The following is a 115,343-nucleotide window of genomic DNA, read 5'->3' on the forward strand; positions in this document are numbered from 1 at the left end:
GAAAATACAATTAAATGTAGAATTCATGTTCCAAGACGTCAAGCTCCATTTTTATTATTCTTTTATTCCAAAGATAACCGTGGAGTACGGTGGTAAAGTAATTGTGTCACTTGTCACTGTGGAATCCTCGTGAGAAGTGAAAATAAGTTCTCCCATAGGGGCTTCTATCACTATGTTAATTTCATCTTTTGACAAGTTATGAATGACCGTTAGTTCCTCGCCATTGTACTCCCGCTTAAAAGCTAGGCTTCCTTGTTCACGTATTGATGTTTCTGCAAGATTACCGAATAGTAACGCAGGTTGAGAACGTCGAAGATAAATCATTGTTTTATAGTGCTGTAATAATGAATTCGGATCAGCTAGTTGTGCTTCTACAGAAGGAGCGTCAACACCTGTATCGTACTTCGGCTCGATCCAACTTGTTTGGCCAGCGTTCGCCCCCTCATACCAGAGCATTGGCTCGCGGATATGCTCGTCTGGTTTTGCACCTTGCATTCCGATTTCCTCGCCGTAATAGATAAATGGGCTTCCGGGTAAAGTTAGTAACAGTGCTGCAGCCATTTTTGCTTGCTCTTTATTCCCTCGTAGTTCACTCATTACTCGATTGATATCATGATTCGTGATAAAAGTAGAGTCAACGAAATCTTTTGAATATCTTTCAAACGTATCGAGGGTCCGAATTAATTTAGGTACGACAGAGCCACCCCGTTCTGATCTAACAGCCTTTAAAATATCCTCGGCCAAATCGAAATTAAACGTAGAATGTAGTCCGTCTTCTAAATATGGACCTGCTACTTGAGGGAGATCCCAAACTTCACCAACTAGGAAGACATCTTCTTTTACCTCTTCCATTGCAGAGCGGAATTCTTGCCACCAGACAATGTTTTGAGGTTTATCTTTCGGAAAAATATGCTTAGCTGCATCTAAACGGAAACCGTCGACACCAACGTCTTCTAGCCAAAATTTGCCGATGTTAATCATTTCTTGGCGAACTTCTTCATTATAAAAATTGAAGTCGGGCATCCCGCCCCAGAAAACGCTGAAATAGTTATTTGGTGCCTCGCCGTGCCAGAACAGTTGTCCCCATTCGCCGCGCTCTCTTAAATTAGTTGTTTCATCTGCCCAAATGTACCAATCTCGATAACGACTTTCTTTAGAAGAAATAGCATCTTGGAAGAAAGGGTGCATTGTACTAGAGTGATTAACAACCAAATCAATGATCACTTTAATATCACGTTCATGTGCTTCAGCTAAAAATAATTTAAAATCCTCTATCGTTCCGTAGTCTGGATGGATATCATAATAATCAGTTACATCATAGCCATGATAAGAAGGAGAGGGGTGAATAGGCATTAACCAAATTCCTTCCACTCCAAGTTCCTGTAAATAATCAAGCTTTTTAGTCATACCATTAATATCACCGATTCCATCCCCCGTCGAATCGTAAAAGGCGCGAACAAAAATTTCATAGAAAACAGTATTAGGAAAGCTAGAAATGAGTTCATTATGGTCAATGGTTTCAACCACAGCAACATCATTTGGTTGCTGTTCAGTTTCAGGGGTGGTACATCCTGTTACAAAAACCAATAAAACGATAATGGTAAGTAACATGTGCCTTTTTAAATTTGAAAAATACATATAAAAACCTCCAATATGTGCAAACGTTTACTTAATAACAATCTAAATTTTATCAGAGAAATTGTATAGAGTAAACAATAAAGCGAAACCGATTGCACAAATTGAGAGTAGTTAAAAAAAGGAATGCTTTTATCTACTCGTGCTAGATTTACATGAATGAAGGTAAAGACCAAGGATTCATCATTACCTTCGCGGTACATGGATGAAGGATCGAAAAAGGACAACGATTGAACTTCACCATAGTTTTGAGGGGAAATAAAAGACCGCTGTTCCCCGTTTAGTTGTATCGATTAACTCAATGACCAAATCTCACATCTAGTTAAAATACTAAGTTATTATTTTGTTTCTAAAGTGACCTCACCAACACCTTGCGAAATGAATATTTTAATCACTTGATCTGAGTCTACAGTCGTTTTGTAGCGACCATCTTCCTTAACAAAACCATCTGCAGAGACACTACCAATTCCTTTACTTACATCAACAATGACTGCTTGATTTTCAGAAAAAATGAGTTTAGTACTGCCGACACCACTACTTACATTTACAGTGAAATCGGTACTAATTACCTCTGATAGATCAATAACGGTTTCACCGACACCTGCCTGAACAGATAGTTCTGTGAGTTGGAGGTTGCTGAATTTCAGATGACTTTCACCAACACCGAGATTTAAATCAAATGAAAGTGGAATTTGATCTGTAAATGCAAGTTCCCACTCATTTTTCACCGTACCTGTAAAATTAGATTTTTTAGGTTTAAGTTGTAATGTTGCTTTTTCATTCTTCGCACGATAATTGAGTTTAGGAACGAGACTCTCATCACTGTATGTGAATTGACCATGGACGAATGCGTCAGAACTACCGATAAACTTTAATTCACCAACACCAAAGTGAAGCTCAATCGCTCCTTCTTTTAAACTTTCATCGAATTCAATAGATTCGGTGACTGTTTCTGTTGGCCCGGAGACGAGATAGGAGAAGCTACAGCCTGCAAGGAACAATAAACAAGTGCCAAGAAAAAAAATCCATTTTTTCATAACATTTCCTCCTTAATTATTATGTCTAAATTTTACCATTAAAAGGGGATAATGAAGCTAGGACGAAAAATAATTATTTTTATCATAATGCTGTCTATTAAAAAGGTTAGTAATGACAAGATATACCATGGTCTCGGGGGATCTTTCTTACATTCAAAGTTTTTAAATTTGGCTGTTTTCGCAATATTTGTTGCTTTCGTAAAAATCCCAAAATCCGGATTTTTACACATAAATACTAAGATTTCACTACTTAATTTAGTAAGTAGTGCTCTTTTGTTACTTAATTTATTAAGTGATATATTCATCTAAGGAATATTCCAATTATTTAGGTGAAAAGCAACAATGTTTTAGAAAAGAGCCTTAAATTTTTGATTATTGAATTGTCCATCCAGCCACACTGTTTACGAAAAACCCTAACCTATCTAAAAACAGTTGACTTAGAATGTGTGTCAGTGTATTATTCTATTAGTACAGTAGTTCTTTAATACTTATGTATATTTTGAGGGGGGATCATAATGACAACGCCCGTAGTTTCCATAAAAAATCTGTCTAAAGTGATAAAAGGTAAAAAAATTATTGATAATCTTAGCTTTGAAATTTACCCGGGTGAAGTGTTTGGATTTCTTGGCCCGAATGGAGCAGGGAAGACAACGACGATTCGGATGATCGTCGGCTTAATTTCGATGACAGAAGGAGAAGTCATAATAAAGGGGAAAGACGTAGCCAAAAATTTCGAGGAGGCTATTTCAGAAGTAGGAGCGATTGTTGAAAATCCGGAAATGTATAAATTTTTAACAGGGTATCAAAACCTAATTCACTATGCTCGGATGGTACATGGAGTTTCAGAGGAGAGAATCAATCAGGTTGTTAAACTAGTCGGTTTGACTGAAAGGATTCATGAGAAGGTAAAAACATATTCATTGGGAATGAGGCAGCGGTTAGGGTTAGCTCAAGCTCTATTACATTCTCCGTCCGTATTAATTTTGGATGAACCGACAAATGGTTTAGACCCTGCTGGAATTCGTGAAATTCGTGACTATTTACGTAGGTTAGCTAGAGAAGAAGGGCTAGCAGTAATTGTGTCTAGTCATCTGTTATCGGAAATGGAATTAATGTGTGATCGTATTGGGATCATTCAAAAAGGAAAATTGATTGGTGTGCAAGCTGTAAATGAATTTATTAATGGCCAAAAAGAACTAATGATACGGTTTTTGGTGGATCATGTTGTGTTAGCATCTGACTTGTTAAAAGAACAATTTTCAGAACTTTCGTTTCAAATAAACGCAGATTTTATTGAAATTAATTTAGAAAAGGACCAGATCCCACTTGTTAATAAAGCATTGGTTATGAATGGTGTAAATGTCTTTGGAATTAGCCAAACGGCAAAATCATTAGAGGATAAATTTTTGGAAGTAACAGGAGGGGAACAGATTGTTTAATTTGATGAGGCTAATTCAAAATGAAACATGAAAATATACTATCGGCCTGGTACTTGGGTTATGTTTGTCATCCTCATTACGTTATTACTAATTATAGGACTTTTTACAAAGTTTATTTAGATGATCCAGGTCCTGGGGGTTGGCAAGAAGGTGTCATTGCCAAAAATGCTCAATATCAAATGATCATTGCTGAGGGTGGAATGCCTGGAATGGCGCTCGAGCACTATCAACGTGAAATTATTTTAAATGAATATCGTCTAGAACATGATATTCCTCCAGTTGAAACAAAAAGTTTCTGGGGATTCATGACATCAAGTGTTAATTTAATAAGCATTGTTACGATGTTTACAATTATTGTGGCTGCCGGAATTGTTGCTGGTGAATTTACTTGGGGAACTATTAAGCTACTCTTAATTCGACCAGCATCTAGATCAAAAATCTTACTATCCAAATATTTAGCAACCTTTGTTTTTGCCATTTTGATGTTACTTGGCTTATTTATCTTTTCAATTGGAATCGGTGCCTTATTGTTTGGAGCTTCAACTCTTACACAACCGCACCTGTTTTTTGAGGCAGGAACAGTTGTCGAACGGAACATGTTTAGCCATATCCTAATGCTTTATAGCTTAAGTAGTGTTGAATTATTAATGATGGTGACTTTTGCGTTTATGATTTCAACGATTTTCCGAAGCAGTTCATTAGCGATTGGTTTAGCTTTGTTTTTAATGTTTACTGGAAGTCAGCTAGTTCATGTCCTAAGTCAATATGAATGGGTAAAATATATTTTGTTTGCGAATACGTACCTTGTTCAATATATCGAAGGAACCCCAATTGTAGAAGGAATGACAATGACATTCTCATTGGTGATGTTGGCGATCTATTTCATTATATTTAATCTGTTATCTTGGGTGATTTTCCAAAAACGCGATGTTGCAGCATAAGGGGGAAGGGTTATGAGTGTATCCTTTGATAATTCAAAACCAATATATTTGCAGCTAATGGACTATTTTTTTCAACAAATCTGTAACGGTTCGCTAATTCCAGGCCAAAAATTACCCTCAGTTCGAGAAACAGCTGTTGATGTCGGTGTTAACCCGAATACTGTTCAAAGGACATACGCTGAGATGGAACGAAAAGGGATTGTCGAGGCAAGGAGAGGTCAGGGGTCATTTGTAACTGATAATGAAGTCGTGATAAAGCAGTTGCGGTCTGAAATCTCTGAACAATATATAACGACTTTTATTACCTATATGTTAAACAATGGCTTTTCTGAGGCGGAAATTATTGAGCAAGTGAAAGTGGCATTAAAAAAGTCGAATGGTTGAGGTGAAAATTATGGATCCGATAGTTAGATTTCATCAAGTGTCAAAAAGATTTGGATTAACGTTAGCTCTAAAAGATGTTAGTTTTGAAGTTCCAACTGGTGGAATTATTGGCTTGGTTGGGCCTAATGGTAGTGGGAAGTCAACATTGTTAAAATTGATTGCGGGTTTATTGAAAAGATCATCTGGTGAGATTGAGGTAGCGAGAATAAATGTTACTAGGTTAATAGCAAATAAGGTCGCCTTCCTTGCTGAGGTTGACTCCTTGTATGATTTTTATACTGTAGATGAGACGATCCGTTTCTCTGCAAGTGTTTTCCCGGACTTTGACGTTCAAAAAGCTCATACAATCATTCAGGCTCTCGAAGTTGATCGCACGAAAAAAGTAGGAACATTATCAAAAGGAAACCGTGCCAGAGTAAAGATTGCAATTGCACTCTCACGAAAAGTACCTTTATTAATTATGGATGAACCGTTATCAGGGTTAGACCCATTAGTTAGAGAAGATATTATCAAATTAATTGCCAAGTTTGTTGAAATGGAAGAGCAAACTCTTATTATCTCAACACATGAAGTGACTGAAATTGAACCTTTACTAGATCATGTAATAGTAGTTAAAAATGGTGAAATTTTATTGTCGGAAAATGTAGAGGAGCTTCGAGAAGTAAGGGGGCAAAGTGTGTTAGATATTATGAAGGAGGTTCTAAAATGAGTTGGCTAGCGCTTTATATGAAAGAGCTCCGTTTAACAAGAACTAGTTTTCTAATTAACATGATGTCTTTAGTGGTGGTCGGTGGTTTGTTATTCTATCTGATTGAACGGCACAGCCCCTTTTTCGTCACCTTAACCGTGCTACTAATCGTCGCGCACTTTTTTTACATGTTTTTTGCAATGCTTTCATCGTTACGGCAAGAGTGGAAACAAAAAACGACGGTATTTTGGTTAAACATCCCTGTTCGTGGCTGGCAGCTTTTATCAGCTAAGTTTGCTGCGGCAATGACGCAATTATTTATTTCTTTAGTGACAACGTTTTTGATTACTTATTTTCTTCTTAAAAATAGTTCTGAATATTTTCCAGACCCAATGGTGTCAAATTTCTTAATTAGACAAATGGAAGCATATTGGTGGGTATTATTTTTAGGTATTTTCATTGCCTCGCTTCAATCGGGGGTGGTGGCCACATTTATTTATATGATGGCAAAATCAGTACGGAAATTTGGATGGTTGTTAGGAATTGCGATTAGTATGGTAGGTAGTTGGCTTTGGGTTCGATTTCAAGATACAGCGATATATCGAGGAGTCACCGAATGGGGAGTTATTATGCGAGAAACAGAGTTTATGGAGTCTTTAGAAATCTTTTTGACTCTGGAGAAGACCCAACGGTTCATATGGGAGTAGCAAATGATGCGATCCTTTATATGGGTACGTCTGTTGTTGATCTCCTAATGGTTGCTGCGGTTTATTGATTTCTGCATGGCTATTAGATCATAAAGTTGAAGCATAAAAAAGTTAGTTTAACCACCTAGACTAATTTAGTAAACCGTACCGTTTTTGGGAAATGGCGTGTGAACTGACAACAGTTTTGACACGCCATTTCTTATGTTTCAAGCTTTTATTTAACTAAAGCAAACTAGGACGAGGACATAGATTCCGTTATTTTTAAATTATCCACCTTTATTAAACTTTCGCGGACACCAGATCCTTTATTTGACCGAAAACATTGAATGTTCACTACTTAAAGACCAAATAGAGTACCCTCTGTCCGCGAAATCTAAAATTAACGTATTTTTTTAAAAATAAAGGATCTGATGTCCGGCTTGTCTTTAAAAATTATTTTTCCGCTTATTGAGCTCATCTATTAGAACATACATGACAAATTTTTTCCCAACGATAAAAATAAAAAACAGGCTGTTGAAATTAATTCAACAGCCTGATCATACTTTGTTAGTTATTATCTGTAAGTGGAAGATAGATCATAATTGCTAGAGTGATAATAGCTAATAACGTTAGTGGTCCTTCATATGGTGAAGCCGCTACTGCTTCTTTTGCGCCGCCACTGCCAGCAGCAAGTGTTGTTGAAGCAAAGAATGTTAGAAAAGCAATAAGAGTAGTTAAAAGTGCAATTGTTTTTTTCATGGGAAAGTCTCCTCCTAAAATGAAACTATGTAAATAGTATTATTACTAACATTATAGAATTAACTCTGCACAATAGCAACAAGTGAACGAAAAAGCATACAAATCTTTTGATTCCTTTTTAATTGTAAATTATTTTCGCTAACACGTTCTTAGTGTAGCTGTGTAAAAACCATTCGCAATTACACTTTGATTAATATAGCTGGTTAAGTAAATTACGAAATTCGCTCAATTCAGCTAATATTTTAAAAAACATGCTATAATGATTTAATTAAATATTATGTAAGTTTGAGCAATGTTATTCTCAACTAGGAAGGGTTTAATATGAATAAGACAGTAAGGATTGAAGATATTGTAATTGCGCACCATAGCTTAAAGGATGTTGTTGTACATACCCCACTTCAATACAATGAAGTTTTGTCAGAACGTTATCAATGTAAGGTTTTTTTGAAAGAGAAGATTTACAAGTAGTTCGCTCATTTAAATTCGCGGCGCTTATTTTATGATACAAAGCTTAACAAACGATGAGCGTACTGCGGGAGTTGTTTGTGCAAGTGCAGGTAATCATGCACAAGGTGTAGCTTACGCTTGTAAGCATTTAAAAATATTTGGAAAAATATTTATGCCGAAAACAACACCAAGGCAGAAGGTAACGCAAGTGAAACGTTTTGGTGGTGAATTTATCGAGATCGTCTTGACAGGTGATACGTTTGACGATGCTTTTACGAAGCAATGGAGTTTTGTACTGAAAATGACAAAATTTTTATTCATCCTTTTGATGATCATAGAATTATCGCAGGACAAGGTACCGTTGGAATGGAGATCATGGATGATATGGACGAGCCGATCGATTATTTATTTATGTCGATAGGTGGAGGTGGACTCACTTCAGGTGTCGGTACCTATATGAAAGGGGTTAGTCCAACGACAAAGTTAATTGGAGTTGAACCAGAAGGTGCTCCTGCAATGAAAGCAGCAATTGAAAAAGGTGAAGTTGTTGCATTAAAGAAAATTGACAAATTGTTGATGGAGCTGCTGTAAAAAAGGTCGGAGAACTCCCTTTTGAGCTTTGTCGGACACTTCTAGATGACATTGTCATTGTACCTGAAGGGAAAGTTTGTACAACCATCTTGGAGCTTTATAATGAAAATGCGATTGTCGCTGAACCGGCAGGAGCGTTACCAATATCAGCGCTCCAATTTTATCAGGAAGAGATCAAAGCGAAAACTGTTGTTTGTGTCATTAGTGGTGGAAACAACGATATTGGTCGAATGCAAGAAATTAAAGAGCGATCGTTGATCTACGAAGGACTTCAACACCATTTTATTATCAACTTTCCACAAAGAGCAGGAGCTTTAAGGGAATTTTTAGATGATGTACTGGGTCCAGACGATGATATCATTCGTTTTGAATACACAAAAAAGAATAACAAAGATAATGGGCCAGCTCTCGTCGGTATTGAGTTGAAGCGTAGTGATGACTACGATGCGTTAATTCAGCGAATGACGGAACACGAAATTGAATTTATTGAAGTGAATAAAGATGAAAATCTATTTAATTTGCTAATTTAGTCAAAGAATACGAATGGACATCACGGTAAAAGTGGTACGCTAAATATAGATTGTTAGTTTGTCAGGTGATTATCGAAAAATAATGAGATTGCAAGGGCTAGCTATAACTTGATGCACTTGATTAGTTGGTAGAAACGCAGGAGAAATGTTTACGATAAGAGCCTTTACAATCACACTGGTTTATTTTTTGAGGAGGAAATTGAGTTGGCTAAGGATCAGCAAGCGATTTTATTAGAAAGTGGAACAAATGAATTAGAAGTGATTGTTTTTGCAATCGGAGAAGGTGTTTTTGGAATAAATGTCATGAAAGTACGAGAAATCATCAAACCGCTTCCGGTGACAAAGGTACCGAATTCCCACCCGAGTGTGGAAGGGATCATTAGACTTCGTGATGAGATATTACCCGTAGTTGATTTAGCAAAAGTAGTTGGATTTCCAGCTTCAAAGCAACCAGAGCAGGACAAGTTGATTGTTGCTGAATTAAATAAGTTAAAAATTGCTTTTCATGTACATAGTGTTTCTAGAATTCATCGTATTTCATGGGAGCAAATCGAAAAGCCAACGAAGCTTTCTCAAGGTTTAGAAGGGGCGACGATTGGTGTAATAAAGATGGAAGACCAGATGATTTTATTATTAGATTACGAAAAAATCGTCGTTGACATTAGCCCAGAGGCAGGAATAAATATCGGTCAGTTAAAATCCTTAGGGCAGCGCCAACGCAGCGAGAAAAAAATAATGATTGCCGAAGACTCGCCAATCTTACGTAAGCTATTAGAAGATACTTTAACACAAGCGGGCTATAAGAACCTACAATTTTTTGAAGATGGCAAACAAGCCTGGGACTATTTAGAAAAACTAGGTGAAAGCACTGATTTGGTTACAGAGTTTCCTCATCTCATTATCTCTGATATTGAAATGCCAAAAATGGATGGACATCATTTAACAAAACGCATCAAAGAAGATAAGGTTCTTAATGCTATACCCGTGGTGATTTTTAGTTCGTTAATAACTGGTGATTTATTTCATAAGGGTGAACGTGTTGGTGCGAATGCTCAAGTAAGTAAACCAGAAATTGTTAACCTTGTAGAAACAATTGATCAATTGTTAGCATAGATCATGCAAACCATAAAGCATACCGACTTGTTAGTAGTCGGTATGCTTTTGTTTGTTCACAAAAAATGGAAGCTTAGACTTCGTGTGACATACCCACCATTTAATTTTATAACTGAAATTTGAAGTGGGGGGCTTCTGGCTAAAGTGTTACGTAAATAGTAAGAAAAATGGTCAGCTTAACTCAAAAAAGTTGTTGTAATACAGTTTTTGTTGTAGTACAATTATGTTATACAACAAACATTCAATTATAACAGGGGGTAACAACAATGACAGTTGGTTCAGTAGTTGAATTTTTTAGAAATTTACCACCAAAACAGTGCTCTTGCTGCGGGCAAGAGGTTAATGAAATGCATGATTGCTATACTCATCAATGTGAAAGCTGTGAAACAGAAGATCTAAAATAAATAGTTCAAAACTTCCTTCATGTAAGAGGGGAGTTTTTTTATTTGTAGGCGCTAAATTGAATAAGACTAACGAGAGTAACAAAAGCTAATCCTGAGTTTTTTAAAGGGAGGGTGCTTATTGTGAAAGCTATTATAGCTGCCTTAATCTCCATTGGATTAGCACAATTACTAAAGGTTCCGCTTAAGGGTATGCAGACTGGAGTTTGGGATTGGAAACAACTCTTTGGCTCTGGAGGAATGCCAAGTTCTCACGCAGCAGGTGTGACTTCATTAGCTACATATATTGGGTTAAAGCTAGGCTCCCGATCATTAGACTTTGCCTTATCAATCGTCTTCGGACTAATTGTGATGTATGACGCCCAAGGCGTTCGCAGGCATGCAGGTGAAACATCTATCAAAGTAAATGAACTTGAGAAGAGAATTGATCAATTAACTGGCACAAACAAAGACGGTGCACACGATCGTAAAGACAAACAATTAAAAGAAAGTATTGGCCACCAACCAGAGGAAGTACTTGGAGGCGCGATTTTAGGGTTTATTGTTGGTTTAGTTAGCTTTTTTAGCAGGGAAAATAAGTGAAAACAAAAACGAAGGCAAACGCATGATGCGTAGCCTTCGTTTTATTATTTCGAGAAGGGGGAAAACCTTCATGAAAACAAATTTACTTTGTAGCGTTTAGTTGAAGCATGTCAGCCATGTCTTCTTGAGCATCACCGATTAACTGTAGGTTGAAAGCGTCTTGAAGTACGTTTAATACACCTTCACTAATGAATTCTGGTGGTTTTGGCCCGATGCGAATATCTTTAATTCCTAATGAGAATAAACCTAATAGGATTGCAACTGCCTTTTGTTCGAACCAAGATAATACAATACTTACAGGAAGTTCGTTTACTTCACAGCCAAATGCATCTGCTAAAGCTACAGCAATTTTAACTGTTGATCCTGAGTTATTACATTGTCCTAAGTCGATGTAGCGAGGGATATCTGTTCCAGGAACAGTTCCATAGTCTACGTCGTTAAAGCGGAATTTACCACATGAAGTTGTTAGAATAACTGTATCTTGTGGAAGCGATGTTGCTAATTCACGGTAGTACTCGCCACCTTTACCAGGAGCGTCACAACCAGCGATTACGAAGAAACGTTTGATTTTTCCAGCTTTAACGGCGTCAATAATTTCAGGAGCGATTCCTAAAACTGTTTCATGGTGGAAACCTGTTACTAATGTTTCATCAGACTCAATGTTAGCCTCAGGTAATTCTAATGCTCTTTCAATAAGTGGACTGAAATCTTCACCTTGAATTTTTGCTACTCCTTCAAGTCCAGCTAACTCATAAGAGAAGAAGCGATCAGCGTAAGATCCTTTAATAGGCATTACACAGTTTGTTGTAGCTAAGATAGCTCCAGGGAATTTTTCAAATAAACGTCTTTGGTCAAACCAAGCTTTACCAATGTTTCCTTTTAAATGCGGATATTTCTTTAGATGTGGATATCCGTGAGCAGGAAGCATCTCTGAGTGAGTGTAGATATTAATCCCTTTTCCTTCAGTTTGCTTAAGTAGCTCTTCTAAAGCAAATAAGTTATGCCCAGTGATAACGATACATTTGCCTTCAATTTTATTTTGCGTAACGCGTACAGGTTGAGGGATTCCAAGTCTTTCCGTATGAGCACGGTCTAATAGGTCCATCACCTTTACTGTTGCTGTTCCAACTTTCATAGCCATATCGATATGTTCTTGTAAGTTAAAGTTTGAGTTTGTTAGTGTTAAATAAAGAGCCTCTTGTGTTATTGCGTCAACCTCAGGGTCAACATAGCCTAGTTGATTAGCATGTGTTCTGTATGCTGCTACCCCTTTAAGACCAAAAATAATGGTATCTTGTAAGCTAGCGATATCCTCGTTTTTTCCACATACCCCGATTACTTTACAGCCACCCGTTGGTGTTTGTTCACATTGATAACAAAACATGATTAATCCTCCTCAAAAACTTCTGTCTATTTTCTCTGTAGTAAAACAGTAACATCTATAAAATAGAAGTGAACCGTTTTCTTAACCTGTACTAATCATACTTTGAAACATTTGATACAGCAGTGATATTTGTCACGATAATTAATAGTCGAAATATTTAATTAATATTAACAACGTGCAAATAGATGTAACTATGATGTATGTAATAGCATTCTTAAAAACGTCGATCTATAAGAACTTGACGCAAAGCCAAGCGACATCAAGTAACGAAAAAATGGTCCTTAAAAACAATTCAGAAAATTCCTGAAATAACATATAATAAATAACATGGAGTTTATCATTAAGGTGGGGGAGCTATGGTTGTAACTGAAAGAAGAGATGAAATCTTGTTATTTGAGCAACATGAGCATGCGAAGGTATGTGGAGAGTTTGCTCAAGCTTGGAAAGATGAATATTTTGATGGAAACGAAAAGAGGGAATCAGTGTTATATGCGATCTATGAGCATGATAATGGCTGGATTGAACTTGATCAACGGCCATTACTAAATAAAGAAACAAAGCTTCCGCATTCATTTATTGATTACCCCTTATCTCCTAAGCTTGAAGCTTATACAAAGGGGATTAATTATATAGAACAACACGATGAATATGCTGCATTAATTTGTAGTCTTCATTACGCTTCATTTTTTGAGCGGTACACAAATGGCAGAGGGGAAGTTTTTTTGGCGCAAGAACGAAAACGGCAAAGAAAGCTACTACAAGTATTGACGGTAGAGAAAGAAACTCTGCAATTTCATTATGACCTCTTGCAATTTTGCGATAATCTTTCTTTGTATTTATGTATGAATGAACCAGGAGTCGATAAAAAGAATGAATTTAGTTGGTTCAAAAGAGGTTTTCAACAAAGGTTTCACTTTAATCAAAAGCGCAGAATTATTGCACATTGGCTTGATAAAAATACAGTTTCAGTGGAAGACTTCCCGTTTTCTTGTGAGCTAACTGTATCAATGGGATACAAAAAGATAAAGAAAAACCGAATTCTTTCTCTAGAAAAAGAGTATGAAGCGGCTGAAAACCAACAGAGAGTTATCACATTAGTCGGGGGTTAATAAGGTTTGAAAACATTTTACTAGAAAGTTTAACAATTTTGCTACCAAATGGAAAACGAATGAAGAATAAATACGTTGCTCGAGGTCATCATACTTGTATGAAAAATTTCCTAATTATTTTCGTTTGTATTTTAGCGATCGTATTTCCAAAAGGGGTACTTGCAGATGAGCAGGTATCGGTTAGGCTAGTTAATTATATTGGTAATACCGAAAAGGTGAATATCAAATGTGTTGGAGAGTATCACTCACTCGACTCCACGTTACTATTAAAGGAAGGAGCGACTTATCAATTAAAAGTAAAAGATGGGGAGATCGTCTTAGACGGGGATGAGTTTGAATATATCACTGATGGTTCTCTTGTTCTATTACCAAAATCGTATGATGAAGAGAATGTTATTTATATAAACGATCGACCATACTTGGGATCAATGGAGTTGCAAATTGAGGATGAAACGTTTATTCGTCCTGTAAACCAGCTTCTTTTAGAGGATTATTTAAAGGGAGTTGTCCCTTTTGAAGTTTACCCGACATGGGACTTAGAGACATTAAAGGCACAAACACTGGCGGCACGTACGTATGCGGTCACTAATTTGAAGAAAAAGATGGACGATACGATCCGTTTTCAAGTTTACGGCGGGTATACATGGAATGATCATACGACTCAAGCAGTTGAAGAAACAAGGGGTGAGGTCATTACCTATAGAAACCAGCTCATTGATGCTTTTTACTCAGCAAGTAATGGTGGACTGACGGAAAGCAATGCACACGTTTGGGGTGGAAATGCTTTAACCTACTTTCCAATCCAGAAGGACCCTTACGACCCAATTCACCCTTGGGAGTTTCAGCTTAATAAACATCAAATTTCTTTAAATGAGATAGACTTTGAAGATCGTAATTGGTGGGTTAATCATGATGAACTGGATACAGATATAACCATGGTCATGAAAAAATGGCTTCATAAAAAAGGTTATTCTAAAGAAATTAAAATATTGTCCATTCCTCATTTTGAAATAAAATTGAAAAATTTGCATTCTGACCGTGCAGACGAAGGCACAATTACGGTTGAATTTTTGCAGCGATTACTAGATGGGACGGTACTTTATCATGTTTTAGTTTTGGAAAATGGAAGGTTAGATCGGATTCGTCCGATGATCGGTGGGGACATTTTTAGAAGTTATCTAGTTGATTCGTTTATTCAAAATGATGATATATATATAGTAAAAGGTAGAGGGTATGGGCATGGTGTTGGGATGAGTCAATGGGGCGCTCAGAAAATGGCGGAACGGGGTAAAAAGTATCAGGAAATATTACAATTTTACTATCCGGGGACCAGGATCAAGAAAATGTAATTCATGGAAAGATAAAAAACGCTAGGAAACAATTGTTCCTAGCGTTTCGTTATTTACTTAAATAAACGGTGTTTCATGCTTAACTTTTAGTTTTCTCCAACGGCGTTCTACCTCATCCTCGAACTCTTTCAACATTGGAGCATTTGATTCTTTTAATATATGCTTAGTTTTACCCATCATTTTTAACCATTCGGATAATTCTACACGCTTATTTTTCGCTTCTGGATCGTACGTAATCGTAGTTTCACCCTGCTCTACTTCATAAAGCGGGAAGAAGCAAGAGTCAACAGCAGCTTTAATGATGCTTTCACCTTGACGATCTTCAGACTTCCAGTTAAGTGGACAAGCGATTAAGATCTTTCCGTAAACCATTCCCACGTTGTTAGCATACCACTGTGCTTTTGCGGCCTTTTTGATAAGGTCTTGTGGGTAAGCTTCTGTTCCAGTGAATACATAAGGGATATTTGTTGCAGCCATAATTTGCGCAGTATCCTTATGGTGGAATGCTTTTCCTTGTTTTGTTTTTCCGACTGTAGTTGTACTAGTCATATGCCCCATTGGAGTAGAGTAGGACATTTGCGAACCGGTATTCATGTAACCTTCATTATCATACTCAAGTACGATCATTTTATGGTTACGAAGAGCAGTTCCAATCGCAGAACCCATACCAATATCCATACCGCCATCACCAGTAATCATCACAAATGTGAAATCATCAGAAATATCTATTTCACCACGTTCTTTCATTTCAAAGAATGCTTCTAGCGTACCAGATAGGGTAGCTGCACCACTTTGGAATAAGTTGTGAATGAATGTTTGCTTGTGAGAGCTGTGCGGATAACCAGTTGTAACAACGTATGCACATCCCGTTTGTAACAAAATAACTGCGTCACCTTCAATCCCCTTAAAGAACAATTCTAAGCCAGGGAAGATTCCACAACCAGGGCATGCGCCATGTCCAGAAGCAAATCGCTTCGGTTTTCCAGTTAGGTTACGGAGTGGTGGGATTTTCACATTTAATTTTTTTGTTTCTTCATTTTGAGTAACAGTAATTAAGCCAGATTTGAAAGCATCGCCATGCATTGGTTCAATTACCGGCTTTAACGCGTTTTCTGGTTTACCAGGTACATGGCCGTAATAATCAAACGGTCTTTCAGCAAAACCACGTTCTTTTGCGTCGATCGCCATTTCAAAAAACTTTTCAGCATCGTCAGCATAGAAATCTTTACCGCCTACACCAAATACACGACTTAGAACAATTGTTTGATTACCTTTATCGTCTTGAAGTGCAGATTTGACTTCATGAGTTAGGTTCGGTCCATTTCCACCGTAAGAATCAGCACGTTCACCTACTAATAATGCTTTTACATTTTTAAGAGCTTCACGAATTTCTTTTGCAGGGAATGGTCTGATAATATTCGGGCTAATCACACCAGCTTTAATTCCTTGCTTACGCAGTTTATCAACTACATCCTTCGCGGATTCAGCTGCTGAATTAAGAAGGAATAAGGCAACCTCAGCATCTTCCATACCGTATAAATCTAATGTTTCGTACATACGGCCAGAAATTTCAGCGTATTCCTTTTGTAGTTCTTCGAACACTTGCCCAGCACGGTAAATTGCTTCCGATTGTTGGAAGTTATTATTGATAAGATCGTCACCACTCATATGAGCACCAATTGTGACAGGCTTATCTTTTACACAAGCTCTTGGATATTCAGTAGGCATTTCACCAACAAAATCCTGAACTACTTTACGTTCTTTAAAATATTCAACTTTACGTTTTTGATGCGATGTAAAGAAGCCATCATATGCAACAATAACAGGAAGACGAACATCTTTATGCTCAGCAAGTTTTAAAGCGATAATGTTCATATCGTAAACAGCCTGCGGAGTGCGAGCAGTTAAAATAACCCAACCAGTATTTAAAGCGTAGTAAAGGTCAGAATGATCACCACGAATATCTAGTGGACCACTAACTGCACGAGTTACTAGGTTCATAACCATTGGAAAACGTAAACCAGATTGAGCTGGCATTTGTTCAATCATATATAAAAATCCGTTTGCACTTGTTGCATTAAATACACGAGCTCCAGTAGCAGCGGCTCCAAAGCAAATACCAGCTGAGCCATGCTCACCATCGGCAGCGATTAATTCGATGTCGTGCAAACCTTGGGATTTCATTAAGTCAAGATATTGTGCAACTTCAGTTGAAGGCGTGATTGGAAAGTAACCCATAACATGATAGTTAATTTGAGCTGCAGCCATAGCTGCCATTTCATTTCCACTTTCAAATGTAGTTAATTGTTCATATTTTGTTTTTGTTGTTTCTTTTAAGTTATCTTCTAAAGTAGCCATTAGAAACTCCCTCCTGCAATGTATGGAAATTTTTGAGCGACACGATTTGCTTCAGCATAACCTACTTTTTCAGCCATATCAGCCAAAGCATCAGTAGGGCAGGCGTCTACACACTTAAGACAGCCTTTGCAATATTGATAATCGATACCCGTTAAGAACATTTGCATTCTACCGCGTTTATCTGCGCCTTCTTCCCAAACAAAGCAATAGTCAGGACAAACAGTATCACAGGCTGCACAGTTAATACATTTTTCTTGTTCAAAAGCTGGTAAGAAGCCCTGACGCGATCCACTTAAATCTTTCAAAATACTATTTGCTTGGGCTGAGATAATTCCACCAATTTCTTGTGTTAAGTAGCCAAGAACTGGTTCTGGTCTAGAGAATTCTTTACCTTGAGCATTTTCAGGTAGTTCATACGTTTTGAACGTAACTTCATTGTAGCCACGATCGAACGTGCGAATATTTGGTTCTACAAAATGAGGGTATTTTTTTTCAAATGTTTTACGAATAACATTGCGCATTTCTTCTGGGTCTAAAAAGTCTAAAATACGGTACAAGGCACCTAGCATCGCTGTATTTACTTTTGTTTTCTCTTCAACAGCAATTTTCATAGCATCAACAATGGCTAATGTTCCGTAATCAAGTTTAAGATCTTCTCTTACACTATCAAAATCTCTAGTACTGTTAACTAAAACTATACCATCTGCCGGTAAACCGCTTACAACATTTACCGTTTTATAAAGTGCTTCATGAAACACTCCGATAACGTGAGGCTGTTCAATTGGACTGTGGTCACGAATTTCAACATCAGCATCACAAAATCTTACGAATGCTTTAACTGGTGAACCTTTTTTTTCTGAACCATAAGAAGAAAAGTTAGAACCATTTAATCCTAATCCTAAAACGCCGGCTTCTGCTAACATTTTTCCTGCTAAGTTCGCCCCTAACCCCCCAATTGACTCAAGGCGTATTTCAAAAAAGCCTAATTGATTCTTTTTTGGTAAAATAGACATGTTTAATAATCCCCCTCTAAAAAATTGACAATACTCCCACCTATCGTCATTATAAAATAAAAGGAATATTTTAGATGTGATCAAAGTCACACTTTTTGAATTTATTTTTATTTTTTATTAATACACTTATTTTTCTTTCGTTAAATACCAGTAAAATAAAGGGTTTTAAGGTGGTATTAATATAATACAGTTTTTGGTTTGTTGTATAACAGAAGGTGTAGAGAGCATATGAAAATTAATATTAGATGAATAATTGTGTATAAAAATTCCAAAATGAGGTGTAGTTATCTTGAAAGAGTTGAAAATCTTAATCGAAGCAGAGCAATATGTACGTGGCTTACTAGAAAAGGATAGTAGTGGGCACGATTGGTGGCATATCCACAGAGTTAGAGGGTTGGCGAGAGAAATTGCCGCCAATGAGGGGGCGAACATTTTTATTTGTGAACTAACCGCACTACTTCATGATTTAGCAGATGAAAAGCTTTTTGGAGACGAAGAAAAAAGTTTAGAAAACCTTGATAGCTGGTTGCTGAGAAACGATGTAAACCAAGAAGATCGACAACATATCCTGCATATTATTAAAACCATGTCTTATAAAGGCGGTAACAACACTCCTGTAGAAACACTAGAAGGAAAGGTTGTACAGGATGCTGACAGATTAGATGCGCTCGGGGCGATAGGAATAGGCCGTACTTTTGCCTATGCGGGAGCAAAAGGCCAATTAATGTACGATCCAGCTATTCCGGTTCGGCAGGAAATGACTAAAGATGAATACCGAACAGGTGAGAGTACCGCAATCAATCACTTTTACGAAAAGTTATTAAAACTCAAGGATTTAATGAATACGGAGTATGGGAAAAAATTAGCAGAAGAAAGACACGAGTATTTAGAGGTGTTTTTAGATAGGTTTTTAGCAGAGTGGAATGTTTAATTAGAGTGTTGAGTTTTGAGTGTTGAGTTTTGAGTTGTGTGGGTGGAGCTGCGCAGCTTAAGGTGTAGAGTGTAGAATTGGAGTTTTGAGTGTTGAGTGTTGAGTTTTGGGTTGTGTGGGTGGAGCTTTGCAGCTTAAGGTGTAGAATTTGAGTTTTGAGTGTTGAGTTTTGAGTTTTGAGTTGTGTGGGTGGAGCTGCGCAGCTTAAGGTGTAGAGTGTAGAATTGGAGTTTTGAGTGTTGAGTTTTGAGTTGTGTGGGTGTAGCTGCGCAGCTTAAGGTGTAGAGTGTAAGTTTAGAGTTTAGAGTGTAGAATGTAGAATGTAGAATGTAGAATGTAGAATGTAGAATGTAGAATGTAGAATGTAGAATGTAGAATGTAGAATTCGATTGTGAAAAAATCACAAATCACATACAAATAAAAAAGCTGGACCTGCCTGATAGGCGGATCCAGCTTTTGGTATTTTTGCTAGGAGGTGATAACAAAGGGAATTTAACGTTACACTGTGTTAATTAATTCGTTTCGCCCCTAAATATCGGGACTTCCAATAACTAATATTCATATCACTGATCGTCACTCCAGTGGAGGATCCAGCATGGATGAACTGTTGATTTCCTAAGTAAATCCCTGCATGTGAGGGGCCTTTTTTGTAAGTTTCAAAAAAGACAAGATCACCAACTTGTAAACTGTCAACTGATTTTCCGTAGCTCCAAATATCAGCTACAGTTCTTGGAATTTTTACGCCTTGATTTTTATAGACATACATCAGAAAACCGCTACAATCAAAGCCACTTGGAGTAGTACCACCCCAAACGTAAGGAGTACCAATAAAATTTTTGGCGTAATCAATGACATTATTTGAAGAAGCAGGTGCTTTCTTTGTAGGTGCTGGTTCTGCTGTAGTTTTTGGTGCTTGAGTTGGTGGAGCGGCTGACCTGGCTGTACTTTGCGCTATAGGCGCTGTTTTTAAATGCAAAATGGTTCTCTTGCCAGCGATGCCATCGACAGCTAGGTTATTTTGCAATTGGTAGTTACGAACAGCAGCCTCAGTATTAGGACCAAATGATCCATCTACTCTTTTATTATAGTAGCCTTTATTTCTTAATAAACTTTGCAGATCTTTAACTGCCTGACCTCTATCGCCGTTTCGTAAGTAGTCTACGGCATTGAGATCATGTTTTTCGACTACTTTTACCGTTTCTACAATCGTAGGTGCTGGAATCTCCATATCATAATCTGCAGCGAAGACGGTCGTAGAAAGATTGTTTTCAGCTTTTATCTCGTTTTCAACTGTAATAGAAACACCTGAGAGATGTTCATAGGTTTCCTCACCAATGATGCCATCAATTTGAAGACCATTATCTTTTTGATAAGCCTTTACTGCCTCTGTTGTTCGTGAGCCGAAAATACCATCCTTTTCAAAATGATAGTAGCCAGCATCGATCAACTTTTTTTGAATTTCTTTGACAGCGTCTCCTTTATCACCATTTCTAAAGAATTGGCCTTCCTGTATCGTTAGCATTATATGGTCTTCTACTTCTACTTCACCAATATTCTTATTAATAAATAAGGCAGCTAATGTTTCAGGGCCAGCCACACCGTCGACCTGTAGTTTTTTCATTTTTTGAAATTGTCGAATGGCTGCATGTGTTTTCACTCCGAAAATGCCAGTTTCTTCATCGGAGATTGCTAAATCATAGTCTAAAAGCTTATTTTGGATCGTAAATACCTTAATGCCAGTGTGACCAAAGCTATATCTTTCACTAGGGTTAAAGGTGATATCATCGATGACAATTTTGCTATCGGCAGCTTCTATGGAAGTAGGGGAACTACTTAAGGCAACACTAGCAGCTATCGATGACAAAATTACTTTTTCACTAACGGTTTCTAATTTCATGAAACTGTTACCTCCTTACTTAGTTGTCAAAAAATTTAAAATGATTGAGAGGCAAAAAAAAATCGCACCGGCTTAAAAACATTCTATGCAAAGTAAGGTAAAATAGAACAAGAGTAAAAGTTTAAGAGGAGGGCGCACCGTGGATGCTATCAAACTGACAGATATCTTTAAAACTCTGAACGAATTTCTAGCTTTTTATGGAATTGACGAGAGCAAACTTTCAAGCTATACCCAGGAGAGATTAGAGGAGAAAACAAATGTTCACATTTTTGAACCTCCAAAACCAACGAAAACAGTCTTGCTGATTCATGGCTACTTTGATCATTCAGGGTCTTTTAAAAATGTAATTAATTATTTTCTTTCCCTAAACTATCGAGTCGTTAGTTACGATTTAGAAGGACATGGTTTGTCTAATGGTAATAGAGGAGAAATCCATGATTTTGATGATTATGTACAAGAGTTTCGAAAAGTTCTAGCTTTTGTGAAGGGAATAATTATTATCCTACAATGATTATTGCCCATAGTACTGGAGCGGCCATCTGTACACAATATTTATTACAATATCGAGGTCATTTTGAAAAAGTCATCTATTTAGCGCCGTTAGTAAGAGCTGCCAATTGGCATTATATAGTAGCTTCTTCAAAAGTTGTTCCAAAGTTTAAACAACAGCTTACAAGAAAGTTCGCCCAAAACTCTTCAGACGCTGATTATCTTGAATTTGCCCAAAAAGATCCTTTGCAATGTCGGTATATATCAGTTCCTTGGGTGCTTGCGATGATCAAGTGGAACAAAAAAGTAGAAGAGCTGCAGCCTTCTACTCAAGAAATCTATATCATTCAAGGTACTTTAGATGGAACGGTCGAATGGAAATATAATGTTTCTTTTTTACGAAAGAAATTTCCGTTTGCACAAATAGCACTAGTAACTGATGGACGACACCAAATAATGAATGAAGGCCCACTGATTAAAAAAATCGTATTTTCACTTATTGAGAAGTTTCGTTTACTCTAATTCTCCATTGAATAGTCAGAGCTAAACAGATCATGATAACTGCCCCAATCAATAACCCTTGATTTGGGGCGACATTTATCGCCCCAACGATGAACGATCCAACAACAACCCCTAAGGAAAAAAAAGCATAAAACAAACCGAATGCTTTGCCACGTTCATGCTTAGTAGAGTGATCAATAACTAAGGCAGTAACGGATGGGAAAATGCAGGCAAATCCAATCCCATAAAAAAACATCGCGATAAACAAAATGATGATTTGCTCAAATGAACTTAAGATGACCAAACCGATACAAACGAAAACCATGCCGGTAATGACCATTTTTTCTCGTTTGACTTGATCAAAGAGCTTATTTGTTGGTAAGACAAAAACTAGGATGGCCACAATACCAAAAGTGCTTAAGAGCATACCGGAAAAAGCAACGCTTTGCCCTGCTTCTGCTATTTTTAAAGGAAGCATGTAAGCTAGAATTCCTAATGTTAGCATCAACGAAAAAGCACCGATATAAGCATTAATTAACGGCGGTAAGCCTAGTAATTTTTTTATTTCTGAGGAATTAAATCCAGTTTGCTTTGTTTGTTTTGGAGTGTAATTTTCTTTTAGGATAAACAAAATGAAAATCGCTGTTACAAAGAACAAGGCACTAATTATATAAAAAACCCAAACGATTCCTAAGGATTTAGTGACTAACGCGCCAAAAGCAGGACCAATAATGGCAGAAATTCCAACCCCAGCGCCTGAAAAAGCCATCGTTTTTCCCCGGTTACCTGAACGCGAATAATCCCCTAGAAAGGCAAAGGCACTAGGTACAAGTAAGCCACCACCAAGACCATGGATGAGACGCATGGTTAACAGCTGTGATGGAGTTGTCACAAAGGTATAACCGACGAGACAAACACTTACAAAAAACATTCCAAGGACAAGAATTCTTTTTCTCCCAAATTTATCAATCCATTGACCAGCAATAATATTTCCTCCCATATTTGCAAGGGAATACATGCCAACGATTAAACCAATTACCAGGCTAGAAGCCCCTAAACTTTGGGCAAAGGGTGCAATAATTGGTAACTGAGAAAATGTATCTAAAAATGCTATAACAACAATAAAATAAACGAAATAAATCACAAAAATCCTCCCAAGTCCTGTTAATAATTATCTGTATTATACATTACCTTAGCTGTTTTACGATAATTTTTACCATTTTAACAACAAATGTCCAAGGATGATAACGTTTCAAACTACAAACGATATCATTAGGAGGTGAGTTGGAAAATGGCACAAGACGTATTATGTGAAGTAAACAACTGTAAGTATTGGGCAAACGGAAACCTTTGCTCTGCTGATTCGATCTATGTAGTCAGTCACACAGGAAAAGAAGCAGAAAGTCAAAAAGAAACTGACTGTAAAACGTTCGAAGCCGAACACTAAGCTCCTCCAACCAACAATGCATTCGAACAATGCATTGTTGGTTTTTTATGTCTAATTTGAAGTATGTTTCCTTAATTATTAGCAAAACTAACGTTGAAATACTTAAGGAGGAGGTTTCATTGGGGAGTATTCCGATAGAACAAGCGATGTTAGCGATTCAACAAGCAAGATTGGCGATGCAACAGGGATTAATCCGGATAGACCATGAGCAATTTACGAGAGTTGAGCAACAATTGCAACTTGCTCAAGAAGTTATTATTGAGGCTAAACAAAAGGCGAGTGCAAATGAAGAACAGCTCTTAGAACAAGCCAGTGTTTCGCTTTTTGATGTAATGGAACAACTGCACGAAAGAAAACAACCATCGAATTTACAAAATGGCTAATAGAAGTACGAAAAAAAGGAGGGTATATTAAATGCTACATAAATACAAAATTATCGTCTTAACGATTTGTTTTTTCTCAATGATTTGTTCTCCGGTAATGGCTTATGAAGCTGTTCCGGAGGCTGGGATCGCCATAAATGGAAAAATGGTTGATGGCATAAAACCAATAAAAATATCGGGTAAGTACTACGTTCCGTTTAGAGATCTTTCTAAATTATTAGGGTACAACGATATTCGTTTTGAGTCGAATACGAAAACATATCAGATTACAGATGGATCCACTGTGGTACGTTTAACAATGGGGGGATCGAGAGCACGTAGAGGTGATGAGTATATAAATATTGATCCTCCAAGATGGTTAAATGAAATGGCTTATGTCTCGTTAGACGCAGCAAGTAGCTTGTTTAACTCTTTTATTTACTTCAAACCAGAGAACGGTTCAATCCAAGTTGAAAAGCCGGCAACTAGATATCGTGTTCAATCAGGGGATACACTATGGTTAATTTCAGAAGCTCACCATACGACTGTTCAGCGGTTAATGGCTGCCAATGGATTAACCTCTACGCTCATTTACCCTGGTCAAATATTAAAGCTTCCTCCTCGGGCTCAAACAAAGGAACTGGAACCGATCAAGGAGAAAAAACCGGTTGAAAAAGTCCCAAGTAACGATTCACAAATTCGTTCAGAAATTATTAACGTGGCACAAAGGTTCATAGGGGCAGGTTATAAATTCGGAGCAACTTTAGATGAAGCACCAAGATTATTCGACTGTTCTTCTTATACGCAATATGTATTTAACCAAAAGGGGATTCAACTCCCAAGAACATCCAGGGAACAAGCAGGATTAGGTTCTTCTGTTCCGGTAGCATCACTAAAACAAGGAGATTTATTGTTTTTCCAATCACCAACCCTGTATTCTGATGGTAGGGTAGGTCACTTAGGAATTTACATGGACGGTGGTCATATGATACACGCTTCCTCATCAAATGGTGTTCATATTACGTATAATGTGTTTAGCAATAGTTACTGGGGAAAAAATTATTTATTTGCAAAGCGTATTCTAGAGTAATTTATATAGAATGCAGTAAAAAAGGTATAATGCTCATACTGAGGGCATTATACCTTTTTGTTTTAGGTTTTTAAATTAGCGTTATGCCGTCAATCGTTGGAGTGGTGATGTCATATGTTCGTGAAGTATCATAATTTTACAACCATAAGAATAATGCTTGTTATAACTAACGAGAAGGTCATGATAAAACTCAATCAGCATACGGACATACAAGATGATTTCTTCATTAAAAAGCTGCGAGCGATTGATTAGGACGTTCTCATATTTCTTAACAAGCTTGCTTGTCCTTTTTAGTAACTTTCTAGCACTGCGGATGTTTGAAATAATTGTAATTTGTTTAAACAGATTTTGAAGATCATTTTTCAAATATGCTTTTAATTGCAAATTAATATCACATTTTAAGGTAATATCTTGGTCATGAAAAATGAATTGCTTAAGCATAATTAAATCTGATTTTACAAGTTCTTCACTAAATGCCAGATAAACACGTAATGTATTATACGCATCGTACATTGGGTTGTGCTTTTCACCATAAAAATTCAAATCATATAGTGCTAGTGCGGTCTCTACTGACGGATTTGTCTTAGAAACTCGTTTTGAAAAAGTTTCTTGAAAATCAACGTAGCGATTTTTCACCATGGCAATTGTCGTCTGAGGGATGTCATGACGTGAAGCATCTAGTTCTAACCTTGAGATGTCGTTCGTTGACCAAGAGAAAAAGCGTGATGTTTCTACAATGCCAACCCAGGTAAAAAACTCTTTCAAGACAACTGGAAAACCATCGGCAAATGCTAAGTCGCAATCTTCAATATGTGTTAAGCTTTTACAAAATTCACTAAGTGGTTCTGTTTGCAGCGGTTTTATAAATCGATCAAAGGATGTGATCGATTTAGTTTCTAAATCATATTTTACAGCCCCGAGTCGAATGCTTTCCATATCTGCATATGGCATTCCTTCCTTCGAACAAAGCATCTCAAAATCAAAAAAGACAAATTGATTTACTTCCGTCATTTAACTCCCTCCTTTCATTCCAATTGCTTATTATAAGATGTTGGAAGTGGGGGAGCAATACGAAATTATTTCCAACTCAAGAATTAGCAGCATCGCTTAGTAATAGTTGCTCTTCTTTATATATCTCTTTAATAGGAGATGTTTTGTAACGCCCAATTAGGAATGAGGCGATCATAATAGCTACAATTGAATACAAAGCACTTTGCCATCCTACCAAAAATACGGCAAATAAGAGGATGAGGGTATCACAAAGGAAAATGACGTAGCCTCGATTGATTGCTAGTTTTTTATCTAAGAACAAAGCAAGGATATGAATACCACCTAAGGATGAACCATTATTTAGTACAAGTGTTACTCCAATCCCAATGAAAATACCAGCTACTAGAGAAGCCGTCATTGGAGGAATTTGAATTGTAGGAATTAGTAAGTTTAGAGAATCTTGAATAATTGAAATTCCAATAATAGAAAGTAAGCTAGAGAGAGTAAACCATTTCCCAAGTTCATAAAGTGATATGACAAAGAAAGGTAAGTTGACTACTACAAACAATCCGCTCCAGGAAAGGGGAGTTATGTAGGTTAACATTGTAGCAACACCAGCGGTACCCCCAAAAGTTAGCATGCTTTGAGACAATATATGTAGTCCAAATGCTGTGAAAAATAAACCAAATAGGACATAAGAGAATTTCTTGAATAGTTGCATTTTATCACCTATTAATCTTTTAATTATTTAATAGATTAAAGTAACAAAATGCATAGGTCAATTAATTAACAACGCAAGGCAAAATGAAAGTTTTTTCTAAATGTTAGAATAATTAAGTTTCACGTTATGCGTGAAAAGCCAAGCATTAGCTTGGCTCCGGCGATCATTGATTTCTACTGTTATTTAGTTATAGGAAGGTTTTGTTAATGGGCAATTTTGGGCCTGAGTTTTTAATTCTGGTGCGTAATAACTTAATTTTTTGATGAAATAGCATGTTTCAGGAATGTGGTGCTCTAAAAACCGTAGAGTTGTTCTTGTGAAGACCTCTGTGCCCAAATATAGGGCAATCGCTTCTTCAACAAATTGATACATCTCAATTGTTGTTTGGCCAATTTGTCTCGACAATCGCTGTTGACGTGGAATTCCTGGAGGTGAAAATCGTAATAATGAGCGCATCTGCTTATTTTGAACAAGATATCCTTGGAACCTAGCAATATAAGCTTCCGTTTGATTTGTCATTGCTAGCTCGACAGGATCTAACACATTACGGAACAAAACAGCGTGCCCTAATTGATCCTCTAACCATAAATCAAGTAGGTCGACAAGTGGTAATGCTGGGAAGGGTTGGCCGTTTATATAATGGGATAAAATGCGGATATATTCTTGATTTTCTCCTAATGTCCCGTTTAAGTATGTAGGAGATAGGTTTAAGTTCACTTTATTTTGGACACGTAAATTTTGCATTAGACCCTCGAATTGATAATATCCAGTGACGATTGGCCAGGCTTCGTTAGAAAATTGGATTAGTTCATTAGAAGTATAAGAAAGATTGTGATCCAGCATAGCTAACCTTTCTCTTAATTGACTGAAAGCTTGAATATAGTTGTTTGCAGTTGTGACGTATTCTCGCTCAACAGGCGATAAGTGGTCACGGACAAAGTAAGCATGATCCTCTAAAATTTCTAACCAAAACGAATGTTCTTCCCACGGACTAATCAAATTTGTTTCTCCCACGTTTTCTCAAACTCCCTTCTCGCTATGTTTTCTATATTCTATATGAGTGAATGAATTTCATAATTACCTTAATCAAGCTGTATCAATCTATATGTAGTTGACGATGATTTTACGCAACTGCATATAGAACATAAAGCGGAAATATCGAATTATAAAATTCATTATTATAGGTTAAATATATGATTTTTGACTATTAAAAAGAATGGGAATTTCGATTATTGTATTTACTTTGTAATAGAAACTACCCGGGAGTTTACTTTTCTTCATTTAAATTGCTGTTAAGTTAGAAAGTTATAGGTTGAATATTTTTAAATTCCGCTTTTCTAAAAGATTGTAAAAGCTTTTAGGTCGTAACCAAGCGAATGCTTGGTTCTTCACACTTTGCGTGAAGCTATTGAGAATAAATAAGCCATGGAGACAAATAAATTTGTCCCCAAAAGCTTATTTATTCTCAATAGACGACCAAAAAGCAAGAAAGTTTACGAACACAGCCTATTTAATAGAAAAGAGATGAAAGTTCACTTTCTTTTATTGAAATAGTAGGTTCGGTTAGTTATCTGTTGTATTGGAGAAAGTGAACTTTCTTGGATCAAATGGAAAAAATCGCATAATTTAACGTTTGTTTGCAAACTTTAACGGTAGGATATTTTATATGGGGGACATTTCCACTATGAATGAAAAAAAGTGGCAAACGAAAAATAAGTTAGCTTCAACGGTAGAACCTACAGAAGCTGACGGGAATAATTCAAATTCAACCAGTGAAAATGAAAAGCCTTCATTAGAGGTTGTTTTAGACCAATTCAAAGATTGCGAAGATTTCATCGAAAAGAAATATTGCGATGACAAAGTTGAAGTTCTTTATTTAAGTTCTATTGTTGATGGTACAAAACTAGAAAAGGATATTTTGGATCCTATATCATTACTGCAAAAAGAAGCTGTATCAGCTTGGCTCAAGAAAAAAGATATCTCAGAAGCATCTACGATAAAAGAAATCAAAGACGAAATATTGAATGGCAGTGCAGCCATTTTTTTTGAAGGGAAGGCCTATTTTTACAAGGTATTTGGTGCTGAACAACGAGGCGTTGAAAAGAGCGATACAGAAACAGTTATAGTTGGCGCACACGACGCATTTGTTGAGGATATTAACACAAATTTATCGCTAATTAGAAGAAGGGTAAAAAGCTCCAATCTTAAAGTCATCAAGCTTCGAGTAGGAGAAATAACCAAAACAACCGTCTATCTTTTGTATATTGATGGCATCGCTAATATGGAAATGGTAGAAGAGATGAAAAAGCGGATTGTCGCTGTCGAAATCGATTCCGTTTTTGATACAAACATGCTGTCACAAATCATTGATGAAACGCCTGATACGTTATTTCCACAGTACTACAATACCGAACTTCCAGATGTAATTCGTTCTAAGCTCGTTGCAGGTAAAATGGCTGTTCTTTTGGACGGTAGCCCTGTAGTCATAAGTGCACCAACAAGTTTTTTTGAATTTATTCAATCCCCCGATGACTACAATCAGCGTTGGTGGATCGGATCGAGTATGCGCCTGTTAAGAGCGATCGCTATTTTAATTACAGTTTTGTTTACTGCGGTGTATGTTGCTGTTATCACTTTTCACTATGAGGTGTTACCAGAGGATTTACTAATGACATTGGCAGAATCGAGAGCACGAGTGCCTTTTCCTCCTTTGATTGAAGCACTTTTAATGGAGGTTACAATTGAACTCCTCCGTGAGGCGGGGGCGAGATTACCTACAAAGGTTGGCCAAACAATCGGGATTGTAGGAGGTATCGTTATTGGAACCGCAGCTGTAGAAGCTGGATTTACGAGTAATGTACTAATTATTGCTGTAGCCAGTTCTGCGATTGCTTCCTTTGTTCTTCCAAGTTATAACATGAGTAATGCCATTCGAATTGTCCGATTCGTGATCATTATATTGGCTGGTTTTTTAGGAGTGTTCGGAATTGTCTTAGGACTTGCATGGTTTATTATTCACGTGACATGTTTAACTAGTCTGAAGACGCCATATTTAATTCCTGTTTCTCCGTTTTACCTACGAGACTGGAAAGATATTTTTATTCGCGCGCCTTATCGGTTATTGAAAGATCGACCTGTGCATACAAAAACAAAGAATGTCGTTCATAATAAAATGAAGCAATAAAGGAGCTGATTGTTATGAAAGAGAAAATACATTATACACAATTGGCTGTTACTGTCTACATGATACAATCAGGAGTGATTTTGTTTGCGTTGCCACGTCTAGTGGCTGAGGCATTTGGGACTAATGGCTGGCTAGGTGTCTTAATATTATCAAGCATCGTCCTTGTTAATCTATATTTAATTATTCTCGTTTATAAGAAAGGCAACGGTCAGTCGGTCTTTGCTATTTTAGAAGCGAGCTTACCAAAGATCCTATTGTATCCGCTTTATCTCTATATCATTATTTCTTGTGGGTTGCTTGGAGTATTTGTTGCAAAAAATTATACCTTACTCATCCAATTAACGATGTTTCCTGAGGTCAATCCGAACCATTTACTTTTTTTGTTTCTAATTGTTGCGATGTATTTCGTTAGTAAGGGCATTTATAACATGGCTAAGATCACTGTCATTTGCTTTTTGTACACGATATGGACGACCTTTTTGCTTTTGATCGTAATTGAAGAATTTAGCTTCCTGCGAATGACCTCATTTTTATTACAAAATGCCACAGATCCAATCGGGATGGGCTTAGAGGCCTATTCGGCATTTTTAGGTTTTGAACTAGTCTTATTTATGTTTCCCTATCTTCAACGAGATGGAACGTTCGGGAAGGCAATTGTTGTTGGTCACTTGTTTACAACCTTTATCTATACGGTTGTATGCTACGTAGCGATGGGTTTTTTTAGTTTTGAACAGTTAACAAACATTTTATATCCAGTCCAAGTAATTCTGAAATTTATGGAAACCCCGATGATTGAACGAATTGAAAATTTTGTCTTTGCGATTTTTCTTCTCAAAATTTTAGTTACGGTTGTCTTTTATCACTGGGTCGCCCTTGAAGTTACCAAACAATTTTTTAAGAAAGCGAAGGAAAGTAAGCTTATTTCCTTTTTATTTCTAGGCACATTTTTAGTTGCAATAATCCCAACGATCCAGCGTGAGGTGAATGAGATTTTTGCGATGGTGGTAAATCCCTATATCGTTTTCACATTTTGTTTTCCTTTATTATTACTTTTTTTGCTTTGGATACAGGCAAAGAAAGCAAGGAGGCAAAAAGATGTTGCATAAACTACTTCTGGCTATCATTGCATTTTGTATTTTACTAACCGGCTGTGCTCAACAACGAATTGTTGAGGACTTAGGGTTTATCAATAGTGTTAGTTTTGACCTCAATAAATCAGAGGATGCAGAAAAAGAAGGTGTACTAGTAGTTACGATTTCTATGCCACAGGTAGCTGCAGCTGTTGAAAGCGACCGAGTCGTTCTTACAACTACCGCAAATACGAGTAAAGAAGGTCGCTCGCAACTAGCGAGGCAAACGGAGCTTGTTTTAGTTAGTGGACAATTACGTAGTGTTCTATTTAGTGACGATTTAGCGGAAAGAGGCTTTCTCGATACAATTGACACTTTGAAGCGTGACCACACAATTGGCCTAAATGTAAAAGTTATCGTCGTAAACGGATCAGGTAAAGAACTACTTATGAGTGAGTTTCCTGCGCATCCTAGAGTTGGACGATATATCTATGAAATGATTGAAAAGGAAGCATTAACCCATGTGACCGTTGAAACTTCGCTGTATCACTTTGTTCGAGATTATCATGACGATGGGATTGACCCAATGGTTCCAATTATAAAAAAGGTAAGGAAGAAATTATTATCAATGGAATTGGGTTATTTAATGGTGATAGATTAGTTATGCAAGTAACCCCAAAAGATGGGCGTGTTTTTATGATGCTGCACGGGGATTATTTAGGTGGCGCCATCACGACAAAAATGAAATTGAAAGAAGAGCCAAAGCAAGACGACTATTTATTTTTGACATTTGCTACATTGGAATCAGAACGGAAAGTCAACGTGAAATCACCTAAAGAGATAGAGGTTGAGTTAAACGTAAAAGGTGCGATTGAAGAATATACAGGTGTCTTAGAACTGTCAGATGATGAAGTACAAAAAGAGATTGAGGCAAATATAGCTACTTATATTAAGGAAACTGGTGAAAAGATTATTCGTGAAATGCAAGAAAAGCAAACGGATAGCTTAGGATTCGGGCAATATGTACGGAACAAATCGAGTTATCAAGAATGGAACGGTCTAAAGTGGAAAGAAGAAATTTACCCAGATGCTCAGATTACGATCAATGCGAATGTAAAAATAAAAGGATTTGGAAGTGTAAAATAATTATCGCCAGACAGCTAATTCATTATTTTGGCTATTAGCTTCTATATGTAGTTTCGTAGCTGTAACTGGTGTTTTTTCATATTTCAAATGATAACGGGAATAGTAAAGTAAGTAATATAGTGGAGGGTGAGGTTACATGGAAGTTAAAGAACATGAAACGAAAAGTATCTTTAATAAATTAACTGATAAAGTTAGTACGATTTTCGAAACCTTTAACGAGATGATGCGTAAAGGAGTAAAATAAAAGATATCATTGACATGGTGAAAGATCACGAAAATACACAAAAAACAAGTAAAACTCTGTTAGGGATTACTTATGATTTTTATAAATTGCAGCTAAATGATCTGAATTTTCGGTTGGAAACAAAACCAGGTGTAATAGAGCAGATCCTTTATTTTAAAGTTTACACATCAGACCATGAGGTGCTTACATATCGTTCTTATGAAGATGGGATTACGTTAGAGGATCAAGTAAAAACTGAACATTTACCTGAAATTGTAAAGCAAAATAGGTAGTGTAAAAAAAGATATCAACTGCTAGCAGATAGATAGCGGTTGATATCTTTTTTTAGATAGTAAATTCGCACATTTGTTTTAAAATTGGACGAACTTCGGTTCATTAGCTTATACTCCAAACATCGCCTTTACATAGTGTAATTGTAAAGGAGGGATAGAGATGAGTAATAGACGTATTGATCGTCGGGACCGTCATGATCGCAGAGACAAACGTGATCGCCGTAGAAAACATCGTAGAAGAGGGATTGATGGTGCCTTTAATTTTCGTTGTTGTTTTGTAGGTAGCCGATATCAAGTGGATTTCTCCAATGTAACTGAGCCATGTGTACCAGAAGAGGTAAGTCCGTTTCTCCACTGTGGTTGTTAAGCTTTTAAAGAACACTTGCTAATGCAAGTGTTCTTTCTTTATAATTTATATTTGATTAGTTTTTAATATTACTTAATACCGTAATAACCATAACGTGCGGGGTTATAGGAGGATTTTTTTGTGAACGACGTCTTAAGCGGGTTAATAAATAATATATTTTTCATTCTCTTTCCTCTTTTATATACCAGTTATTTATAAATGATACAAAAGGATACTTTTTCCACAATAATAAAATGATCCTTACGCTTCTTTATTCCATTTCTATTACCCTATGTATCCTTTTTCCATATCAGTTAATGGTACCAGAAGGCTTTCAGTTTGATTTACGACAAATACCGTTAATTATCGGTGCTTTGTATGGTGGCTATCATATCGCGTGGTGGTTATTTTTGGTTTCTGCAATTGTAAGGTATTTAACCGGTAGTGGTGGTGAAGGTTTATACCTAGCTCTTATTAATCAATTTGCTATTTTTCTTTTTGTTCCATTAGCAAAAGAATATTATTTTAAACTAAGGTATCATAAGCGCGTATTTGCTATTTCATTTATCGCTCTATTATCTCTGTTTTTTAATGCTATTGTAGGTTGGGTTTTCTTTCATGATCCGTTTTATGAGGCATGGGATTTTTGGGGAATGTTAATGCTAACCAATTTATCTTTACAGCTATTACGGCTATTTTTATTGAACAGATTATTAAAAATAATTACATTCAACAAAATATTGGTAAAAACGAAAAATTAGATATGGTTAGCCACCTAGCTGCATCAATCTCACATGAAATTAGAAACCCGCTACAAGTAATTAAAGGATTTATCCAGTTCCTAAAGACAGATGAACATGATAGTGAGAGACAAAAAGATTTTTTGAACATTATGGAAAAAGAGGTATCTTCAGCTGAACAGATTATTAGCGATTATTTAACATTTGCAAAACCTACATACGATAAAGTTGAAGTCATAGATATGAAAGCAGAGATTGAAAATGTCATTAATATTATCCAGCCTTATGCAAATTATTCATCTGTAAATGTGATCTGTGAAGAACTAGTTGAAGGAACTTATATTCGGGGAGATCGTCAAAAATTGAAGCAATGTTTAGTAAACATTGCTAGGAATTGTATAGAATCAATGCCTGATGGGGGAGAACTGAGGGTTCGGACTGAAGTGAAAAAGCAGAACTTACTAATTACAATGAAAGATACTGGCTTTGGTATGACGAAGGAACAAATTCAAAGATTAGGAGAACCGTATTTTTCGACGAATGAAAACGGGACAGGCTTAGGTATGATGGTTGTGTATAGTATTATTAAAAATATGAAAGGGACACTAACTGTTGATTCCGAAGTAGGGATAGGAACTTTTTTTTCTATTGAGTTTCCATTAAAAAGCTAGGGAGAGTCGTAAATATGTAATGAATTACCAACCATCTAAAATGACTTAGTAAATAACAAGGGCTTTCGTAGCTCTTTTTTTTATGCTCTTTTCTAATAGATTGTTGCTATTAGCTTTTTGGTCGTAACAAAGCGAATGTTTGGTTCTTTTCGCTTTGGGTGAAGCTTATTTATTCTCTAAAGACGACTTAAAGCAACAAAATTTACGGAAATTAGCCTATTTTTAATCTAAATAGTAGACAATCATTCTAGTATAGAAACCATTTGGCTGAACATAACATCGTAAATTGGTTTCAGCTCTGAAAGCAAACGTAGGGGACAATAATAATATTATGTAAACTAATTGATAAACTATCACGAACAGTAAGCCAAACACTTCCTTTAACTTCCCCCTTTACAAAGCAAACGTACATTCTCTATAATTTACTAGAAGAGAGGTGTGGTTGATTTGCTAAAAAAATTATCGCTCCAACAATTTATTAAGGAACTACGGGACGACGAAAATGTTGTTTATTGGCACGAAATTGCCGGTCAAGCGGCCAAAACCGTTCCGTTCTCGGCTAGTTTAGATAAAAGAATTATTGATGCGCTTAAAACAAGAGGCATCCATGAATTATATACACATCAAGGTACGGCATATGAGCTCGCTCGCACTGGAAAAAGTTTTACGGCGATCACTCCAACAGCTTCTGGAAAAACCCTTTGCTATAATTTGCCAGTGTTACAGCAAATTTGTGAGGATCCGACGAGTCGAGCATTATATATTTTTCCAACGAAAGCGCTCGCTCAAGATCAGCGTAGTGAATTAAACGAAATCATTGAGAAGATCGGTGCAGATATCAAGGGCTTCACTTATGATGGAGACACCGCTCCGAATATACGCCAAGTGGTACGGAAGGCTGGTCATATCGTCATTACAAATCCAGACATGCTTCATTCGGCAATATTACCGCATCATACGAAATGGGTATCCTTATTTGAAAATCTTAAATATGTCGTGATTGATGAACTTCATACATATCGTGGTGTTTTTGGAAGTCATGTCGCTAATGTCATTCGGCGCTTGAAACGAATTTGTGCTTATTATGGTAGTGATCCTATTTTTATATGTACGTCAGCGACGATTGCCAACCCCAAGGAGTTAAGTGAAAACTTAACAGGGAAAGAGATGACGGTCATAAATAATAACGGGGCTCCAAGAGGCAAAAAGCATTTTGTTTTTTATAACCCACCGATTGTCAACAAACCACTACAAATCAGAAAAAGCACTACTGTTGAAGTAAAGCGACTTGCTTCGAAACTACTAAAGAACAACATAAAAACGATTGTATTTGCTAGAAGTAGGGTACGGGTAGAAATTATCTTAAGTCACCTTCAAGAGTTAGTTGCTAAAGAACTTGGCAAGAAGTCAATCAGAGGGTACCGTGGTGGATACCTACCAAAGCAGCGCCGTGAGATTGAGCATGGATTACGTAATGGCGACATTAAAGGGGTTGTCAGCACAAATGCACTTGAATTGGGTGTGGACATTGGCCAACTTCAAGCATGTGTCATGACTGGTTACCCGGGGTCGATTGCGAGTGTTTGGCAACAAGCAGGCCGTGCGGGGCGCCGGCATGATGAAGCGTTAATTATCATGGTTGCCAATTCAAATCCAATCGATCAATTTTTAGTGCAGCAGCCTGAGTATTTCTTTGAAGCTACACCAGAACATGCGAGAATTAATCCCGATAATTTAATTATTTTGGTCGATCACCTAAAGTGTGCAGCTTATGAGCTACCTTTTAAACAAGGTGATTTATTTGATGGGGTTGACGTAGAGGATGTGCTTCATTTCTTAACAGAAGAACAAGTGTTGCATCATCAACAAAATAAGTGGTTTTGGATGAATGAATCGTTCCCAGCCCATAACATTAGTTTGCGTTCAGCTGCTCAAGAGAACGTAATTATTATTGATCAAACAGATGTAGCCAACGCCGAGGTTATTGGTGAGATGGACACCTTTAGCGCAATGACCTTACTTCATGACGAGGCTTTGTATCTTCATGAGGGAACACAATACCAAGTGGAGAAATTAGATTGGGAAGAAAAAAAGGCATTTGTAAGAGAAGTAGATGTTGATTATTTTACTGATGCGAATTTAGCTGTTCAACTTAAGGTATTAGAGGTGGATAAACAAAAAACACACTCAAGCTGTTCGATTGAATTTGGCGATGTAACCGTAAATGCGATGGCAACGATCTTTAAGAAGATTAAATTGTCGACCTTTGAAACGATCGGATCGGGACCAATTCACTTACCAGAGCAGGAACTCCATACAAATGCTACTTGGATTCAATTTGAAGAAAGTGTCCAAGTAGAAATTGGAAAAGAAGCATTAGAAAATGCCTTGATCGGTCTTTCTCATGTTTTACAAGCGGTAGCTAGCGTCTATGTGATGTGCGACCGTAATGACCTTCGCGCAGTTCCACAAATGAAGGCTGTCCATTCAGGAAAACCAACAATTTTCCTTTATGATCGTTATCCAGGTGGTGTTGGTTTAAGTGACGATGTGTATAAACACATCAGTGTCATATTAGAACGGACAAAGCAATACATCCAAGCTTGTTCGTGTGAAGACGGATGTCCTTCTTGTGTAGGTGTTGGCTCGAAAGAAGCGACAAAACAGCTTTCGTTATCATTATTATCGAGACTTATAGAGGTGAGCGAGATCGATGTCATTAAAAAGTAAGTTGTCTCGAATGAAAGGGCATATGCAATTATCAGAAAAGCCCGAGCGACCACAGGAGACGAAACAAACAGGTGATGGTCAGGATTGGTCGAGCATAAACGGGCAACTGCTCTTTTTAGAAGAGCAGTGGACGGTTTATCGGGAATTGGAATATCCGCTCAATTACCAATTAGGATCCCACCGTTTTTCTGAGCTAAAAGAGGTTGTTCAGCTTTGGAATGAGAGTGGTCTAACACATCCGCTAGCAACAAATGGACTAAGTGGGGATCAATTAATTTTCTTTGATACAGAAACCACAGGACTTGGAACAGGTACAGGGAATACGATTTTTTTACTAGGCTATTGTCATGTTGAAGGCGATGTTGTCAAGGTAAAGCAGTTTTTTCTTCCGGGACCAGCGCATGAAGCGGCTATGTACTACCACTTTTTACATGATGTGAAGGACCTGTCCAACCTTGTCACCTATAACGGCAAGGCTTTTGACTGGCCACAGGTAAAAACACGGCATACGTTAGTACGAGATCAGGTCCCTCATTTACCGAAGTTTGGTCATTATGATTTACTCCACGCTTCAAGAAGACTGTGGAAAGACACACTACCATCGTGCCGTCTATCTATTGTTGAAAAAGAGATTTTAGATATAAACAGAGAAGGTGATACTCCTGGCAGCTTGGCTCCTTTGTTGTATTTTGATTACCTTAGGGAGAAAGATCCAACAATCATTGAAGGTGTGTTGCGACATAATGAGATGGATGTTTTGGGACTTATCGTCCTTTATATTAAGCTTTCAAAAAAAATATTAAATAAGACAGCAAACACCTTTCATGAAACCTATGAAATCGCACGGTGGTTTGAAAAAGAAAAAGAACTCAAAACAGCGATGAGTTTATATGATTATGTAGCAAAAAGTCAATCTAGCAGGCAAAATGAAGCGATCTTTGCGTTAGGAATGCTTTTGAAAAAAGATAAACAGCTCGAAGAAGCGATCGAATGCTTCGTGTTATTAGCGGAAAAAGAAACGAGTGCTTCTGTAAAAGCGTGTATTGAACTAGCGAAAATTTATGAACATCAATTCAAAGACTTAAAAAAAGCAATTCATTATACGGAACTTGCCTACAATCGCCAAAAACTAATAGCGAGGATCCTAAAAGAGAAAAAACTTCTCGATGATTTAAGGGTAAGAATCGAACGTTTAAATAAAAAGCGGTAAAAACATCACTAGTTAAGAAGATATTGATGATTTTACCGCTTTATCTTTGCTATAGTAGATAGGTAAGGATGGTGGATATAGTGATTAAAGAAAAACAACTAACTAGACTAGAGGGAACATTTCCTTTTTCAAAAGAAGAACAAAACGATTGGTGAAGCTGCACGAGAAAAAAAGCACTGGAATGTTTGAAGTGGCTTTTTGTGGACACTTTTCTGCTGGGAAATCAACAATCCTAAATACATTATTAGGAGCGGAAGTTCTTCCCACAAGCCCAATCCCCACTAGTGCTAATATAATTGAAATCAAAAATGGGCTACAAGGTTTAACTGTTCATGCTAAAGAATCCCAACCAAAAGTGTGGCAAGGAGAAATTCCTTGGACAAAAGTTAGAGAGTGGGGGATGAACGGCGGTGAGATTACCAAAATGACGATTACGGCGCCCTTGCCGTTCCTTGGTGAGCATAGCTGTATTCTAGATACTCCTGGAGTTGATTCAACGGATGAGACGCACGAAGCGGTGACAGTTGAACAGCTTTATACAACAGATGCGATTGTTTATGTGATGGACTATAACCATGTTCAATCAGAAACAAATTTATATTTTTTAAAACAATTAACGTTGGAAAAAAAGTTGATTTATATTGTTATTAACCAAATCGATAAACATAACGAAGCGGAAATTCCCTTTTCATTGTTTAAGAAATCGATTGAAGAAGTCTTCGCTCGTTGGGATATTAAGTATTTTGGACTATATTTTACGTCGATGAAAAACACGGAGCATCCCCTAAATCAATTTTCGTTACTAGAAAAGCAACTTAAGGGCTTGTTGTTTCAAAGTAAACAGGTCACCGAAGGATCTCAGTTAAGACTAGAGCATGGATTTTATCAAGCTGTTTTGCATAGGCTTCAAGATGAGCAGCAAGAAATGACGCTTGAGTTAATCAGTGAGATGAAGGAAAAGGGCTACGATATTGAACAATTATCTGAAGGAGAAAAGCTAACCTCTCAAATGATTTCACTCAGAAACTTCGAGGAAGAGCTGTGGGGGCAGTTCGATCAAGAGCTTGGTACATTGTTTAAAAATGTTACGTTATTTCCAGCAATAACAACTGATTTGGCTCGTGATTGGATTGAAAGTTTACAGCCTGGTTTCAAAGTCGGTTTACTTTTCTCGAAAAAGAAAACGCTCGAGGAACAGGAAAGGCGTCTACAAAAGCTCGTTAATGAACTACAAGATAAGGTCAAATCTCAACTGGTCTTTCATGTTCAAAGCTATTTTCAGAAGGTCGATCGAACACAACTTTCTAATGTCGATGCTTTTGAAGAGGCCTATAGTAACCTGCCATACTTTGTCACCAAGGAGTTACTCAAAGAGCGTGTCTTAACCGCTCATGCTAGCCGTGAGTATGTTTTTACCTTCACCGGAGAAATTACCAATACGATTATAAAGGAAGTAAAAGCAAAGGCAAAAGCTTTAGTAGACATACAAATCTCGGGGATTAAACCCTATATAAATGAAGAGATAAAGAAGCTAGAGAACAAGCTAGCTAAGAACAAAGAAATTCAAGAATATAACATCAGGATAGAAAATGTAAAAGAGTCTTATCAAGAACTGTTAGAAAAAGTACAAAAGCGTTTAGAACAATTACCGCTTGATCGTAAGTTTTATGAACAGCTGAACCAGGCAATGCAAGGAACATATCCAGATCGTAAAAATGCTTTTACAAAGGTCATTTTTGAAAATGATAGCGTGATTAATACTGAGACAATTATTAAGAATAAGGAAGTGGCAATTAGCTTTTCGGAGGATGACACAGCTCGTTGGTTAGAAAACATAAAAAATACGTTACTGAAATTTCAAAAGACTAGCCTATTGGCACAGGAACGGGATCACCTTCTTGAGAGGATTGGCCGTTATGAAAAGCAAAACTATATTGTTTCATTATTTGGTGCCTTTAGTGCAGGGAAATCTAGCTTTGCGAACGCTCTTTTAGGAGACAATGTTTTACCGGTTTCTCCACATCCGACAACTGCTACTGTTAGTACTGTGCAAAAATCAACGGCAGAACATCCTCATGGGACTGTTGTTGTGACTTTAAAATCACAACAAAGCTTGAATGAGGAAATTGTCACTGTCGCTGAGCAAATTGATCTGAAGCTAACACTAAAAACGCTTCACACTTGGAAGCCATCAATGAAGGACTTTATTTCAAGTTGGCAAAAAACATATGCGGAGTATTTAGTCACGATCCAGACTAGTACAGAGGAAAGTGAATGGACATTAGGGACAGACTTATATGTTTCACTAGAAGAATTGCAAGGTTTCGTAGCAGATGAAAGTAAGGCGTGTTTAATTGAAAAGGTTCATATCTATTACGATGCACCAATTACTCTAAAAGGGATTGTCTTAGTTGATACACCTGGTGTGAACTCAATTCATGGTCGACATACGAATGTGGCTTTCCAACAAATGAGATCTTCTGACGCGATTTTTTATTTAACCTACTATAATCATGCTTTTTCGAAGGCGGATCAATACTTTTTACAACAATGGCGAAAGTAAACGAAAGTTTTCAGCAAGATAAATTGTATTTTATTATTAATGCTGCTGACTTAGCTAGTAGTGAAGGTGAGTTACACGGTGTAAGAAAGCATGTTTATGATCAACTAGTTAGAAATGGTCTTGAAGAACCGCGCCTTTATCATTTATCTAGTAAAGAGGGGCTGCTTGATAAAAAGCAGGGAACCGATCAAGAAACGAGCTTTTCACAGTTTGAGTGTGCGTTTTATGATTATACGATCTTAGAATTGAAGCAGCTTAGCGTGACCCTGATTACAAATGAACTAAAGCAATTTATCAATAAAGCAAATGATAGTATCAGTTTCATGAAGGAAGAAACCGTCATAAAAGAGCAAAAACATCAACAGTTTAAGGATATTGTTGCTACCCAAATGAAAAAAGTAGATAGCTCTTCGTTTGCCTATGCAACGCGCGATGTGCTTCATGAATTTGAACAGTTAGTCCTCTATTTACGAGAAAGAATGCGGTTCGTCTTAAATGATTACTTTGGTAGTGCGATTAACGTTTCTGTAATAACAGGCAGTAGCAAAAGAGAGCTTCATGCCCAGTTAGCTGCACAAATCAAAGAATGGAGAGGGTTAGGCGAATATTTTCTAAAGCAAGAACTAGGAGCAACCGCTATTCGAATGGAAGAAGCAATGAAAGGTCGAGCAAAAAAATGGATCGCAGATGAAGAAATTGTGCTACAAAAAGAACTTCCTTTTCTGTTTGTTGATCAAGATATTGAAATTGAGTCAATCAATGTTCCACTCCAAGACCTGCACATGACAATTGAGGCTACTAATTATCTCACCTTTCTTAAGACGAAAAAGGACTTCTTTGAAAATGGCATGATTAAGAACTTAAAAGAGGTACTTGTGTTAGATGGGGTGGAGAAGGCGAGTAACGTTATTGAAGAAAGTACACAACGATATCGAGACGCCTTTGAACTCTATTTTCAGGAATTAGAGAATATGCTAAAGCTCCGATTAAAAGATGCAATTTTACATGAATTAAACCGTTTTGAAGCACTATTTGATCAGACAGAGCTTACGTTGCTAGAAGAAGAACATCAAGAGCTACGTAAATACGTTTTCTAAATTTGTTTTGGTGAGGATGTGTGATGGTGAACCAAGTTGACCACAAAAAGCTTCGAGATACGCCACCTTTTGATATTTTAACAGAAGTAGAATTTGCAGGGATTACGAAAGAGGCAAGTTACTTTTGTTTAAAAAAAATGAATTTTTGTTTCATGAGGATGAGGAGGAGATTGAGCTTTACTTTTTAGTAGCAGGTTCGGCAAAAAACATTCTTCATAAAACGAATGGGGAACAGTTTTCCGTTCGTTATTATTATCCTGGAGATTTAATTGGTTTAATGATTATGCTAGCTGGTGGACAGATGACGTTTTCCGTTCAAGCAATTCAAGATTGTGAAGTCATTCTTTTGAAGAAAACGGCTTTGTTACAAGTCATGACTGATAATAAAGCCTTTTCTGAAATCGTATTAGAAGGCATCGGCGATCGGATGAAAACTTTATACGATGAAATAAAACAAGAACATAACCGGGAGGATACGGAAAATATCCCGCTATTCGTACGAGAGTTGACTTGATTATGAATAAAGCAACAACGATATCAGTTGACGATACCATTGTTTCAGCTGCTAGACGACTACGTTCACAAACGAGCACAGGGTTAGTGGTTGTGGATAATGAAAATCGCCTAATCGGGACCGTAACACAAAGAGACCTGTTACATGTGATCGTTTCAGGTGAAACGAACAAGCTTGTAAAGGATATTATGAACAAGAGGCCATATTGGGCTACTGTCGATTCGTTTTCATATGATGTGCTATCGTACTTTAAGGATGATCATGTTGATTTTATCCCTGTACTTAGGCAAGACAAAGTGGTCGGGACTTTAACCGCGGAATCATTTCTACAGCTGCAAGATTCAAATTATGTCAATTTAACTCACGGGATAGATCATGCAGTCACGCTTGAACGGTTAGTAAAATTTTCTACAATCACAAACCGTTTGTTCATCGATTTGTCGAGGTATTGTTAGCAGAAAATACGTATGCCTATGATGTTTGCGAGCTTATTTCAAATTACAATGATAAAATGCATCGCCAAGTTATTAAACTTGCGTTAAGAGAGATGAAAAACGAAGGGTTTGGCACGCCTCCTATTAATTACTGTTTTATTGTCATGGGGAGTCAGGGGAGGAAGGAACAAGCGTTTAGTACGGACCAAGATAATGGATTGATCCTTGATAATTATGAGCATTTGCCAAACAAACAAGAGATTGAGGATTACTTTAAAACCTTTGCTGAAAAAGTCAATGCAGGCTTACTTGCATGTGGATTTCCTCTTTGTACTGGAGGTGTAATGGCAAAAAATACAAAATGGCGTCGTTCTCTTCAAGAGTGGACTTCGGAAGTTGAGCGCTGGGTCAAGGAAACTGACGCTGAAGAAATTAGAGATTTTACGATTTTTATTGACTATCGACCTATTTTTGGTGATTTTCTTTAGCTAGTCGACTACGAGAGGCAACAACTGCAATTGTAACAAAAGGAAAAATCCTTCACTTGTTGTTAATGAAGGATACGATTAGATTTCGTGTCCCATTAAACCCATTTGGGATGATTACGACTTCAGGAAAGGAACATGCGATCAACCTGAAAAAAGCAGCAATCATGCAAATAATTAATGGGATACGGATTTTTGCAATTAAGAATGGAGTAACCGAAGAAAATACAATCAAACGACTTCATTTGTTGAAGGAGATGGAAGTTCTTCACCCCCGTGATGTAAAAAATGCCGAAACGGCCCTACACATTCTGATGAAAATGAGATTGGAAAACAATATCCGGCAGCTTAGAACCGAGCAACCTTTATCAAATGAATTGTCATTAGATACGGTTGACAAAGAAGAACGAAAAATTCTTAAAGAAGCCTTAAGTATTGCTAAACGTCTTCAGCAAATGAGTGAACTCAGTTTTGGCCGGAAGCGGGGAATTTAAATGGAGCCAATCCCATCCATCCGAATTATCAAATATGTTTTGTTTGATCAATTTCAGTACAAGAATAAACAACAAAAATACTTAGATGTAAACTTTCAACAACAGCTTATCAAATATCTGTACAAAAACAATCCGACACTATCTTTAAAACAAAGCTTAGAGGAAACAACCTTTACTGTTTTCGATTTAGAAACAACAGGATTTTTCCCCAGACTAGGTGACGAGATCGTTTCGATTGGTGCGATGAAAATGAATGTTAATCAAATAAAGTTTCCGGAACACTTTTATGAGGTAATCTCGCCAATTGGTGAAATCCCCGATTATATTTATGAACTAACCAACCTTACAAAAGAACAGGTAGGAAATGGTAAAACATTTCAAGAGGCATTTTTAAAATTTTTGCAGTTTAGTCAAGACACTGTATTAGTTGCTCATCCAGCCTCATTTGATGTTCATTTTTTAAAAGTTATGGCGAAACGTTGGGGCCTACCTAAGTATAATCCATTATTCATAGATTCCTATTTTCTTGCTAATTTCCTGCAACCGAAAGTAAACAATAAATTAGACGGACTAGTCTCCTACTTTCATATTGAACCGAAAGAGCGTCATCATGCGCTTAATGACGCGCAAATGACAGCGGAAATTTTTATGAAGCTGTTAATGATGTTAAAGAAAAAAGACATTCATACAATTGAAGATTATTTGAAAATTAGAGGGAAAAAGAAGGGGAAGTTGATTGTAAGAAAAGCGCAAGCGCCTATTTAAGCCCCGACAAAAGCTACTGACCTCGTTTACAACATGTGTTACTTCTAGAGTTACCACATGCAGCTTTGCCTCGAGGACCTACTGGACCACAGAGGCAGCATTTAATTGAACATGGAAAAAAGGTTGACTAGTAACAGTCAACCTCTCTTTCTAACCGTTTGAAGTACGATCAATTTTATTCTTCAGGTCTTGGACCAGGTTCTAAATTAGAGTTCGTTTTCGTCATTACGGCTTTTACTGTAGCATCACCACTGACGCGGACTTGACATGACAAACGAATGTTATCTCCATTATGCCCTTTGTTTGCTAATGTTTGTTGTTCTTGTTCTGATATTGGACCAAAGTCTCCTTCGATAACTTCCACTCTACAAGATGTGCACTTAGCTTTTCCTCCACACCGATGTAAAATGTCGACACCATTATCTTCTAATACATGGACGAGCTTTTTTCCTTCCTCTCCTTCAAAAGAGAGGTAATCAATGACGTTTATCGTTGCCAACCTTCATTCCACCTTTCTATTTATCCATTATTTATTGCCGAGAAATCAAGGAAATATATTTCCTGGGTAAGCGCAAAAACAGCGTTATTTCGGGGTTTTGTGCCTATTGTCGCAAATTTCAGATTACTAAAATGTAGAAAAAACTCGCACTATGACACTTTTTACGATTATACCATAATTTCCTATTGTCATTGTTTCGTTTTCTCAATAAAATATACGTTGTATGTAAAGAAATTATTATGTTAATTGGAGAGATTACGATGGCGTTTTATATATTAGTGATGTTTTTCGTTATGATTGGCTTGACTTTTTATGTTATGACTGGAATTTCGTGAGTTTTTGAATAAATTAGGTGAATACACTAGTACATCTGCGCCGGTTTCTTCATAGGTTGATATTGTACCAATAAAAAAAGGAGGAAACCAAAATGTTCTTTCCAAGACCAAGACCAGCTGTACAATCTCAAGTGTTGCCACCGCGTATTCACCCTACTCAACAAAATGTAGTATATAATTGCTGCGAGTATATTGTGCCAGAGGTTCATCCTACTCATACAACAGTAGTGAACAAACACCTTTATAAGCACTATCATAACTTCCCGCAAACTGTATCACAAGTTGATCAGGTTGCAAATCAGCAATTTATGTGCCCGCCAGGACCACCAATGCCTGCACCAGGACCAGGAGTTGCAGGACCAGGGTTTGGAGCACCAGGAGTTGGACCACGTCGTCGCTTCTTCTAATTTGAAATAGTGGCATTTCATTTAAAGGGTATGGCATAATTACTATGCATGCCCTTTTTTAAAAGATAATAATTTATAAAATTTCAACGTAATAACTGTCTAGCTCCACCGCCCAGCCCCTCGAGGTCAAATAACCTTCGAGAATAAAAGTGAAAGAGCACACTTTTTTTCTCGAAGAACATTTGCTAGTCGGGGCTTAACAGGGCGCTTGCGCTTTTCTTATTGGTCATGATTATTTTTTAGTAGGTGTATAAAAAATGGTAAAAGTATTAGCTGTAACAGGCTATAAGACCCACGAGTTAGGAATTTTTGATGAGAAACATCCAGGGATAAAATATATAAAGAAGGTTTTAGAGAAACGCTTACTTTCTTTTATCGACGATGGATTAGAGTGGGTATTAATCTCCGGTCAACTTGGGGTTGAGCTTTGGTGTGCTGAAGTGGTTATTGAACTTAAGCGTAACTATCCGCAACTTAAGCTCGCGGTTTTGACCCCTTTTTTAAACCAAGAAAGTAATTGGAATGAATTAAAAAAAGAACAGTACAATCGAGTTTTACAACAAGCAGATTTTGTCGATAGTATTACTAAGAGGGAGTATGAAAACCCAAGTCAGTTGAAATTAAAAAACCAATTCATCATTGAGAAAAGCGACGGACTTTTAGTCATTTACGATGATGACAAACCAGGTTCACCTAGTTACTATATAACATATGCGAAAGCACGCACTGAAAATAGTAATTATCAATTATTTTACATATTTCCAGATGAAATTGAACAAGTTTACCAAGATGAAATGTTTGATTGGTAATTTTCTAATTGACAACTTCATAATGTTTTGAAAAAATATAGAAAATGATGGTGTATATTCATAGCATTAACATTTCTTCTATAGAATAAATGTAAACTTAGGCTTAGTCATAGTCTTGAAACGTTATTCATTGAAAACACATTATAATTATCTTAACTTATAGAGGTGAACGGAGCATGGTTGAAAAGAAGGTTTCACAACTAACACCAAAAGAGATACTAGAAAAAGAATTTAAGACTAGCTTAAAAGGTTATAACCAAGATGAAGTTGATAAATTTTTAGATGCTGTAATAAAAGATTATGAGTTATTTCAAAAAAGAATTGATCTTCTTGTAAGTGAAAATACAAGGTTAAAGCAAGAAGCAGAAAAACTTGCTCAACAGCAAACACGACCAACCCCTACAGTTGGCAATACGAACTATGATATTTTAAAGAGGTTATCAAATCTAGAGAAACATGTATTTGGGGATAAACTTTTTGACTAAGGAGTAGTTACATTGATCGAAGTATATATTGATGGCGCTAGTACTGGCAACCCAGGGCAAGCGGGTGCTGGAATTTTTATTAAAGCAAATGGGACCGTCAAACATTATTCAATTCCACTGGGAGAGATGACAAGTCATGAAGCTGAATTCTGGGCATTAATCAAAGCTCTAGAAATTTGCACTGAGAGTAGCTACTCAGTTGTTTCGTTTCGGACTGATTCTAAAATCGTGGAAGATACAGTCGAAAAACGGTATGCAAAGCGAGAGCCTTTCAAGACTCTGATCGACAAAGCGGTAACCTATATAGATAACTTCGATTTATTTTTTATTAAATGGGTTCCAAGTAAATCGAACCCTGCTGATCAACTTGCAAAAAAAGCAATTCAACTAAACAGGAAATAATTCCCGGTTGGAATTATTCTGTAGTAATGATATACTTATTTTTGTCGTCATGACGACAGCCAATAGGCGTTCAGGTAATTGCTGCATCTTTTGATGTTGAGGAAAGTCCATGCTCGCACGGTCTGCGATGACCGTAGTGTTCGTGCCTAGCGAAGTCATAAGCTAGGGTAGTTTGGTTTCGACTGAGCTAACGGCAGGGAACGCACCTAAGTCTTCTAGATATGGTGTTAATACCTTGAAAGTGCCACAGTGACGGAGTCTACTCGGAAACGAGTAGAGTGGAACGAGGTAAACCCCACGAGCGAGAAACCCAAATTTGGTAGGGGAACCTTCTTGAGGGAATTGAACCAAGAGAAGGACAAGGAGCTTTGCTTCTTGTAGATAGATGATTACCACCGGAGTACGAGGTGAATAGCCGCTTGCAGTACAAAGGAACAAAACATGGCTTATCGAACGCTTATAGCTAAAACTCTTTATATGTAAATGAGAACTCTACACTTATTGTGTGGGGTTTTTCTTTTTTAGTTTAGAGTGTAGAGTGTAAAGTTTAGAGTTGTTGAGGGCATAATCGGTGAAGTTTTTTTAGTTTAGAGTGTAGAGTGTAGAGTGATTGTGGGCATAATCAATGAAGTCTTTTTTAAGTTTAGAATGTAGAGTTGTTCGAGTGTTAAGAGACTTCGGAGCTCTTGCATTCACAACTTTACACTCTACACTCTAAACTCTACACTATTAGACATTTTACATTCTACATTCTATAATGGTAGAAGCAAATTTTAACCGAGAGAGGATATATTATGGGAAACATTAAATTAATTGCAACTGCATCTATGGGGCTTGAAGCAATAGTCGCTCGAGAAGTAAAAGATTTAGGGTATGAAAACGTACAAGTGGAAAATGGTAAAGTTATCATTGAAGCAGATGAAAAGGCGATTACTAGGCTGAATTTATGGCTTAGATCAGCGGATCGCGTAAAATTAGTCGTTGGAGAGTTTAAGGCAACAACATTTGATGAACTTTTCGAAAAAACGAAAGCACTGCCATGGGCACAGTGGATCCCTGAAAATGGTGAATTCCCTGTCATTGGGAAGTCGGTTAAGTCAACCTTATTTAGCGTGTCCGACTGCCAAGCCATTGTAAAAAAAGCAGTTGTTGAGAGTATGAAAAAAACATATAAGCGGGCGTGGTTTGATGAAGATGGACCTTTCTTTCGGATTGAGGTGGCTTTATTAAAAGATATCGTTACGCTAACAATTGATACGAGTGGAACTGGTTTACATAAACGTGGGTATCGTTATCTCCATAGTGAAGCACCACTAAAAGAAACAATGGCAGCTGCAATGCTTATGCTGACAAACTGGCATCCAGATCGTCCATTTTGGGATCCATTTTGCGGTTCAGGGACACTGTCGATTGAAGCAGCGATGATTGGACAAAATATTGCACCAGGCTTTAATCGTGATTTTGCTTCACAAGATTGGGAGTGGGTTGGGCAAAATAATTGGAGTTTAGCGATGGAAGAAGCTGAAGACCTTGCCAATTACGACCAACCGCTTCAAATTATCGGTACGGATATTGATCATAATATGGTCGATCTTTCGATTAACAATGCTAGAGAAGCAGGTTTTGGGGACATGCTTCAATTCAAACAAATGCAAGTGAAAGATATTTCAACAAAGCTAGAATACGGTGTAATTGTCGGAAACCCTCCATACGGGGAGCGTATCGGCGAATTAGCTGAAGTTGAACATATGTATAAAGAAATGGGCCGAGCTTTTGCTAAGCTTGATACTTGGTCAGTTTACATGTTAACTTCCCATGAAGGCTTTGAAGAGTTGTATGGAAAAAAGGCCTCAAAGAAGCGTAAACTATATAACGGAAATATAAAGACTGACTTTTATCAATTTTTTGGACCGAGACCGCCAAGAGTTTAAAGTTAAGAGTTTTGAGTGATGAGTGATGAGTTGGCGAAAGTTATAGCTTCGAAGCAATACCTTCAATTAACTCAAAACTCAACACTCAAAACTTTTATTGTTTCGATAGTCTAAACTTTAATAACTTGAAATAATCTGCTAAGATAGTAAATATACATAAAATTTTGAATTAGGGGTGGATACATATGACTGCAAAGCTTAGTCAAGTTTGGGATTTAGAATCAATCTTTCCAGGTGGTAGTGATTCTTCTCAGTTTCACGCTTTCTTAGAAACAATGGAAAATGATCTTAAAAAACTTCATGATGGTGTACATGGTAATAACGCAACAGTTGAAGAATTGACGACGTGGATCCTAGAAGTTCAAGAATTAGCAAAACGAAGCAGACAAGCTGGGGCTTTCCTAAGTTGTTTGAATGCACAAAATGTGAAGGATGCTAAAGCAAAACAGCTTCTAGGTACCGTAAGTCAAACACGTACAATTTTAGAAGCTATCCTAACAAACATTGACGATCAATTATTAAAGATGGATGAGGAAAACTGGTTAACATTAATTGAGCAAGATGTGTTTACAGAAGTTACATATCCACTTGTGGAAAGACGTTTACGTGCCAAAGAAAAACTGTCACCAAGGGAAGAAACACTGATTCAAAAGCTAGCTGTTGATGGTTATCATGCATGGGGTCAGCTTTATGATACGGTCGTCGGACGAATGAAAATCACAGTGGAAGAAGACGGAGAAGTACAGGAACTTTCTGTTGGTCAAGCCGATAACAAAATGAGCAGTGGAAATAGAGAGTTACGTGAACAGGTTTCGAAAAAGTGGGAAGAAGCTTGGGCTGGCGAAGCAGATTTATGCGCTGATGCTCTAAATCACCTAGCAGGATTTAGATTACAGGTTTATGGTGAAAGAGGCTGGGACCAAGTATTACAGGAGCCACTTGAAATTAACCGTATGTCCCAAGAAACACTTGATGCCATGTGGAATACAATTACAGAAAATAAACCGAAATTTGTAGAATTCCTTCAACGCAAAGCGGAAATCCTTGGAGTAGAAAAGTTAAGCTGGCATGATGTGTTTGCACCATTATCAAAGGATGTACCTGAGGTGAGCTATGACGAGGCGGCAGATATTATTATCAACCAATTTCAGCAATTGACTCCTGAAATGGCTGAGTTTACAAAAGAAGCTTTTGATAAGAGTTGGATCGAGGCAGAAAGCCGTCCTGGGAAGCGTCCTGGTGGTTTCTGTACAAGTTTCCCATTAAGTAAAGAATCACGTATTTTTATGACTTATGCAGGGACAGCTTCAAATGTTTCTACGTTAGCTCATGAATTAGGGCATGCGTTCCATCAGCATGTGATGAATGATTTACCTTATTTAGCACAAGGCTATGCGATGAATGTAGCTGAAACAGCTTCAACGTTTGCTGAGATGGTTGTTGCTGATGCAACGGTGAAAAATGCTTCTACTAAAGAAGAACACTTGACGCTATTAGAAGACAAGGTAAGTCGTAGTATAGCGTTCTTTATGAACATTCATGCTCGTTTCCTTTTTGAAACAAGATTTTATGAAGAGCGTAAGAAAGGCTTAGTAAGTGTTGCACGTTTAAATGAGCTAATGGAACAAGCTCAAAAAGATGCCTTTAACGATTCTTTAGGTGAGTATCACCCGCACTTCTGGGCGTCTAAACTGCATTTTATATCACAGGTGTACCGTTTTATAATTTCCCGTACACATTTGGTTATTTGTTTAGTATGGGTATCTATGCTCTTGCACTTAAAGAAGGCGAAGGGTTTGAGCAGAAGTATATTAGTTTACTTCGTGATACAGGAAGAATGCGTGTTGAGGACCTAGCAATGAAGCATTTAAATGTTGATTTAACGAAGCCTGAATTCTGGCAGGGAGCTGTGGATTTAGCAGCTGCAGATGTTGATGAATTCTTAAAGTTAACGAAAAAAGCATAAAACGTGTTTTTCTGGATAACCTACTTATGAAAAATGTAAAGGTGGGTTGTACGATGTCTGAACCGTTTAATGATATTAGACAAGTGGAAATGGCCATAAAAGCCGCACAAAGAATGGTAGGTCAAGCTACGATGAGTATGGATGCAGATCAGCTTGAGGCTGCAACTGATGCTCTAGCACAAGCGAAAAATCAATACGCAAATGCACTTTCACATGCTACAGGAGTAGACGATAAGTTTTTTGAGTTCTCTTCTGAGTTGATTGAAAGGCTTGATCACCAATTAACTGAAGCAAAAGAATAAACGTTAAAACAACAAGGTGTGTCTTTCCTAGGGCACACCTTCTTTCTATGGTTAAATATTGACAAATCGTATTAGTTAAGCATAATATTAAATTTTGGAGCAGGTTTTAAGCAAAGCTCATAAATCTACATATTACACTCTACATTTTAGCAGGGGGAAATTATGCAATCGTTTGAAAAATTACCTTTTACATATGATCGAAAGAAACCTTTTATAGCTCAGCTCGGTGATTGGGTTGGTGATGTATTTTACGATATTTTACCTGAAGCTGGATTTGAAATCCGCGACGAGCAAATTTTCATGGCATTTCAGTTAGAACGAGCTTTCGCGGATAAGAAAGTTATTTTTGCTGAAGCGGGTGTCGGAACTGGAAAAACGATCGCTTACCTCTTATATGCTATATGTTATGCAAGATATATTGGCAAGCCAGCGATTATCGCATGTGCAGATGAAGCATTGATTGAGCAGCTCGTAAAGCCTGAAGGAGATATAGCAAAGTTAGCAAAAATTCTCCAGTTAAATATTGATGTTCGGTTAGCGAAAGCACAAAATCAATATTTATGTGTACAGAAACTGGAGAAATTACGAGAGAATGAAGAATTTGCTGACGTTTATGAAAATGTCTCAATGACGATTCCAAGCTTTGTCTATAGCAATGCACCTATGCAGCAATTTCATTTTTATGGTGACCGAAAAACGTATGCTGATCTTAATAATCAAGCATGGAAAAAAGTGAATTGGGATGCGTTCCAGGATTGTTCCGTTTGCGAAAAACGTCATCGTTGTGGGATGACGTTAACAAGAGAGCATTACCGAAAAGCAAATGATTTAATTATTTGTTCTCAAGACTTCTATATGGAGCATATTTGGACAGAAGAATCACGAAAACGAAAAGGGCAGTTACCGTTTTTACCGGAAGCAAGTAGCATCGTCTTTGATGAAGGTCATCTCCTTGAATTTGCCGCCCAAAAAGCGTTAGCCTATCATGTACGCCAAGATCTTTTAGAAGAGATCCTAGAAAGACTTCTTACAAATGATATTCGCGAAGAGGTAGCCCTTCTGATTGATGAAATTATCGTCCATAGTTTGGCTTTGTTTCAAACGATTGAAGCAAGTACAATCCATGTAAAAGGCTCTGATCGTAATGAGCTTCAGTTATCGTCAAAACTAATTGGTGAAATTAAAGAATTTAAACAACTTCTGTCAGCCCTTGAAGATGCACTTGTTTTTGAAAGTGAACTATACACGATTGAAGAATATCAGCTAAAGATTGTAGAAGAGCATCTTGATATGCTCCAATATTCGTTGTCACTACTTGCGGATAAGAAAAATGTCATTACTTGGGTTACCAAAACAGAGGAAGCAACAACATTAGTCATTATGCCTAATCTGGTAGAAGATGTTTTACAAGAAAAGGTTTTTTCTAAGAAGCTTCCGATTGTCTTTTCTTCAGCAACATTGTCAACTAACGGTGACTTTGGATATGTTTCTGGGAGCCTTGGTATTAAGGAATATCTATCATTTACGGTTGAATCACCATTTAATTACCAAGATAATATGAAAGTGCTGATTCCAGAAAAAAATGAAAATAAGTTTAAGGCAATTACCGAAGTACTAAAAGAAACAGACGGAAGGTCCTTACTCCTTTTTAATAACGAAACAGAGCTTGAGAACTTTAGAGAAGTTGTTTCTAAGAGTGACCAATTTTCAGCGTACAAGTTTCTATTTGAAGGGGATCAAGAGTTAAGTAGTATTGTTCATACTTTTCAAAATGAAGAAAAAACATCATTATGTGCCATTCACTTATGGGAAGGGTTAGATATTCCTGGACCATCTTTATCTAGTGTGATTATTTGGTCGTTACCATTTCCACCGAATGACCCAGTTTTTAATGGAAAGCGGAAAAATTCTAATCAGCCATTCCTAGAGGTTGATCTACCGTATATGTTGCTCAGACTAAGACAAGGAATTGGACGTTTAATTCGAACAAGTTCTGATCAAGGAATTGTTACGATTGTTGATGAGCGTTTACGAGAAGATGAAGAATTATTAGCTCAAGTAAAAGCCGTGTTACCTGCTGACGTTGAGATCCTTAGTAAAATCTAGAAATAACGGGACATCAATAGTTACAATTAAGTACTCCTGTGTTATAATACGACTAGATGATGACATGCTACTATTCTCGTTAAAAGAATAGTGGCATTTCTTCCAATTTAGAGAGCACTTTAAAGTGTGGACAGCCCTTCTAAGATTGATTATTCTACGAAGGAATAGGGGGAACAAAAATGGATAAAAAGCGTTTACATGATAAATTAGGACGCCCACTTCGTGATTTAAGGATATCCGTAACTGACCGTTGTAACTTCCGTTGCAGCTATTGTATGCCTGCGGAAATTTTTGATAAGGATTTTATGTTTTTACCGAAAAATGATGTTTTAACATTTGAGGAAATTAAGAGATTAGCTAGGTTATTTGTTGAAGCAGCAGGTATTGAAAAATTGCGGATTACAGGTGGAGAACCACTAGTACGTAAAGACCTCACACAGTTGATTAAAATGTTATCAGAAGTCAAAGGCATTAAAGATATTGCTATGACTACAAATGGCTCACTATTAGCTAAGCATGCTGAAGAGCTAAAAGCAGCTGGTTTACATCGTGTCACCATTAGTTTAGATAGCTTAGATGACGAACGCTTCCGTAAAATCAATGGTCGTAACGTTGGAGTAGATCAGGTTTTTGCTGGTATTGAAGCCGCGAAAGCAGCAGGTTTAGGAATTAAGATTAATATGGTTGTTCAACGTGGCATGAATGAAGATGATATACTACCGATGGTCCGCCATTTCAAAGATACGGGCATCATCTTACGTTTTATCGAGTTTATGGATGTTGGAAACTCAAATGGTTGGAACTTAGAGCAAGTTGTATCGAAGAAAGAAATCTTTGATCGAATCAATAAAGAAATCCCAATTGAGCCGGTAAAGCCGAACTATCAGGGGGAAGTGGCAACTAGATTCCGTTTTATAGATAACGATAATGAGATAGGTATTATTTCATCCGTAACGGATGCGTTTTGTTCCACTTGTTCAAGAGCAAGGTTAAGTGCAGACGGTAAACTGGTCACATGTTTGTTTGCCTCTGAGGGCCATGATTTAAGAGATCTGTTACGTTCTGGAGCTAGTGACGAGGAAATGATGGATCGAATGGCTGAAATTTGGGGTGGCCGACATGATCGCTACTCTGAAGAACGCTTAGACAATACTGACAAAAAGCAAATTCGTAAAATCGAAATGTCCCATATTGGTGGGTAAAGTGAAACACAAGGGCTTTTGTTCCTTGTGTTTTTGTTTTGAATTTTCTCCCAACAGCGTGTAGATTGAAAATATACCCAAAAAATCCCGAGCTAAATTTGCTCGGGATTTTTATTATGAGTTTGGATTGTCAGTATCTTTAATATTTGGATTTTCAAATGTGAGATAATTTAAATCCTCATCAAAGTCGATTGTCATGCCATTTAAATACCAAAAGTCTTCTTCCTCAACAAAAAATTGAATATTGCTGACCGTGGTAACAAAGGATGTTGGTGAAGGTTGGTCTTTTGTAACGCCTACGGAAAATCCACCAGAACCACAACCACCGACACGCACGTATAATCGTAATGAATCTCCAGGTCGTAACCCCATTTCAGTTATATATAGATCTACTGCTTTTTCGCTAATTGAGAATTTCATGTTGTAAAAACTCCTTTATGTATAATTTTCCTAGCACATCATGGCTTATATCTTACACTTAAATCACTGTGAATAATATAAAAAGACCTAAAGACCATCATGTTTCAAGTGTATACTACTTAATCTTAAAATATCAATCGATAACACCCTACCAAAAGAAAAAGGGTTAATGAAAAAAGCTCTAGTTGTAAAAAATAGCATGAGGAGGAAGGAAAGAAGGGAGCATTTGGAGAATAAGTTAGTTTGAATAGAGAAAAGAGGAGTGTCATTTATGCAGAAAAATATAAAAGAGATTGAGCAATCGTTTACAAAATTTGTAAAAAAAATGTCTAGTTACAATGAAGCAATATCCCTCATGTTCTGGGATCTCCGAACAGGAGCACCGAAAAAAGGGGTAGAACAACGCTCAGAAGCAATTGGGACGCTATCATCAGAAGTCTTTAACATGAGTGTCTCAGAGGAAATGGGGCAATATTTAGGAGCTTTATCAGATCCTGAGGTGCAAGCAGAACTGTCTGATATAACGAAGAAATTAGTCGAAGTAAGCAAAAGGAATACGATAAAAATAAAAAAATACCTGCTGAAGAATATAAAGATTTCGTGATCTTAACTTCAAAAGCAGAATCAGCCTGGGAAGGGGCAAAAGAAAAGGCAGACTTTGCAGGCTTTGCTCCCTACTTAGAAAAAATTGTTGCTTACTTGCGTAAATATGTAGAACGCATTGGTTATGAGGGTCATCCTTATAACGCTTTATTAGATGATTATGAGCCAGGGGTTACAGTCGATGTACTTGACCGAGTGTTTGGTGAGTTAAGAGAAAAATTAGTACCTTTAGTAAAAGCTGTTACTGAGGCACCAGAGCAACCGAAAACAGACTTTTTATATCAAAACTTCCCAATGGAGAAGCAAAAAGATTTCTCCTTAGAAGTATTAAAGCAGCTGCAATATGATTTTCAGGCAGGGCGTCTTGATACTACCGTACATCCATTTGCGGTAGCGATCAACCGTAATGACGTTCGGGTAACAACCAAATATGATGAAAAAGATTTCAGAACAGCGGTGTTTGGCACCATTCATGAGTGTGGCCACGCACTTTATGAGCAAAATATTTCTGAAGAATTAATTGGTACACCACTTTGCGATGGAACATCCATGGGAATTCATGAATCACAGTCACTATTTTGTGAAAATTTTGTTGGTCGTAACTATTCGTTTTGGAAAAAGAATTATAGCCTTTTAAAAGAGTATTCTGAAGGGCAATTCGATGATGTGTCTTTAGATGATTTTTACAAAGCGATCAATGTTGCCGGACCTTCGTTAATTCGTATTGAAGCAGATGAAATGACGTATTCTCTGCATATTATTTTACGCTATGAAATTGAGAAAGCGTTAATTAATGGAGATATTGAAGTCAAGGATTTACCACAAATTTGGAATGATAAAATGGAAGAGTACTTAGGAGTTCGACCTTCTCATGATGGTGAAGGTGTACTTCAAGATGTGCATTGGTCAGGTGGAGCTTTAGGCTACTTCCCATCTTATGCATTAGGCTACATTTATGCCTCCCAGTTAAAAAACAAAATGAGTGAGGTAATTCCAAACTATGATGAACTGTTAGAAGCAGGCGATTTTACACCAATTAAATCATGGTTAACTGAAAACGTTCATCAATACGGAAAAATGAAAAAACCGTTAGAAATTATTGAAGATATTACTGGTGAAGGATTAAATCCAAAATATTTAGTAGAGTATTTAGAGAAGAAATACAAAGCGGTTTATAACCTTTCGTAAAGGAAAGGATTAAGAACAAAGCGCAAGCGCCCTAGTAGCCCCGACAAGCAAATGTTCTTCGAGAAAAAAAGTGTGCTCTTTCACTTTTATTCTCGAAGGTTATTTGACCTCGAGGGGCTGGGTGCTGGAGCTAGACTGTCACTATAATTAAACTTATCCACGTTGAATAAACATATAATTTCCTTAACAACCAAAAGGGGAGTACAATTTGTACTCCTTTTATTTTTACTTCTCATCACATGGAAATTAATGTTACTATTAGTGCTATATTTAACAGAGATTTCACGAATAGAGAGTCTTAATTTCCAAAGTATGAACGGTCTTGGCAGCTTATTTCTTTCTTTAATGTGCTAACGAAAAAACCAGGGGGAAATTACAATGTCTAGAATAAAAAAACCTTTGTTTGTAATCTTAATTTCAATAATTGTAATTAGTGTTTATCTAATTACCAAATCTAATATAAGTCAACAGGAAGCTATAGAGATCGCAAATTCCTATATAGAGAACGAAAGCCCCTCATTTCTTTTAAACTATATTTATAAAATAGATACCAGTGAGAAAAAAATAACAGACGTTAATTTTCCTGAGGAATTTCAAGGGATCATCTGGTACCTAGTATACTACCAAGATGTAGATACAAGTGGTGTCTTTTACATAAATGCTAATAATGGTGAACTATTAAAAGGGTACGTTATCAATAATGCTGACGGTAATATAACTCGATCCTTTAAATGAATTTACGCATAGTTTGAACAAGTCTAAAAAACTATTTATGAGGGGAAGAAGTATTGATGGAGGTATATCAAGCGACGATTGATGATTTAGAAGGAGTGTCACATTTATTTAATTTATATCGAATGTTTTATCAGCAAAAATCAGATCTAGACGGTGCTAGAGCTTATCTTAAAAAACGGATAGAAAGCAAAGAATCAGTAATATTTGTCGTTAAAAAGGAGGAGGAGTATGTAGGATTTGCTCAACTATATCCTACATTTTCATCTATCTCTATGAAAAGAGCTTGGATATTAAATGACTTATATGTAGATGTTGAAGCCAGAAAACATGGAGTAGGAGAAATGCTTTTATCTAAAGCTAAAGATCTCGCTATTGAAACAGGAGCTAAGAGTATCAGTCTGAGTACAGCGCTAAATAATCATTCTGCTCAAAGATTATATGAAAGAAATGGTTACATTCAGGATTCATTATTTTTTCATTATGAATTAAGTCTAACATAACAATCGATAGTCAATGAGTCAAAAGCTTCACTCAAAGCGTGAAGAAGCAAGCATTCGCTTGGTTTCGACCAAAGCTAATATGAGAAACAACATTGTATGAGAATACAGCCTATCTAAAAATTGGGAGAGGTTAGCGTGAGAAAATTAGTAACGATATTAGTTCTGTCTGCATTGCTTTTAGGATGTTCAGTAGATGAAGTTATCCAGGTAGGTACTCCTTTTTATAACAATGGCACTTCTGGAGTACATTTTCATAATGAAATTACAGATTCAGAAGCAATCACTAGTTTAAGGAATCTGATAAATAATGCAAAGGATGTAGAAGAACCGAGTGAGTTACCTTAGTGAAGCAGAAGCATTCTTTTCACTTGATATACCTAAGGAGGGGATTTCAGAAATCCGGCGTTATATCTGGTATCTAGGTGATGGTAGTGCGGTGTTGTATTATACCGCAACAGGTTATTCAGCCTTGAATAGAGAACAAACGATTGAATTAAAAAACATATTAGAACAATAACATTCTTTTATATTGAAGATTGGAAGACTTAGAGAAAATTTCTTTAAGTCTTTTTAGTATGGAATTAATGAACATTTAGAGGTGCTTAAAGCACCTATCCTGGTTTAGAATAGCTTTTAATTTTTGTTGCAGAATGGTACATAATTGGCCTGTTACATCCAATCTAATCTAGTCACATAATTCGTACTTCTAGATAAACTGTAGTAAGAATAAAATTATTTTAAAGTAGCTGTTCAAAAAACACTCATTAAAAGGAGTAGATTATGGATAACGACTTACTGTTTTATAATACTACAACTGAAGATATGACTTTTGAGGATATATTTGACCATTTACTCGAATTTATTAAAAAGGAGCCTTCTAACTTGTATCGGTTGGCCATCGGTACAGATTCACAAGTGCATCCAACAGGGACAAAATTTATTACCTCGATCCATCTTCATCGTGTTGGCAAGGGAGCATGGGGCTGTTTAAAAAAGGAGATCATACCAAGAAGAATTACGTCATTAAAAGAGAAGATTTCCTTAGAGACGATGTATAGTCAAGAGGTTGCCGCACAGTTTAGTGAAGATCATATTGAAAAAATGGTAGATTTGCTACTACCTCATGTTGATAATGGTGCCGACCTAACCTTTGAGGTTCATTTGGATATCGGAAAAAAAGGCAAGACTAAACATTTAATTGAAGAAATGACTGAGCGAATTTTAGGTATTGGTTTGCAACCAAAAATTAAACCAAATTCGTATGCTGCATCCTCTTACGCCAACAAATACACAAAATAACTGAAAAGTCCCTCCTACTCTTCCTCAAAAAATATAATTTATATGGTTAATATTACCTATTATGGTAAAATACAATTAGTGATAGAAGGTGTCAAAATAACTATCTCCTTTAATGGTCCTCGCAGAGTTCTTTCAGCTGATTCAATACAAGCACCTCCTTAAGCAACGATTCCATTTAGCTCTTTTTTCGATATGCAATTGGTGATCATCCAGTAATAGATACAATTCCATAAGTTCACCCACTATATTGAACAAAACTTAAGTTATATGTAGATATTTGTAGGTGAAAGCTTTGACTCTTTCTTTTGTGCCATTTTGTGTTTAACTTCACGTTACTACATAGGACAGCTATGCCTTTTCTATCTACTTACATTTAGTATGTTCAAAGGTGAATAAGTCTTGGTAGAGGACTCTGCAATGTCATCAAAAGTCTATTTTAATAAAACGTATTGTTGAAGGCTTTTAAAAATAAGGTATGAGGGAGGTTAACAAATGTCGATGTTACAAGTTGAAAATTTAACAAAAACGTTCAAAAATGTAAATGCTGTAACTGAAATTAGTTTTGAGCTACAAGAAGGAGAGATTTTAGGTTTTTTAGGTCCAAATGGTGCAGGGAAGTCAACGACGATTTCTATGATTTCAACACTATTAAAGCCAACGAGCGGGGATATTTTACTAGACGGAAATAGTATCTTGAAAAATCCTCAACCACTTAGGAAAGTTTTAGGTGTGGTTCCGCAAGAAATTGCACTTTATCCTGATTTGTCTGGTTATGAAAATCTAATTTTTTTTGGGAAGATGTATGGTTTGAAAAAAGCTGAGTTGAAAAACAGAGTAAAAGAAATTCTAGAAGTTATTGGTCTTGCCGACAGAGCGCATGAGAAGCTACAAACCTACTCAGGTGGAATGAAACGGCGGATTAATATTGGCGTAGCGCTATTACATAAGCCACGAATTTTAATTATGGATGAACCGACAGTTGGTATTGATCCGCAGTCACGCAATCATATTTTAACTACTGTAAAAGAACTCAATTCAAAAGGAATGACTATTTTATATACAAGTCATTATATGGAAGAGGTTGAGCTGTTATGTGACCGAATTTATATCATGGATCATGGCTCAATCATCGCTAGTGGCACAAAACAACAATTAAAGGAACTTATTACAGAAGCAAATACACTGAATTTGACTGTTGAAATTACTACAGAAGGTTTTACAGAAGCATTAAAATCCCATCCGAAAATAAAGGCCGTCATAACAGAGGGGAAAGTTTACACGATTGCTTTGAAAAACTATGAAACTTCAATTTTAAAAGATTTAATTAGTCTAGCAGAGGAAAATCAAACAAAAATTGAAAGTATGCAGCTAAAAACCCCATCCCTCGAAGATGTCTTTCTACAACTAACAGGAAGAGGACTTAGAAATTAGGTAATGTACAGAGCAATATTGAGCTACATTCTACATTTTATAAGGTGGAGATAACATGATCTGGGTTATGACGGTAAAGGATTTGAAGCTAATGCTTAGGGATCGGAAAGCGTTGCTCATCACGGTTCTTATGCCTGCAATATTGACAGCGATTTTAGGGTTTTCAATTGGGGCATTCTTTAATAATGAAATTCAACTTGATCCTGCAAAGGTAGGGATTGTTAGTCTAGCAAATATGGAAGAGGATACAAAAAAGCTTGAGACATTTTTGAACGAACAGCAAGGTGCGAATGTTAACAAGGAATTGTTGAAACAAATGACAGAGCTAAATTTCGAAGAACTTTTGTTAAACGATGTCTTACAAAGTAGTAGTATCACTCAGTTTATAAATTATGAGGTATTATCCTTTGAACAAGCAGAAAAACAGCTAGAGGAAGGTTTACTCGAGGTAATTATTGTCATCCCTGAACACTTTCATTTTGATATGTGGGTTAATTACTTTACAACGCATCAGCAAAATACTGAAATTAGGATTGTAAGTGGGGTTAGAAATGAAATTAAAGTAGGGATTGTCGAGATGATAGTCAAAGGCTTTACTGACCATTTATCAGTTGGCATTGTTGGTAAACAGGTACTACTTGCAAAGGCTACAGAATTAAATGTCGCCACTGAGGTTTATAGTGAACTAGGTGGATTTTTAGAAAAAATGTTGACCAGTCAATTAGAGGAAACCTTATTTGAAAATGCACAGATTGTAGGAAAAGAGACAATTACAAGCTTTCATTACTACGCGGTTGGGATGGGCGTTATGTTTATGCTTTATTCAGCTGGTTTTGCAGCAAGCTATTGTGTCAATGAGCGATTTTTGTTAACTTATTCGCGGATAAAAGTTGCAGGTATATCATTATTTCAGATTTTATCGGCAAGAATGCTCTCTGCGAGTCTTTTTACTGTGCTTCAATTAGGCTTTTTAATTCTATTTTCCACGTTGCTCTTTCAGATATCATGGGGCGGTTGGGGGTTTGTTAGTATACTTACCATAGCGGCTAGTCTAACGGTGGGATGTTTGGCCGTTCTGTTATCGGTCATAAATTTACAAGCAGCAAATGAGCGTATTTCCAATGTATTTCAATCGGTGATTATTCCATTAATGGCGATGATTGGCGGTAGTTTTATTCCAAACGGAGGCTTTCCTGAATTTTAAGAGCATTAGGGAACAAAACGATAAATGGTGCTACATTAAATGGCTTTCTAAAGTCAATGCAAGGCTATCCAATTAGTGGAGTTCAGGGTGAACTTGTCGTTTTAGGTATTTATAGCCTATTTTTCTTACTAGTGGCAGCTTTGATTGCAAAGCTGAAAGAGGTGTAATACATGAAGGCACTATTATGGGGAAGAATTATACATCTAAAATACAATTATAAAGTTTATCTGCTAATGTTTGTTCTGCCAATTATATTTTTCCTTGCGTTTGGTTTAAATGCAGAGGAAGTAAGGGTCAATATCGTCATTGCCGATGAGGAACAAACCGATTTCTCGAAAAAACTTATCGATGAACTTAATGAATCGAAGGCATTTCGTATTTTTTCCGTAAGTAGTGAGTTAGTCTATGACAATATTAGCGAAGGAAACTCTGAAGTGGGCCTAATTATTGAGAGTCGTACTTTTCAAGACAAAAAACCATTAAAAATTGTAAAGTTAAAGGATTCTGTAGCTGTAGCAGCATTCGAAGGTACACTACGCTCAGTGCTTCAAAAGCTACAGTATGAAGAAATGTTAACATCGGAAATTGTAGCAGTACTTACAGATTTAAACCATGTTGAAACTAATGATGAACTTACAAGTGAGGTCTCAAGCAGAGTATCAGAAACATTAAACGAACTGATGCCAATTCAAACAGTATCAGAAAAAGAGAGTCAAGGTTTGTTATTTGATCACCAACTGCATGTCATGCTAGGGTTTACTTTATTTTTCACTATATACACGATTATGTTTTCGGTTGGGGAGATCATGAATGATAAAAAGCATGGGGTATGGAATCGTTTAATCATTTCGCCACTAACGAAACTACAACTTTATTTGGGAAATTTCATATTTAGTTTTTGCATTGGTTTTACTCAAATGGTTTTGCTTATTTTACTTAGTAAATATGTAATCGGTGTGAATTGGGGAAATAACTTGGCTTTAGTCCTATTTATTCTTGGCTGCTATATTTTTGCAGTGATGGCAATCGGGATGTTTTTAGTATCTATCTCAAAAACTGAGCAGCAATTAAACTCAATTGTTCCTATTTTTGCAGTGAGTATGGCAATGATTGGTGGTGCTTTTTGGCCGATTGAAATTGTAACCGCGAAAGTATTGCTTTTATTATCAAAGATAACTCCAGTGACTTACGGTATGGAGGCAATTAAAGAAGTGGTTTTGCTAGATGCCAGCTGGAACAGTGTTTTCGTCCCATGTGCCATTTTACTTATGATCGGATGTTTCTTTATCACAATTGGGGTAAGGCTTATGGAGCGAAAAATAATTTAATAGGATGCCCTTTGAGATATTTTTGTGAAATTATCTATATTTTGACAAATGATGACAAAAACTATGGTAAATTAGTAGTATAAGGACATAAAGGAGATTTCAGATGAAAAAATATTTATTGGCTTTACCATTCTTATTTATTCTTGTTATGCTACTAATTTCTTTTGATTTTTTTGCAAGAGGTACACAGCAAACGGCTGATCCAAATGAAGCGGAAATTGGTTTGGAAGAAGTTGATGACAAGTTGGTCAAAGACGAAATTGTTGAAGAACCAGAACCAGAGCCCGAACCAAAGATTGAAGTTTACCAAGCGACCATTGCCGGGGTAGGTGATATTTTAATCCACGAATCTTTGTTTAAAGATGCAAAAAAAGCAGATGGCACCTATGATTTTAAACCGATGTTTGAGCTTGTAAAGCCCTACATTCAGCAGGCTGATGTAGCTTTCGCTAACCAAGAAACCATGTTAGGTGGTGTTGAATTAGGGTTATCCGGCTATCCGATGTTTAATAGCCCTTATGAAGTAGGTGACGCCCTAATTGATACTGGATTCGATGTTGTTAGTATCGCTAATAATCATACGTTAGATGCTCGTGAGCAAGGGATCTTAAATGCGATTGAATACTATAACGAGAATAACCTTCTGTATACAGGTGCTTACAAATCTTCTGAAGATCGTGAACAAATTCGTGTTCTTGAACGAAATGGTATTACCTTCTCATTTCTTGCTTATTCGTATGGGACAAACGGCATTCCAGTTCCAAATGGAAAAGATTACTTAGTTAATTTAATTGACGTCGAAATAATCAACGATGAGATTATTCGAGCAAAAGCGATTTCCGATGTCGTTGTATTAAGCCTTCACTTTGGTAATGAGTATGAGCCTTTACCGAACGAATTACAAAAATGCTTGTTAACGAATTTGCTGGTACAGGGGCAGATATCATCTTTGGGCATCATCCCCACGTCTTGCAACCTGTTGAATGGATCGTACAAGAAGATGGAAGAAAAACATTTGTCACGTATTCTTTAGGTAATTTCTTATCTGGACAACAAGGCATTGAACGCGAGATTGGTGGTATTGTTCAGCTAGAAGTAATGAAAACTGTTGAGGGTGAAGATGTAACGATTGAGTTACGTGATCCACGTTTTCTACCTGTATTTACCTATAAAAACAATTGGAGAAATTATAAACTTTATCCACTGCATGAGATTAACGATAATCAGATCTTAGTTAACTCGGAAAAACATCTTGAAGAAACAAAAAAACATTTGTCACAATGGTTACCAGAATTAAGATTTGATTTTGATTTTTAAGTGAGTACATCTTGGAAGAATTAAAAAAATAAAGAGAAGAGGTTGGAATCAGTAATGGAACCAACCTCTTTGTCTTTATTGATGGCTGCCTTCTCGTAGAAATATGAATTATTACCTGAATGATTGTCCATAAATCCACAATGCTTATGAAAAGAGCCTTATTGGTCAACTAAATTTACTTTGGATTTTTTCATGTGTCATTTCAATTTTGAAGGAAGGATATATAAATACTCGATCAGACCTTCCAATAATTCTATCATTAGTCTCGACATATCCTCGTCGATATCTTGTTCAAGCTCAAGTATTTGATGAAACTTACTGTTAGGCTGAACGAGTTGACTTAGAGAAACGATCGGTCTTGAAAGATCCAAATGCTTTGGCAAACTTTCCATCTGACTAGATAAAGGTTGCCCTTTTACTTTATCGCCTAGAAAACTCTTCATCACACTTTCTAGAACTCGTTTTGACATAACTGCAGTTGCCGAGGGATCTTTTAATTGTTGAACATTGACAGCTGAACGATAGACACGTATCAGATCCTCAGGAATTTTTGTATCACTTTCTATTTGTGCCAGAGGCATTTTGTTATCATAAATAAAAACCTTCACTTCATCGCTCGCTTGGTCTATATAGTCACAAATCATGATAACAAAGGACGTCATCGATTTGCATTCCGAACAATTCCCTTTAGAAAATAAACCAATTCTGTTCGCATGGCAATCTGTTTTCAATGTAAAAGATGCCGTTTTACAGCATTCAGGGCATTTGCATGCTACTTCTTTTGGAATTTTAAGATGTCCATACTGACTGTAAGATAATATGGAGCTTGGCCATATTCTTCTCATGTTCAAAACCTCCTAAATCAAACCACATCAAGAGCGCCTTTAGAAGACGCCTTTTATCTTAGAATATCCTACTTACAATTTTTCCAATTATAAAATGAAATGTAAATTATTCCATGCACAAAATGTACCAGCAAAGCTTTCGAATAGTGGTTTCAACCTTATCGAATATTTAATTGGTGCATGACCTCAAATAACAGTTCAGGATCATCAGTTATAATTCCGTCAACACCTAAAAGTAGGAGCCTTTCCATTGTATCTCTGTCATTGATGGTCCAATAGTAAATTTGTAAATCGTGCATCTTAGCTCCGTCAATCAGCTTCTGATCGATCAGATGAAAACCATTAGATTTCTTCGGTAATTGGATGGTATCAACTCTAGGGGAATACAAGGCTGATAAGTAGAATTTATGCAGGAATACGAATTTTGCAGCTTCTCTTTTTCCACCACTAACTGCTACTGTACCGCCTGCAATTTTATTAAATTGGTCCATGATGTCTTGCTCAAAGGATGAAATAACAACCCTTGATTGCATATTATACGACTCAATAAGATCCCAAAGTACTTGTTCAATTTCTGGGGATTGAGCTTTAAGTTCAATGTTCATATAATTATTTGGAAATTCCTCAAAAACTTCACGTACCGTAGGGATTGTGATTCCTTGATTGCGAAAAATGAACAAACCCTCAGTATTGGTATAAGAGTACCCAGCATCAAGTTCTTTTATCTCGGCTAATGTAAATGAATCAACCCGTCCTTGACCGTCAGTCGTCCGATCGACTGTAAAATCGTGAATGACGACAAGGTGGCCGTCCTTCGTCATATGAACATCGAATTCTATTACATCTACTCCAATATCGATGGAATGTTGAAACCCAGGCAGCGTATTTTCGGGAAACGTTGAGCCTCCTCGATGAGAAATTACTAAAGGCTTAGGTAATTCGATGAAAAAAGGGGTCACTTCTCGATTTTGACCGTTACTAAGAAAAGAAACCATGGTGAAAATAAAAACGAGAAGAACCAAAAAAATCAAACTATATCTAAGTTTTCCACTTTGTCTTGTAACAGATAATCGTTTGAAAAAAAGCATTGAATTCTCTCCTTTATGAAAATTTAGAAAAATTAGTTAGTTATATAGTTACGCTAGGTTAATTGTGATAAAATTAAAGCGGTTGCAAGTAAGATACTATCAGAAATTGTTTCTGAAAGGAAAATTAAGGGATTATAACAAGTCTATTATTGATATTTAAGGGGGATTCGTTGTGAGAGAAGTTGTAATTGTAGGAGCAGCAAGGACACCAATTGGTAGCTTTGGTGGGACATTATCTTCATTATCTGCAGTTGATCTAGGAGTTATCGCAGCAAAGGAAGCACTAAACAGAGCTGGCGTTACCCCAGAAATGGTTGATGATGTTTTAATTGGTAACATCCTTTCGACTGGATTAGGACAAAATCCTGCCAGGCAGGTTGCTATTCATGCCGGAATTCCAGAGACAACAACAGCAACAACAATTAACAAGCTTTGTGGTTCTGGATTACGGACCGTGAGTATGGGGGCCCAATTTATTATGCTTGGTGATGCGGATGTTATTTTAGCTGGAGGAGTAGAAAGTATGAGTAATGCTCCTTATATGCTTAATAATGCGAGATGGGGACTTCGCATGGGTGATAACCAAGTCATTGACACGATGATTAAAGATGGATTAACGGATGCTTTTAACAACTATCATATGGGAATTACTGCTGAAAACATTGCTGAACAATGGGAATTATCTAGAGAAGCTCAGGATGAATTTGCCTTAAACAGTCAATTAAAAGCAGAAAGAGCACAAAATGAAGGGAAGTTTACAGCTGAAATTGTGCCTGTGACAATTCCACAACGAAAAGGAGAGCCAATTGTTGTTGCTAAAGATGAATATCCGAAACATGGCTTAACTATTGATAAGCTTGCGAAATTAAGACCTGCTTTTAAGAAGGATGGAACAGTAACAGCTGGAAACGCTTCTGGAATTAACGATGGAGCAGCGATGCTCGTATTAATGGCAAAAGAAAAAGCGGAAGAGCTTGGCTTAAAGTGGCTAGCAACAATTAAATCATATGGCAATGCTGCCCTTGATCCGAAAATTATGGGGTATGGTCCAGTTCCTGCTACAAAGCAAGCTTTGCAAAGAGCTAACCTAACAATTACTGATATTGATTTAGTTGAAGCAAATGAGGCTTTTGCAGCTCAAGCACTTGCTGTTGCCAGAGACTTAGAGCTTGATGAGAAAAAAGTAAATGTTAACGGTGGTGCTATTGCCTTAGGTCATCCAATTGGAGCCTCTGGTGCTAGAATCCTAGTTACTTTACTATATGAAATGGAACGTCAAAATGCCAAAACAGGACTCGCGACACTTTGTATCGGCGGTGGCCAAGGAACAGCGTTAATTGTAGAACGGTAATAAGTAAGCGGTTACTTACCTAAAATAGCGATAAAAAGCAAGCCCATAGAAGGCTTGCTTTTTTACAATGTATTTTTAAATTTCACGTACCGTACTGTCAGAATATATTTGTTTTTATCATAGTAATTAAGGAATGTTACTTTAAAAACATCCCTCTTTCCCGTATTATGTAGAAAGGGGGCGAAATAATGTCGAATGCATCTAGAAAAGAACAAGGCAGAAAAGGAAAAAAAACAATGTTGGTCATTTTGGTGGTAGCAATGGCTGTCATGTTGGGGCTAATTGCAGGGGGATATTATTACTTGTCAACTCAGCAAAAGCAAGTTTCATATTTTCATATTGAAAATTCAATTGTTTTTAAAGGTGAAATCTACGATCAAAGTGCGGTTTATCAAAATCACCAGCTCTATCTGCCGTTACAATTTATCGTGGATCACTTCGATAAGGGAATAACCTACGATGAACAAAGCCAATCAGTTATTATCATTTCCAATGAAAATATTCTCCGCTTTCCAAAGCAAAAGCTAGAAAAATACGTAAATGAACAAACGTTTGAAATTGAGGTTGAAACCCTTATAACCGAAAATCAAGAGCTTTATGTAGAAATTGAGCAATTAGAAAACATTTATCCGTTTGAATATACTTTTTTTGAAGAAGAAAGTGTCGTTATTTACATGGATGGGGAAGAAAAACAGTTCGGCTATGTAAGAGAAACTTCAAAGCAAAAAGACCTAAAGATTAAAACAGCAACTACCTATTTCTCTGATTACTTTGAACATGTAATGCCTGGTGAAAAGCTATATATTGAAGCTGAAGAAGCTACCTATTACCGGGTAAAAAATGCGAAAGGAATTTCAGGATTCATAAAGAAATCAGTCATAGAAGAACTTGACTCCGAAGTCATTGCAGTTCACAGAGATCAAGCCTTTCGACAATTACAATATCCCGAGTGGCCCATTAACTTAACCTGGGAAGCTGTCTATTCTAAAAATCCTGATGTAGACACTTTACCGGAGCTACCAGGCATTAACGTTGTTTCACCAACTTGGTTCAAATTGAAAAATGAAGAAGGGGACATCCATAGTCTTGCTTCGATCTCTTACGTTCACTGGGCAAAGGATCGTGGCTATCAAATTTGGGGTCTATTCTCAAATGATTTTGATCCTGAAAAAACGCATATCGCTTTGCAAAATTTTGAAACTAGACAGAAAATAATTCGACAATTACTGCAATATAGCGAAATGTACGACTTAGATGGCATAAATGTAGATTTTGAAAATGTTTACTTAAAAGATAAGGATTTAGTAACCCAATTTGTTCGAGAATTAACGGCTTTAGCTCATCAAGCTGGCTTAATTGTGTCTATGGATATTACTTTTATCTCTACGAGTGAAATGTGGTCAATGTTTTATGATCGTAAGGCTTTAACTGACATCGTTGATTACATGATTGTCATGGCATATGACGAACATTGGGGAACATCTCCTATAGCAGGTAGCGTCGCTTCATTCCCTTGGGTTGAGAGAAACCTTGCGAGATTATTAGAAGAAATTCCGAGTGAACGTTTGATATTAGGAATACCTACGTATACAAGGATATGGAAAGAGCAAGTAACAGAAGGTGGAAACATAGAGGTTTCCTCAAAGGCGTACAGTATGCGGGCCATAGAAAGTTGGATTGAGGAACGTGAATTAACACCTGAATATGATGAAGCTAGTGGTCAAGATTATGTTGAGTTTTATGATGAAGAAGAACTAGCTACGTATAAAATTTGGATTGAAAATGCTAGTTCGATCTCTAAACGAGGACAAATGGTGCATGACTATCATTTAGCCGGTGTTGCCTCCTGGAATCGATTTTTTGCAAATGATGAAAGCTGGGAAGCGTTAAATGAGGCGCTAAATCCGGAATAATTGATTTGTTTATCCTATAAGCAACACAAAAGAGAGGGTCACGAGCCGCTGAGCTCGTGACCTTTTTTTGAAGGATAAGTAATGGATAAAATTTCAACGTAATAACAGTTTAGCTCCAAGGCACATCAATGAAGTTACTTCATTGCAGGTTTTGCGACGAGTAAACGAAGTGACGCAGGAGCACCGCCCAGCCCCACGAGGTCAAATAACCTTCGTGAGAAAAAGTGAACTTCCTTTTTCCTAGAATAAAAGTGAAAGAGCACACTTTTTTTCTGAAGAACATTTGATTGTCGCTACTCCTGCGGTTACTCGTCGCAAACAAACCATCTGCTCCTGCGGTTACTCGTCGCAAAGCAGAGAAGTAACCCGAAGAAGTTCCTTGGCTACCTAGGGAAAAAGTACTACACTTTTTCCTAGGGCGCTAGCGCTTTTCTTGTCGTTGGGCAGTAGTACGGTCAGGAAAGACGGTGGCATGTGCCCAAATTCGCATACAGTGCAGCGTGCCATCCAAACGAGAGTAAAATAAAGGTTGTGATTTTACTACCTGGGGTATTATTTACTTTATTTTATTCCTAGATATAGGTAAAATAAAACTGTAAATGAATTGCAATTTAAACAAGGGGTGGAGACATTGGCAATAATTAATCCGGAACGTACAGAAATTAAAGAAATCCTAGCAACTAACAAAAGAATCGCAGTTGTAGGTTTATCAAACAACCCAGAACGGACTTCATATATGGTTTCTGAAGCAATGCAAAATGCTGGATATGAAATTATTCCTGTAAATCCTGTCGTTGATGAGGTGTTAGGTGTAAAAGCAGTTGCAACACTTAAGGATATTGAAGGGCAAGTAGATATTGTTAATATCTTTAGACGAAGCGAGTTTTTACCCGAGTTAGCAAAAGAAGCTGTTGAAATTGGTGCTAAAGTATTTTGGGCTCAATTAGGTGTTGAAAATGAAGAAGCGTATCAATATTTAAAGGATAATGGTATGATAGTCATCATGGACCGTTGTATCAAAGTTGAGCATGCACTAACAAAGTAAGATGTAAAAAGCAGAGTTCTACTTCAATCAATTAGAGCTTTTGTAGTGAAGAAAATAGTAAAAAATAGGAAAATCCTCTTGCCATTTTTTAGGGAATAAGAGGATTTTTTCTATTTATATGGAAAACAAGCTTGAAAAATAAGGCTTTAAGAAGTATTGTAAATAAGGACAGTGTCGAACGAATACCATTTTATAATTTTTTTATTGATAGAAACAATTGTTCGTATTATATTTAATTTAGTAGAAACTGCTATTATATGAAAACGCTGTAAATCAGAAAGAAGTTCGGAAGGGAGTCTATCTATTTGGCGACAAAAGCGAAATTTGACTATAACGATGATGCCATCCAAGTGTTAGAAGGACTTGAGGCGGTTAGAAAACGACCAGGAATGTACATTGGTAGTACAGACTCCAGGGGCTTACATCATCTCGTATATGAGATTGTCGATAATGCTGTAGATGAGGCATTGGCTGGTTATGGAAATGAAATTAAAGTAACCATTCATAAAGATAATAGTATTAGTGTTGAAGACGAAGGTCGTGGAATGCCTACAGGAATGCACAAGATGGGAAAACCGACACCTGAAGTTATCCTAACCATCCTTCATGCTGGTGGTAAATTTGGACAAGGTGGTTACTCAACGAGTGGTGGACTTCACGGGGTAGGTGCTTCCGTTGTAAATGCACTATCTGAATGGCTAGAAGTAACTATTAAACGTGATGGGTTTATTTTCAGGCAGCGGTTTGAACAAGGTGGGAAGCCTGCAACAACGCTAGAAAAAGTAGGCACTACGAAAAAAACGGGAACAACTATTCATTTTAAACCCGACAAAACAATATTTAGTACAATCATTTATAATTTTGAAACATTAACAGAACGTTTGCGTGAAGCTGCATTTCTTTTAAAAGGCTTAAAAATCATCTTAAAAGATACTAGAGCTGGGAAAGACGATCAGCAAGAAGTGTTCCACTATGAAAATGGTATTGAGGCATTTGTTGAATACTTGAACGAGGATAAAGAAACGTTACATCCTGTTGCATTTTTTCAAGGGAAAAATCAAGGGATTGAAGTCGAATTCTCATTTCAATTTAACGATGCATACACCGAAAATGTTCTTTCATTCGTAAATAATGTTCGTACGAAGGACGGTGGAACTCACGAACTAGGCGCAAAGACGGCCATGACAAGGATAATTAATGAATATGCTCGCAAAATGGCCTTACTGAAGGAAAAAGAGAAAAACCTTGATGGTTCAGATATTCGCGAGGGCTTTACGGCAATTGTGTCTGTCCGTGTTCCAGAGGAAAAACTTCAGTTTGAAGGGCAAACGAAAGGTAAGCTTGGGACAGCGGAAGCTCGTTCAGCTGTAGACGCTGTGGTAAGTGAACAGCTTTCATTTTTCTTAGAAGAAAATCCAGACATCAGTTCTTTATTAATAAAAAAAGCGATAAAGGCTTCACAAGCTCGTGAAGCTGCAAGAAAAGCTCGTGAAGATGCCCGTAGTGGGAAAAAGTCGAAACGTAAAGATGCTCTATTAAGTGGAAAGCTAACTCCTGCTCAATCGAAAAACCCGAGCCGTAACGAACTTTACCTTGTAGAGGGAGATTCAGCCGGTGGTTCGGCTAAGCAGGGACGTGACCGTAAGTTCCAGGCTGTTCTGCCGCTAAGAGGAAAAGTCATTAATACCGAAAAGGCGAAACTTGCGGATATTATGAAAAATGAAGAAATTAGAACGATGATATATGCGATAGGTGCAGATGTTGGTGCAGATTTTGATATTGATGAAATCAATTACGATAAAATCATTATCATGACAGATGCTGATACTGATGGAGCACATATCCAAGTATTACTTCTAACATTTTTCTATCGATATATGAGACCACTGATCGAAGCAGGGAAAGTATACATTGCGCTACCGCCTTTATATAAAGTTAGTAAAGGTTCAGGGAAAAAAGAAGTAATTGAATATGCTTGGGATGAGAATGGTTTAAAAGAGGCCATGAAAAAAGTTGGAAAAGGCTATATTATCCAACGATACAAAGGTCTTGGAGAAATGGACGCTACTCAGCTATGGGAAACGACCATGGACCCGGAAACAAGAACGCTTATTCGTGTAAAACTACAAGATGTAGCACGTGCAGAACGACGTGTCTCCACATTAATGGGTGACAAAGTAGAACCTCGTCGTAAGTGGATAGAATCAAACGTTGCCTTCGGTTTAGACGAAGAGACAAACATCTTAGAAAATGAAAATTTGACGTTAATTGAGGAGGAATAAGTTTGTTGTCTGCCGATAAATATTTAGACCTTCCCTTAGAAGACGTAATTGGGGATCGCTTCGGTCGCTACAGTAAATACATTATTCAAGAACGGGCCTTACCCGATGCACGAGACGGATTGAAGCCTGTTCAAAGAAGAATATTATACGCCATGCATAAAGAAGGAAATACAGCGGATAAACCGTTTCGTAAATCTGCGAAAACGGTCGGTAACGTAATCGGTAACTATCATCCACATGGTGATTCATCGGTATATGAAGCCATGGTTCGTATGAGTCAGGATTGGAAGTTACGCTACCCTTTAATCCAAATGCATGGTAACAATGGATCGATTGACGGTGATCCACCTGCAGCAATGCGTTATACAGAAGCGCGTATTTCGGCAATTGCTTCAGAAATGCTGAGAGATATCGAGAAAGAAACCGTTGATTTCATCCCGAACTTTGATGATTCTGAAGAAGAGCCGGTGGTATTACCAGCGATGTATCCGAACCTTCTTGTTACTGGTTCAACGGGTATTTCCGCAGGATATGCAACCGACATTCCACCTCACCAGCTAGGTGAAGTAATTGATGCGGCGATTATGCAAATGGAAAATCCAGATATTACCCTTTCTGAACTGATGACGGTTATAAAAGGTCCTGATTTCCCAACAGGGGGAATTATCCAGGGGGCGGAAGGTATCCGGAATGCCTATGAAACTGGTAAAGGAAAAGTTGTAGTTCGCTGTAAGGCTGAAATCGAGTCTATGCGCGGTGGGAAACAGCAAATTGTCATTACTGAAATACCTTATGAAATTGTTAAAGCAAACCTTGTAAAAAAAATAGACGAAATTCGCTTTGACAAAAAAGTTGATGGAATCGCTGAAGTTCGTGACGAAACAGATCGGACGGGTCTTAGAATTATTATCGAATTGAAAAAAGATGCCGATGCTGCTGGGATTTTAAACTATTTATATAAAAATACAGATTTACAGATAACCTATAACTTTAATATGGTTGCGATTTTTAACAAACGTCCAATGTTGCTTGGTTTAAAGCAACTATTACAAGCGTATATTAACCACCAAAAGGAAGTTATCACAAGACGATCTAGTTATGAATTAAGAAAAGCTCAGGAACGTCATCATGTTGTAGAAGGCTTGATCCGGGCCATCTCAATTTTAGACGAAGTCATTGAAACGATCAGAGCATCGAAAGATAAGCGAAATGCGAAAGATAATTTAATTAGCAAGTTTGAGTTTACAGAAGCTCAAGCAGAAGCGATTGTGACATTACAGTTATATCGTTTAACAAATACTGACGTAACAATCCTTCAAAAAGAAAGTGATGAACTAGACAAAAAGATTGCACTTTTAACTGAGATTTTAAATAGTGAGAAAAAATTAGTTCAAGTCATCAAAAAAGATTTATTAACAATTAAGAAAACATTTAATGACGAACGTCGAACTGTTATTGAAGCTGAAATCGAAGAAATTAAGATTAATCTTGAGGTATTAGTTCCAGCTGAAGATGTGATTGTCACTGTTACCAAGGAAGGCTATGTTAAGCGTACAAGTGTACGTTCGTTTACCGCCTCAAATGGAGAACCAACGGGAATGAAAGAAGGCGACCGTATTATTGGTCAATTCGAAACGAATACGACCGATACGATCCTGATTTTTTCAGCAAAAGGAAATTACCTGTTTATTCCGGTTCACCAGCTTCCAGATATTCGCTGGAAAGATCTTGGCCAACACGTAGCAAATATTGTCCCATTAGAACGTGGCGACGAAATATTAAAGGCGCTACCAATCAAAGAATTTTCGGAGGATAAATTCCTAATTTTCTTTACGAAGCAAGGTATGGCTAAACGGACACCTTTGTTAGAGTATCAAGCGCAGCGTTACTCGAAGCCACTTATGGCCTTAAAGTTAAAACAAGATGACATTGTTGTAGATGTTCATCTAACAGATGGCACTCAAGATGTGTTTATTGCAACTGCTTTTGGTTATGGTCTTTGGTTTGAAGAAGAGGAAATTAGTGTCGTCGGACAAAGAGCTGCAGGTGTTAAAGGAATTAATTTAAAACCTGGCGATGAAGTGATTAGTGGTTTTACGCTAGCAAAAGAAGAAAAACAACATCTATTTGCACTTACACATCGTGGCGCATATAAAAAGATGAATCTCACTGAATTCGATAAAACATCGAGAGCAAAACGTGGGTTAATTATGTTAAGAGAATTAAAGAGCAATCCGCATCGCTTACTTGTTTTAAAGAAAGTCGACAATCATTCGATTTTATATTTAAAAACAGATAAAGGCGTTGAAGATGCATTAGAAATGGCACAAATTAGGCCAAGTGATCGCTATAGTAATGGCTCATTTATTATCGATACAGCGAAAGATGGCTCAATCATTGATTTATGGGAAGAACGAAAAGTAATAGAGGGTGAATCAAAACCTGAGTAGCTATGGCTACTCAGGTTTTTCCTGTTTGGTCTAAAGAGGTAAAGCTAATTTCGTTAAAATGTAGGGGATTAATGTTAAAATTATTATTCATCAGTTTAAATAAGGTTTAACGATAAAGGAGTACTCAATAATGCAAAACGGGATTGTTTTGGTCGTTAGTGTATCAATATTTAGTGCAGATAGAGTTTTAATGATAAAAGAAAATAAACCTACTGCTAAAAATAAGTGGAACTTTCCAGGTGGGCGGATCGAATATGGTGAGGACATTCTTTCTGCAGCAGCAAGAGAAGTAAAAGAGGAAACGGGATTGGATGTTAAACTTAACGGAACAACTGGGTATATATAATTTTTTCAGTAGTACAAATAACCAAGTTATCCTATTTCATTTTACAGGTGAGGTTATTGGTGGTTCTATTAATCTAGAGCAAGATGAAATCTCAGACAGTATGTGGGTAAGGTTAAAAGATCTTTTAATAATTGAAAATAAACACTTACGGGAACCAAAAGTTCTTAAACAAATAATAGGCAATTTGGTTAAAGAGATTGTACATCCTATTAGTTTGTATAATGAGACTTTGATAAATAGATCTTAGTATTTTGGTTAGGATAATAAGAATTTTCTTGGAGGTTATTTATTGAGAAATAGAGGTTCGGTTGTCATTGTAGAAAATAATAGCGTTGTACTGATTAAACGAATTAGGGATGGTTCAGTGTATTATGTTTTCCCTGGTGGTACCATTGAAGAAGGCGAAAATCCTGAGACAGGGGCAATAAGAGAGGCTTTTGAGGAGTTAGGTGTAAAGGTTAGTATTAATGAGTGCCTAGGAAAGCTTGAGTTTAATGGTACACAATACTTTTTCATGGCCGAGATTATTGGTGGATTGTTAGGTACAGGTAAAGGTGAAGAATATAATGTAAATAGAAATAGAGGGATATATTTGCCGATGTGGGTAGATATAGAAAAGTTATCTAACCTTGATGTTAAACCACAAGAAATTGCTCTAAAAGTACAAGCCTTATTCAAGGTAAAATAGTATTAGTTTGAAAGAGGTGCTCTTGCACCTCTTTTCGCATGCAAGTACATGTATCTTAGTTCATTCTTACCTCAATGCATCTTTTTCAATATTAACTTCTTCAATCAGCTCTTCCATATCTTCTTTAGGTGTATTATGAACCCGATTTTCTAGGTCATTAAACTTCTGATCGACATTGCGGGGATTCGCATCTGCGCTAATACCCATTTCTTTGCCGATACTATCATTAATAATGCTTTCCTTTTTTCCATCTGGATGAGTGCTTCTAGGTTGAAATCCTTTTTGTGGAGCCACTTTAAAACCTCCTCATACTTTTTCTCTATTACTTTTTGCTAAGTTTTGAAAATATATTAGTCTCGTATGAAGTGACTTAACATTTTTATTTAAGGCTATCTTCGTAAACATTGTTGAATAATGGCAGTTAGTCCCTCAGAAAGGCTGTTTTTCGTAAACTTTGTTGCTTTTGGGTCGTAACCAAGCATTCACTTGGTTACGACCTAAAAGCTAATAGGATAGGAACAATCTTTTAGAAATGAGCGTTCAATAAAGATACTTATTTAAATATTCTAATTATTAATGGTAAATACGAATAATACAACAAGCCTAACCATATAGTTTACTAATTCTACTATGAAAGGAGTGTTTTAATTGAATGGGATTGGTTTAGCTCTTATCGGAATGCTTGTATTCTTCTTTGGGTATCGCTATTATTCAAAATTTATCGCAGAAAAAATTTATCGACTGGATCCAAATTACGTTACACCTGCTCATCAGTTTAATGATGGAAAAGACTTTGTGCCAACGAATAAGTTTGTGTTGTGGGGTCACCACTTTACTTCGGTTGCAGGCGCAGCGCCGATTGTAGGACCAGCAATTGCCGTTTACTGGGGCTGGGGACCAGCGTTTTTATGGGTTATTTTAGGAACAGTTTTTGCAGCTGGTGTCCATGACTTTGGTGCATTGGTGCTATCTGTTCGAAACAAGGGTCAATCAGTAGGCACATTAGCGCACAAATTGATTGGCAAACGCGCTAAGCTTCTATTCTTATTCATTATTTTAATCCTTGTGTTAATGGTAAATGCGGTGTTTGCTTGGGTTATTTCAAATCTATTCATTAAATTTCCAGCGTCAGTATTACCGGTATTTATTCAAATTCCATTAGCAATTTGGATTGGTCATGCCGTATACAAAAAGAAAGGAAACATGTTACTGCCTTCGATCGTTGCTTTAGCGGTTATGTACATCACTGCGGTTATTGCTAGCCGTGTGCCAGCATTGCAAATCGATCTTGTAAGCTACTTTGGTGGTGCTGAGACAACTGTAGCCTTCGGTTTAAATGGAGTAGCAATGTCGTTCTTTGTATGGATCCTCATTTTGATGGCGTACGTGTATGTTGCATCGACATTACCTGTTTGGAAACTATTACAACCAAGAGATTATATTAACTCACACCAATTGGTTGTTGGATTACTCATTCTGTATTTAGGATTGTTTTTCTCAAATCCTTCATTAACAGCTCCAATGACAACAGGTGCTTCAGATGTACCATGGTTCCCACTTCTGTTTATCACGATTGCTTGTGGGGCGATTTCAGGTTTCCACGGCTTAGTATCTTCGGGGACTTCTTCAAAGCAATTAAATAAAGAGACGGACGCTCGCTTTGTCGGATATTTAGGTGCTGTAGGAGAAGGTTTCCTTGCGTTAATCGCTATTATCGCTGTATCTACGTATTTTGCTACGACTGGTGATTTCTTAGCAACATACGAAAGCTTTGCTGCAGCAAGTGCGGGTGGTTTAGGCGCCTTTATTAATGGTGCAGGGCAATTAGCCACAGGTATACTTATTCCAGCAGATATTGCATCGACAATTGTAGCTGTCATCGTGGTTTCGTTTGCGGCGACAACTCTAGATACATCTGTCCGTTTAATGCGTTATATCATTGCCGAACTTGGAAGCGAATACAAAATTCCGTCGCTTACAAAAACACATGTTGCAACAACGGTTGCGGTAGTTTCGAGTGCTGCGTTAGTTCTATTACCTGAAGGACCTAATGGGTTTGGTTCTGGTGGATACGTTCTATGGCCACTATTTGGAACGTCAAACCAATTATTGGCTGGGATAACTCTATTATTAATTACGATCTGGTTAAAACGGCAAGGACGTAACTTCCTACCAACTCTTATACCAATGTTGTTCCTCTTATTTATGACCTTATGGGCAATGATCCAACAAGTTGTCTTTGGTTGGTCAGGGTATAATGGTGGTAGTGCAAATATGCTACTATTTATTCTTGGATCAGTTATTTTAGTCTTTACTTTCTGGATATTTATCGAAGCAATTGCAGCTTTGAGTAATAAGAATAAGCTAGACAACTTTGATAATTAATACAAAAGGGGATTGGTTATGCCAATCCTCTTATTCTAAATCATTGGTTGAAGATTTCCGCGAATTTCGATATACCATACAAAGAATAGAGTGAGGCATACTTATGGAAAAATTATCGTTAAAACGTATCTTTGAACTTTATGACGAGATGCTCCGGGTTCCGCACCGTGCTGAAATTTATCGGGAATTACAAGCAGAAGACGATTTGTTTTTGCTTCTTGTTTATTCGGACATGCTTGGTATCCCTAATCCTGCCTTTTATTACACATTAGAACTTTACCCTTATATTTTAGAAAAATTTCATGACTGGCATTTACGGATGGGGATTGAAAAATCACCTTTAGATGGAATTCGTTGCTGTTAATCTAGTAAAAAGGATGAATGTTTATGAGAGACTTATTTTCAAAAAAAATTATTTTTATTGGTGGAAAAGGTGGGGTTGGAAAGTCAACGACAGCTGCAGCATTCGCATTACTTTGTGCGAAAAAAGGAGAAAGAACACTGCTTGTTTCTACAGATCCTGCCCATAATGTTGGTGATATTTTTCATATGAAGGTTGGTGGGAAAATTAAGAAAGTATCTACCAACTTATTCGCTTACGAAATTGACCCAGAAAAAGAAACGAAAAAATACATGAATAGCGTGAAAGAAAACTTAAGAGGAATGATTAAAACAAGTTTAATGGACGAGGTTCACCGCCAAATTGATACCGCTGCCGCTACACCAGGCGCTGACGAAGCGGCAATATTTGATACGATTTCATCGATAATCCTTGAGGAGCAAGACCATTTTGATAAAATTATCTTTGACACCGCCCCGACAGGACATACCATTCGTTTGCTATCTTTGCCAGAACTAATGGGAGTTTGGATTGATGGCATGATTGAACGTCGCAAAAAAATCAATACGAACTATAGCCAACTCTTAAACGACGGCGAACCGGTGGAAGACCCGTTGTATGAAACATTACAAAAAAGGCGACAAAAGTTTGCGAATGTTCGTGAAGTATTACTTAATAGTCAATTAACAGGCTTTGCTTTTGTACTCATTCCCGAGCGTCTTCCTATTTTAGAAACTGAAAAAGCAATTGAACTTTTAGCTAAATACCATTTACAAGTTGAGACACTATTTTTAAACAAAGTACTGCCAGCAACCGCTGATGGTAGTTTTCTAGAAAAGCGAAGAACGATTGAAAAACAATACTTGGCGTTAATCCGAACGAAATTTAAAGACCAAAACTTAATAAAAATCCCGTTATTTGAAGAAGACATAGCAAATGTAAATGCCTTAGATGTGTTTGCAAGTTGGATTGTTGAATCGTCAGAAAAAAATATCGTTTGAAATACCGATCATTCCTAGGTGCACCTTAGGGATGATTTTTTTTATGGTCATGTTGCACCAGCTAAACCCGTTTATCACAAAAGGAATATTTTGTAAATATTTGACTAACGAAATTTTGGAATGATTTAACCTAACTGTAAATAAACTTTAATGCATATTACAAAAAGATTACAAAAATGGGAGGTATTTTTTTGAAAACAAAGCGTTTATTACTTTTTTCCCTTCTTCTTGCGTTAGTTCTTTTGTTTACAGGTTGCTTCAGTCAAGAAAAGGAAACTACTGACAAACCGGAGCCAGGAAACACAACGACAGACCCTAAGGATTCAACTGATGGTAAAAAGGATGATGAGAAAGCAGAAAAGAAAGTTCTAAAGTTGAACAACGTTTCTAATCCAGGTTCACTTCATCCACAGCTAGCGCAAGGGACGCATGAATCTTGGGTGCTTGAGCATTCCTTTGAGGGTCTTACAAAGAAAACTCCTGAAGGAAAGATTGTTGCTGGGATGGCTGAAGATTGGGACGTAAGTGAGGATGGCTTAACTTGGACATTTACATTAAAGGATCATGTTAAATGGTCCAATGGCGAAGCTGTTACAGCAGGTGATTTCGAGTATGCATGGAAATTTGGTCTTGATCCTGCCAATGCTTCTTACTACTCCTATCAGCTATACTATCTAGCTGGAGGAGAAGAATTTAATACTGCTGAAGATGGCGCGGACATGGACGCCCTTCGTGATGCTGTCGGAGTTAAGGCTTTAGACGAAAAAACTTTAGAAGTAAAGCTTGCGAAACCAACTCCATATTTCTTGGATTTAACATCATTTTATACGTATTATCCGATTAACCAAGCGAACGCAGAAGCTCATCCAGATTGGGCATTAAACGGAGATAATTACGTGTCTAACGGGCCGTTTGTCTTAGCTGAGTGGAAGCAAAAAGAAAGTATGAAAATTGTAAAGAATGAAAATTATTATGACAAAGACAGTATTAAGCTTGATGAAGTTCAGTTTGTCATGATTGATGATGAGAATACAGCTTGGCAAATGTATCGAACAGGCGAATTAGATCTGGTCTATCCACTGCCACAAGATGTAACTGGTCAATTAAATGCAAGTAACGACTCTGAATTTAGAATTGGACCTGATTTGGCCGTTTATTATTATAACTTGAATACAACGGTGAAACCTTTAAACAATGCAAAAGTCCGTCAAGCGTTAGCGATGACCATTGATCGTGAGGCGATTGTTGAACACGTTTCCCAAGGAGGTCAAACTCCTGCATATGGGGTTGTACCTGCTGGAATACCTGATGTTAGTGGGGATTTTAACGAGAATGGCGGAAAATTATTTGAAGAAAATGCAGAAAAAGCAAAAGCTTTACTAGCAGAGGGATTAGCAGAAGAAGGACTTACTAGCTTCCCGAACATGGTGCTAACGTATAATACGAGCGAAGGTCACAAAGCTATCGCTGAAGCGATTCAAGAGATGTGGCGTAAGAATCTTGAAGTAAATATTACTCTTGAGAACGTTGAGTTCCAAGTAAAGCTAGATCGTGAAAAAGCAGGGGATTTCCAAATTTCCCGAGCTGGTTGGATTGGTGACTATGTTGACCCAATGACCTTTATTGATTTATGGCACTCAAAGTCACCGTTCAATGATGCTAGATTTAACAATTCAGAATACGATAAGTTAGTTGAACTCGCTCAAAGCACGATGGATCAGTCAGTTCGCATGAAGGCAATGCATGACGCACATGAGATCTTAATGGAAGAAATGCCGGTCATTCCGATTTACTTCTATACTAAGCCTTACACACTTAAGCCTTATGTAACTGGAGTGTTTGATCCAATTAATAGCTACCCACAATTTATGTACGCTGATATTACGAAATAATTTGGTTTAGGGTATGTTCTCAATTTATTGGGAACATACCACATTTTTTCTTGAAAATTGTAAAGGATTTCATAGTTTACTAACCTTAAGGAGGTGTGGCGGATGTGGAAGTATATTGGCAAGAGAATGTTATGGTCGTTAGTAACCTTATGGGCGATTATTACGATTACCTTCATTTTGATGCATAGTATTCCCGGAAATCCATTTTTGCAGGAAAGCAAAATGCCACCATCGGTTTATGAAAATCTACAAAAACATTATAACCTGGATCAACCAAAGATCGTTCAATACGGTCTATATTTAAAATCGTTATCAAGCTTAGACTTTGGCCCATCGATGAAATCTTCGGCAATGACCGTTAATGATTATATAAAACAAGGTTTCCCTGTTTCCTTACACTTAGGCCTTCAAGCTTTAGTAATAGCTGTAACTTTTGGTTTGATATTAGGAGTAATCGCGTCACTACATAGAAATAAGTGGCCTGATTATCTTTCAATGGTACTCGCGATTATTGGGATTTCTGTACCAAACTTTATTCTCGCTACGTTTTTAATTAACTTTTTTGCCGTTGAATGGGGACTGCTGCCAGTAGCATTATGGAAAGGCTGGTCATATACAATCCTACCTTCCATTGCTCTTGCAATGATGCCCATGGCTTATATTGCGAGATTGATGCGCTCGAGTATGCTTGAGGTCATGAACCAGGATTACATTGTTACTGCTAGGGCGAAGGGATTGCCTAAATCCGTAGTTATTATCAAGCACGCGATTCGTAATGCAATTTTACCAGTTGCTACAGTCTTAGGGATTATCTCAGCAAATCTAGTAACTGGCAGCTTTATTATTGAGAGTATATTTGGGATCCCTGGGATGGGAGAAATGTTTGTAAAAGGTATCGGTAATCGAGATTACCCAGTCATTTTAGGTTCCACGATCTTTTATAGCTTTATACTAATCTTTTTAATTTTTATCGTGGATATTGCCTATACATTAATAGATCCTAGAATAAAAATTTCAGGGGAGAGTAAATAAATGGATAAAGGAACAGGTTGGCAATTGCGAGAAGACCACTTTGAACCACTCGAAAAAAATAGTAGCGAAGCAGAAAAAATTGCGAGACCCAGTGTATCATATTGGTCAGACGCCTGGAGACGTTTAAAAGAAAATAAATTAGCAATGCTAGGTTTAATTATTATTATTTTCTTAGCGGTCATGGCGATTATCGGACCCTATTTAAATGAATATACGTATTATGAACAAAATTTCATGGAAAAAAATCAGCGACCGAGTGCCCAACATTGGTTCGGGACTGATCAGGCCGGAAGAGATTTATTTACTCGTGCTTGGCATGGGGCAAGAATTTCATTGTTTATTGGGCTTATGGCTGCTTTAATCGACTTTGTCGTTGGAGTTCTCTATGGTGGTATATCAGCAATACGTGGTGGAAAAACAGACAATGTATTAATGAGGATTGCTGAAGTTTTATACGCAATTCCCTATTTGTTAATGGTAATCATGATCATGATTGTTTTAGAAAGAGGAATATGGCCGTTAATTATCGCGATGACAATTACCGGATGGATCCCTATGGCCAGACTTGTGCGCGGTCAGGTTTTACAACTACGAGAATTCGAGTTTGTTCAGGCAGCTAATGCCATGGGCGCAAGTACCTGGTGGACATTACGAAAGCATATGATTCCAAATACGATGGGTCCAATCCTCGTAAATGTAACCTTAACTGTTCCTTCTGCGATTTTTGCAGAAGCAACCTTAAGTTTTCTTGGACTTGGAATACCAGCTCCACAGGCTAGCTGGGGGACAATGGCCTCGGATGCTTTAGGTAGTATATTAGTGGGTAATTTTTATCAACTGTTCGTACCAGCGATTTTGATATCGTTAACAATGTTTGCTTTTAATGTTTTAGGTGACGGGCTTCGAGATGCACTTGACCCACGTCTACGAAACTAGGAAAAGGAGGGGAAAAGATGGAGCCATTGCTTGAAGTCAAAAACTTAGAAGTTTCCTTTCATACGTATGCAGGTGAAATACAAGCGGTAAGAGGGGTAAGTTTTACAGTAAAGCGAGGGGAAGCTGTAGCGATTGTTGGGGAGTCAGGATGTGGGAAAAGTGTCACGGCAAAAACAATTATGAAACTACTTCCTGACCCACCTGCTAAAATAAAAAATGGTAGTATTTTATTTAATGGTGAGGAACTAACGTCAAAAACAGATAGAGAGATGCAACGAATTCGTGGAAACGAAATCGGTATGATTTTCCAAGATCCTATGACCTCCTTAAACCCGACGACGAAGGTTGGACACCAAATTGCTGAAGGTCTCATACGCCATAAAAAATTATCTAGATCACTAGCGTTTTCACAGGCAATCGAAATGTTACATCTAGTCGGCATTCCTAACCCTGAAAAACGAGCCAACCAGTATCCCCATGAATTTTCAGGTGGAATGCGTCAGCGAGCGATGATTGCGATTGCTCTTGCCTGTCAACCGAAATTATTGATTGCTGATGAACCAACAACAGCATTAGATGTCACAATACAGGCACAAATTCTTGAGTTAATGAAGAGCTTACAAGCAAAATTGAATACATCGATTATCTTAATCACCCATGACTTAGGGGTTGTTGCTGAAACCTGTGAAAAGGTAGTTGTGATGTACGCCGGCCAGGTAGTGGAAACAGGTACGATTGAGGATATATTTTCTTCACCAAAACATCCTTATACTAAAGGATTATTAAAATCAATTCCCCGTCTTGATATGGATCGGAAAAAAGCACTTGATCCCATTCACGGTTCTCCCCCTGACTTATTAGATCCTCCTCGTGGGTGTGCTTTTTATCCGCGGTGTGAACATGCAATGAAAGTCTGTAATGAATTCCGGCCCCAACTAGAACAAATTGATGGAAAGCAACAGGCATCGTGCTGGCTATACCACCCAATGGCTAAGTCGATAGCTTCTAAGGGAGAATAGGGAGGGAAATCAATGGTAGAACAACCGCTATTGGAAGTTAAGCAATTAAAAAAATATTTTGATGTAGACGGAAAAAAGTTAAAGGCTGTGAATAATCTATCCCTTTCTATTAGGGAAGGGGAAACCGTTGGCTTAGTTGGTGAAAGTGGCTGTGGGAAGTCTACAGCTGGAAAAACAATCATCAGATTGTATAATCCCACTGGTGGAGAAGTATTTTTTAATGGTGTGGATATCTCACGCCTCTCCCCGAAAGAAATGAAGAAATTGAGACGACAAATGCAAATTGTCTTCCAGGACCCATATGCTTCTTTAAATCCAAGGATGACCGTCGAAGACATCATTGGCGAACCTTTGGATTTACATAAAGCAGCTACAGGAAAAGAGCGGAAAAAGCGAATTAAAGAATTGCTTGAGCTTGTTGGGTTAAACGCTGAACATATGAGTCGTTTTGCTCATGAATTTAGTGGTGGACAACGACAAAGAATAGGAATTGCCAGGGCTTTAGCGTTAAACCCAAAGTTTATCGTCTGTGATGAGCCAATCTCTGCACTTGACGTATCGATCCAGGCTCAGGTTGTAAACCTGCTAAAAGAACTTCAACAAAAACTAAATCTAACGTATCTGTTTATCGCTCATGATCTTTCAATGGTAAAATATATTTCTGATCGCATTTTAGTCATGTACCTTGGAAATATGGTAGAGCTAACAGATAGCGAGACACTATATGATGAACCGTTACACCCATATACAAAGGCATTATTATCATCAGTGCCAATACCGGATCCGGGGCTTACTCGAGAAAGAATTATCATAGAAGGAGAAGTACCAAGTCCAATAAACCCACCAAGTGGTTGTGTTTTTAGAACACGCTGCCCAGTCGCGATGGATATCTGTGCCCAACACATTCCTGAATGGAAAGAAGTGAAAAAAGGACATTTTACCGCTTGTCATTTATTTGAGTAGGTGGTTTAAGGTGTGCTTAACGGTTGATTAGTCTTATTTACCTCTTTTAGAACAAACGTTCTACAGGTGTCGACATGAACATTTGGTACAATAGTAAAATGGTAATGACTTTTAAATGGGAGTATGATTTAGCTGACTTTTCCATTAAAATACAACGGATCAATTGAGACAGTGGATACGAGCTTTTGGGATACACTTCCGTTCCAAAATACTAGAAGAAGCGGTGAAGAAGACGAGGAATAATCTAAGCATATAATTATTTACGTCCCTAAATGGAAAGGTGTGAGGGAAGGACACTGCTTGGTACTTGTATGAATCGGTTGAATCTGTAGAAGGCATTTATCGTTAGGGTAGGTGTCTTTTTTGTTTCGATAATACTACATTCTATTGTGGGGCGGTGGGGGAACGAGCTTTATTTCCATTGTTATACATTGACGATCTTGGCTCTTTTTAGTAATATACCTAATAGGGTATTTGTGACCTAAAAACACCAAGGAGTGATAAAAATATGGAATATATCAATTACCTATTATTTGGACTAGTTGTTTTCTTTCTTGTTCAACGGTTTATACCAGTTAAAGGTGTTCGCCAGGTAACAACTACAGAATTAAAAAGGAATTAAAGGATAAATCAAAACAATTTATCGATGTACGTACACCAGGAGAATTTAACTCAAATCATATTCGTGGTTTTAAAAATATCCCGTTACATCTAATCACTCAAAAAGCTGGTGAACTTTCTAAGGAAAAGGAAGTTGTGCTTATTTGCCAAAGTGGAATGAGAAGTAACAAGGCTAGTAAAGTATTCAAAAAACATGGTTTCAAACAAGTAACGAATGTAAGAGGTGGCATGAGTAGTTGGGGAGGTTAAAATTTCATATACAAAAATCCCTAGTCAAATTATTTGACTAGGGATCTCTAGCGTTATAGAGTATACCTATATGAGTATTGGGGGTGTAGTCTCTCAGAAGGATCCTTCATCTAGGAAGTGAGAACTTAGAGTGCGAATGTTGTACATTTTGAATTAAGGGAGGAATTTTCATGTTTGATTATACAGTTGAAGCAACAACAGGAATAGATGAAACGATTGAAAAGTTAAAAGGGGCTTTAGCCGAGGAAAAATTTGGTGTCTTATGGGAATTCGATATTCAAGCAAAACTACAAGAAAAAGGTTTAGAGTTTTCAGAACCATATAAGGTTTTAGAAGTTTGTAATCCACACGAAGCAAAAAAAGTCCTTGATAAAAGTAAGATGGTAGGTTATTTTTTACCATGTAAAATTGTCGTATATAGTGACCAAGAAAAAACGAAAATCGGCATGCCAAAACCAAGCTTTTTAATACAAGCTATCCAAGATGAAGAATTAAGCAGTATTGCAATGGATATTGAAAAGAGGCTAGTATCGGCTATAAATAGAAGTATATAGGGTTGATTATACTTCCAGATGTTTAGTTGGCAGTCAAAAATATCATGTGAGAAAGAGCCTAAAGGTTATATTGCCTTTAGGCTCTTTAGTTTTTAGTTCGGTTCAGTAGCAATATTCGTCGCAAATTGTTTTAATAAGGATAGATTAAAAGAAAATGTTGAGAGTAACAAACCGAGATTCAGAAACAACAGCCATATGACAGAAAGGAAGAGGGCAAATATGTATAAAATACTGATAGTTGAAGACGATGAAACCATTTCTTCTATTTTGGAGGAACATTTAAATAAGTGGGGTTATAAGACCTCAAGAGTTGTAGACTTTAGTAATGTTCTTTCAATATATACTAGTTTTGAGCCTCACCTTGTATTAATGGATATTAATCTACCATTCTATGATGGTTATTATTGGTGTACTAGATTTCGGGAATTCTCTAATCTTCCTATTGTTTTTATTTCATCTAGAGATTCAGATGCGGATAAGATCAGGGCTATTTCACAAGGCGCGGATGATTATATCGAAAAGCCATTTTCCATGGATCTATTAATAGCAAAAACTCAAGCGACACTCCGGCGTGCTTATTCGTATATTAATCATAATTTAGACGTACTACAACATCGTGATTTACTACTAAACGCAGAGCGACAGCAAATGATTAGCGGTGAACAACAAGTTGAACTTACAAGAAATGAATGTAGGATATTAACTCTTCTTGTCCGAAACCAAGGCAATGTTGTTTCGCGGACAAGGCTTATAAAAGCATTATGGAATGATGAAAGTTTTGTCGATGATAATACACTCACGGTTAATGTGAATCGATTACGAAAAAAGATGGAGATTGTAGGACTAGGTGAATATATAAAAACAATCAAAGGTGAAGGGTATCGTTTACTATGAGCTTCTTAGACTATTTAAAAGAAAGATGGATAACCTATGTTTTTTTCTTCCTTGCTAGCTCTTTTTCATATACCGTTTATAAGCTTGAGCAAAACTTATCTAGTAGCCAATCAAACGTAGACTATATTGCTACTGGCTGTGGACTTTTGCTTGTATTGTTTGTGGCAGTTGATTTTTATACAATCAAATCGCGCTTCAAAAGAATGAAAAGATTTTGTGAACTACATGCTAGCACAGAAGAAGTAGCTAATTTTACATATCCTTTAGATAGGAAGTACGGAGAACTTGTCCAAAATATCATCGTAGCAGATGAAGAGTTCCAGGCTAAGATACGTACAACATATGCAGATGAGTTAGATTTCATAAAAAAGTGGTTACATGATGTAAAGGTTCCAATTTCCGCAGCAAAATTAATTTTAGAAACTAGTGAAAATGAGATGCCCCCTAAAGTTTATCAAAGCATAGATAACGAATTATTTACCATCGAAAATTCAGTAGAAAAGGTTTTTTATGAGATAAAAACCAATCGATTTTATGATGATTATAAAATATCGGCGGTGAATACGAAGAGACTCATTTCACTTGCGCTTAAGGACTATGCAAATTTTTTTAGCTATAAAAAACTTACCCTTTCCATTAAAGGAGTGGAAGGTATTATATTGACTGATGAAAAATGGAGTACCTACATCCTTTCGCAAATCCTCTTCAACGCCGTAAAATATACGGACTATGGAGGGGGAATTGTCATTCAAACAGATGTCGTTGATCTGGAAACGACCATTTCGATTAAAAACTACGGAAGCGGTATTTTAGAAGAGGACATTGGCCAAGTATTTAATAAAGGGTTTACATCGTCTGTCCAAAGGCATGGAATGAAGGCTACAGGCTATGGATTATATTTAGCTAAGAAGCTAAGTGACATGTTAGGCCACAAATTAACAGTAAACTCTCACTATCAAGAATATGCAGAGTTTAGAATAACCTTTATGAAAACTAAGACAATTCATGATGTGACAAAAATGTAAGATTAGTATAAAAAATGTTAGATGATTCGATTTTTCCCATCTGTATTCTGAAGTATAGTTAGATCAAGAAATTACGGAGGTGAAAAGAATGCAGCTACTCAAAGTATCAAATCTAAGCAAAATCTATGGAACAGATGTGAAACGATATCATGTACTGATGGATATTAGCTTTGAAGTAAATGAAGGTGAGTTTATCGGGGTCATGGGGGCATCAGGCTCAGGGAAAACAACTCTTTTGAACATTTTAGGTAGTATTGATAAACCGACATCCGGTCGAATAATAATGAATGGAACTGATATTGCAACCCTAAAGAAAAATGATCTTGCTAGACACAGAATGGATAACATTGGCTTTATATTTCAGGATTATAATTTACTAGAAACGATGACATTAAAGGAAAATATAATTCTACCATTAGCACTAAAGGGCGATAAGGTGGAAATGATGGAAGAAAAACTTAAGCCACTTGTCATGGATTTAGGGATTACGAAGGTCCTTGATAAGTATCCATATGAAGTTTCGGGGGGAGAACAGCAGCGTGCCGCTGCTTGTCGTGCGTTAATCACAAATCCAAAGGTGATCTTAGCCGATGAACCTACAGGAAACCTGGACTCGAAGTCAAGTCAGGACCTACTTGAGCTATTAACCTATATTAACCATGATTATCGAGCAACCATACTCATGGTCACTCACGATGTATTTGCCGCCAGCTATTGCCAAAAAATCATGTTTATAAAAGACGGAGAGATTTACAACGAACTGTATTCAGGGCAAAGTAAGAAACATTTCTTTGACTCAATTATTGAGGTAATGAGCGTTCTTGGAGGACAACGTACATGAAGCTTTCTTCTTTAGCTCTTCGTAATATCAAGCAAAATAAACAAAAGTATTTCATGTATTTTTTTTCACTTAGCTTTAGTGTTTTTACGGCCTATACTTTTTTAGCACTTTTTTTTAACGAAGCTATTCTAACAGCATTCACGTATAGTGATCGGTATCGTTCATTTCTGGTTAGCTCTGGTCTTATTGTATTGGTTTTTGTCATCTTTTTTTTAGTTAGCTCTAATACCAGCTTTATCAAGGCTAGAAAAAAGAGATTTCTACATATGCCTTATTCGGTATGACAAATTTAAAAATAGGAAAGTTACTTTTATTAGAGACGATGATTGTTGGTGTCATCAGCCTTATTATTGGAATTTCTGTTGGAGTCTTTTTTTCGAAGCTCGTTGCGATGGTTTTACTAAATGTCACTCTAGTTTCTTTTACTGAGAATATCGCCTTTATGATAGAGCCAAAAGCTATCTTAATAACGATCATCCTATTTTTATTGATATTTGTCCTTATTGGCTTGTCTGGCTTAAAAGTAATTCATCAGTTTGAATTAATCGATTTATTTAAGGCTGAGAAAAAGTCAGAAGAGCGCTGGGACGGCTCCAATATTGTTTTGATTATATCTTTTATAGGAATTGGATCAGGATATTATATAGCTACTCATCAGAATCCAGACATCGTTGTTAATTTGGCTATCCTAATACTCCTTCTAATTATACCAGGGACATATATCTTTTTTTGGGGTGGATTACCTAAAGTAGTTAGCTTCATAAAGAAATATAAAAGTAGGTACTATCAAGGTGAAAATCTAATTGTGATTACCTCGGTTTCTCATCAAATGAATTCACTTTCCTCATTAATGGCGACTATTGCAGTGTTATCAGCTGTAGCTACGACCGCCATTGCGACTGGGTTTACCTTGTATAGCAATGTAGAGATAAATACTTACAATACAATTGGTTATGACCTATATTATTACGGGGGACAAGAGCAAATAACAGATCAGATAGAAGTTGTATTTGAAGGGAATAATACTTCAATCACAGAGAAACGTACGTTTGATCTTTATGGTTCTAAGCCCGAAATAAAGCCAATAACCGTCGGTAATACAGATTATCAGTTTTCCTCAGAGCAAGAAACTTTTAGAGTGTATTCAAAGAGTGAATTTAATAAACTTATTTCTTTATCAAGTAGCGATACGAAACCTGTTTCACTCGAATCTGGAGAGGTAGTATACCTAAATCCATATGTAAGTGTAGAGTTGCAGAAGGCTATGATCGGCCACTCCGTTAACTTTTCAAGCAAAACATTAACAATTACAGCAACGCGGCGTTCGAACTTCTTATTCTTTGGCACCTTACAAACGATTGTAGTTGATGATGAAGATTTTATCGAACTCTTACAAAACGGTGAAATAACGAAATCGGAACAAAAAGCAACTGTCTTAAATTTTGAAAATGCACTGCGTTCAGAAAAGCTAAATCGCGAGCTTACTCAAATATTAAAGGGGAATGTTGGAGGTTATCGAACAGCCTTTAACCGTTACAACGAATTAATGGAAACCTTTGGGCTCATCTGCTTCATTGGCTTTTTTATAAGTGCAATCGTCATACTTATGACAGCAAGTCTCTTGTATTTTAAGCAAGTTATGGCAGCAGTAGAAGAGAAAAGACAGTTTAAAATGCTTAAAAAAATCGGCATGGACAGTCAAACTGAGAAAAAAGTAATCACAAAGAGATTGTTTCCAATTTTTCTAGTTCCACTTTTTATCGGTATTCTCCATAGTGTTTTTGCCATGAAAGCAGCTGATACAGTCGTATTTTCAACCATGATCGCTTCGAACTATTCTTATCTAAAAGTTTTAGCTTTTTCAGCAGTCATGTATTGTTTATATGCAATTGTATATGGACTTTTCTACTTTATAACAAAAGCACAGTATTCGAAAATTGTGAGATAGGAGTCTAATTTTCTACATAAAAACAAACAAAGCCGACACCTATATAGATGTCGGCTTTGTTTGTTTTTGTAAGTAAACCGGATATAATTGCAATTTGGCATTTTATGTTAAAATAAGAATAACAATCGTTACTCATGTACTAACAAAGTGTATAAGCTCGACTACGACCCAAGAGCTAAAACTAAAAATATATGGAAGGAGCTTTTTATGGAGAGGAAATTTATTTTACTTTCTCTGTTTGTAATAACGAGTGTGTTTGTCTGGTTTATTTTTTTCAATAACAAACCACTTCCACTAGAGGAAGTAATCGCTCAAGAAATGCCCTTTTTTGAAAAAAAAGAGATAATTCATATTGAAAAGTTTGATAGATTTGCACTTGTTATCTCAAAAGCAAATCCAGACGATTTAACAAATCATAGCGTTAATACTGAACACACAGTTCCAGTAATTGATTTTTTTGTTGAAAATAACAAGAATGGGTGGAGTTTTTTGAATTCATCTTGGGAGGCTCCTCGCTCCTATACTGATCATTTAACTTCCTTTATCAAATTTTTACCACTCGAAGAAAACCGTTTAATTACGTTTGGAGATATCAATCATCCCGAAATCCATAATGTAAAAATAAAAGTGGGCGATGAGTATTTAGCTGCAAATATTATTGAGGATACATATGGGAACAAAACTTATTTTTTAGTACATGAGCCTGAAAACGACAGATTGATTAAAGGTTATTCTGAGGCAGGGAACATTATTTTTGAAGTGAACTGAAAGTAACTTTACGCTTGTAGCTAACAAAAAATTAAATTTGAAATATTTTTATTTTTAGTACCTAAATCTACTGAGTACTATACAAAAGAGGTGCAAATTGATGTTATTGAAATGATAGGACTACACGTAGTCTCAAACTAATTAATATTTTCAATGAAGTTCATAATTTGCTTTTTTTCTAACTGTCGTTTGATAGCTTGATTAAGTTAATTATGAAATTCACTTATTAACTATAAAAATTTAATTTTTTCTGGGGAAAATGAACCTGCTGTTCATATTGTGTTCATTTTGTCATGGTAGGATAGCGAAGTAAGAATTTTATTTTACAACTTAACGGGGGTTAAAGTCATGGTTTATAAAAAGCAATTAAGTCTTTTAATTCTAGTAATAGGATTGCTAGCTTTAGTAGGTTGCAATACAGAAAGTAGTACGCAGGCGGAAGAAACAGTGGAACCAAATCGTCATCCAGTTGAAATTGCTATGGTTGAAAAGGGAGTCCTTACCAGCGATTTGAAGCTTTCCGGAAATGTAATGGCGGGTAAACAATTACCTGTGCTTCCGTTGGTTGCTGGTGAAGTGAAGGTAGTTCATGTGAAAAACGGGGACACGGTCAAGCGTGGTGATGTTCTTATTGAAATTGATGTATCTGATATAGAATTAAGTGTTTCTCAAGCTCGTGCTGGCCTAGAGGCAGCCGAGGCAAATCTAAGAGGATCCAAAGCAATGAGAGAGCAAAGCATTCGTCAGGCTGAATTGCAAGTAGCTCAAACGAAAGAATTGCACTCAATGCTACAGGGCATAGAAAATACAGAACCAGTTGCTCTTGAAAATATTCCAGAAGAACTTCAGGAAATCTTTAAACGATTGCTTCAAAGCAACATGCCAACAGAAGCTGATGTAAAACAAGCGAAAACAGCTGTTCAACAAGCGGAAATGGCTTTAGCACAAGCAAAACGAACAGAGCAAATTGATGCAGCTACTGCTTCAGTGAAACAAGCGAAAATTGCAGTGGAAATGGCAGAGAAACAAAAGAATAATGCTGTTGTGACTGCACCTATCGATGGCCAAATTACCAACTTTACAACAAGCGTTGGGGCTCTAGTATCACCGCAAATGCCACTATTACAACTTGTTCAAATGGATGAGCCAGTCGTACATCTAAATGTTAGTGAAGCAATGTTAGCAAATATAAGTGTTGATCAAGAAGTAGAAGTTCAAATTCGCTCTTTAAATCAAAGCTATCAAGGGAAAATTACTTATATCGGCATTATGCCTGCAGAACAGTCTCGTGCCTATCCTGTAGAAGTTGTTCTTGCTAATCCGGATAATCATTTACGAGTGGGGCTACTTGCTGAGGTTATCCTTACTCCGGCTATCGTAAACGAGGAGTTACTTGTACCAGTTTCAGCGGTAAGTGTTGAAAATGATGAAAGAGTGATCTACGTAACCCGTGATGGTGAAACAGTTGAAAAACGTATAATTTCGATAATTGGTGAAACCACAGAATGGTTTAGTGTTGAAAACGGATTAATTGAAGGTGAATACGTTGTCGTAAGAGGAACTCACCAGCTTTATGATGGAGCATTTATTAATATTCGAAACGATGTAGGGCAAAAGTTTGACATGCAATTAAATTATTCAAAGGAACGTGACGAAGCAGTTTCTGGGGATGAAAGCGACTCCTCTGAAGACGATGAGGCTGATGAATAACACCTAAAAAAACGGAGGAACATAAATGAGTTTAATCAAACAATCTGTAAAACGACCAGTTGGTGTTATTATCGTTGCTCTCGTCATGATTATTTTGGGAGTGGTCTCACTAACTGGATTAAAAGTAGATTTAATGCCAGATTTAGAATTGCCAATCGTTGCTATTTCAACACCATATCAGGGGGCAGCGCCACAAGAGGTTGAGAATTTAGTCACTCGTCCCCTCGAAGGTGTACTAACTGCTACTGAAGGGTTGTCAACTATACAGTCAATTTCAACGCAAAATCAATCGGTCATTATTTTAATGTATGATTTTAATACCGATCTAGATGCTGTTATGTTAGATCTTAGAGACCGGATTGACATGGTTCGTCAAGTTCTACCAGACGGTGCCGGAAATCCTACTCCGATGCGTTTTGATCCAAATCAAATGCCAATTATTCAGGTTGGTATTTCAGCAGAAATGGAATTGACTAGACTTACAAACATTTCAGAAGATATCATTATCCCAAAAATTGAACGTATTCCTGGAGTAGCTTCTGTTAACTTAACTGGCGGTCAAGAACGAGAAATTATTATTGAACCTGACCTTACATTACTTCAAAGGTACGGTCTTACTATTTCACAATTAGCTCAGATGATAGGCGGGGAAAATTTAAGTGCTCCTGCAGGTGAAATCAAGCGTGGTGGCCAAGATATGTCACTTCGAATTGTGGGAGACTTTAAATCTATTTCCGATATTGAAAATATCAATGTTCGAACTAGAACGGGTCAAACCTTAAAGCTCTCAGATATTGCTGAAGTCAAGGATACATTTCGTGAGATGTCATCTTTTGCTTTCGTTAATGGGAAACCAACGTTAAGCATTGATATTTCGAAACAAGCCGATGCAAATACTTTAGATGTCTCTAACGCCGTCAATATAGAACTTGAACGACTTCAAAGAGATATTCCTCAAGGTGTGATGTTAACAACAATCATGGATTCAGCGATGTTTATTAAAGAATCCATTAGTAGTGTTGTTATGAACATGCTGCTCGGTGGAGCAATGGCAATTTTAGTATTATTGGTATTCTTACGAAGCCTCCGCAGTACGTTAATAATTGGACTTTCAATTCCGATTGCAGTCATTTCTGCTTTTACACTCCTATATTTTGCTGGGGAAACAATAAACATTATTACCCTAGGTGGACTTGCTTTAGGAATTGGATTATTAGTTGATAGCTCAATCGTTATTTTAGAAAACATCTATAAGTACCGTGAAAGAGGCTATAGCCGTATCGATTCGGCCATCAAAGGTGCTACCGAAGTTTCTTCTGCAGTAATTGCGTCAACGATGACGAGTATGGTTGTATTTGTTCCGATTGTGTTCACACAAGGAATAGCTGCGGAAATCTTCCTTCCACTCGCTTTAACGGTAGGTTTTACATTAATAGCCTCACTAGTTGTTGCGTTAACAATTGTACCGATGTTGTCAGGGCTATTATTACCTGAGATGAAGGTAGAAGAAGATCCAAAAGGAATAAGAAAAGTAATGGCTAGCATTGGTCACCTTTTAGAAGGTCTAAACAATCGCTATCGTCATATCCTTAGATGGTCAATCAACCATAAAAAAACAATTGTATTTGGAACCATTCTCTTATTAGGTGCAAGTGTAGGGACAGTTCGGCTTGTAGGGATGGAATTAATGCCTGCCTTCGACCAAGGGGAAATTTCGGCAAGTTTTGAAGTGCCTCCAGGAACTACCTTAGAAGAAACAAGGGAAACTGTAAAAGAGTTAGAAGCCTTTTTACTTGATACAGGCGTCACTGAAGTGGTTCAAACCACGATTGGTGGGGGAGGTATGATGGGCTTTGGAGGTGGCAGGTCTAATAGAGGTAATTTTTATATTCGACTTGTACCTGGTAGTGATAGAGAGCTTACTACTAATCAATTAATTGAGGAGTTTAGAAGTTTCTCAGAAACAATTCCAAATATTGATCTAACAGTTCGATCTTTTGAAAGTGATGGTATGGGTGGGAATCCGATTGAGATTGAAATTCGCGGAGATGACTTAGAAACGCTTAAATTCATTGCGGATGATTTAACAACTATCATCAGCGAAGTACCAGGTACAGCGAACGTTACTCACTCCATGGGGGAAACAAGACCTGAGATGCAGCTTCTAGTGAATAGAGATGTTGCCATTCAATTCGGTTTATCCTATGCTGAAATATTAGATACAGTTAGAACTAGTATTAGTGGCCAGGTAGCCTCACTGATGAGAACTGATGGTCAAGAGATTAGTATCTCAGTCATTTTACCTGAAGAATACCGAGAAAACTTTACGCAATTACAAAACCTCCCGTTACTTACACCAACAGGAGATACAATTCCATTATCAACTGTCGCTGATTTTGTCCAAGCAGATGGGCCGAATGTTATTAATCGGCAAAATCAATCACGAGGAGTTTCGATTACTGGTGATATTATGGATCGAGACCTAGGAAGTGTAATTGCTGATATTGAAAAAGAATTAGGGCAATATATTTTCCCTGACGGTTATGACTATAACACTGGTGGAGAATACGAAATGATGATGGATGCATTTAAGGATTTAGTCCTAGCCTTAGCTCTAGCCATTTTTCTAGTTTATGCAGTAATGGCCTTCCAATTTGAAAAAGTTTTATATCCATTCATTGTTATGTTTAGCTTACCAGCGACATTTATCGGGATAATGGCAGGGTTCCTTTTAACAGGAAGACCTTTAAGCGCCCCTGCGTTTATTGGGATCATTATGTTATCGGGTATCGTCGTTAACAATGCCATTATCTTGGTCGATTACATTAACAAGTTAAGAGACCAAGGGATGACAAGAGAAGAAGCGATTTTAGAAGCTGGTCCGACAAGACTACGACCAATTCTGATGACAATGTTAACAACTGTTTTAGCGATGCTTCCACTTGCGATTGGTCTAGGTGAAGGAGCTGAACTTCAAGCCCCTATGGCTACGGTTATCGTGTTTGGTTTAACTTTCTCAACTGTTATTACCTTAGTCCTCGTGCCTGTCATCTATATCTATACTGACCAATTTACAAACTGGTCGAAGAAGTTGTTTGGGCGTGGGAAAAGGGAAAGTAACGAAGTGATATAAATTAATAATAAAACTAAAAGGTATCTTTAAAGGGGCATAACCCCTTACAGATACCTTTTTTTAATAGGAATTCATCGTCAATTATATAAATTCAGTGTAATTAATGAAATTTAGTTGTATTTTTGATTATAATGTTTATAAACTGAAGGGATTTATGTCTAAAGTTAGATAATAGTAAAAATATAGGTTTTATTGGGAAAATAGAATTACTAAACTATATTTAGAAAGGATGTAAGTTTTTGAGACAAATAATTGCTCTTGGAGGTGGCGGGTTCTCTATGGAGCCTGAAAATCCGTTACTAGATTAATATAAACTTTAGAAGTCTGGGAAGAAAAAACCAAAAATTTGTTTTCTTCCTACTGCAAGTGGAGACTCAGAAAATTACATATCAAGGTACTATACCTTCTACTTAGTAAAGATAAATAAAAAATATTCAAACCTTGGAGGTTGCACATGATAAGATATCCCAATTTGAAACAAGGAGCAACTATCGGAGTGACAGCACCTTCCTCTGGTGTACCAACTGAACTTCATGAACTATTGAAAATGTCATGCAGCCGTATGGAAGAAAAAGGTTTTCACATCATCTGTGGTGAAACAGCTTGGACTCAGGATAAAGCAAAGTCTGCACCTGCCAAACAGCGGGCAGAAGAGTTTAACAATATGATGCTAGATGATAGGATCGATCTCATCATCCCACCTTGGGGTGGAGAACTTCTTATTGAAACACTAGAATATATAGATTTTGAAAATATACAAACCAAGTGGTTATTAGGTTATTCTGATATTAGTCTATTATTGTTAGCAATCACATTAAAGACAGGTTTAGCCACAGCACATGGGACGAATTTAGTAGATTTGAGAGGGGAATATTCTGATGATACGACCGCAATGTGGTTTTCAGTATTATCAACAACAGCGGGGACACCAATCCTTCAAACCTCCTCAAGTAAATACCAAAAAGAATGGCAATTTGATAAACCAACCCCATATGTATTCCATCTAACAGAGCAAACGTTATGGAAATCGATCTCTACTAATGTGATGATCGAAGGGCGTTTACTAGGTGGGTGTATTGACGTAATCAGACATCTAATAGGTACACCTTTTGGTGATGTTCAAAACTTTACTAAGAATTATATCAATGGCGAACCCATCTTATGGTATTTCGAGAACTGTGAATTATCAACGACCGATATACGTAGGACATTAGTACAAATGAAATTAGCTGGATGGTTTGATCATTGTTCAGGAATAATGTTTGGGAGAAGTCCTGCAAATACTTCTGTTAATAACTATACTATAGATGACGTTTATCAAGAACTGTATGAAGAACTTTGTATTCCGATCATTTTTGATATTGATTGTGGTCATGTTCCACCACAATTAACCTTGATAAATGGTGCATTTGCTAAGGTAGAATTAGAAAATGGTAAAGGGATAGTCACTCAGCATTTTAAGTAGGCTCCTTTAGCATAAATTGTTGTTTTTCAATAAAGTAGACTTGGCTAATTCACAAAGTTTGGCGTGCATCTTTTCGAACCTACCATTCTGATGTGTAAAGAAAGCAATCTTTGTAGAAAAGGCTACTAATTGAAAATTCACATAGTTTACGAAAAGGGCCTTTAAGTAAAACAAGCAAAATTAGGGGGATTAGAAAATTGCCATCACAAATAGATGAATTTTTAGAACAACAGAACAAAAGCATGCAAGCCTTATATAAACCTGTTCTATACAATGGTTGGATGGCTGCAACCACAGGTCAACAAGAGTATAGTGAAAAGCATGAAAAGGCCTTAGTTACTTACTTTGCCAATTTTTCAGACCCAGATGCTTTTCATCAAGTGATGGCGTATAAAAAACGGGAGGACTTAAGCTTACTTCAAAGACGTCAGTTAGATGACCTTTACAACAAAATGGTTAAAAATCAAATTGAAACCGAAGAAGTTAGCAAAACGATACAATTAGAAAAGAAAATATCACAAGTTTTTACTACATACAGACCTCAACTTAAAGGAAAAGAAGTTACGAATAATGATTTATTGGATGTCCTAAAAAATAGGAAAGATAATTCTGAAAGAAAAGAAGCTTGGCTAGCAAGTAAACAGATCGGGAAAAAGATTGAAAAGGATATCCTTACCTTGGTGAGAAAACGGAATGCAGATGCGAGAGCGCTAGGATTTGATAACTTCTATCAAATGAGTTTTGAAACGCAGGAACTAGAGATGGATGTCGTTTTCAATACGTTTCAGAAATTAGTGGAGTTATCTAATGAACCATTCCGGAAGATAAAAGACGAAATCGACCAAGAGTTAGCAAATAAATTTGAAATCACGATCGATGAATTACGTCCATGGCATTATGTAGATCCATTTTTTCAAGAAGCCCCACCAGTGAGCGGGTTTGATATGGATCAATTTTATAAAGGGAAAGACTTAGAACAAATCGTTACGAACACCTTCCAAGCCATGGGATTAGACATTGTCGATATTCTCGAAAAAAGTGATCTCTATCCTCGAAAAAATAAAAATCCATTTGGATTTTGTACAAATATTGATCGAGAAGGGGACGTAAGGGTATTAATTAATCTTGATGAAAGCGTATTTTGGAGCACTGCTTTACTTCATGAGTTCGGTCATGCAGCTTATTTCAAGTATATTGATAGGACGCTACCGTTTCTTCTCCGTTTTCACTCACATACGTTAACAACTGAAGCGATTGCCTTATTTTTTGGTCGAATGAACAAAACCTGGGATTGGCAAAAGCAGTTTCTTGGCTTAAACGAAGACGAATTAGCAAAAATCACTCCGTTCGCAGAAAGATTGTTACAACGTCAAATGCTAGTTTCAGCAAGATGGATGATGACTTTTTCTTTTTTCGAAAGAGAATTATATGAAAATCCGGATCAAGACTTAAATAACCTATGGTGGAAGCTTGTCCAAGAAATCCAATTCATCAATCCACCAGAGGAAACACAGTTTCCAGATTGGGCAGCTAAAATGCATTTCTCACTCGCCCCAGCATCTTATCAAGATTATTTGCTCGGCGAATTAACAGCCTCACAGCTCCAAACCTACATCGAACAGAATATATCCGCAAATCTATTTAAACCAGAGGTAGGTAAGTATTTAATTGAACACTTTTTTAAACCTGGAGCTTCCTTGCATTGGAATGAAAAAATAAAGATGGCGACAGGTGAGTACTTGGATCCAGAGTATTTTAGTAGACAATTCTTGTGAACTACCTACCACTTAATTTTCTAACGGAAATTTGAAGTGGGGGATGAATGGCTAAAATGATAAAAAGTGAGTTGTAATGATACCATACAGACTAGTTTAGTTAAATATGAGATACATGGTTATTCAATCCCTGATTTTAGGGCAGTAGAGATAGTTAAGACAGATGGGGTAGTAAAATAGATAATAAAAGACGCTAGGAATACATCCTAGCGTCACTACCTTAAATAGCTGCATTTGTTGTAGAATTTTGTTTTAAGTTTTGTTTTTCTTCTGCCTTTGAGATTACAACAGCACAAGCTGCATCTCCAGTAATATTAACCGCTGTACGAGTCATGTCTAATATTCGATCTACTGCTAGAACTAAGGCAACACCTTCAACTGGTAAACCTACAGATGTTAATACCATTGTTAGCATGATTAATCCTACACCAGGTACTCCAGCTGTACCTATACTAGCTAACGTAGCTGTTAAAATTACAGTTAATAAATCTCCGAATGATAGGTCTATCAAGTAAACTTGAGCTATAAATACAGTTGCAACAGCTTGCATGATAGCAGTTCCATCCATATTAATTGTGGCACCTAATGGCTGTACAAAACTACTTACAGACTTAGAAACTTTTAAATTTTCTTGGGCTGTACGCATAGAAACAGGTAGTGTAGCACTACTACTAGACGTACTAAAAGCAACGATCATCGCAGGTGCAAAACCTTTGAAAAACTCAATCGGATTACGCTTTGCTAAAACAGCAATGGCTGATCCATAAGTAACTATGGCATGAATAAATAATGCACCAAGGACGGCAATCATATAAAGAAGCATTGCTTGTAATGCATCTAATCCTAATTTTCCAATTGCTGACGCAATAAGAGCAAAAGCACCGTATGGAGCTAATAGCATCACCACATTAACAAGGTACATCATGACTTCGTTACCCTGTTCCACTAAATTAAGGATACCTTTTGTTTTTTCACCAAGCCTAGCTAATGCAAAGCCGATTAACACGGAAAAGGCAATGATTTGTAGCATTGTGCCTTTAGCCATAGCATCGATTGGGTTAGTAGGGATAATATTTAGTAATGTTTCGACAAAGGGTGGTGCCTCCCTTGCTTCAAAATCAGCAGCACTTGTTTCAAAACCGCCACCAGCACCAGGTTGAATGATATATGCCATCGAGAGACCAATGACAAGGGCAATAGCAGTAGTTATTAAATAAAAGGCAATGGTTTTACCACCGATACGACCTAATTTCTTTGGGTCACTGATACCAGCAGTTCCTAGAATTATTGAAAAGATAACAAGAGGTACGACTAGCATCATAATTGATTTTAAAAATAATGTTCCAACTGGAGTCAGTAAATAGGTATCTACAACTTCAAAACCACTAGGTACTAGTAGGTTAAACCCTAAACCGACAATTAAACCTAGAATAAGAGCAATAATAATTTTTTTAGTTAAATTCACAGTTTGTTTCCTCCTTATTTTTATTAATTTACCATTTTACTAGAGTTAATTTCATAATTACCTTGATCAAGGTATATAAAACTATATGTAGTTGTGAATACTTTTAAAACAACTACATATAGAAATTATTAGCGGAAATAATGAATTATGAAATTCATTAACTAAGATAATTATTTTACAAATAAATAATAGTAGAGGTTTATTATAGTATAAAATGGTTTTCAACAGTTACTTTTTTTTTCATTGTGAAACGTGATAAATGAAATTTCCTTTCTAGATTGAAATGATCTGAGTAAATCAGAACAGGAAGGTTACCAGAAAAATGCCTGATTATCTATTATAGCAAACCCTGAAGGGAAAAGGGATAAATGAACGAAATGAGTCTATGTATGAACTATTTTTAAAAATTTTGTTCGGAATGAACGTCACTTAGGGGTTTTATAGTTAGAAAAACCAGTGTTTATATACGTGGAGCATTTCTTTTAATAGGGACCCACATGTATATCACTTTTTGTGACAAAGTGATACACAAGTCAATTATATTTCCTAAACAAAAAAAAGCGCCTTACCGCTTGAAAAGTTCTAGCCTTTTCTCCCGATAAAACGCATTGCCTAGAGCTATGATATCTTAATAAGTAGAGATATGTCTAGGGTCCAAATTAAGGAAGCTTATTCAAACCGTTTTTTTTATTGGTCATAGGACAATCGTTTCCGTGGCCTATACTATTTGAAAAATCTTAACATTATGGTTGCGCAATCGCTTAAAGAGAGAGGGGGGCACACATCAAGATTACATTTATACTTATTAGAATAAGAAATGGAGTAACAATGCTACGATTTAATAGGAAAGCAGAGTAGGGTAACCACTTTTCGATAAGGCTAATTAATTCCATTTCCTCAATAATAATCCATGAAAAATTGATACTGATGACCAGTGCGACTAGAAAAAATAATGTACTGTCTATAAAAGACAGCTTTTTCTCCATAATTATGTAAATTGCAGCAGTAAGCCATGATAGTGCGAAAAATACGACGAATGCAAATTCCTCCAACTATATTTTCTTTAGTATGTCTTCAATGAATTGGATAATACATGAAAAGGATTAAGACTGAAAGAGAGGAAGTAAATGAGGGGCTCATAACTAAAAATTTTTCTTTTGTCTCATTATCAAGAGTTTACCTAATAATTGAGACCGAAAAGATATTTTGTTATTGTTGCTCATAATTATATTATGTAAACTAAAAAAAGAAAAAAGGGGTAGCAACATAATAGTTTTCTCCTATCTACGAGTATTTCATGAAAATCTCTATTTTAAAGTTTTAGATTATTACTATCCCTTTAGATACACACACTACTATTGGAAATACTTTGGATTTCATGTATAATGTACATAATAACTTCCTAGAATAAAAATGACCGAGTGCTGGAACACTCAGTCGTTGCAACAACATGCCGCAGGTTAGCGGCTAACCGTGTATAAAAGACTACAGAAATAGCCCCCTTACTTGGTCGTCAGGGTGGCTATTTCTTTTTGTTTAGATAGACGACAATAGTAATAATTAGTGTAAAAGCTGCTATTAGTACTAAGCCGAATTGAGCTATAAGACTAAATGCTTCAAATGTCGTCACAAGCCTCACCCCCTTTCCGAAGGGGATCAGCCGCCACCCTGCTATATGTAGTTGCTTTCTAAATTATACCAATCGTACGTTCTTGTATCTACTAATTTTTTTGTTGTAAAAACAGGGGAGTAGAGAGAAAAACTTAATTTTTAGTTATCTTCCTTCGGTAAATCCATCTTTTTTACGGCGGCACCTAACTCATCGTTTTTGATATGCGTATAAATCATCGTTGTTTGAATGGAAGAATGGCCGAGTTGTCTACGTAATTTAGGTACATCATTAATCGCAGAATGATATCTAGTTGCAAATGAATGTCGAAGTTTATGTACTGATAATGATGATTTACCAAATGCTGTCGCATATTTTTCGACTAGTTTTTCGATAGCTCGTGGTGTTAATCGTCTCGTCGTGCCTTTGGGGCCCATAGGTGAAGAGACAAACAACGATTTCGTAGTTTTGATTAAATTGTAGCGTTCATTACGTACAGATAAATAGTCTTTTAAATCTAGCATCGCTTGATCGCTAATATAAACATATTGCTCTTTATTACCTTTACGGATCACTCGTACCGTATTTTTTTGAAAATCGATGTCCTCTAAATCAAGGCCAACAAGCTCAGATAAACGCAGTCCAGAGCCTAAGATGAGAGAAATAATGGCTGTGTCACGCTCACGGTTTTTCTGATGGAAGTTGTAGAGCTTTTTGTTATCCTGGTTAGCTAAGCCGTAGTCGTGGGCCACGAATTGACGAAATTGTTCGTACTCATCGCCACGGAGGATTTTACCCTCCATACGGTTTGCAAGTGTTTCTTGGTCTTCTTTAATGTTGTTCAATTCAATTTTTGCCATGACATTCCGCGATAAATAAGGTTCTAGGTTGCTAGTTTCAGCGATGTTTTGCAGGTAATTAAAGAGTGATTTTAAGGCAGATAATTTCCGATTAACGGTCAGTTTTGAGTTGTTAAGTCGGAATTCAAGAAAAGAGAGAAAATCTTCAATTTGCTGCCTTGTTAACTTTTCAAGAGTTTCCAGAGGGATTTCTTTCCGAGATCCATTGTAAATACCTTCAGCTAAGATCCAATCAAAAAAGATGAGATAATCATGACAATAGTTTAGCAATGAAGCTGGTGATAATTTTCGTTTTCGTTTATCTATGTATTCAACCACATACCAAGGAAGTTCTTTTGCTTTTTCTTCAATACGTTCATAATAGCGAAGTCGATTTTCTTGGCTCATTTTAGATCACATCCTTTGTTACTATTTTATAATTTATAGTTTAATTCGTCAAATTTATATTTTACGTAATAATGTATCGGAGTATCTAAGCACCCCACTTAGGCCTTCTGTTGTTATTATCTAGGTCATTTCGGTACAGGTTTAAATTGGAGCTTTTATGCGAATCTTTCATTTATTTTCGAACGCGCGTTGGTACTGGCAGTTTTGACCACAGGCTTTCGTTTAGCAGACATACGTTCCTTTATTTTTAGAAATATAGCTCTTTTTTAACGTTTGAGGACATACGTTCCCTTATCGTAGCTGTTAGAAGTGTTTTTTTATTGAATGTAAGGAAATAAAGGAACGTATGTCCACTTAAGTCCAAAAACAGCAAAATTTCAGTAAATAGATGATCCTATGTCCGCAAAATTTTAATCCACTCTCCATATCCCAGAAATGCTACTTTTGCCACCCTAAAGATATTTTTGCCCCTCTCGTTTACTTAAGTTAGATAGCTGATGACTATTTATAAATGCTGCAACTGCATCTCTGTTTGTTTTCGAATATTCTCGTAGTGCCCAACCAATTCCTTTACGAATAAAAAACTCGTTGTCTTGAGCATTTTTATCAATAATTCGAAACAGTAGTTCGTGATCCGTTTTTTCTTTGTATTTTAATTGAAAGAGAATGGCTGTTCTTCTTAGCCACATATTTTCCGAAATGGCCCAACGTTCACAGTATTCAGCTACTAATGTTGGGTAATTACTGAAGAGATGTCCAACACATTTGCTAGCGATTATATCGACGGTATCCCACCAAGACTTTGTAGTTATGAGATATTCCAAAAATTGAACATCTGCTTCCTCTAAAAGCTTAGTATATTTTACAAGGTAATCTATCGCGAAATATTGATATTCCCTCTCAGGCAAATCCCAGAGCCCATTAATAAAATCGATCATTTCTTCTCTCGGTAATTTCCCTACTTCTTTAAAGATTAATCTAGCTAACTCTCTTCTCTCTGGTGACTTTATACCTAAAAATTCAAAATGACCCTTCATATATTTTCTCATTGGAATGGCATTTTGTTCATTTTTATCTAATTCAAATATGTTAATGACGAATGTTAGTCTTTCATTATTATTCACAGTGCATCCCCCCTTTTTTACATTTTTTCCTAAGTATAACGTTTTCACACTAAGAGAAAAATCCCTACAATTTCTTATTGTAGGGATTTATGTAATTACTCTTGTTGACTTTCTGCTTCCCATTTCGCAACTTCTTCTCGAACTCGCGGTGCTACCTCTGTTCCTAATAACTCGATCGCTTTCATGACGTCATCATGAGGCATCGAACCCACTGGCATGTGAATCATAAACCGAGTGATGCCAACGTTCTGACGTAAATGAATGATTTTGTCTGCTACTGTTTTGGGATCACCCACATACAATGCTCCTTCAAAACTACGGGCATGATCAAAGCTAGACCTGTCATAATGCCCCCATCCTCTCTCACGTCCAATTACGTTCATAACGTACTGTGTTGAAGGGAAAAATTTGTCAGCAGCTGTTTGTGTATCGTCAGCAATAAAACCATGTGAATGTGACGCTACTGGCAACTTCGACGGATCGTGCCCAGCTTGAGCGGCCGCTCTCTTATAGAGTTTCACAAGGGGAGCAAATTGTAACGGGCTCCCTCCAATGATTGCAAGAACAAGTGGCAGCCCAAGTATCCCTGCTCGGATAACTGATTCTGTATTTCCCCCACTTCCTATCCACACTGGTAAAGGTTCCTGGACTGGGCGAGGATAAACACCTAGATTGTTGATCGCCGGACGATGTCCCCCCTTCCAAGTAACTTTTTCTGACTCGCGTATCTTTAGCAATAGCTCCAGTTTCTCATCAAACAGGTCATTATAATCTTTTAAATCATAGCCAAACAACGGAAACGACTCAATAAATGATCCACGCCCTGCCATGATCTCTGCCCTTCCGTTCGAGAGGCCATCTAGTGTAGCAAAATCTTGAAATACACGAACAGGATCTGCAGACGAGAGAACTGTGACGGCACTTGTTAACCGGATTTTTTTCGTTCGTGTGGCAGCTGCAGCTAGCACAACTGCTGGTGAAGACGCAGCAAAGTCTTCTCGGTGATGCTCTCCAACACCAAAGACGTCTAACCCAACTTGATCTGCAAGGACAATCTCTTCTACAACGTTCCGTAGTCGCTCGGCATGACTTATGACAACACCTGTTTGTACATCAGGTGTTGTTTCTACAAAGGTACTTATTCCGATTTCCAATGGTTTTCCTCCTAGTCATTTCTGTATCTTTACCTTAGTATCGTAATACCCTTATTTTGAGGCTTTGCCTAGCCTAATTCAAGTTTTATGCACCAAGCTTAGTTCTTTTCTATGTACAGCCCATGAATATTATCAAAAAACTACTACATACTGATAAAATAGTTACCGTTTTTAATTCGTAATTAGGAGTGGTTATTTTGGACAACGTGTTTGATTATGAAGATATTCAATTGATTCCAGCGAAGAGTATTGTGAAAAGTCGATCTGAATGTGATACGTCGGTTCGCTTTGGCAATCACACCTTTAAGTTACCAGTTGTACCTGCAAATATGCAGACCATTATCGATGAAAAAATTGCTACTTATTTGGCGGAGAATGGGTATTTCTATATTATGCATCGCTTTGAGCCAGAAAAACGTGTGGATTTTATAAAAGATATGAAAAAACGCGGTCTAATTGCTTCAATAAGTGTTGGTGTTAAAGATGAAGAATATAGTTTTGTGCAGCAATTAGCTGATGAAAATCTTACACCGGAATACATAACGATTGATATTGCCCATGGTCATGCAAATAGTGTCATTGAAATGATTCAACATATTAAAAAACATATACCTGATACCTTTGTTATCGCCGGAAATGTTGGAACTCCTGAAGCTGTTAGAGAGCTAGAGCATGCTGGGGCTGATGCAACAAAGGTTGGAATTGGACCAGGTAAGGTGTGTATCACCAAAATAAAAACAGGATTTGGTACTGGTGGCTGGCAATTAGCAGCACTTCGTTGGTGTGCGAAAGCAGCAAGTAAACCAGTAATTGCTGATGGAGGCATACGTACTCATGGTGACATTGCTAAATCAGTTCGGTTCGGTGCAACAATGGTTATGATTGGATCTTTATTTGCCGGTCATGAAGAATCTCCAGGAGAAACGATGGTGATTGATGGAAAACTATGTAAAGAATACTTTGGCTCTGCCTCAGAATTTCAAAAAGGTGAAAAAAGAAATGTCGAAGGTAAAAAAATGCATGTCGAACATAAAGGTTCATTAAAAGATACACTGATCGAAATGGAACAGGACCTTCAATCCTCTATTTCCTATGCAGGTGGAAATAGATTAGATGCGATACGTCATGTAGACTACGTGGTTGTGAAAAATTCAATCTTTAACGGGGATAAGGTCTATTAAGAATACTCTTTAGGTGAGCAAGGTGACTTTATTACTTGCTCACCTTTCCAAAATACATAAATAATTCTTGGTAATGTTTCTATGCTTTTAGTAGCCTTCTCAGCGTTTGAAATAATAATGGTAAATAAATTTGGGCATTAAACTAAGAGGAAAAAACTGAAGTTAAAAGAGGCTTTAGAGAAACTTTGAGATAGAATGTAGTTTTATTTCGTAAAGACTTACGTGGTATAGCTTTTTACTGTGAGGTTTCCGTTCTGGCCTCAACGTCAAATAGCCTTTGATTTAATACTTTTATTTGGCTGTCTTTTTTCTCCACTTGTTTCTTAACATGAAGTAACAATCCCACAATGGTTTCTTCTTGGTGGGACTCAATGCGAACAACAGTATTCTTAATATCTTTAACATCATTTTTCAAAGTTGTAACGTCATTTTTTAGAGTTAATACGTCATTTTTCAAAGTTGAGACATCACTTTTTAGAGTTGATACGTCATTTTTCAAAGTTGTAACGTCATTTTTTAGAGTTAATACGTCATTTTTCAAAGTTGAGACATCACTTTTTAGAGTTGATACGTCATTTTTCAAAGTTGAAATATCTTTTTTCATGTCTTTCACTTCAAAATGTAAAGAACTTAATTGTCTTTCAGTTCTTGCTTGTCCTTCTAAAATTTGTTTAAGTAACTCTTCCATCATTATCACCTCCTTCCCTTAAGTATAACATGAAATAGAGGATGAGTAATCCACTGAAAATATCCTGATTAAAATCGCTTCTTCATTGATAATGTCCATAACAACTAGGTTCTTTCCCTTAAACTTGTTTCTTTTTGAAATAATTTAAATTATCCTATATCCACCGGGAATCAAAAATGACCGAGTGGTGCATACCCGGTCTATGTAGCTACATGCCGTAGAGATAGCGTGTAACCACACGAAAATATAAGTAATCCCCAAACTAGAGTATTACAATTCTAATTATATGCTAAAATTCGCCTGCCTGTAGCAATAGTCGCGGACGAGTAGTTCTAAACCATTGGAGGCAAAGGATAAAGAAGAGAAATGCATCAATAACGTCCCCACCGTAATACATAATCATACTTCCTAACTCTGCTTGTCCTACAGGAACAGAGGATGGTGGAAAAGCATAAATATACTTAGATAAAATACCGTGAATAGAAAAAGCAGTCACTGCTACAACTGAACGATAAACATAGCTCCTCTTGTAGGGCGTTGGATCAATCCCAATAAGTGATACTGTAAAAAGAAAACCTGCGAGAAATACATGTATGTGTATGAGCATATGTAGGTATAGACTATGGTGCATGACTTCATATAAACCTGTTGTGTAAAGTATCCATAAGCCTCCGATGTTTAAGATCGATGCAACCACTGGATCGGTATAAAAGTGTACAATTCTGCTTTTTAATAAACGAGTAAGACGGCGTGCTTGTTCGACCTTTAATGTACGCATAAGTAAAGTCATTGGAGCTGCGAGTACCATAAGTAATGGTGCCGCCATGCCAAGTAACAAATGACCAACCATATGTACCGTGAAATCGGTTTGTGCACGTTCTGCTAAAGGGCCAACCAATGCTGCTGTAGCAAAGATCACTCCTAGACTCCAAAACATAGTACGAGAAAAAGGCCATTGTTTGTAATAGCGGTTTGAGAAGATGACTGCGTATAAATATAGTACAAAACCAACTAAAAATGGGAGTGCTAGTAACAGCTGAGAGAATGTGTGAATGTGTAAGTCACTGACATGATGAATATGTGTCTCATTGGTCATGGGTAACGGTCTCCCTTTTTGACTGTTCACGTTTGGAAAGAAAAAGTAAAAAGCTTCCGGCGACTACCATGGCTACAGCAATAATATTCCAAACAATATCATAAACGACTACATTTTCAACATAACGGATTTGATGAATCCGCATGATCTTGTGCTGGATCGTACCGTCATACAATTGGAAAACACCAGCGCCTAGTAGAACACCGCCCCACCACCTTTTAAGCCATACACCATTTCGTCTCTTAAGGTCAGCAAATAAGAACAATCCCCCGATTGTCGCAAACCAACTAAACGCATGAAATAGACCATCAGAAACGAGTCCAATACTAGTTGTAGATTTGTCGTAAAAATGATGCCAGTGTAACAGTTGGTGAAAAATAGTCTCATCTACAAAAGCAACTAAACCTAGTCCAAACAAAATACCAGACCATAAATTTCGTGTGGAATATTCATAACGGTTTGTATCAGTTGTCATAATTTTCACAGACTCCTCCATGAATTATTTGAGAATATGTATATCATTTCCATATGTTTACAAATTATGTGCTAAAATCGGCTTATAACTTCCTCGACTTCTTTTATTATTGGCATTCCAGCTTGTGCACCGAACTTTGTGGCAGCTAGCGCAGATGCTACAGTAGCAAATTCAATAGCCCACGAATGTCTGACCTGATGCTATTGCTAACGTCAGACTAGAACTATAGTAATCCCCTGCCCCTGTCGTATCAATGACAGGGACCTGATAAACTGCCATCATATCCGTTGTTTGATCCTCATAGGGTTTATAGAAGGAAAGAAAGGTGGTCATAAACCGTGAATATCAGAGTCAGGCAAGGTGATAGTTTCTGGTATTATAGTCAACTGTTTAATGTTCCGTTACCTCTTATAAGTGATTCGAACCGTGATGTAAATCCTCAAGCCTTACAGGTTGGGCAAATTGTGCGAATTCCAGGGTTTTATGTTAATTTCTATACGATTCAACCTGGAGATACTTTTTGGGCCATCTCTAATCGGTTAGGTTTTAATTTTGATATGCTTCAACTCTTAAATCCAACTTTAAATCCCTATGCCTTACAAATTGGTCAGCGAATAAATGTTCCCGTTCGTGTTTCAAGTCCAATTGTTCGCGGAAGAAGATCATACGACTTCGCAGCAATGATGAACGATATTCGTCAGCTAATTGAAGTCTATCCTTTTATCGTTAACCGTAAAATTGGAGATTCAGTGATGGGGAAAGATCTTGTTGAATTACAAATCGGGCGCGGTACGAAACGTGTTCACATGAACGGATCCTTCCATGCCCATGAGTGGATCACAACGCCAATTCTAATGCAAACACTTAATGAATATTTACTAGCCCTAACAAATATGGGATCCATCAGAGGACTTTCGATGCCACCATTCTATCATTCAGTTCTACTATCTATTGTTCCAATGGTCAATCCAGACGGTGTAGATTTGGTCATTCATGGTGCTCCGAATGAAGAACCTTATCGTCGAAACGTATTGGCAATAAACGGTGGAAGCACAGATTTTTCAGGTTGGAAGGCAAATATTCGAGGTGTTGACTTAAATAATCAATTTCCTGCTCGTTGGGAAGAAGAGGCTAGGAGAAAGCCATCTCAACCATCTTCACGAGATTTTCCAGGCACTCGTCCATTATCAGAACCAGAGTCAATCGCAATCGCTGATTTAACGAAACGAGGAAACTTTGACCGAGTGCTAGCATATCACACCCAAGGAAAAGTGATTTTCTGGGGGTATCAGGGATTAGAGCCATCTGAAGCAGCAACTATAGTAGCAGAATTTTCAAGAGTAAGTGGTTATCGTGGGGTTAGGTATGTTGACAGCTTTGCAGGTTACAAAGATTGGTTTATTCAAGAATGGAGAAAACCTGGATTTACGGTCGAATTAGGTAGTGGCGTAAATCCATTACCTATCAGCCAATTTGATCAAATTTATCAAGAGAATTTAGGGATCTTCTTAGCAAGTCTTTATATGTAAATCTCTTTGTAAGTCGGAAAAAACTCACCTTAATAAAAGAAACCTCGCTGGATGCGAGGTTTTTTGACTATCTAGCTAAATGGTATATATGATGAACGTCTTCTTCAGACAATTTCACAAAGTTACCAAGCGGACCTCTTTCTGTCGCCTTTTTCGCCATCTTCTCAAGGTGCTCGTCGCCGATACCTACTTCTGTCAAAGTGATTGGCATTCCAATAGAACGGAAGAACTGTTCTATTTTATTAATTCCTGCTAGAGCTGTTTTTTCTAGATCATTCAAATCAATTTCTACATCCCACACTCGATTAGCAAATTGTGCAAATCTCTTTACGTCATGCTTGTAGACGTATTTCATCCATGCTGGGAAAATAATTGCTAGTCCAGCTCCGTGCGCGATATCATAAATCCCGCTAATTTCATGCTCAATATCATGGCTTGCCCAATCACCAATTCTCCCCGTTCCTAATGAGTCATTATGGGCGATTGTCCCAGCCCACATGATCTCCGCGCGAGCATCATAATTCGTTGGATTCTCTAGAACTGTATGTGCATTATTAATGATTGTTTTTAAGGTTGCTTCACATAATCGATCCGTCAGCTCTACATTTTTTTCGTTCGTAAAATATCTTTCTAAAATATGGGCGATCATGTCTGTAATCCCGCAAGCTGTTTGATATGAAGGTAATGTATATGTAAGAACTGGATTTAGGATCGCAAACTGTGGCCTCATCGTATCGTGTCCAGTTGCTCTCTTATACAAGCCATCTTCGTTTGTAATGACTGTTCCTGTACTTGTTTCACTACCTGCAGCAGGGATGGTAAGCACAACCCCTATTGGTAAGCACTCTGTTACTGGTTTTCCAGTGAAGAAGTCCCAGACATCTCCCTCATATTTCGCACCTGCAGCAATTGCCTTCGCAGAATCAATAACACTTCCACCCCCTACGGCGAGGATGAAATCAATGTTATTTTCCTTACAAATTGAAACACCTTCACGAACCAGGCTAACTCTGGGATTAGGTTGAACATCACCAAGTTCAAAGATCTCAATGCTTTGCTCACGTAAAGACGTAACGACACTATCGTATAAACCCGTGCTCTTAATACTGCCTCCACCATAATGCAGCAGAAGCTTTTTTCCATACTTGATAGACTCTTCCCCGACTGTAGCTTCTGTATCTTTGCCAAAAATAATCTTTGTACTATTACGAAAAACAAAATTTTGCATATGTATTCCCCCTTATTTTCATACGTATTGTCAAAACTTTATATAGAAATAGGCTATTAAATCCTTTATTAGAGGGCTTTATAAGCAAAAAACTTGCCACCCCCCGGATTCTAAGTTATTAGTGAGGTAACCACACACACACTAAGATCCCTTAGAAAGGAAGAGTGACAAGTTGTTACCTCAAATTATAACCTATTTACTTACTTTTATAAACTACCAAGAACAAGTGATTCGAACGTTGCTTACCCTATTAATCGGGAAAAGTATGTTTGATAAACCAACTGAAGTTCCAGTAAATAAACCTTATCGAAAACTTCAAGTGGATGATCTTCCGATCATTGAGGTTCCAAAGAAACTAGATTTTCAACTTCTGTTATCTGAACATCTAGAGTCTAAAGGGAAACCTCTTAAACCAGTCCAAAGACGGTCGAATTCAACACCAGTTCCTTCATCAATGAAATGTCCAACGTGTGGTGCTCCAGCTGATTACTTGTATGCCAATAATGGGGCGAAAGGACAATATCAATGTAAGGTGTGTACGTGTCTTTTCAGTGAAAAAAACCGCTATCTAAAGGAAACAATCCTGAAATGCCCTCACTGTTCAAAAACACTAGAAAAAGTGAAAGAAAGAAAAGACTTCCATGTGTACAAGTGTAAAAATGATGCTTGTTCTTATTACC

At 37.1% G+C, this 115,343-nt stretch carries 100 protein-coding genes, 1 other RNA gene and 8 pseudogenes (1 of these 109 only partly in view); 83 read left to right on the forward strand and 26 right to left on the reverse strand.

Annotation, left to right across the window (positions count from 1 at the left end; translation table 11 throughout):
- Positions 1 to 54 precede the first annotated feature (54 nt).
- Both H1D32_RS09475 and H1D32_RS09480 read right to left on the reverse strand, forming a co-directional pair.
- Positions 55 to 1,638 (reverse strand): alpha-amylase family glycosyl hydrolase, encoded by a 1,584-nt coding sequence (locus H1D32_RS09475; RefSeq protein ID WP_261178042.1) that lies wholly within the window; start codon positions 1,636 to 1,638, stop codon positions 55 to 57.
- A 335-nt stretch (positions 1,639 to 1,973) separates the two neighbouring features.
- On the reverse strand, positions 1,974 to 2,672 hold the full coding sequence (locus tag H1D32_RS09480; protein ID WP_261178043.1) for a toast rack family protein: 699 nt from the start codon (positions 2,670 to 2,672) through the stop codon (positions 1,974 to 1,976).
- Positions 2,673 to 3,187: 515 nt separating this feature from the next.
- Between H1D32_RS09480 and H1D32_RS09485 the strand changes: the two genes are divergently transcribed.
- The 5 genes from H1D32_RS09485 to H1D32_RS09505 are packed head-to-tail and all read left to right on the forward strand — an operon-like array spanning position 3,188 to position 6,831.
- Positions 3,188 to 4,111 (forward strand): ABC transporter ATP-binding protein, encoded by a 924-nt coding sequence (locus H1D32_RS09485; RefSeq protein ID WP_261178044.1) that lies wholly within the window; start codon positions 3,188 to 3,190, stop codon positions 4,109 to 4,111.
- Between the two features lie 20 nt (positions 4,112 to 4,131).
- The gene (locus tag H1D32_RS09490) at positions 4,132 to 5,052 is read left to right on the forward strand and encodes an ABC transporter permease (RefSeq protein WP_261178045.1); all 921 of its coding nucleotides are present in this window, start codon (positions 4,132 to 4,134) and stop codon (positions 5,050 to 5,052) included.
- 12 nt (positions 5,053 to 5,064) lie between these two features.
- Positions 5,065 to 5,436: a GntR family transcriptional regulator gene (locus H1D32_RS09495; protein WP_261178046.1), complete on the forward strand. Its 372-nt coding sequence runs from the start codon at positions 5,065 to 5,067 to the stop codon at positions 5,434 to 5,436.
- 10 nt (positions 5,437 to 5,446) lie between these two features.
- Positions 5,447 to 6,145, forward strand: a complete 699-nt coding sequence (locus tag H1D32_RS09500) for an ABC transporter ATP-binding protein (protein ID WP_261178047.1) — start codon at positions 5,447 to 5,449, stop codon at positions 6,143 to 6,145.
- The gene (locus H1D32_RS09505; RefSeq protein ID WP_261178049.1) at positions 6,142 to 6,831 is read left to right on the forward strand and encodes a hypothetical protein; all 690 of its coding nucleotides are present in this window, start codon (positions 6,142 to 6,144) and stop codon (positions 6,829 to 6,831) included. Before H1D32_RS09500 ends, H1D32_RS09505 begins: the two co-directional genes overlap by 4 nt.
- Before the next feature lie 546 nt (positions 6,832 to 7,377).
- On the opposite strand, the gene H1D32_RS09510 is transcribed toward H1D32_RS09505, so the two are convergent.
- On the reverse strand, positions 7,378 to 7,569 hold the full coding sequence (locus H1D32_RS09510; protein ID WP_261178050.1) for a hypothetical protein: 192 nt from the start codon (positions 7,567 to 7,569) through the stop codon (positions 7,378 to 7,380).
- A 321-nt stretch (positions 7,570 to 7,890) separates the two neighbouring features.
- Here H1D32_RS09510 and ilvA point away from each other — a divergent pair.
- The 4 genes and pseudogenes from ilvA (at position 7,891) to H1D32_RS09530 (ending at position 11,233) form a co-directional block, all read left to right on the forward strand.
- Positions 7,891 to 9,137, forward strand: a pseudogene (gene ilvA, locus H1D32_RS09515) (threonine ammonia-lyase IlvA).
- 204 nt (positions 9,138 to 9,341) lie between these two features.
- The gene (locus H1D32_RS09520) at positions 9,342 to 10,250 is read left to right on the forward strand and encodes a chemotaxis protein (RefSeq protein WP_261178051.1); all 909 of its coding nucleotides are present in this window, start codon (positions 9,342 to 9,344) and stop codon (positions 10,248 to 10,250) included.
- Between the two features lie 266 nt (positions 10,251 to 10,516).
- The gene (gene yhfH, locus H1D32_RS09525) at positions 10,517 to 10,654 is read left to right on the forward strand and encodes a protein YhfH (protein ID WP_261178052.1); all 138 of its coding nucleotides are present in this window, start codon (positions 10,517 to 10,519) and stop codon (positions 10,652 to 10,654) included.
- A gap of 117 nt (positions 10,655 to 10,771) precedes the next feature.
- Positions 10,772 to 11,233 (forward strand): divergent PAP2 family protein, encoded by a 462-nt coding sequence (locus H1D32_RS09530; protein WP_261178248.1) that lies wholly within the window; start codon positions 10,772 to 10,774, stop codon positions 11,231 to 11,233.
- 82 nt (positions 11,234 to 11,315) lie between these two features.
- Here the strand turns inward: H1D32_RS09530 and hcp are convergent, their stop codons facing one another.
- The gene (hcp, locus tag H1D32_RS09535; protein ID WP_261178053.1) at positions 11,316 to 12,617 is read right to left on the reverse strand and encodes a hydroxylamine reductase; all 1,302 of its coding nucleotides are present in this window, start codon (positions 12,615 to 12,617) and stop codon (positions 11,316 to 11,318) included.
- A 356-nt stretch (positions 12,618 to 12,973) separates the two neighbouring features.
- Between hcp and H1D32_RS09540 the strand changes: the two genes are divergently transcribed.
- Both H1D32_RS09540 and H1D32_RS09545 read left to right on the forward strand, forming a co-directional pair.
- Positions 12,974 to 13,726 (forward strand): DUF3891 family protein, encoded by a 753-nt coding sequence (locus H1D32_RS09540; RefSeq protein ID WP_261178054.1) that lies wholly within the window; start codon positions 12,974 to 12,976, stop codon positions 13,724 to 13,726.
- A gap of 59 nt (positions 13,727 to 13,785) precedes the next feature.
- Complete coding sequence (locus tag H1D32_RS09545) at positions 13,786 to 15,075, forward strand: SpoIID/LytB domain-containing protein (protein ID WP_261178055.1); 1,290 nt, start codon at positions 13,786 to 13,788, stop codon at positions 15,073 to 15,075.
- A 57-nt stretch (positions 15,076 to 15,132) separates the two neighbouring features.
- Here the strand turns inward: H1D32_RS09545 and H1D32_RS09550 are convergent, their stop codons facing one another.
- Both H1D32_RS09550 and H1D32_RS09555 read right to left on the reverse strand, forming a co-directional pair.
- Entirely contained in the window at positions 15,133 to 17,433 is a 2,301-nt protein-coding gene (locus H1D32_RS09550; protein ID WP_261178056.1) for a thiamine pyrophosphate-dependent enzyme, read from the reverse strand.
- Positions 17,433 to 18,446, reverse strand: coding sequence for a 2-oxoacid:ferredoxin oxidoreductase subunit gamma family protein (locus tag H1D32_RS09555; protein ID WP_261178057.1), 1,014 nt, complete (start codon positions 18,444 to 18,446; stop codon positions 17,433 to 17,435). Before H1D32_RS09555 ends, H1D32_RS09550 begins: the two co-directional genes overlap by 1 nt.
- 289 nt (positions 18,447 to 18,735) lie before the next feature.
- On the opposite strand from H1D32_RS09555, the gene H1D32_RS09560 reads away from it, so the two are divergent.
- Positions 18,736 to 19,377: an HD domain-containing protein gene (locus tag H1D32_RS09560; protein WP_314733389.1), complete on the forward strand. Its 642-nt coding sequence runs from the start codon at positions 18,736 to 18,738 to the stop codon at positions 19,375 to 19,377.
- Positions 19,378 to 19,885: 508 nt separating this feature from the next.
- On the opposite strand, the gene H1D32_RS09570 is transcribed toward H1D32_RS09560, so the two are convergent.
- A complete protein-coding gene (locus H1D32_RS09570; protein WP_314733390.1) occupies positions 19,886 to 21,274 on the reverse strand; it encodes a C40 family peptidase in 1,389 nt (462 codons plus the stop codon).
- A 139-nt stretch (positions 21,275 to 21,413) separates the two neighbouring features.
- On the opposite strand from H1D32_RS09570, the pseudogene H1D32_RS09575 reads away from it, so the two are divergent.
- Positions 21,414 to 22,285, forward strand: a pseudogene (locus tag H1D32_RS09575) (alpha/beta hydrolase).
- Here the strand turns inward: H1D32_RS09575 and H1D32_RS09580 are convergent.
- Positions 22,260 to 23,408: an MFS transporter gene (locus tag H1D32_RS09580; RefSeq protein ID WP_261178058.1), complete on the reverse strand. Its 1,149-nt coding sequence runs from the start codon at positions 23,406 to 23,408 to the stop codon at positions 22,260 to 22,262. The pseudogene H1D32_RS09575 and the gene H1D32_RS09580 overlap by 26 nt on opposite strands.
- 147 nt (positions 23,409 to 23,555) lie before the next feature.
- Between H1D32_RS09580 and H1D32_RS09585 the strand changes: the two genes are divergently transcribed.
- The 3 genes from H1D32_RS09585 to H1D32_RS09595 all read left to right on the forward strand — a co-directional run bounded on the left by H1D32_RS09585 (position 23,556) and on the right by H1D32_RS09595 (position 25,163).
- Positions 23,556 to 23,711, forward strand: a complete 156-nt coding sequence (locus tag H1D32_RS09585; RefSeq protein ID WP_261178059.1) for a DUF1540 domain-containing protein — start codon at positions 23,556 to 23,558, stop codon at positions 23,709 to 23,711.
- Between the two features lie 119 nt (positions 23,712 to 23,830).
- Positions 23,831 to 24,094 (forward strand): hypothetical protein, encoded by a 264-nt coding sequence (locus H1D32_RS09590; RefSeq protein ID WP_261178060.1) that lies wholly within the window; start codon positions 23,831 to 23,833, stop codon positions 24,092 to 24,094.
- 31 nt (positions 24,095 to 24,125) lie between these two features.
- Positions 24,126 to 25,163, forward strand: a complete 1,038-nt coding sequence (locus H1D32_RS09595) for a C40 family peptidase (RefSeq protein ID WP_261178061.1) — start codon at positions 24,126 to 24,128, stop codon at positions 25,161 to 25,163.
- 81 nt (positions 25,164 to 25,244) lie between these two features.
- Here the strand turns inward: H1D32_RS09595 and H1D32_RS09600 are convergent, their stop codons facing one another.
- From H1D32_RS09600 to H1D32_RS09610, 3 genes are all read right to left on the reverse strand, one after another.
- Positions 25,245 to 26,174 (reverse strand): exonuclease domain-containing protein, encoded by a 930-nt coding sequence (locus H1D32_RS09600; protein ID WP_261178062.1) that lies wholly within the window; start codon positions 26,172 to 26,174, stop codon positions 25,245 to 25,247.
- Positions 26,175 to 26,250: 76 nt separating this feature from the next.
- Entirely contained in the window at positions 26,251 to 26,874 is a 624-nt protein-coding gene (locus H1D32_RS09605) for a YitT family protein (RefSeq protein WP_261178063.1), read from the reverse strand.
- A 183-nt stretch (positions 26,875 to 27,057) separates the two neighbouring features.
- Positions 27,058 to 27,888 carry a DUF2935 domain-containing protein gene (locus tag H1D32_RS09610; RefSeq protein ID WP_261178064.1) on the reverse strand — a complete coding sequence of 277 codons (831 nt, stop codon included), beginning with the start codon at positions 27,886 to 27,888 and terminating at the stop codon, positions 27,058 to 27,060.
- Between the two features lie 670 nt (positions 27,889 to 28,558).
- Here H1D32_RS09610 and H1D32_RS09615 point away from each other — a divergent pair.
- From H1D32_RS09615 to H1D32_RS09695, 17 genes are all read left to right on the forward strand, one after another.
- A complete protein-coding gene (locus H1D32_RS09615; RefSeq protein WP_261178065.1) occupies positions 28,559 to 30,058 on the forward strand; it encodes a spore germination protein in 1,500 nt (499 codons plus the stop codon).
- 14 nt (positions 30,059 to 30,072) lie between these two features.
- The gene (locus H1D32_RS09620) at positions 30,073 to 31,164 is read left to right on the forward strand and encodes a GerAB/ArcD/ProY family transporter (RefSeq protein WP_261178066.1); all 1,092 of its coding nucleotides are present in this window, start codon (positions 30,073 to 30,075) and stop codon (positions 31,162 to 31,164) included.
- Complete coding sequence (locus H1D32_RS09625; protein ID WP_261178067.1) at positions 31,154 to 31,789, forward strand: Ger(x)C family spore germination protein; 636 nt, start codon at positions 31,154 to 31,156, stop codon at positions 31,787 to 31,789. Before H1D32_RS09620 ends, H1D32_RS09625 begins: the two co-directional genes overlap by 11 nt.
- A gap of 2 nt (positions 31,790 to 31,791) precedes the next feature.
- Positions 31,792 to 32,274, forward strand: a complete 483-nt coding sequence (locus H1D32_RS09630) for a Ger(x)C family spore germination C-terminal domain-containing protein (RefSeq protein ID WP_261178068.1) — start codon at positions 31,792 to 31,794, stop codon at positions 32,272 to 32,274.
- A gap of 258 nt (positions 32,275 to 32,532) precedes the next feature.
- Positions 32,533 to 32,790 (forward strand): hypothetical protein, encoded by a 258-nt coding sequence (locus H1D32_RS09635; RefSeq protein ID WP_261178069.1) that lies wholly within the window; start codon positions 32,533 to 32,535, stop codon positions 32,788 to 32,790.
- A 160-nt stretch (positions 32,791 to 32,950) separates the two neighbouring features.
- Positions 32,951 to 33,157: a hypothetical protein gene (locus tag H1D32_RS09640; RefSeq protein WP_261178070.1), complete on the forward strand. Its 207-nt coding sequence runs from the start codon at positions 32,951 to 32,953 to the stop codon at positions 33,155 to 33,157.
- Positions 33,158 to 33,390: 233 nt separating this feature from the next.
- Positions 33,391 to 33,897 carry a LytS/YhcK type 5TM receptor domain-containing protein gene (locus H1D32_RS09645; RefSeq protein ID WP_261178071.1) on the forward strand — a complete coding sequence of 169 codons (507 nt, stop codon included), beginning with the start codon at positions 33,391 to 33,393 and terminating at the stop codon, positions 33,895 to 33,897.
- A complete protein-coding gene (locus H1D32_RS09650) occupies positions 33,783 to 34,547 on the forward strand; it encodes a sensor histidine kinase (protein WP_261178072.1) in 765 nt (254 codons plus the stop codon). The genes H1D32_RS09645 and H1D32_RS09650 overlap by 115 nt, the downstream gene beginning before the upstream one ends.
- 447 nt (positions 34,548 to 34,994) lie before the next feature.
- On the forward strand, positions 34,995 to 37,277 hold the full coding sequence (locus H1D32_RS09655; protein ID WP_261178073.1) for a DEAD/DEAH box helicase: 2,283 nt from the start codon (positions 34,995 to 34,997) through the stop codon (positions 37,275 to 37,277).
- Complete coding sequence (locus tag H1D32_RS09660; protein WP_261178074.1) at positions 37,261 to 38,487, forward strand: ribonuclease H-like domain-containing protein; 1,227 nt, start codon at positions 37,261 to 37,263, stop codon at positions 38,485 to 38,487. The genes H1D32_RS09655 and H1D32_RS09660 overlap by 17 nt, the downstream gene beginning before the upstream one ends.
- Positions 38,488 to 38,638: 151 nt before the next feature.
- Positions 38,639 to 41,050 carry a dynamin family protein gene (locus tag H1D32_RS09665; protein WP_261178250.1) on the forward strand — a complete coding sequence of 804 codons (2,412 nt, stop codon included), beginning with the start codon at positions 38,639 to 38,641 and terminating at the stop codon, positions 41,048 to 41,050.
- A 23-nt stretch (positions 41,051 to 41,073) separates the two neighbouring features.
- Positions 41,074 to 42,147: a P-loop NTPase family protein gene (locus H1D32_RS09670; RefSeq protein ID WP_261178075.1), complete on the forward strand. Its 1,074-nt coding sequence runs from the start codon at positions 41,074 to 41,076 to the stop codon at positions 42,145 to 42,147.
- A 124-nt stretch (positions 42,148 to 42,271) separates the two neighbouring features.
- Entirely contained in the window at positions 42,272 to 42,661 is a 390-nt protein-coding gene (locus tag H1D32_RS09675; protein ID WP_261178076.1) for a Crp/Fnr family transcriptional regulator, read from the forward strand.
- Between the two features lie 2 nt (positions 42,662 to 42,663).
- Entirely contained in the window at positions 42,664 to 43,116 is a 453-nt protein-coding gene (locus H1D32_RS09680) for a CBS domain-containing protein (protein ID WP_261178077.1), read from the forward strand.
- A complete protein-coding gene (locus tag H1D32_RS09685; RefSeq protein WP_261178078.1) occupies positions 43,110 to 43,583 on the forward strand; it encodes a DUF294 nucleotidyltransferase-like domain-containing protein in 474 nt (157 codons plus the stop codon). The genes H1D32_RS09680 and H1D32_RS09685 overlap by 7 nt, the downstream gene beginning before the upstream one ends.
- Positions 43,584 to 43,648: 65 nt before the next feature.
- Complete coding sequence (locus H1D32_RS09690) at positions 43,649 to 44,074, forward strand: putative nucleotidyltransferase substrate binding domain-containing protein (protein ID WP_261178251.1); 426 nt, start codon at positions 43,649 to 43,651, stop codon at positions 44,072 to 44,074.
- Entirely contained in the window at positions 44,075 to 44,839 is a 765-nt protein-coding gene (locus H1D32_RS09695) for a 3'-5' exonuclease (RefSeq protein WP_261178079.1), read from the forward strand.
- A 175-nt stretch (positions 44,840 to 45,014) separates the two neighbouring features.
- Here H1D32_RS09695 and H1D32_RS09700 read toward each other — a convergent pair whose 3' ends face one another.
- Positions 45,015 to 45,338 carry a (2Fe-2S)-binding protein gene (locus H1D32_RS09700; protein ID WP_261178080.1) on the reverse strand — a complete coding sequence of 108 codons (324 nt, stop codon included), beginning with the start codon at positions 45,336 to 45,338 and terminating at the stop codon, positions 45,015 to 45,017.
- 427 nt (positions 45,339 to 45,765) lie between these two features.
- Here H1D32_RS09700 and H1D32_RS09705 point away from each other — a divergent pair, with 427 nt between their 5' ends.
- The 10 genes and pseudogenes from H1D32_RS09705 to moaA all read left to right on the forward strand — a co-directional run bounded on the left by H1D32_RS09705 (position 45,766) and on the right by moaA (position 55,283).
- Positions 45,766 to 46,080: a spore coat protein gene (locus H1D32_RS09705; protein ID WP_261178081.1), complete on the forward strand. Its 315-nt coding sequence runs from the start codon at positions 45,766 to 45,768 to the stop codon at positions 46,078 to 46,080.
- A 257-nt stretch (positions 46,081 to 46,337) separates the two neighbouring features.
- On the forward strand, positions 46,338 to 46,889 hold the full coding sequence (locus tag H1D32_RS09710; RefSeq protein ID WP_261178082.1) for an SLOG family protein: 552 nt from the start codon (positions 46,338 to 46,340) through the stop codon (positions 46,887 to 46,889).
- A gap of 176 nt (positions 46,890 to 47,065) precedes the next feature.
- Complete coding sequence (gene gpsB, locus H1D32_RS09715) at positions 47,066 to 47,374, forward strand: cell division regulator GpsB (protein ID WP_261178083.1); 309 nt, start codon at positions 47,066 to 47,068, stop codon at positions 47,372 to 47,374.
- A gap of 12 nt (positions 47,375 to 47,386) precedes the next feature.
- Positions 47,387 to 47,776: a reverse transcriptase-like protein gene (locus H1D32_RS09720; protein ID WP_261178084.1), complete on the forward strand. Its 390-nt coding sequence runs from the start codon at positions 47,387 to 47,389 to the stop codon at positions 47,774 to 47,776.
- A 66-nt stretch (positions 47,777 to 47,842) separates the two neighbouring features.
- An RNA gene (gene rnpB / locus H1D32_RS09725) (RNase P RNA component class B) lies at positions 47,843 to 48,230 on the forward strand.
- A 340-nt stretch (positions 48,231 to 48,570) separates the two neighbouring features.
- Complete coding sequence (locus tag H1D32_RS09730; RefSeq protein WP_261178085.1) at positions 48,571 to 49,707, forward strand: THUMP domain-containing class I SAM-dependent RNA methyltransferase; 1,137 nt, start codon at positions 48,571 to 48,573, stop codon at positions 49,705 to 49,707.
- 185 nt (positions 49,708 to 49,892) lie between these two features.
- Positions 49,893 to 51,673 (forward strand): annotated as a pseudogene (locus tag H1D32_RS09735) (M3 family oligoendopeptidase).
- 53 nt (positions 51,674 to 51,726) lie between these two features.
- A complete protein-coding gene (locus tag H1D32_RS09740) occupies positions 51,727 to 51,975 on the forward strand; it encodes a DUF2564 family protein (RefSeq protein ID WP_261178086.1) in 249 nt (82 codons plus the stop codon).
- 162 nt (positions 51,976 to 52,137) lie between these two features.
- Complete coding sequence (locus H1D32_RS09745; protein WP_261178087.1) at positions 52,138 to 54,081, forward strand: ATP-dependent DNA helicase; 1,944 nt, start codon at positions 52,138 to 52,140, stop codon at positions 54,079 to 54,081.
- 179 nt (positions 54,082 to 54,260) lie between these two features.
- Positions 54,261 to 55,283 carry a GTP 3',8-cyclase MoaA gene (moaA, locus tag H1D32_RS09750; RefSeq protein ID WP_261178088.1) on the forward strand — a complete coding sequence of 341 codons (1,023 nt, stop codon included), beginning with the start codon at positions 54,261 to 54,263 and terminating at the stop codon, positions 55,281 to 55,283.
- Between the two features lie 114 nt (positions 55,284 to 55,397).
- Here the strand turns inward: moaA and H1D32_RS09755 are convergent, their stop codons facing one another.
- Positions 55,398 to 55,703 carry a HesB/YadR/YfhF family protein gene (locus tag H1D32_RS09755; protein WP_261178089.1) on the reverse strand — a complete coding sequence of 102 codons (306 nt, stop codon included), beginning with the start codon at positions 55,701 to 55,703 and terminating at the stop codon, positions 55,398 to 55,400.
- A 271-nt stretch (positions 55,704 to 55,974) separates the two neighbouring features.
- On the opposite strand from H1D32_RS09755, the pseudogene H1D32_RS09760 reads away from it, so the two are divergent.
- The 10 genes and pseudogenes from H1D32_RS09760 (at position 55,975) to H1D32_RS09805 (ending at position 65,308) form a co-directional block, all read left to right on the forward strand.
- A pseudogene (locus H1D32_RS09760) lies at positions 55,975 to 57,494 on the forward strand (carboxypeptidase M32).
- Positions 57,495 to 57,872: 378 nt separating this feature from the next.
- A complete protein-coding gene (locus tag H1D32_RS09765) occupies positions 57,873 to 58,229 on the forward strand; it encodes a hypothetical protein (protein WP_261178090.1) in 357 nt (118 codons plus the stop codon).
- Positions 58,230 to 58,285: 56 nt separating this feature from the next.
- The gene (locus tag H1D32_RS09770; protein ID WP_261178091.1) at positions 58,286 to 58,729 is read left to right on the forward strand and encodes a GNAT family N-acetyltransferase; all 444 of its coding nucleotides are present in this window, start codon (positions 58,286 to 58,288) and stop codon (positions 58,727 to 58,729) included.
- Between the two features lie 135 nt (positions 58,730 to 58,864).
- Positions 58,865 to 59,074 carry a hypothetical protein gene (locus tag H1D32_RS09775; RefSeq protein ID WP_261178092.1) on the forward strand — a complete coding sequence of 70 codons (210 nt, stop codon included), beginning with the start codon at positions 58,865 to 58,867 and terminating at the stop codon, positions 59,072 to 59,074.
- Positions 59,061 to 59,246 carry a hypothetical protein gene (locus H1D32_RS09780; protein WP_261178093.1) on the forward strand — a complete coding sequence of 62 codons (186 nt, stop codon included), beginning with the start codon at positions 59,061 to 59,063 and terminating at the stop codon, positions 59,244 to 59,246. Before H1D32_RS09775 ends, H1D32_RS09780 begins: the two co-directional genes overlap by 14 nt.
- A gap of 263 nt (positions 59,247 to 59,509) precedes the next feature.
- Positions 59,510 to 60,028 (forward strand): ribonuclease H-like YkuK family protein, encoded by a 519-nt coding sequence (locus tag H1D32_RS09785; protein WP_261178094.1) that lies wholly within the window; start codon positions 59,510 to 59,512, stop codon positions 60,026 to 60,028.
- A gap of 498 nt (positions 60,029 to 60,526) precedes the next feature.
- Positions 60,527 to 61,459, forward strand: coding sequence for an ABC transporter ATP-binding protein (locus H1D32_RS09790; RefSeq protein WP_261178253.1), 933 nt, complete (start codon positions 60,527 to 60,529; stop codon positions 61,457 to 61,459).
- 55 nt (positions 61,460 to 61,514) lie between these two features.
- Positions 61,515 to 62,663: an ABC transporter permease gene (locus H1D32_RS09795; protein ID WP_261178095.1), complete on the forward strand. Its 1,149-nt coding sequence runs from the start codon at positions 61,515 to 61,517 to the stop codon at positions 62,661 to 62,663.
- A 170-nt stretch (positions 62,664 to 62,833) separates the two neighbouring features.
- The gene (locus H1D32_RS09800) at positions 62,834 to 63,991 is read left to right on the forward strand and encodes an ABC transporter permease (protein ID WP_261178096.1); all 1,158 of its coding nucleotides are present in this window, start codon (positions 62,834 to 62,836) and stop codon (positions 63,989 to 63,991) included.
- 148 nt (positions 63,992 to 64,139) lie between these two features.
- Positions 64,140 to 65,308 (forward strand): annotated as a pseudogene (locus H1D32_RS09805) (CapA family protein).
- A 197-nt stretch (positions 65,309 to 65,505) separates the two neighbouring features.
- Here the strand turns inward: H1D32_RS09805 and H1D32_RS09810 are convergent.
- Together H1D32_RS09810 and H1D32_RS09815 are read right to left on the reverse strand one after the other, a co-directional pair.
- Positions 65,506 to 66,153: a DUF4145 domain-containing protein gene (locus H1D32_RS09810; RefSeq protein WP_261178097.1), complete on the reverse strand. Its 648-nt coding sequence runs from the start codon at positions 66,151 to 66,153 to the stop codon at positions 65,506 to 65,508.
- 158 nt (positions 66,154 to 66,311) lie between these two features.
- Entirely contained in the window at positions 66,312 to 67,241 is a 930-nt protein-coding gene (locus H1D32_RS09815) for a glycerophosphodiester phosphodiesterase family protein (RefSeq protein WP_261178098.1), read from the reverse strand.
- A 172-nt stretch (positions 67,242 to 67,413) separates the two neighbouring features.
- Here H1D32_RS09815 and H1D32_RS09820 point away from each other — a divergent pair, with 172 nt between their 5' ends.
- From H1D32_RS09820 to H1D32_RS09850, 7 genes and pseudogenes are all read left to right on the forward strand, one after another.
- Positions 67,414 to 68,592: an acetyl-CoA C-acetyltransferase gene (locus H1D32_RS09820; RefSeq protein ID WP_261178099.1), complete on the forward strand. Its 1,179-nt coding sequence runs from the start codon at positions 67,414 to 67,416 to the stop codon at positions 68,590 to 68,592.
- Between the two features lie 188 nt (positions 68,593 to 68,780).
- Positions 68,781 to 70,505 (forward strand): glycosyl hydrolase family 18 protein, encoded by a 1,725-nt coding sequence (locus H1D32_RS09825; RefSeq protein ID WP_261178100.1) that lies wholly within the window; start codon positions 68,781 to 68,783, stop codon positions 70,503 to 70,505.
- A 631-nt stretch (positions 70,506 to 71,136) separates the two neighbouring features.
- Entirely contained in the window at positions 71,137 to 71,550 is a 414-nt protein-coding gene (locus H1D32_RS09830; protein WP_261178101.1) for a CoA-binding protein, read from the forward strand.
- A 305-nt stretch (positions 71,551 to 71,855) separates the two neighbouring features.
- A complete protein-coding gene (gene parE / locus H1D32_RS09835; protein WP_261178102.1) occupies positions 71,856 to 73,832 on the forward strand; it encodes a DNA topoisomerase IV subunit B in 1,977 nt (658 codons plus the stop codon).
- Positions 73,833 to 73,834: 2 nt separating this feature from the next.
- Positions 73,835 to 76,282 carry a DNA topoisomerase IV subunit A gene (parC, locus tag H1D32_RS09840; RefSeq protein ID WP_261178103.1) on the forward strand — a complete coding sequence of 816 codons (2,448 nt, stop codon included), beginning with the start codon at positions 73,835 to 73,837 and terminating at the stop codon, positions 76,280 to 76,282.
- Positions 76,283 to 76,409: 127 nt separating this feature from the next.
- Positions 76,410 to 76,875 (forward strand): annotated as a pseudogene (locus H1D32_RS09845) (NUDIX hydrolase).
- 42 nt (positions 76,876 to 76,917) lie between these two features.
- Positions 76,918 to 77,316: an NUDIX hydrolase gene (locus H1D32_RS09850; RefSeq protein WP_261178104.1), complete on the forward strand. Its 399-nt coding sequence runs from the start codon at positions 76,918 to 76,920 to the stop codon at positions 77,314 to 77,316.
- Between the two features lie 66 nt (positions 77,317 to 77,382).
- Here H1D32_RS09850 and H1D32_RS09855 read toward each other — a convergent pair whose 3' ends face one another.
- Positions 77,383 to 77,610, reverse strand: a complete 228-nt coding sequence (locus tag H1D32_RS09855; protein ID WP_261178105.1) for a hypothetical protein — start codon at positions 77,608 to 77,610, stop codon at positions 77,383 to 77,385.
- 354 nt (positions 77,611 to 77,964) lie between these two features.
- On the opposite strand from H1D32_RS09855, the gene H1D32_RS09860 reads away from it, so the two are divergent.
- The 20 genes and pseudogenes from H1D32_RS09860 (at position 77,965) to H1D32_RS09955 (ending at position 101,867) form a co-directional block, all read left to right on the forward strand.
- Entirely contained in the window at positions 77,965 to 79,701 is a 1,737-nt protein-coding gene (locus H1D32_RS09860) for a carbon starvation CstA family protein (protein WP_261178106.1), read from the forward strand.
- 103 nt (positions 79,702 to 79,804) lie between these two features.
- A complete protein-coding gene (locus H1D32_RS09865; protein WP_261178107.1) occupies positions 79,805 to 80,065 on the forward strand; it encodes a cory-CC-star protein in 261 nt (86 codons plus the stop codon).
- Positions 80,066 to 80,088: 23 nt separating this feature from the next.
- Positions 80,089 to 81,042: an ArsA family ATPase gene (locus H1D32_RS09870; RefSeq protein WP_261178108.1), complete on the forward strand. Its 954-nt coding sequence runs from the start codon at positions 80,089 to 80,091 to the stop codon at positions 81,040 to 81,042.
- Between the two features lie 191 nt (positions 81,043 to 81,233).
- Entirely contained in the window at positions 81,234 to 82,934 is a 1,701-nt protein-coding gene (locus H1D32_RS09875; protein WP_261178109.1) for a peptide ABC transporter substrate-binding protein, read from the forward strand.
- 102 nt (positions 82,935 to 83,036) lie between these two features.
- Positions 83,037 to 83,966: an ABC transporter permease gene (locus tag H1D32_RS09880; protein ID WP_261178110.1), complete on the forward strand. Its 930-nt coding sequence runs from the start codon at positions 83,037 to 83,039 to the stop codon at positions 83,964 to 83,966.
- Positions 83,967 to 84,902 (forward strand): ABC transporter permease, encoded by a 936-nt coding sequence (locus tag H1D32_RS09885; protein WP_261178111.1) that lies wholly within the window; start codon positions 83,967 to 83,969, stop codon positions 84,900 to 84,902.
- 17 nt (positions 84,903 to 84,919) lie between these two features.
- Complete coding sequence (locus H1D32_RS09890) at positions 84,920 to 85,921, forward strand: ABC transporter ATP-binding protein (RefSeq protein WP_261178112.1); 1,002 nt, start codon at positions 84,920 to 84,922, stop codon at positions 85,919 to 85,921.
- A 12-nt stretch (positions 85,922 to 85,933) separates the two neighbouring features.
- Entirely contained in the window at positions 85,934 to 86,884 is a 951-nt protein-coding gene (locus H1D32_RS09895) for an ABC transporter ATP-binding protein (RefSeq protein WP_261178113.1), read from the forward strand.
- A gap of 508 nt (positions 86,885 to 87,392) precedes the next feature.
- A pseudogene (locus H1D32_RS09900) lies at positions 87,393 to 87,754 on the forward strand (rhodanese-like domain-containing protein).
- Between the two features lie 170 nt (positions 87,755 to 87,924).
- The gene (locus H1D32_RS09905) at positions 87,925 to 88,308 is read left to right on the forward strand and encodes a DUF302 domain-containing protein (RefSeq protein WP_261178114.1); all 384 of its coding nucleotides are present in this window, start codon (positions 87,925 to 87,927) and stop codon (positions 88,306 to 88,308) included.
- A gap of 219 nt (positions 88,309 to 88,527) precedes the next feature.
- Positions 88,528 to 89,202 carry a response regulator transcription factor gene (locus tag H1D32_RS09910; protein WP_261178115.1) on the forward strand — a complete coding sequence of 225 codons (675 nt, stop codon included), beginning with the start codon at positions 88,528 to 88,530 and terminating at the stop codon, positions 89,200 to 89,202.
- A complete protein-coding gene (locus H1D32_RS09915) occupies positions 89,199 to 90,227 on the forward strand; it encodes a sensor histidine kinase (RefSeq protein WP_261178116.1) in 1,029 nt (342 codons plus the stop codon). The genes H1D32_RS09910 and H1D32_RS09915 overlap by 4 nt, the downstream gene beginning before the upstream one ends.
- An 88-nt stretch (positions 90,228 to 90,315) precedes the next feature.
- Positions 90,316 to 91,068 carry an ABC transporter ATP-binding protein gene (locus tag H1D32_RS09920; protein WP_261178117.1) on the forward strand — a complete coding sequence of 251 codons (753 nt, stop codon included), beginning with the start codon at positions 90,316 to 90,318 and terminating at the stop codon, positions 91,066 to 91,068.
- A 280-nt stretch (positions 91,069 to 91,348) separates the two neighbouring features.
- Complete coding sequence (locus H1D32_RS09925) at positions 91,349 to 93,016, forward strand: FtsX-like permease family protein (protein WP_261178118.1); 1,668 nt, start codon at positions 91,349 to 91,351, stop codon at positions 93,014 to 93,016.
- A gap of 207 nt (positions 93,017 to 93,223) precedes the next feature.
- Positions 93,224 to 93,784, forward strand: coding sequence for a hypothetical protein (locus tag H1D32_RS09930; protein WP_261178119.1), 561 nt, complete (start codon positions 93,224 to 93,226; stop codon positions 93,782 to 93,784).
- A gap of 348 nt (positions 93,785 to 94,132) precedes the next feature.
- Positions 94,133 to 95,494, forward strand: coding sequence for an efflux RND transporter periplasmic adaptor subunit (locus tag H1D32_RS09935; RefSeq protein WP_261178120.1), 1,362 nt, complete (start codon positions 94,133 to 94,135; stop codon positions 95,492 to 95,494).
- A 25-nt stretch (positions 95,495 to 95,519) separates the two neighbouring features.
- Positions 95,520 to 98,627: an efflux RND transporter permease subunit gene (locus H1D32_RS09940; RefSeq protein ID WP_261178121.1), complete on the forward strand. Its 3,108-nt coding sequence runs from the start codon at positions 95,520 to 95,522 to the stop codon at positions 98,625 to 98,627.
- A 239-nt stretch (positions 98,628 to 98,866) separates the two neighbouring features.
- Positions 98,867 to 99,037 (forward strand): annotated as a pseudogene (locus tag H1D32_RS09945) (Type 1 glutamine amidotransferase-like domain-containing protein); the annotation flags it as partial.
- 44 nt (positions 99,038 to 99,081) lie between these two features.
- Positions 99,082 to 100,092 (forward strand): S66 family peptidase, encoded by a 1,011-nt coding sequence (locus tag H1D32_RS09950; protein WP_261178122.1) that lies wholly within the window; start codon positions 99,082 to 99,084, stop codon positions 100,090 to 100,092.
- A gap of 197 nt (positions 100,093 to 100,289) precedes the next feature.
- Positions 100,290 to 101,867, forward strand: coding sequence for a gluzincin family metallopeptidase (locus H1D32_RS09955; protein ID WP_261178124.1), 1,578 nt, complete (start codon positions 100,290 to 100,292; stop codon positions 101,865 to 101,867).
- A 220-nt stretch (positions 101,868 to 102,087) separates the two neighbouring features.
- Here the strand turns inward: H1D32_RS09955 and H1D32_RS09960 are convergent, their stop codons facing one another.
- From H1D32_RS09960 to H1D32_RS09980, 5 genes are all read right to left on the reverse strand, one after another.
- Entirely contained in the window at positions 102,088 to 103,332 is a 1,245-nt protein-coding gene (locus H1D32_RS09960; protein WP_261178125.1) for a dicarboxylate/amino acid:cation symporter, read from the reverse strand.
- Positions 103,333 to 104,854: 1,522 nt separating this feature from the next.
- Complete coding sequence (locus tag H1D32_RS09965; RefSeq protein WP_261178126.1) at positions 104,855 to 104,962, reverse strand: putative holin-like toxin; 108 nt, start codon at positions 104,960 to 104,962, stop codon at positions 104,855 to 104,857.
- Between the two features lie 140 nt (positions 104,963 to 105,102).
- The gene (gene xerS / locus H1D32_RS09970) at positions 105,103 to 106,188 is read right to left on the reverse strand and encodes a tyrosine recombinase XerS (protein ID WP_261178127.1); all 1,086 of its coding nucleotides are present in this window, start codon (positions 106,186 to 106,188) and stop codon (positions 105,103 to 105,105) included.
- A 452-nt stretch (positions 106,189 to 106,640) separates the two neighbouring features.
- Positions 106,641 to 107,312, reverse strand: coding sequence for a DNA alkylation repair protein (locus H1D32_RS09975; RefSeq protein WP_261178128.1), 672 nt, complete (start codon positions 107,310 to 107,312; stop codon positions 106,641 to 106,643).
- 95 nt (positions 107,313 to 107,407) lie between these two features.
- A complete protein-coding gene (locus H1D32_RS09980) occupies positions 107,408 to 108,466 on the reverse strand; it encodes an LLM class flavin-dependent oxidoreductase (RefSeq protein ID WP_261178129.1) in 1,059 nt (352 codons plus the stop codon).
- 197 nt (positions 108,467 to 108,663) lie between these two features.
- On the opposite strand from H1D32_RS09980, the gene guaC reads away from it, so the two are divergent.
- Positions 108,664 to 109,647 (forward strand): GMP reductase, encoded by a 984-nt coding sequence (guaC, locus tag H1D32_RS09985; RefSeq protein ID WP_261178130.1) that lies wholly within the window; start codon positions 108,664 to 108,666, stop codon positions 109,645 to 109,647.
- Between the two features lie 235 nt (positions 109,648 to 109,882).
- Here the strand turns inward: guaC and H1D32_RS09990 are convergent, their stop codons facing one another.
- The 4 genes from H1D32_RS09990 to H1D32_RS10005 all read right to left on the reverse strand — a co-directional run bounded on the left by H1D32_RS09990 (position 109,883) and on the right by H1D32_RS10005 (position 112,188).
- The gene (locus H1D32_RS09990) at positions 109,883 to 110,338 is read right to left on the reverse strand and encodes a hypothetical protein (protein ID WP_261178131.1); all 456 of its coding nucleotides are present in this window, start codon (positions 110,336 to 110,338) and stop codon (positions 109,883 to 109,885) included.
- 286 nt (positions 110,339 to 110,624) lie between these two features.
- Positions 110,625 to 111,431 carry a cytochrome c oxidase assembly protein gene (locus H1D32_RS09995; RefSeq protein ID WP_261178133.1) on the reverse strand — a complete coding sequence of 269 codons (807 nt, stop codon included), beginning with the start codon at positions 111,429 to 111,431 and terminating at the stop codon, positions 110,625 to 110,627.
- Positions 111,421 to 111,906 (reverse strand): DUF2243 domain-containing protein, encoded by a 486-nt coding sequence (locus H1D32_RS10000; RefSeq protein ID WP_261178254.1) that lies wholly within the window; start codon positions 111,904 to 111,906, stop codon positions 111,421 to 111,423. Before H1D32_RS10000 ends, H1D32_RS09995 begins: the two co-directional genes overlap by 11 nt.
- Positions 111,907 to 112,077: 171 nt before the next feature.
- Positions 112,078 to 112,188, reverse strand: a complete 111-nt coding sequence (locus H1D32_RS10005) for a carbohydrate kinase family protein (protein WP_261178134.1) — start codon at positions 112,186 to 112,188, stop codon at positions 112,078 to 112,080.
- 56 nt (positions 112,189 to 112,244) lie between these two features.
- Here H1D32_RS10005 and H1D32_RS10010 point away from each other — a divergent pair, with 56 nt between their 5' ends.
- A complete protein-coding gene (locus H1D32_RS10010) occupies positions 112,245 to 113,435 on the forward strand; it encodes a M14 family metallopeptidase (protein WP_261178135.1) in 1,191 nt (396 codons plus the stop codon).
- Positions 113,436 to 113,502: 67 nt separating this feature from the next.
- On the opposite strand, the gene H1D32_RS10015 is transcribed toward H1D32_RS10010, so the two are convergent.
- Positions 113,503 to 114,663, reverse strand: coding sequence for an iron-containing alcohol dehydrogenase (locus tag H1D32_RS10015; protein WP_261178136.1), 1,161 nt, complete (start codon positions 114,661 to 114,663; stop codon positions 113,503 to 113,505).
- A 172-nt stretch (positions 114,664 to 114,835) separates the two neighbouring features.
- Between H1D32_RS10015 and H1D32_RS10020 the strand changes: the two genes are divergently transcribed.
- A protein-coding gene (locus H1D32_RS10020; protein WP_261178137.1) for a DDE-type integrase/transposase/recombinase crosses the window boundary here: on the forward strand, positions 114,836 to 115,343 show its beginning. The gene runs 926 nt beyond the window's last position; 508 of the gene's 1,434 nt are visible here — the first part of the coding sequence; the start codon lies at positions 114,836 to 114,838; the stop codon falls past the right edge of the window.

Origin of the sequence: Anaerobacillus sp. CMMVII (genome assembly GCF_025377685.1) — a bacterium.
Classification (GTDB): domain Bacteria; phylum Bacillota; class Bacilli; order Bacillales; family Anaerobacillaceae; genus Anaerobacillus.

Excerpts from the sequence above, each read along its gene's own strand:
- H1D32_RS10015 (WP_261178136.1), bottom strand. The coding sequence starts at position 114,663 with ATGCAAAATTTTGTTTTTCGTAATAGTACAAAGATTATTTTTGGCAAA.
- H1D32_RS09595 (WP_261178061.1), top strand. The coding sequence starts at position 24,126 with ATGCTACATAAATACAAAATTATCGTCTTAACGATTTGTTTTTTCTCA.
- H1D32_RS09550 (WP_261178056.1), bottom strand. The coding sequence starts at position 17,433 with ATGGCTACTTTAGAAGATAACTTAAAAGAAACAACAAAAACAAAATAT.
- H1D32_RS09905 (WP_261178114.1), top strand. The coding sequence starts at position 87,925 with ATGTTTGATTATACAGTTGAAGCAACAACAGGAATAGATGAAACGATT.
- H1D32_RS09930 (WP_261178119.1), top strand. The coding sequence starts at position 93,224 with ATGGAGAGGAAATTTATTTTACTTTCTCTGTTTGTAATAACGAGTGTG.
- H1D32_RS09755 (WP_261178089.1), bottom strand. The coding sequence starts at position 55,703 with ATGAAATTCTCAATTAGCGAAAAAGCAGTAGATCTATATATAACTGAA.
- H1D32_RS09815 (WP_261178098.1), bottom strand. The coding sequence starts at position 67,241 with ATGCTTTTTTTCAAACGATTATCTGTTACAAGACAAAGTGGAAAACTT.
- H1D32_RS09920 (WP_261178117.1), top strand. The coding sequence starts at position 90,316 with ATGCAGCTACTCAAAGTATCAAATCTAAGCAAAATCTATGGAACAGAT.
- H1D32_RS09730 (WP_261178085.1), top strand. The coding sequence starts at position 48,571 with ATGGGAAACATTAAATTAATTGCAACTGCATCTATGGGGCTTGAAGCA.
- H1D32_RS09870 (WP_261178108.1), top strand. The coding sequence starts at position 80,089 with ATGAGAGACTTATTTTCAAAAAAAATTATTTTTATTGGTGGAAAAGGT.
- H1D32_RS09510 (WP_261178050.1), bottom strand. The coding sequence starts at position 7,569 with ATGAAAAAAACAATTGCACTTTTAACTACTCTTATTGCTTTTCTAACA.
- H1D32_RS09800 (WP_261178096.1), top strand. The coding sequence starts at position 62,834 with ATGAAGGCACTATTATGGGGAAGAATTATACATCTAAAATACAATTAT.
- H1D32_RS09935 (WP_261178120.1), top strand. The coding sequence starts at position 94,133 with ATGGTTTATAAAAAGCAATTAAGTCTTTTAATTCTAGTAATAGGATTG.
- H1D32_RS09880 (WP_261178110.1), top strand. The coding sequence starts at position 83,037 with ATGTGGAAGTATATTGGCAAGAGAATGTTATGGTCGTTAGTAACCTTA.
- yhfH (WP_261178052.1), top strand. The coding sequence starts at position 10,517 with ATGACAGTTGGTTCAGTAGTTGAATTTTTTAGAAATTTACCACCAAAA.
- moaA (WP_261178088.1), top strand. The coding sequence starts at position 54,261 with ATGGATAAAAAGCGTTTACATGATAAATTAGGACGCCCACTTCGTGAT.
- H1D32_RS09615 (WP_261178065.1), top strand. The coding sequence starts at position 28,559 with ATGAATGAAAAAAAGTGGCAAACGAAAAATAAGTTAGCTTCAACGGTA.
- H1D32_RS09645 (WP_261178071.1), top strand. The coding sequence starts at position 33,391 with ATGATCCTTACGCTTCTTTATTCCATTTCTATTACCCTATGTATCCTT.
- H1D32_RS10000 (WP_261178254.1), bottom strand. The coding sequence starts at position 111,906 with ATGACAACTGATACAAACCGTTATGAATATTCCACACGAAATTTATGG.
- H1D32_RS09950 (WP_261178122.1), top strand. The coding sequence starts at position 99,082 with ATGATAAGATATCCCAATTTGAAACAAGGAGCAACTATCGGAGTGACA.
- H1D32_RS09925 (WP_261178118.1), top strand. The coding sequence starts at position 91,349 with ATGACAAATTTAAAAATAGGAAAGTTACTTTTATTAGAGACGATGATT.
- H1D32_RS09480 (WP_261178043.1), bottom strand. The coding sequence starts at position 2,672 with ATGAAAAAATGGATTTTTTTTCTTGGCACTTGTTTATTGTTCCTTGCA.
- H1D32_RS09865 (WP_261178107.1), top strand. The coding sequence starts at position 79,805 with ATGGAAAAATTATCGTTAAAACGTATCTTTGAACTTTATGACGAGATG.
- H1D32_RS09500 (WP_261178047.1), top strand. The coding sequence starts at position 5,447 with ATGGATCCGATAGTTAGATTTCATCAAGTGTCAAAAAGATTTGGATTA.
- H1D32_RS09570 (WP_314733390.1), bottom strand. The coding sequence starts at position 21,274 with ATGAAATTAGAAACCGTTAGTGAAAAAGTAATTTTGTCATCGATAGCT.
- H1D32_RS09690 (WP_261178251.1), top strand. The coding sequence starts at position 43,649 with ATGAAGGATACGATTAGATTTCGTGTCCCATTAAACCCATTTGGGATG.
- H1D32_RS09600 (WP_261178062.1), bottom strand. The coding sequence starts at position 26,174 with ATGACGGAAGTAAATCAATTTGTCTTTTTTGATTTTGAGATGCTTTGT.
- H1D32_RS09695 (WP_261178079.1), top strand. The coding sequence starts at position 44,075 with ATGGAGCCAATCCCATCCATCCGAATTATCAAATATGTTTTGTTTGAT.
- H1D32_RS09740 (WP_261178086.1), top strand. The coding sequence starts at position 51,727 with ATGTCTGAACCGTTTAATGATATTAGACAAGTGGAAATGGCCATAAAA.
- H1D32_RS09640 (WP_261178070.1), top strand. The coding sequence starts at position 32,951 with ATGAGTAATAGACGTATTGATCGTCGGGACCGTCATGATCGCAGAGAC.
- H1D32_RS09785 (WP_261178094.1), top strand. The coding sequence starts at position 59,510 with ATGGATAACGACTTACTGTTTTATAATACTACAACTGAAGATATGACT.
- H1D32_RS09885 (WP_261178111.1), top strand. The coding sequence starts at position 83,967 with ATGGATAAAGGAACAGGTTGGCAATTGCGAGAAGACCACTTTGAACCA.
- H1D32_RS09545 (WP_261178055.1), top strand. The coding sequence starts at position 13,786 with ATGAAGAATAAATACGTTGCTCGAGGTCATCATACTTGTATGAAAAAT.
- H1D32_RS09630 (WP_261178068.1), top strand. The coding sequence starts at position 31,792 with ATGCAAGTAACCCCAAAAGATGGGCGTGTTTTTATGATGCTGCACGGG.
- H1D32_RS09990 (WP_261178131.1), bottom strand. The coding sequence starts at position 110,338 with ATGATGGAAGAGTTACTTAAACAAATTTTAGAAGGACAAGCAAGAACT.
- H1D32_RS09995 (WP_261178133.1), bottom strand. The coding sequence starts at position 111,431 with ATGACCAATGAGACACATATTCATCATGTCAGTGACTTACACATTCAC.
- H1D32_RS09705 (WP_261178081.1), top strand. The coding sequence starts at position 45,766 with ATGTTCTTTCCAAGACCAAGACCAGCTGTACAATCTCAAGTGTTGCCA.
- H1D32_RS09825 (WP_261178100.1), top strand. The coding sequence starts at position 68,781 with ATGTCGAATGCATCTAGAAAAGAACAAGGCAGAAAAGGAAAAAAAACA.
- H1D32_RS09555 (WP_261178057.1), bottom strand. The coding sequence starts at position 18,446 with ATGTCTATTTTACCAAAAAAGAATCAATTAGGCTTTTTTGAAATACGC.
- H1D32_RS09625 (WP_261178067.1), top strand. The coding sequence starts at position 31,154 with ATGTTGCATAAACTACTTCTGGCTATCATTGCATTTTGTATTTTACTA.
- H1D32_RS09810 (WP_261178097.1), bottom strand. The coding sequence starts at position 66,153 with ATGAGAAGAATATGGCCAAGCTCCATATTATCTTACAGTCAGTATGGA.
- H1D32_RS09495 (WP_261178046.1), top strand. The coding sequence starts at position 5,065 with ATGAGTGTATCCTTTGATAATTCAAAACCAATATATTTGCAGCTAATG.
- H1D32_RS09710 (WP_261178082.1), top strand. The coding sequence starts at position 46,338 with ATGGTAAAAGTATTAGCTGTAACAGGCTATAAGACCCACGAGTTAGGA.
- H1D32_RS09585 (WP_261178059.1), top strand. The coding sequence starts at position 23,556 with ATGGCACAAGACGTATTATGTGAAGTAAACAACTGTAAGTATTGGGCA.
- H1D32_RS10005 (WP_261178134.1), bottom strand. The coding sequence starts at position 112,188 with ATGATGGCAGTTTATCAGGTCCCTGTCATTGATACGACAGGGGCAGGG.
- H1D32_RS09765 (WP_261178090.1), top strand. The coding sequence starts at position 57,873 with ATGTCTAGAATAAAAAAACCTTTGTTTGTAATCTTAATTTCAATAATT.
- H1D32_RS09635 (WP_261178069.1), top strand. The coding sequence starts at position 32,533 with ATGGTGAAAGATCACGAAAATACACAAAAAACAAGTAAAACTCTGTTA.
- H1D32_RS09505 (WP_261178049.1), top strand. The coding sequence starts at position 6,142 with ATGAGTTGGCTAGCGCTTTATATGAAAGAGCTCCGTTTAACAAGAACT.
- H1D32_RS09540 (WP_261178054.1), top strand. The coding sequence starts at position 12,974 with ATGGTTGTAACTGAAAGAAGAGATGAAATCTTGTTATTTGAGCAACAT.
- H1D32_RS09790 (WP_261178253.1), top strand. The coding sequence starts at position 60,527 with ATGTTACAAGTTGAAAATTTAACAAAAACGTTCAAAAATGTAAATGCT.
- H1D32_RS09890 (WP_261178112.1), top strand. The coding sequence starts at position 84,920 with ATGGAGCCATTGCTTGAAGTCAAAAACTTAGAAGTTTCCTTTCATACG.
- H1D32_RS09910 (WP_261178115.1), top strand. The coding sequence starts at position 88,528 with ATGTATAAAATACTGATAGTTGAAGACGATGAAACCATTTCTTCTATT.
- H1D32_RS09770 (WP_261178091.1), top strand. The coding sequence starts at position 58,286 with ATGGAGGTATATCAAGCGACGATTGATGATTTAGAAGGAGTGTCACAT.
- H1D32_RS09915 (WP_261178116.1), top strand. The coding sequence starts at position 89,199 with ATGAGCTTCTTAGACTATTTAAAAGAAAGATGGATAACCTATGTTTTT.
- hcp (WP_261178053.1), bottom strand. The coding sequence starts at position 12,617 with ATGTTTTGTTATCAATGTGAACAAACACCAACGGGTGGCTGTAAAGTA.
- H1D32_RS09660 (WP_261178074.1), top strand. The coding sequence starts at position 37,261 with ATGTCATTAAAAAGTAAGTTGTCTCGAATGAAAGGGCATATGCAATTA.
- xerS (WP_261178127.1), bottom strand. The coding sequence starts at position 106,188 with ATGAGCCAAGAAAATCGACTTCGCTATTATGAACGTATTGAAGAAAAA.
- H1D32_RS09795 (WP_261178095.1), top strand. The coding sequence starts at position 61,515 with ATGATCTGGGTTATGACGGTAAAGGATTTGAAGCTAATGCTTAGGGAT.
- H1D32_RS09605 (WP_261178063.1), bottom strand. The coding sequence starts at position 26,874 with ATGCAACTATTCAAGAAATTCTCTTATGTCCTATTTGGTTTATTTTTC.
- H1D32_RS09475 (WP_261178042.1), bottom strand. The coding sequence starts at position 1,638 with ATGTATTTTTCAAATTTAAAAAGGCACATGTTACTTACCATTATCGTT.
- H1D32_RS09680 (WP_261178077.1), top strand. The coding sequence starts at position 42,664 with ATGAATAAAGCAACAACGATATCAGTTGACGATACCATTGTTTCAGCT.
- H1D32_RS09895 (WP_261178113.1), top strand. The coding sequence starts at position 85,934 with ATGGTAGAACAACCGCTATTGGAAGTTAAGCAATTAAAAAAATATTTT.
- H1D32_RS09940 (WP_261178121.1), top strand. The coding sequence starts at position 95,520 with ATGAGTTTAATCAAACAATCTGTAAAACGACCAGTTGGTGTTATTATC.
- H1D32_RS09745 (WP_261178087.1), top strand. The coding sequence starts at position 52,138 with ATGCAATCGTTTGAAAAATTACCTTTTACATATGATCGAAAGAAACCT.
- gpsB (WP_261178083.1), top strand. The coding sequence starts at position 47,066 with ATGGTTGAAAAGAAGGTTTCACAACTAACACCAAAAGAGATACTAGAA.
- H1D32_RS09485 (WP_261178044.1), top strand. The coding sequence starts at position 3,188 with ATGACAACGCCCGTAGTTTCCATAAAAAATCTGTCTAAAGTGATAAAA.
- H1D32_RS09620 (WP_261178066.1), top strand. The coding sequence starts at position 30,073 with ATGAAAGAGAAAATACATTATACACAATTGGCTGTTACTGTCTACATG.
- H1D32_RS09490 (WP_261178045.1), top strand. The coding sequence starts at position 4,132 with ATGAAACATGAAAATATACTATCGGCCTGGTACTTGGGTTATGTTTGT.